This is a genomic window from Microbulbifer sp. VAAF005, from assembly GCF_030012985.1.
GTDB lineage: Bacteria > Pseudomonadota > Gammaproteobacteria > Pseudomonadales > Cellvibrionaceae > Microbulbifer.
The window spans coordinates 2,517,501-2,632,843 of record NZ_CP120233.1; the positions used below are offsets into that span (position 1 = coordinate 2,517,501).

General features: G+C 49.4%; 99 protein-coding genes, 1 tRNA gene and 4 pseudogenes (1 of these 104 only partly in view). 52 read left to right on the top strand and 52 right to left on the bottom strand.

The window, feature by feature from the left end; genetic code table 11:
• Positions 1 to 247: 247 nt before the first annotated feature.
• Positions 248 to 1,552, bottom strand: a complete 1,305-nt coding sequence (gene tyrS / locus P0078_RS11160; RefSeq protein ID WP_282934414.1) for a tyrosine--tRNA ligase — start codon at positions 1,550 to 1,552, stop codon at positions 248 to 250.
• Positions 1,553 to 1,828: 276 nt separating this feature from the next.
• Here tyrS and P0078_RS11165 point away from each other — a divergent pair, with 276 nt between their 5' ends.
• Both P0078_RS11165 and P0078_RS11170 read left to right on the top strand, forming a co-directional pair.
• Positions 1,829 to 3,208: an OapA family protein gene (locus P0078_RS11165; protein WP_282934415.1), complete on the top strand. Its 1,380-nt coding sequence runs from the start codon at positions 1,829 to 1,831 to the stop codon at positions 3,206 to 3,208.
• Between the two features lie 15 nt (positions 3,209 to 3,223).
• On the top strand, positions 3,224 to 4,333 hold the full coding sequence (locus P0078_RS11170) for an anhydro-N-acetylmuramic acid kinase (RefSeq protein ID WP_282934416.1): 1,110 nt from the start codon (positions 3,224 to 3,226) through the stop codon (positions 4,331 to 4,333).
• Between the two features lie 23 nt (positions 4,334 to 4,356).
• Here P0078_RS11170 and erpA read toward each other — a convergent pair whose 3' ends face one another.
• From erpA to argC, 4 genes are all read right to left on the bottom strand, one after another.
• Positions 4,357 to 4,710, bottom strand: a complete 354-nt coding sequence (gene erpA, locus P0078_RS11175) for an iron-sulfur cluster insertion protein ErpA (RefSeq protein ID WP_108731633.1) — start codon at positions 4,708 to 4,710, stop codon at positions 4,357 to 4,359.
• A gap of 162 nt (positions 4,711 to 4,872) precedes the next feature.
• Positions 4,873 to 5,316, bottom strand: coding sequence for a bactofilin family protein (locus tag P0078_RS11180; protein WP_282934417.1), 444 nt, complete (start codon positions 5,314 to 5,316; stop codon positions 4,873 to 4,875).
• Positions 5,317 to 5,349: 33 nt separating this feature from the next.
• Entirely contained in the window at positions 5,350 to 6,093 is a 744-nt protein-coding gene (locus tag P0078_RS11185) for a DUF6776 family protein (RefSeq protein ID WP_282934418.1), read from the bottom strand.
• Positions 6,094 to 6,146: 53 nt separating this feature from the next.
• Positions 6,147 to 7,193 carry an N-acetyl-gamma-glutamyl-phosphate reductase gene (gene argC / locus P0078_RS11190; protein ID WP_282934591.1) on the bottom strand — a complete coding sequence of 349 codons (1,047 nt, stop codon included), beginning with the start codon at positions 7,191 to 7,193 and terminating at the stop codon, positions 6,147 to 6,149.
• Between the two features lie 218 nt (positions 7,194 to 7,411).
• On the opposite strand from argC, the gene P0078_RS11195 reads away from it, so the two are divergent.
• The 7 genes from P0078_RS11195 to hemB all read left to right on the top strand — a co-directional run bounded on the left by P0078_RS11195 (position 7,412) and on the right by hemB (position 14,994).
• Positions 7,412 to 9,115, top strand: coding sequence for a chloride channel protein (locus tag P0078_RS11195; protein WP_282934419.1), 1,704 nt, complete (start codon positions 7,412 to 7,414; stop codon positions 9,113 to 9,115).
• Between the two features lie 33 nt (positions 9,116 to 9,148).
• Positions 9,149 to 9,571: a protoporphyrinogen oxidase HemJ gene (hemJ, locus tag P0078_RS11200; protein WP_282934420.1), complete on the top strand. Its 423-nt coding sequence runs from the start codon at positions 9,149 to 9,151 to the stop codon at positions 9,569 to 9,571.
• 82 nt (positions 9,572 to 9,653) lie between these two features.
• Complete coding sequence (thiD, locus tag P0078_RS11205) at positions 9,654 to 10,439, top strand: bifunctional hydroxymethylpyrimidine kinase/phosphomethylpyrimidine kinase (RefSeq protein ID WP_282934421.1); 786 nt, start codon at positions 9,654 to 9,656, stop codon at positions 10,437 to 10,439.
• A gap of 179 nt (positions 10,440 to 10,618) precedes the next feature.
• A complete protein-coding gene (gene hemL, locus P0078_RS11210) occupies positions 10,619 to 11,902 on the top strand; it encodes a glutamate-1-semialdehyde 2,1-aminomutase (RefSeq protein ID WP_282934422.1) in 1,284 nt (427 codons plus the stop codon).
• A gap of 160 nt (positions 11,903 to 12,062) precedes the next feature.
• The gene (locus tag P0078_RS11215; RefSeq protein WP_282934423.1) at positions 12,063 to 13,235 is read left to right on the top strand and encodes a benzoate/H(+) symporter BenE family transporter; all 1,173 of its coding nucleotides are present in this window, start codon (positions 12,063 to 12,065) and stop codon (positions 13,233 to 13,235) included.
• A gap of 9 nt (positions 13,236 to 13,244) precedes the next feature.
• The gene (locus tag P0078_RS11220) at positions 13,245 to 13,871 is read left to right on the top strand and encodes a GntR family transcriptional regulator (RefSeq protein WP_282934424.1); all 627 of its coding nucleotides are present in this window, start codon (positions 13,245 to 13,247) and stop codon (positions 13,869 to 13,871) included.
• 112 nt (positions 13,872 to 13,983) lie between these two features.
• The gene (gene hemB, locus P0078_RS11225) at positions 13,984 to 14,994 is read left to right on the top strand and encodes a porphobilinogen synthase (RefSeq protein WP_282934425.1); all 1,011 of its coding nucleotides are present in this window, start codon (positions 13,984 to 13,986) and stop codon (positions 14,992 to 14,994) included.
• A gap of 43 nt (positions 14,995 to 15,037) precedes the next feature.
• Here hemB and mrcB read toward each other — a convergent pair whose 3' ends face one another.
• Positions 15,038 to 17,620, bottom strand: coding sequence for a penicillin-binding protein 1B (gene mrcB / locus P0078_RS11230; RefSeq protein ID WP_282934426.1), 2,583 nt, complete (start codon positions 17,618 to 17,620; stop codon positions 15,038 to 15,040).
• Between the two features lie 385 nt (positions 17,621 to 18,005).
• Here mrcB and P0078_RS11235 point away from each other — a divergent pair, with 385 nt between their 5' ends.
• Entirely contained in the window at positions 18,006 to 19,004 is a 999-nt protein-coding gene (locus tag P0078_RS11235) for an adenosine kinase (RefSeq protein ID WP_282934427.1), read from the top strand.
• A 51-nt stretch (positions 19,005 to 19,055) separates the two neighbouring features.
• Here P0078_RS11235 and P0078_RS11240 read toward each other — a convergent pair whose 3' ends face one another.
• From P0078_RS11240 to P0078_RS11260, 5 genes are all read right to left on the bottom strand, one after another.
• Positions 19,056 to 20,849: a putative bifunctional diguanylate cyclase/phosphodiesterase gene (locus tag P0078_RS11240; protein ID WP_282934428.1), complete on the bottom strand. Its 1,794-nt coding sequence runs from the start codon at positions 20,847 to 20,849 to the stop codon at positions 19,056 to 19,058.
• A 179-nt stretch (positions 20,850 to 21,028) separates the two neighbouring features.
• A complete protein-coding gene (locus tag P0078_RS11245; RefSeq protein WP_282934429.1) occupies positions 21,029 to 21,598 on the bottom strand; it encodes a YajG family lipoprotein in 570 nt (189 codons plus the stop codon).
• A gap of 35 nt (positions 21,599 to 21,633) precedes the next feature.
• Positions 21,634 to 22,095 carry a copper chaperone PCu(A)C gene (locus P0078_RS11250; RefSeq protein WP_282934430.1) on the bottom strand — a complete coding sequence of 154 codons (462 nt, stop codon included), beginning with the start codon at positions 22,093 to 22,095 and terminating at the stop codon, positions 21,634 to 21,636.
• Positions 22,092 to 22,340, bottom strand: coding sequence for a hypothetical protein (locus tag P0078_RS11255; protein WP_282934431.1), 249 nt, complete (start codon positions 22,338 to 22,340; stop codon positions 22,092 to 22,094). The genes P0078_RS11250 and P0078_RS11255 overlap by 4 nt, the downstream gene beginning before the upstream one ends.
• Positions 22,337 to 22,651: a hypothetical protein gene (locus tag P0078_RS11260; RefSeq protein ID WP_282934432.1), complete on the bottom strand. Its 315-nt coding sequence runs from the start codon at positions 22,649 to 22,651 to the stop codon at positions 22,337 to 22,339. The genes P0078_RS11255 and P0078_RS11260 overlap by 4 nt, the downstream gene beginning before the upstream one ends.
• Positions 22,652 to 22,947: 296 nt before the next feature.
• Here P0078_RS11260 and P0078_RS11265 point away from each other — a divergent pair, with 296 nt between their 5' ends.
• The 13 genes and pseudogenes from P0078_RS11265 to coq7 all read left to right on the top strand — a co-directional run bounded on the left by P0078_RS11265 (position 22,948) and on the right by coq7 (position 35,054).
• Complete coding sequence (locus tag P0078_RS11265; RefSeq protein WP_282934433.1) at positions 22,948 to 24,348, top strand: protein-disulfide reductase DsbD family protein; 1,401 nt, start codon at positions 22,948 to 22,950, stop codon at positions 24,346 to 24,348.
• A gap of 4 nt (positions 24,349 to 24,352) precedes the next feature.
• Positions 24,353 to 24,739 (top strand): thioredoxin family protein, encoded by a 387-nt coding sequence (locus P0078_RS11270; RefSeq protein WP_282934434.1) that lies wholly within the window; start codon positions 24,353 to 24,355, stop codon positions 24,737 to 24,739.
• Between the two features lie 259 nt (positions 24,740 to 24,998).
• Positions 24,999 to 25,454 (top strand): type II 3-dehydroquinate dehydratase, encoded by a 456-nt coding sequence (aroQ, locus tag P0078_RS11275; RefSeq protein ID WP_282934435.1) that lies wholly within the window; start codon positions 24,999 to 25,001, stop codon positions 25,452 to 25,454.
• Between the two features lie 22 nt (positions 25,455 to 25,476).
• A complete protein-coding gene (gene accB / locus P0078_RS11280) occupies positions 25,477 to 25,944 on the top strand; it encodes an acetyl-CoA carboxylase biotin carboxyl carrier protein (protein WP_282934436.1) in 468 nt (155 codons plus the stop codon).
• A 15-nt stretch (positions 25,945 to 25,959) separates the two neighbouring features.
• A pseudogene (accC, locus tag P0078_RS11285) lies at positions 25,960 to 27,299 on the top strand (acetyl-CoA carboxylase biotin carboxylase subunit).
• 149 nt (positions 27,300 to 27,448) lie between these two features.
• The gene (gene prmA, locus P0078_RS11290; RefSeq protein ID WP_282934437.1) at positions 27,449 to 28,330 is read left to right on the top strand and encodes a 50S ribosomal protein L11 methyltransferase; all 882 of its coding nucleotides are present in this window, start codon (positions 27,449 to 27,451) and stop codon (positions 28,328 to 28,330) included.
• A 75-nt stretch (positions 28,331 to 28,405) separates the two neighbouring features.
• Positions 28,406 to 29,107, top strand: a complete 702-nt coding sequence (locus P0078_RS11295; protein ID WP_282934438.1) for an MJ0042-type zinc finger domain-containing protein — start codon at positions 28,406 to 28,408, stop codon at positions 29,105 to 29,107.
• Between the two features lie 29 nt (positions 29,108 to 29,136).
• On the top strand, positions 29,137 to 29,640 hold the full coding sequence (locus P0078_RS11300) for a DUF3426 domain-containing protein (RefSeq protein WP_282934439.1): 504 nt from the start codon (positions 29,137 to 29,139) through the stop codon (positions 29,638 to 29,640).
• A gap of 205 nt (positions 29,641 to 29,845) precedes the next feature.
• A complete protein-coding gene (dusB, locus tag P0078_RS11305) occupies positions 29,846 to 30,838 on the top strand; it encodes a tRNA dihydrouridine synthase DusB (RefSeq protein ID WP_502867295.1) in 993 nt (330 codons plus the stop codon).
• On the top strand, positions 30,835 to 31,143 hold the full coding sequence (gene fis, locus P0078_RS11310) for a DNA-binding transcriptional regulator Fis (protein WP_020411495.1): 309 nt from the start codon (positions 30,835 to 30,837) through the stop codon (positions 31,141 to 31,143). The genes dusB and fis overlap by 4 nt, the downstream gene beginning before the upstream one ends.
• Before the next feature lie 143 nt (positions 31,144 to 31,286).
• Complete coding sequence (gene purH, locus P0078_RS11315; RefSeq protein ID WP_282934440.1) at positions 31,287 to 32,858, top strand: bifunctional phosphoribosylaminoimidazolecarboxamide formyltransferase/IMP cyclohydrolase; 1,572 nt, start codon at positions 31,287 to 31,289, stop codon at positions 32,856 to 32,858.
• Between the two features lie 191 nt (positions 32,859 to 33,049).
• Positions 33,050 to 34,354: a phosphoribosylamine--glycine ligase gene (gene purD / locus P0078_RS11320; RefSeq protein ID WP_282934441.1), complete on the top strand. Its 1,305-nt coding sequence runs from the start codon at positions 33,050 to 33,052 to the stop codon at positions 34,352 to 34,354.
• 56 nt (positions 34,355 to 34,410) lie between these two features.
• Positions 34,411 to 35,054 (top strand): annotated as a pseudogene (gene coq7, locus P0078_RS11325) (2-polyprenyl-3-methyl-6-methoxy-1,4-benzoquinone monooxygenase).
• A gap of 84 nt (positions 35,055 to 35,138) precedes the next feature.
• Here the strand turns inward: coq7 and P0078_RS11330 are convergent.
• Positions 35,139 to 35,546, bottom strand: a complete 408-nt coding sequence (locus P0078_RS11330) for an OsmC family protein (protein ID WP_282934442.1) — start codon at positions 35,544 to 35,546, stop codon at positions 35,139 to 35,141.
• A 301-nt stretch (positions 35,547 to 35,847) separates the two neighbouring features.
• On the opposite strand from P0078_RS11330, the gene crp reads away from it, so the two are divergent.
• Positions 35,848 to 36,498 carry a cAMP-activated global transcriptional regulator CRP gene (gene crp / locus P0078_RS11335; RefSeq protein ID WP_051089460.1) on the top strand — a complete coding sequence of 217 codons (651 nt, stop codon included), beginning with the start codon at positions 35,848 to 35,850 and terminating at the stop codon, positions 36,496 to 36,498.
• Positions 36,499 to 36,576: 78 nt separating this feature from the next.
• Here crp and trpC read toward each other — a convergent pair whose 3' ends face one another.
• The 7 genes and pseudogenes from trpC to P0078_RS11370 form a co-directional block, all read right to left on the bottom strand.
• On the bottom strand, positions 36,577 to 37,374 hold the full coding sequence (gene trpC, locus P0078_RS11340) for an indole-3-glycerol phosphate synthase TrpC (RefSeq protein ID WP_282934593.1): 798 nt from the start codon (positions 37,372 to 37,374) through the stop codon (positions 36,577 to 36,579).
• Entirely contained in the window at positions 37,368 to 38,417 is a 1,050-nt protein-coding gene (trpD, locus tag P0078_RS11345) for an anthranilate phosphoribosyltransferase (protein ID WP_282934443.1), read from the bottom strand. Before trpD ends, trpC begins: the two co-directional genes overlap by 7 nt.
• Positions 38,418 to 38,489: 72 nt before the next feature.
• On the bottom strand, positions 38,490 to 39,068 hold the full coding sequence (locus P0078_RS11350; protein WP_282934444.1) for an anthranilate synthase component II: 579 nt from the start codon (positions 39,066 to 39,068) through the stop codon (positions 38,490 to 38,492).
• Between the two features lie 93 nt (positions 39,069 to 39,161).
• Positions 39,162 to 40,672, bottom strand: a pseudogene (gene trpE, locus P0078_RS11355) (anthranilate synthase component I).
• 231 nt (positions 40,673 to 40,903) lie between these two features.
• The gene (gene rpe, locus P0078_RS11360; protein WP_282934445.1) at positions 40,904 to 41,566 is read right to left on the bottom strand and encodes a ribulose-phosphate 3-epimerase; all 663 of its coding nucleotides are present in this window, start codon (positions 41,564 to 41,566) and stop codon (positions 40,904 to 40,906) included.
• A 19-nt stretch (positions 41,567 to 41,585) separates the two neighbouring features.
• Positions 41,586 to 42,293: a nucleotidyltransferase family protein gene (locus P0078_RS11365; RefSeq protein ID WP_282934446.1), complete on the bottom strand. Its 708-nt coding sequence runs from the start codon at positions 42,291 to 42,293 to the stop codon at positions 41,586 to 41,588.
• A gap of 29 nt (positions 42,294 to 42,322) precedes the next feature.
• Positions 42,323 to 43,435, bottom strand: coding sequence for an aminoglycoside phosphotransferase family protein (locus P0078_RS11370; RefSeq protein ID WP_282934447.1), 1,113 nt, complete (start codon positions 43,433 to 43,435; stop codon positions 42,323 to 42,325).
• 265 nt (positions 43,436 to 43,700) lie between these two features.
• Here P0078_RS11370 and P0078_RS11375 point away from each other — a divergent pair, with 265 nt between their 5' ends.
• The 6 genes from P0078_RS11375 (at position 43,701) to P0078_RS11400 (ending at position 50,470) form a co-directional block, all read left to right on the top strand.
• Complete coding sequence (locus P0078_RS11375) at positions 43,701 to 43,994, top strand: hypothetical protein (RefSeq protein WP_282934448.1); 294 nt, start codon at positions 43,701 to 43,703, stop codon at positions 43,992 to 43,994.
• A complete protein-coding gene (locus tag P0078_RS11380) occupies positions 43,930 to 46,284 on the top strand; it encodes an LPS-assembly protein LptD (protein ID WP_282934449.1) in 2,355 nt (784 codons plus the stop codon). Before P0078_RS11375 ends, P0078_RS11380 begins: the two co-directional genes overlap by 65 nt.
• Positions 46,284 to 47,627, top strand: coding sequence for a peptidylprolyl isomerase (locus tag P0078_RS11385; protein WP_282934594.1), 1,344 nt, complete (start codon positions 46,284 to 46,286; stop codon positions 47,625 to 47,627). Before P0078_RS11380 ends, P0078_RS11385 begins: the two co-directional genes overlap by 1 nt.
• 70 nt (positions 47,628 to 47,697) lie before the next feature.
• A complete protein-coding gene (pdxA, locus tag P0078_RS11390) occupies positions 47,698 to 48,681 on the top strand; it encodes a 4-hydroxythreonine-4-phosphate dehydrogenase PdxA (RefSeq protein ID WP_282934450.1) in 984 nt (327 codons plus the stop codon).
• A gap of 148 nt (positions 48,682 to 48,829) precedes the next feature.
• Positions 48,830 to 49,630 carry a 16S rRNA (adenine(1518)-N(6)/adenine(1519)-N(6))-dimethyltransferase RsmA gene (gene rsmA / locus P0078_RS11395; RefSeq protein ID WP_282934451.1) on the top strand — a complete coding sequence of 267 codons (801 nt, stop codon included), beginning with the start codon at positions 48,830 to 48,832 and terminating at the stop codon, positions 49,628 to 49,630.
• A 27-nt stretch (positions 49,631 to 49,657) separates the two neighbouring features.
• Positions 49,658 to 50,470 carry a symmetrical bis(5'-nucleosyl)-tetraphosphatase gene (locus P0078_RS11400; protein WP_282934452.1) on the top strand — a complete coding sequence of 271 codons (813 nt, stop codon included), beginning with the start codon at positions 49,658 to 49,660 and terminating at the stop codon, positions 50,468 to 50,470.
• 131 nt (positions 50,471 to 50,601) lie between these two features.
• Here P0078_RS11400 and P0078_RS11405 read toward each other — a convergent pair whose 3' ends face one another.
• The 4 genes from P0078_RS11405 to galE all read right to left on the bottom strand — a co-directional run bounded on the left by P0078_RS11405 (position 50,602) and on the right by galE (position 54,761).
• A complete protein-coding gene (locus P0078_RS11405) occupies positions 50,602 to 51,177 on the bottom strand; it encodes a hypothetical protein (protein WP_282934453.1) in 576 nt (191 codons plus the stop codon).
• A gap of 214 nt (positions 51,178 to 51,391) precedes the next feature.
• The gene (locus P0078_RS11410; RefSeq protein ID WP_502867290.1) at positions 51,392 to 52,756 is read right to left on the bottom strand and encodes an IS4 family transposase; all 1,365 of its coding nucleotides are present in this window, start codon (positions 52,754 to 52,756) and stop codon (positions 51,392 to 51,394) included.
• Between the two features lie 76 nt (positions 52,757 to 52,832).
• Positions 52,833 to 53,405 (bottom strand): hypothetical protein, encoded by a 573-nt coding sequence (locus tag P0078_RS11415; protein ID WP_282934454.1) that lies wholly within the window; start codon positions 53,403 to 53,405, stop codon positions 52,833 to 52,835.
• Between the two features lie 327 nt (positions 53,406 to 53,732).
• On the bottom strand, positions 53,733 to 54,761 hold the full coding sequence (gene galE / locus P0078_RS11420) for a UDP-glucose 4-epimerase GalE (RefSeq protein WP_282934455.1): 1,029 nt from the start codon (positions 54,759 to 54,761) through the stop codon (positions 53,733 to 53,735).
• Between the two features lie 350 nt (positions 54,762 to 55,111).
• On the opposite strand from galE, the gene P0078_RS11425 reads away from it, so the two are divergent.
• The 3 genes and pseudogenes from P0078_RS11425 to P0078_RS11435 all read left to right on the top strand — a co-directional run bounded on the left by P0078_RS11425 (position 55,112) and on the right by P0078_RS11435 (position 60,137).
• On the top strand, positions 55,112 to 57,034 hold the full coding sequence (locus P0078_RS11425; protein ID WP_282934456.1) for a PrkA family serine protein kinase: 1,923 nt from the start codon (positions 55,112 to 55,114) through the stop codon (positions 57,032 to 57,034).
• 237 nt (positions 57,035 to 57,271) lie between these two features.
• A pseudogene (locus P0078_RS11430) lies at positions 57,272 to 58,548 on the top strand (YeaH/YhbH family protein).
• Entirely contained in the window at positions 58,548 to 60,137 is a 1,590-nt protein-coding gene (locus tag P0078_RS11435) for a SpoVR family protein (protein WP_282934457.1), read from the top strand. The pseudogene P0078_RS11430 and the gene P0078_RS11435 overlap by 1 nt, the downstream one beginning before the upstream one ends.
• A gap of 76 nt (positions 60,138 to 60,213) precedes the next feature.
• On the opposite strand, the gene P0078_RS11440 is transcribed toward P0078_RS11435, so the two are convergent.
• Positions 60,214 to 60,786, bottom strand: a complete 573-nt coding sequence (locus P0078_RS11440; protein WP_282934458.1) for a helix-turn-helix domain-containing protein — start codon at positions 60,784 to 60,786, stop codon at positions 60,214 to 60,216.
• Between the two features lie 531 nt (positions 60,787 to 61,317).
• Here P0078_RS11440 and P0078_RS11445 point away from each other — a divergent pair.
• From P0078_RS11445 to P0078_RS11465, 5 genes are all read left to right on the top strand, one after another.
• Positions 61,318 to 62,538, top strand: coding sequence for a multifunctional CCA addition/repair protein (locus tag P0078_RS11445; RefSeq protein ID WP_282934459.1), 1,221 nt, complete (start codon positions 61,318 to 61,320; stop codon positions 62,536 to 62,538).
• Positions 62,522 to 63,259 (top strand): pteridine reductase, encoded by a 738-nt coding sequence (locus P0078_RS11450; protein ID WP_353057061.1) that lies wholly within the window; start codon positions 62,522 to 62,524, stop codon positions 63,257 to 63,259. The genes P0078_RS11445 and P0078_RS11450 overlap by 17 nt, the downstream gene beginning before the upstream one ends.
• Before the next feature lie 108 nt (positions 63,260 to 63,367).
• The gene (locus tag P0078_RS11455) at positions 63,368 to 64,063 is read left to right on the top strand and encodes a response regulator transcription factor (protein ID WP_282934461.1); all 696 of its coding nucleotides are present in this window, start codon (positions 63,368 to 63,370) and stop codon (positions 64,061 to 64,063) included.
• Entirely contained in the window at positions 64,047 to 65,294 is a 1,248-nt protein-coding gene (locus P0078_RS11460; protein WP_282934462.1) for a sensor histidine kinase, read from the top strand. Before P0078_RS11455 ends, P0078_RS11460 begins: the two co-directional genes overlap by 17 nt.
• Before the next feature lie 202 nt (positions 65,295 to 65,496).
• A complete protein-coding gene (locus P0078_RS11465; protein ID WP_282934463.1) occupies positions 65,497 to 66,555 on the top strand; it encodes a type 1 glutamine amidotransferase domain-containing protein in 1,059 nt (352 codons plus the stop codon).
• 21 nt (positions 66,556 to 66,576) lie between these two features.
• Here the strand turns inward: P0078_RS11465 and P0078_RS11470 are convergent, their stop codons facing one another.
• Positions 66,577 to 67,038, bottom strand: coding sequence for a winged helix-turn-helix transcriptional regulator (locus P0078_RS11470; protein ID WP_282934464.1), 462 nt, complete (start codon positions 67,036 to 67,038; stop codon positions 66,577 to 66,579).
• A 148-nt stretch (positions 67,039 to 67,186) separates the two neighbouring features.
• On the opposite strand from P0078_RS11470, the gene P0078_RS11475 reads away from it, so the two are divergent.
• The gene (locus P0078_RS11475) at positions 67,187 to 68,299 is read left to right on the top strand and encodes an NADH:flavin oxidoreductase (protein WP_282934465.1); all 1,113 of its coding nucleotides are present in this window, start codon (positions 67,187 to 67,189) and stop codon (positions 68,297 to 68,299) included.
• Positions 68,300 to 68,368: 69 nt separating this feature from the next.
• Here the strand turns inward: P0078_RS11475 and folK are convergent, their stop codons facing one another.
• The 3 genes from folK to tsaD are packed head-to-tail and all read right to left on the bottom strand — an operon-like array spanning position 68,369 to position 70,331.
• Entirely contained in the window at positions 68,369 to 68,860 is a 492-nt protein-coding gene (gene folK / locus P0078_RS11480; protein ID WP_282934466.1) for a 2-amino-4-hydroxy-6-hydroxymethyldihydropteridine diphosphokinase, read from the bottom strand.
• A 2-nt stretch (positions 68,861 to 68,862) separates the two neighbouring features.
• Positions 68,863 to 69,252, bottom strand: coding sequence for a dihydroneopterin aldolase (gene folB / locus P0078_RS11485; protein WP_282934467.1), 390 nt, complete (start codon positions 69,250 to 69,252; stop codon positions 68,863 to 68,865).
• Between the two features lie 44 nt (positions 69,253 to 69,296).
• Positions 69,297 to 70,331: a tRNA (adenosine(37)-N6)-threonylcarbamoyltransferase complex transferase subunit TsaD gene (tsaD, locus tag P0078_RS11490; protein ID WP_282934468.1), complete on the bottom strand. Its 1,035-nt coding sequence runs from the start codon at positions 70,329 to 70,331 to the stop codon at positions 69,297 to 69,299.
• A gap of 173 nt (positions 70,332 to 70,504) precedes the next feature.
• Here tsaD and rpsU point away from each other — a divergent pair, with 173 nt between their 5' ends.
• The 6 genes from rpsU (at position 70,505) to P0078_RS11520 (ending at position 76,274) form a co-directional block, all read left to right on the top strand.
• Positions 70,505 to 70,720, top strand: coding sequence for a 30S ribosomal protein S21 (gene rpsU, locus P0078_RS11495; protein WP_020411530.1), 216 nt, complete (start codon positions 70,505 to 70,507; stop codon positions 70,718 to 70,720).
• 197 nt (positions 70,721 to 70,917) lie between these two features.
• Positions 70,918 to 71,364 carry a GatB/YqeY domain-containing protein gene (locus tag P0078_RS11500; protein WP_108731584.1) on the top strand — a complete coding sequence of 149 codons (447 nt, stop codon included), beginning with the start codon at positions 70,918 to 70,920 and terminating at the stop codon, positions 71,362 to 71,364.
• Positions 71,365 to 71,379: 15 nt separating this feature from the next.
• On the top strand, positions 71,380 to 73,344 hold the full coding sequence (gene dnaG / locus P0078_RS11505; protein WP_282934469.1) for a DNA primase: 1,965 nt from the start codon (positions 71,380 to 71,382) through the stop codon (positions 73,342 to 73,344).
• A gap of 195 nt (positions 73,345 to 73,539) precedes the next feature.
• Positions 73,540 to 75,402 carry an RNA polymerase sigma factor RpoD gene (rpoD, locus tag P0078_RS11510; protein ID WP_282934470.1) on the top strand — a complete coding sequence of 621 codons (1,863 nt, stop codon included), beginning with the start codon at positions 73,540 to 73,542 and terminating at the stop codon, positions 75,400 to 75,402.
• A 90-nt stretch (positions 75,403 to 75,492) separates the two neighbouring features.
• Complete coding sequence (locus P0078_RS11515; RefSeq protein ID WP_282934471.1) at positions 75,493 to 75,912, top strand: diacylglycerol kinase; 420 nt, start codon at positions 75,493 to 75,495, stop codon at positions 75,910 to 75,912.
• Positions 75,913 to 76,197: 285 nt separating this feature from the next.
• A tRNA-Ile gene (locus P0078_RS11520) sits at positions 76,198 to 76,274 on the top strand.
• 173 nt (positions 76,275 to 76,447) lie between these two features.
• Here the strand turns inward: P0078_RS11520 and P0078_RS11525 are convergent.
• Genes P0078_RS11525 through P0078_RS11535 form a run of 3 tightly spaced genes read right to left on the bottom strand, consistent with a single transcriptional unit; the run spans position 76,448 to position 81,394 of the window.
• Positions 76,448 to 78,637 carry a TniB family NTP-binding protein gene (locus P0078_RS11525; RefSeq protein WP_282934472.1) on the bottom strand — a complete coding sequence of 730 codons (2,190 nt, stop codon included), beginning with the start codon at positions 78,635 to 78,637 and terminating at the stop codon, positions 76,448 to 76,450.
• Positions 78,585 to 78,929 carry a hypothetical protein gene (locus tag P0078_RS11530; protein ID WP_282934473.1) on the bottom strand — a complete coding sequence of 115 codons (345 nt, stop codon included), beginning with the start codon at positions 78,927 to 78,929 and terminating at the stop codon, positions 78,585 to 78,587. The genes P0078_RS11525 and P0078_RS11530 overlap by 53 nt, the downstream gene beginning before the upstream one ends.
• Positions 78,930 to 78,931: 2 nt before the next feature.
• Positions 78,932 to 81,394 (bottom strand): TnsB C-terminal domain-containing protein, encoded by a 2,463-nt coding sequence (locus P0078_RS11535; protein WP_282934474.1) that lies wholly within the window; start codon positions 81,392 to 81,394, stop codon positions 78,932 to 78,934.
• Positions 81,395 to 81,802: 408 nt separating this feature from the next.
• Between P0078_RS11535 and P0078_RS11540 the strand changes: the two genes are divergently transcribed.
• The 3 genes from P0078_RS11540 (at position 81,803) to P0078_RS11550 (ending at position 84,381) form a co-directional block, all read left to right on the top strand.
• On the top strand, positions 81,803 to 82,420 hold the full coding sequence (locus tag P0078_RS11540) for a restriction endonuclease subunit S (protein WP_282934475.1): 618 nt from the start codon (positions 81,803 to 81,805) through the stop codon (positions 82,418 to 82,420).
• A complete protein-coding gene (locus P0078_RS11545) occupies positions 82,413 to 83,936 on the top strand; it encodes a type I restriction-modification system subunit M (RefSeq protein ID WP_282934476.1) in 1,524 nt (507 codons plus the stop codon). The genes P0078_RS11540 and P0078_RS11545 overlap by 8 nt, the downstream gene beginning before the upstream one ends.
• A 289-nt stretch (positions 83,937 to 84,225) precedes the next feature.
• Positions 84,226 to 84,381: a hypothetical protein gene (locus tag P0078_RS11550; RefSeq protein ID WP_282934477.1), complete on the top strand. Its 156-nt coding sequence runs from the start codon at positions 84,226 to 84,228 to the stop codon at positions 84,379 to 84,381.
• A gap of 150 nt (positions 84,382 to 84,531) precedes the next feature.
• Here P0078_RS11550 and P0078_RS11555 read toward each other — a convergent pair whose 3' ends face one another.
• The 15 genes from P0078_RS11555 to P0078_RS11625 form a co-directional block, all read right to left on the bottom strand.
• The gene (locus P0078_RS11555) at positions 84,532 to 85,077 is read right to left on the bottom strand and encodes a hypothetical protein (protein WP_282934478.1); all 546 of its coding nucleotides are present in this window, start codon (positions 85,075 to 85,077) and stop codon (positions 84,532 to 84,534) included.
• A complete protein-coding gene (locus tag P0078_RS11560; protein ID WP_282934479.1) occupies positions 85,078 to 88,707 on the bottom strand; it encodes an RHS repeat-associated core domain-containing protein in 3,630 nt (1,209 codons plus the stop codon).
• 44 nt (positions 88,708 to 88,751) lie between these two features.
• Positions 88,752 to 91,577 (bottom strand): SpvB/TcaC N-terminal domain-containing protein, encoded by a 2,826-nt coding sequence (locus P0078_RS11565; RefSeq protein WP_282934480.1) that lies wholly within the window; start codon positions 91,575 to 91,577, stop codon positions 88,752 to 88,754.
• A gap of 878 nt (positions 91,578 to 92,455) precedes the next feature.
• A complete protein-coding gene (locus P0078_RS11570) occupies positions 92,456 to 93,160 on the bottom strand; it encodes a hypothetical protein (RefSeq protein WP_282934481.1) in 705 nt (234 codons plus the stop codon).
• A gap of 184 nt (positions 93,161 to 93,344) precedes the next feature.
• A complete protein-coding gene (locus P0078_RS11575) occupies positions 93,345 to 94,235 on the bottom strand; it encodes an FRG domain-containing protein (RefSeq protein WP_282934482.1) in 891 nt (296 codons plus the stop codon).
• 101 nt (positions 94,236 to 94,336) lie between these two features.
• Positions 94,337 to 95,314, bottom strand: coding sequence for a VRR-NUC domain-containing protein (locus P0078_RS11580; RefSeq protein WP_282934483.1), 978 nt, complete (start codon positions 95,312 to 95,314; stop codon positions 94,337 to 94,339).
• Between the two features lie 95 nt (positions 95,315 to 95,409).
• On the bottom strand, positions 95,410 to 96,744 hold the full coding sequence (locus P0078_RS11585) for an RES family NAD+ phosphorylase (protein ID WP_282934484.1): 1,335 nt from the start codon (positions 96,742 to 96,744) through the stop codon (positions 95,410 to 95,412).
• A 41-nt stretch (positions 96,745 to 96,785) separates the two neighbouring features.
• Positions 96,786 to 97,556 (bottom strand): excalibur calcium-binding domain-containing protein, encoded by a 771-nt coding sequence (locus P0078_RS11590; RefSeq protein ID WP_282934485.1) that lies wholly within the window; start codon positions 97,554 to 97,556, stop codon positions 96,786 to 96,788.
• Positions 97,557 to 97,734: 178 nt separating this feature from the next.
• Positions 97,735 to 98,007 (bottom strand): DUF1643 domain-containing protein, encoded by a 273-nt coding sequence (locus P0078_RS11595; protein ID WP_282934486.1) that lies wholly within the window; start codon positions 98,005 to 98,007, stop codon positions 97,735 to 97,737.
• An 8-nt stretch (positions 98,008 to 98,015) separates the two neighbouring features.
• Entirely contained in the window at positions 98,016 to 98,558 is a 543-nt protein-coding gene (locus P0078_RS11600) for a hypothetical protein (RefSeq protein ID WP_282934487.1), read from the bottom strand.
• A 39-nt stretch (positions 98,559 to 98,597) separates the two neighbouring features.
• The gene (locus P0078_RS11605) at positions 98,598 to 98,957 is read right to left on the bottom strand and encodes a hypothetical protein (RefSeq protein ID WP_282934488.1); all 360 of its coding nucleotides are present in this window, start codon (positions 98,955 to 98,957) and stop codon (positions 98,598 to 98,600) included.
• A gap of 4 nt (positions 98,958 to 98,961) precedes the next feature.
• Entirely contained in the window at positions 98,962 to 99,387 is a 426-nt protein-coding gene (locus P0078_RS11610) for a hypothetical protein (RefSeq protein ID WP_282934489.1), read from the bottom strand.
• Between the two features lie 16 nt (positions 99,388 to 99,403).
• Positions 99,404 to 100,453: a hypothetical protein gene (locus P0078_RS11615; RefSeq protein WP_282934490.1), complete on the bottom strand. Its 1,050-nt coding sequence runs from the start codon at positions 100,451 to 100,453 to the stop codon at positions 99,404 to 99,406.
• Positions 100,454 to 100,488: 35 nt separating this feature from the next.
• Positions 100,489 to 100,710 (bottom strand): hypothetical protein, encoded by a 222-nt coding sequence (locus tag P0078_RS11620; RefSeq protein WP_282934491.1) that lies wholly within the window; start codon positions 100,708 to 100,710, stop codon positions 100,489 to 100,491.
• A gap of 247 nt (positions 100,711 to 100,957) precedes the next feature.
• The gene (locus P0078_RS11625; RefSeq protein ID WP_282934492.1) at positions 100,958 to 101,365 is read right to left on the bottom strand and encodes a tyrosine-type recombinase/integrase; all 408 of its coding nucleotides are present in this window, start codon (positions 101,363 to 101,365) and stop codon (positions 100,958 to 100,960) included.
• A 1,029-nt stretch (positions 101,366 to 102,394) separates the two neighbouring features.
• Between P0078_RS11625 and P0078_RS11630 the strand changes: the two genes are divergently transcribed.
• Complete coding sequence (locus tag P0078_RS11630) at positions 102,395 to 104,203, top strand: hypothetical protein (RefSeq protein WP_282934493.1); 1,809 nt, start codon at positions 102,395 to 102,397, stop codon at positions 104,201 to 104,203.
• Between the two features lie 1,221 nt (positions 104,204 to 105,424).
• Here the strand turns inward: P0078_RS11630 and P0078_RS11635 are convergent.
• Positions 105,425 to 106,591 (bottom strand): DUF4268 domain-containing protein, encoded by a 1,167-nt coding sequence (locus tag P0078_RS11635; protein WP_282934494.1) that lies wholly within the window; start codon positions 106,589 to 106,591, stop codon positions 105,425 to 105,427.
• Between the two features lie 259 nt (positions 106,592 to 106,850).
• Between P0078_RS11635 and P0078_RS11640 the strand changes: the two genes are divergently transcribed.
• Entirely contained in the window at positions 106,851 to 107,864 is a 1,014-nt protein-coding gene (locus tag P0078_RS11640) for a zinc-dependent alcohol dehydrogenase family protein (protein WP_282934495.1), read from the top strand.
• A 58-nt stretch (positions 107,865 to 107,922) separates the two neighbouring features.
• Here the strand turns inward: P0078_RS11640 and P0078_RS11645 are convergent, their stop codons facing one another.
• The gene (locus P0078_RS11645) at positions 107,923 to 108,867 is read right to left on the bottom strand and encodes a GlxA family transcriptional regulator (protein WP_282934496.1); all 945 of its coding nucleotides are present in this window, start codon (positions 108,865 to 108,867) and stop codon (positions 107,923 to 107,925) included.
• A gap of 509 nt (positions 108,868 to 109,376) precedes the next feature.
• Between P0078_RS11645 and P0078_RS11650 the strand changes: the two genes are divergently transcribed.
• Together P0078_RS11650 and P0078_RS11655 are read left to right on the top strand one after the other, a co-directional pair.
• Positions 109,377 to 110,465 carry a hypothetical protein gene (locus tag P0078_RS11650; protein WP_282934497.1) on the top strand — a complete coding sequence of 363 codons (1,089 nt, stop codon included), beginning with the start codon at positions 109,377 to 109,379 and terminating at the stop codon, positions 110,463 to 110,465.
• 128 nt (positions 110,466 to 110,593) lie between these two features.
• On the top strand, positions 110,594 to 110,869 hold the full coding sequence (locus tag P0078_RS11655) for a hypothetical protein (protein WP_282934498.1): 276 nt from the start codon (positions 110,594 to 110,596) through the stop codon (positions 110,867 to 110,869).
• 62 nt (positions 110,870 to 110,931) lie between these two features.
• Here P0078_RS11655 and P0078_RS11660 read toward each other — a convergent pair whose 3' ends face one another.
• From P0078_RS11660 to pepB, 4 genes are all read right to left on the bottom strand, one after another.
• The gene (locus tag P0078_RS11660) at positions 110,932 to 111,657 is read right to left on the bottom strand and encodes a CARDB domain-containing protein (RefSeq protein WP_282934499.1); all 726 of its coding nucleotides are present in this window, start codon (positions 111,655 to 111,657) and stop codon (positions 110,932 to 110,934) included.
• Between the two features lie 446 nt (positions 111,658 to 112,103).
• Positions 112,104 to 113,270, bottom strand: coding sequence for a DUF3667 domain-containing protein (locus P0078_RS11665; protein ID WP_282934500.1), 1,167 nt, complete (start codon positions 113,268 to 113,270; stop codon positions 112,104 to 112,106).
• Between the two features lie 233 nt (positions 113,271 to 113,503).
• Entirely contained in the window at positions 113,504 to 114,658 is a 1,155-nt protein-coding gene (locus tag P0078_RS11670) for a DUF3667 domain-containing protein (RefSeq protein ID WP_282934501.1), read from the bottom strand.
• Between the two features lie 231 nt (positions 114,659 to 114,889).
• Positions 114,890 to 115,343, bottom strand: the 3' end of a protein-coding gene (pepB, locus tag P0078_RS11675; protein WP_282934502.1) for an aminopeptidase PepB. The gene runs 836 nt beyond the window's last position; only the last 454 of its 1,290 coding nucleotides appear in the window; its start codon lies beyond the right edge, outside the window — the gene reads right to left on this strand; it ends in the stop codon at positions 114,890 to 114,892.

Consider the following 115,343-nt stretch of genomic DNA (forward strand, 5'->3'; position numbering starts at 1 on the left):
TTCTCGAATCCCGGCAAGTTCGTTTCCGATCTTGCTTGAAGTGGCGCGCATTATAGCGACCTCTCCGTGCTTGGCAAGCTCTTTTTTCAAAAGATTTTCTTAAAAAAATCAACGACTTAGAGCTGCCTTCCCGCTGCTGCCTGAGCAGCGAGGAGGTGAACTATACGGACTTAAGGGGGGCTCGGCAAGCACTTTTGTGACAAACCTGTAAAAAAGTTTTCGCCAGGCAAAAGTGCTTAAAAATCCATCAACCCTCAAGGGTGAACAGATGATATTTTTTCTTGCCTAAGCGAACAATAAAGTAGCTATCGCTCATCGCTTTATCACGACAAAAAACAGATGCGGGCTCTGCATTGGCGCTCATGCCAACTGCCTCACCATTTACCAACACCGCATTGCGACCCAAAGCATCCTTAACCGGCTTGCCCGAAGGCGCCATACCCGCATCGACCAGTAAGTTGATCAGGCTCTGTTCACCGAAGTCTTTCGGAAGTACCGATGAAGGCAGGCCATCCAGGCGCAACTGCTCCAAGTCACCTGCAGACAAATCGGCAATGTCTCCAGAAAAGAGCGCTCGAGAGATGCGCTCAGCTGCTACCAGGCCTTCCTCACCGTGTACCAATCGAGTGACTTCACGGGCGAGGACTCCCTGGGCTTCAGGCCTACCAGCACGCTCGCGGTCTGCGGTCTCTATCGCCTCAATTTCATCCACACTGAGGAAAGTAAAGTAGCGCAGAAACTTATAAACGTCCGCATCAGCAGTATTTAGCCAGAACTGGTAAAAGGCATAAGGGCTTGTACGTTTCGGGTCCAGCCAAATAGTGCCGCTCTCAGTTTTACCAAACTTGGTGCCATCCGCCTTGGTCACCAGAGGCAATGTCAGACCGAATACCTTACCGCGATGCTGGCGGCGGGTCAGGTCGACACCACCGGTAATATTGCCCCACTGGTCGGAACCACCAATCTGCAAGGTGCAATCGTGCAGCTTATACAGCTCGGAAAAGTCCATCGATTGGAGCAACATGTAGGAAAACTCAGTAAAGGAAATACCTTCACCTTCACGCTGGATACGCTGCTTAACGGACTCTTTGTTAACCATATTGTTAACAGAGAAATGCTTGCCGACATCGCGCAGGAAATCGAGCACATTGAGGTCGCGAGTCCAGTCAAGGTTATTGGCGACAATGGCACTATTTTCCCCACAATCGAAATTGATAAATTGGGAAACCTGGCTTTTCAGCTTGTCTACCCAACCCGCAACAATATCGGGGGTATTCAAACTGCGCTCCTGAGCCTTAAAAGAAGGGTCACCAATCAGCCCCGTGGCACCGCCAACCAGTGCAATTGGTTTATGCCCTGCCGCCTGAAACCTCTTCAAGGTCAGCAACGGTACTAGACTGCCTATATGAAGGGAGTCTGCAGTGGGATCAAAACCGCAATACAGGGTTCGACTCTCCGACAAATGCTGCGTCAGTTCGCCGTCACCAGTCGCTTGATTAATTAATCCGCGACGGTCCAAGTCTTCAAGCAGTGTCATGTCGACCCCAGCCATGCTTTCCCCTCATATATAGGCTTGAAATTAGCGCCACCAAGCGGCGGCAAAATGCGCTGCAACATTACCGAAGTTTGCGGCAAATACAAGCGTGCAGCAGCCCAGTATCCGCACTAAAAACAAAATTCATGAGGAACCAAACCGTGCAAAGACGTGTCAATTATCTCGTGAACCAAGGCGGCTTTTTTGCTATAAAGCCCCTCCAATGCCTGTTTTTTAGACACTCAGTTTTTCAAGCGCAAATAACAACGACCGCCAGTACCATCCGCTAACGCCATGCAAAACCATCGTAAATCGAGTACAGGCCTCCGTATTGGCGGCTTACCCAAGCATTTTCCCCGCGTTCATGCGCTGACCGCTGGCATCGCAGCCTTTGTCCTTATGCTGGCCGTTCTGATTCCTTCACCGGAGATTTCCTCTAAGCGCACATCCCTACCCGTCAAACTTTCAGAGGTCCCAAGCGGCGACAGCTCTGAAGCCAAACCTGCACTCACTTATACGCCGGCGGAGACCCCACTGCTTAACGTCAGTGTTGAGGCGGTCAAGTCGTTAAGCCTTGAAGTTCGTAATGGGGATACGCTGTCAGACCTATTTCAACGTGCAAAGATCAGCGCCAAAGAGATGTACCAGCTTCTGGGTAGCGGCAAAGAGGCAAAACAGCTGGCACGTCTAACTCCGGGTGAAGAGCTGACCTTTCAAACAAATAATGATGGCCAGCTGCAGTCCCTGAAATTACAGCGGGACCGACTCAATCAAATTGAGTTTACTCGCACAAATGCAGATAAGTTTGAACACGCACTGATAACTCGCGAGCCCGACAGCCACCCGGCTTACCGACAGGCCCAGATCGATAGCTCCCTATTCCTGGCCGGTAGCGATGCTGGGCTGAGTGACAGCCTGATAATGGAGATGGCGGATGTATTCAGCTCCGATATCGACTTTGCCCTAGATATTCGCAAGGGCGACAATTTTAGTGTGATGTTCGAAGAGTTGTTCCTGGATGGGGAGAAAATTGGCAACGGTCCTATCCTTGCGGTCAGTTTTACCAACCAGGGAAGAACTTTTAGCGCTGTACGCTATGTGGATAACAGTGGTGATGCCAATTACTACACGCCTGAAGGCAAAAGTATGCGCAAGGCATTTATCCGCACACCGCTGGACATAGTCCGCATCAGCTCTCACTTCAACCCGAGCCGCCTGCACCCAGTATTCAAGTCACGCCGACCTCATAATGGCACCGACTATGCCGCTCCAAGAGGCACCCCCGTTTACTCTACTGGCGATGGTCGGGTTATCGCGTCCGGCTATAGCAAACCCAACGGCAACTACGTATTTATCCAGCACGGCGAACGGTATGTAACCCGTTATCTCCACCTGACCAAGCGCAAAGTCAAAAAGGGCCAGCGCGTTAAGCAGCGCCAGGTTATTGGCACTGTGGGGTCTACCGGTTATGCCACCGGCCCGCACTTGCACTACGAATTCCTGGTGGATGGCAGACATCGCAACCCCGCCACCATTGTGCGCAAATTGCCCAAGGCAAAGTCGGTACCGACTTCCGAGATGATCCGTTTTAAAAACCAGACCCAGCCACTTCTGGCGAAACTAGAGAACTTCCAGGGGCCGGCTCTGGCTCAACTGGATGAAGAAAGCCCCTAACAAGCGCCAACGAATATGCCCGATCTGTTTATCGGCCTGATGTCCGGCACCAGCGTTGACTCCATTGACGCGGTGCTGGTCGATTTTGGCGATGAAGAAAAAATTAACACCCGTATCCTGGCTGCGCTAGCCCACCCGATTCACAGCGGCCTGCGCGAAGCTATCCTCAGCCTCTGCGCCCCCGGCCCTTCAGAGTTGGATCGCGCCGGACAGTTAGACCGGCAACTGGGACAGGTTTTTGCCGAGGCCACCAATACCCTGCTAGCCCGAGCCGGTGTTGAGGGTCAGTCTGTTACCGCCATTGGCAGTCACGGCCAAACCGTACGCCATCGCCCCCCAGGCACAGTGACTTCTCCCTTCACTTTGCAACTCGGTGACCCCAACACCATCTCAGCACTGACGGGCATCTGCACCGTTGCGGATTTCCGTCGCCGGGATATCGCTCTCGGTGGTCAAGGAGCGCCTTTAATGCCGGCGTTTCACCAGGCCGCCTTCAAAACTGATGGAAGCCGTGCGGTGGTCAATATCGGGGGGATGGCCAATATCACTGAGCTGACGGCAGATGGCCAGGTTTACGGCTATGACACAGGTCCAGGTAATGCATTGCTCGACTACTGGGTGAACCTACACAAAAACCAGCCCTACGATAGAAATGGAGACTGGGCCGCGAGCGGTCGCGCCAATGCTGAACTTCTCAACCGCCTGCTTTCAGATCCCTATTTCTCCGCCGAACCACCCAAGAGCACTGGCCGTGAAACTTTTAACCCCAGCTGGCTCGAACAGGCCTGCGCCGGTTTGGAAGTGGCGCCGGTAGATGTGCAGGCGACCTTGTCTGAAGTGACCGCAGCCAGTATCGCCGATGCCGTGCATAATTTTGCCGAAGGCGGCGAGCTGCTCACTTGCGGGGGCGGGGCAAAAAATAAGGACTTGGTTGCGCGATTACAGCGCCGCTTGCCCACCTGGTCTATTACTGACACAGGCAGTTACGGTATTGACGCAGACTGGCTTGAAGCCGTTGGATTTGCTTGGTTGGCCCGCCAGACATTGAGAGGGCTGCCCGGTAATTGCCCGGGAGTGACTGGCGCGCAGAAAGAGGCGGTGCTAGGGGCTATTTACCCGCCCTGATCAATAGGGCGGGTTAGGATTTCTCAAATAGAGAAAGAGGATCCGCAGCCACAGGTAGCGGACGCATTGGGATTTTGTACTACGAAGCGCGACCCCGAAAGGCCTTCTTCGTAATCAACATTGGCGCCAACCAGGTAGGGGTAGCTCATCGCATCCACCAAGACCTGAATGCCATCCTTTTCTATGATGGCATCATCTTCGGCAACCAATTCATCAAAGGTAAAACCGTATTGGAAACCGGAACAGCCGCCTCCGGTCACGAACACCCTGAGTTTCAACTCCGGGTTGCCCTCCTCTTCCAACAGGCTTTTTACCTTGGCCACAGCCTTGTCTGTGACCACGAGTGGCGCGGGAGAAAAGGATACAGCTTCTGACATAAGTCTCTCTCAACTCATCGGGACATTCACCGCTCGTATAAAAGTTATAACGAGTGCAGCCCCGGGGGCGTCATCTTGCTTAAACCCAGCAATTCAGTCAAGTATTAACCGGCAGGTGGGCCGGTACTACAAAGTACCAGCGCCAGCCAATACTACCCGGACTTAAGAGGCTTCAATGACAGTTTCATCTTCGGAATAGCCGAGCATATGGGGCTCACCCGCGCTACTCAAGTCGGCACTGGATACCAGAGCACCGTTTACCTGGGCACCTTTCAGCATCTCGATCAGCTTATAGTGTACATTGCCTTCTACCATTGCCTTGGAAGCCAGTTCCAGGTGGCGCGCAGCAAACACATCCCCTTTCACATTGCCATTGATCACTACCTGAGGCACACGAATTTCACCCTCAATGATGCCGCCATCCACAATTTGCAGGCGCGCATCACTATCACTGTGAGCGGTAACATTGCCACGCACCTTACCTTCGATGACCAGGTTGCCACGGAAGTGGATATCACCGCTGATCTCAGTCTGACGAGCGATCAAAGTCGTGTGGTTACTACCGGTATTGGCCATAGTTATCTGTTTCTCTTTTTTTCTTAACATAATCCCCAAAACCTCGTGCCTTTGGCACCTATGCTAACTTTCCTGTACTAACCAACCGTAGCGCTGCTCAATATTAAAGCCCTTGCGCCCAGAAGATTTAAGTGACAACTCCACACCTTCGGGCACAAACCCCTCCGGCAAGCGCAGCTCTCCCTCGATATTCTGAAAATATTTAAAACGCAGCTGAATCGACTCACTATTCACCTGCTCCGACAGTTCCTTCAGAGGGTAACTCTTCGGTTCCCCATCCTGACGGCCCACTACGGTAAATGTGGCCGTGCCTTTTACAACATCCCGACGCGCTGCGGACTGTTTGATCTGTAACTTGTACTGGTAACTTTTTGGATCGCCGGTCTGCGAGAGGATAAAGCGTCCAATGGACACCCCCTCACCCCCATCTTCAGGGGCCATGACGCCGCGATAGAAAGAAATTTCCTGCTTTAGCTCTGCGATCTGGCTCTCTTTCTGCACCAGTTCCGCACGCACCGACTCACTCGCCTGCTCACCGATAGTCAGCGACTGCTCTGCAGTGGCAACCCTCATTCGCAGGGATTCATTCTCACTCTGAAGCGCGGTAACACGATCGAGTACTTGAGTATGCTCCAGTGTCTTGCGATCGAGGCTCTGGCGCAGCTGATACTGCCCGGCGAAATAGGACCCGGCCGAGGTCACTAATACCAAAAAAACGACCCCCACTACGGCAATGACACCAGAGAAGGGTTTATGAGGCACCACTTTCATGCGGTACTGCTTGCTGCCTTTAACTTTGAGCACCATGAAATCTGCTAAGTCTTATCCGGGATTTATCGATTGTCGGGAAACACCCGATTCTAAGGCAGCAGTGCCGGGCTATCCAGGCCCAACGTCTCAGTTAAGCCAAACATAATATTCATATTCTGGATTGCCTGGGCGGACGCGCCTTTGGCCAGGTTATCAATGGCCGATAATACCAGTACCGTATCCCGCTCCTGGGGTTGCAATACCGAGATGCGGCACATATTGGTCCCTCTAACCGTACGAGTCTGAGGGTGGCTGCCCGCCGGCATCACATCTACAAAAGGCTCATTTTTATAGCGGTTTTCAAAGATCTGTTGAAGCTCATCGGCATCAACCTTCCCCACTGACCGGGCAAATAAAGTAGCGTGGATACCGCGAATCATGGGAAGTAAATGCGGTACAAAAGTCACCTGCGCGGGAGAGGATTCAGTGGCCTGCACTCGACGAAGCCCCTGTTCAATCTCGGGTAAATGACGGTGCCCGGCGGCAGAATATGCGCGGAAGTTGTCGCTATTCTCAGCCATAATCAAGTCGGTCTTACCCTGTCGCCCCGCACCACTGATACCACTGGCCGCACTGGCGATCAGCTCACCAGGTTCTACCAGGCCCTTTTCCAAAAGCGGTATCCATCCCAATTGAATCGCGGTGGGATAACAGCCCGGGCAGGCTATCAACTGCGCATTGGCAATCTGTTCCCGATTAACTTCTGGCAAACCATAAACAGCGCTTTGAGCTAATTCCGGAGCGGCGTGGGCCTGACCGTACCACTGCTCCCAGGTAGGTATATCTTTCAAACGGAAATCGGCGGACAAATCGATCACTCGAACTCCGCGTTCAATAAGTGCCGGTACCTGGGCCTGGGCAACGCCATGAGGTGTAGCGAAGAATACAACGTCACAATCCGCCAGCTGTTCGAGATCGGGGCTACAGAAAGACAGCTGCGAGTGCCCTCTCAGGCTAGGGAAAAGCTCGGCAACCGGGGTACCATTCAACGAACGGGAGGTGATTGCGGTAACTTCCGCTTGTGGATGTGTTGAGAGAAGCCGAAGTAATTCCACCCCTGTATAGCCGGTGCCCCCGACAATCGCTACTTTTATCACCTTGCTAAAATCTCCGGTATATCCGCCAACTGAGACGATAATCGTAAAACCAGACAGGCACTCTACCACAAGCCCCAGCATTTTAAGGATGTGCGGTGTCACAGCCCCCAAGGAACTCGCTAAAAAAGTCGTTTTCGCGTTATTTAGTTAGGCCTGGCAGCCTCGAAAATATACGCTTACAGCTTTCCTCCAAAGACGCGCTGGCGCCTTTACTGGGGATGGCCCTGATCACCGGCATCCTGGCCGGAGGGGTAACTGTACTTTTTCGGCTGGCGATGGAGTGGCCGACCACGCTGTTTTTATCAATCCCACAAAATTACGAATCCCTTCCCCCTTTCTGGCGCTTCGCATTGCCAGTCATCGGCTCTCTGGTAGTGGGATGTATCTATTTATTTCTAAATCCCAGACGCCGCCAGGTGGGAGTGGTCCATGTCCTGGACCGGCTCTACAATCACCAGGGGCAAATGCCAATGCAAAATGCCCTGCTACAGTTTTTTGCCGGCGCAATAATTTTAATTAGCGGCCACTCGGTGGGGCGGGAAGGCCCAGCTGTACACTTGGGAGCAGCCAGTGGCAGCTGGTTAGCTAGGGCGCTGAAGCTCCCCAATAATTCTGGTCGCAACCTACTGGGGTGTGGTGTAGCCGCAGCAATTGCGGCCTCCTTTAATACCCCGCTGGCGGGCGTGGTATTCGCGATGGAAGTCGTGATGCTGGAATATACTGTGGCAGGTTTTTTACCGATAATTCTCGCGGCTGTTGCCGGTAGCGCCATCACCCAGCTGACTTTCGGTAGCCAACCGGACTTTAATGTACCCGCGATTCAACTCAATTCCCTTGCCGAGCTGCCGCTACTTTTCGTTTGCGCACTGGTTATTGGAGTTCTCGCCGGATTATTTATCCGCTCCCAGCGAATTTTGATTCCCCAGCAGCGTTACTCCCCACTTCTTCGGTTTCTCTTGGTTGGCCTTGTTACTGGCACCTTGGGTATCTGGGTACCGGAAATTCTGGGCGGTGGGTATGACACTTTGCAGATGGCAATGCTGGGGCAGTTGGGGGTAGCGACACTCATTGCTATTGTCGCCGCGAAATTAGTCGCAACCGCTTTGGGGGCAGGGCTCGGAATTCCCGGTGGGGTAATAGGCCCCAGCCTGATTATCGGTGCCTGTATCGGTGGTATTGCCGGTGGCCTGGCTAACTTGTGGCTGGGTGAGCACACCGCGAGCCCCGGCTTTTATGCCATGGTGGGTATGGCGGCAATGATGGCTGCCATGCTCAATGCGCCTCTAGCTGCGCTACTCGCTATCTTGGAACTTACCTATAACCCACATATTTTATTCCCTGGAATGATGATGATCGTGGTGGCCACATTAGTAAGCCGCCAACTCTTTTCCACTATCGGTCTCTATCACGAAACGCTGCGAGCCCTGAATAAAGCGGGAATGCCGAGTTGGCGACAGCAAATGCTGAGCAGTGTCGGAGTTGCCAGCGAAATGAATCAGAGCTTTGTTGTGACTCCTAGGGAAATTACCCGCGCTGCGGCAACAGAATTAATTAATCAACATCCCGAGTGGATTCTTATCGACTTACCCAAGGAGCCGGCACCGCAACTACTGCGTGCAGCAGACTTGGCAACTTTTCTTCGCGGTGGTGCGAAAGAGGCAGCCGAGAGCGAAAAACAGGCTTCCTCCGCATCAGATAAATTACTAGACCCGGGAGAAATGATCGATTTATTGAGACTACCCGGCGAACGCAAACAGCTGGCGTCCCTAAGCTGGCGAGCGACAATGCTGGAGGCCTCGCAAAAGCTGGAGAGAAGTGGCGCGGATGGCCTATATGTCTGCCGTCATAAAAGCGGTTCGCTGGACAATCGCACGGCGGGCATTATTCTGCCGCTACAAATTAACAACTTTTACCGGAAGTAATTTTTCTTCCCGTTTCTTTTAAGGGGACTTTCAATGCTGTGGATCAAGGCTTTTCACATTATTGCGATGGTGTGCTGGTTTGCCGCACTTTTTTATCTGCCACGACTGTTTGTCTACCATGTCGATGCCACTGATGCCGTTAGTCGCGACCGCTTCTGTATTATGGAACGCCGCCTTTATCGCGGTATTGCCATTCCTTCCATGCTGGCCACCGTTGCCTTGGGCATTTGGCTCTACAGTTTGAACCCGGCCTACTACACCTCCGCCGGCTGGATGCACGCAAAACTGACTTTTGTTGTTCTCCTCCTGGGCTATCACCATATCTGTGGCGCCTATGTTCGCAAGTTTGCCCGGGGAACCGTTACCCGCAGCCGCCGCTACTTCCTAATATTTAATGAGTTCCCAGCAGTTGCACTTGTCGCCATCGTCATTTTGGTTGTCGTAAAGCCATTTTAATTTGGCGCGTATTCATTCCTTGTCAAAGGCGCTCAGCAACTAGAATTAGGCGCACAGCTAATGGCCGTCATGTAGAGCACTTATGGATACACCTCAGCCCGTTATTCTGACCGTTACTCACCACGATCCCAGCGGCAGCGCCGGAATTGCCGCAGATACTGAGACAGCGGTCAGTCTCGGCTGCCATGCGGCCTCGGCAGTTACCGCCATCAGCGTGTGTAATACCGGTGAATTGCTGGGTGTCGCCCCAGTCGACGACAGCCTGCTAATTGAACAAACCCGGGCCGTTTTGGAAGACATGCCGATCGCCGCGATCAAGGTCGGCTACCTGGGCTCCGTGGAGAATGTGCGCGCGCTTCACAGCGTACTCCACGACTACCCGGATATTCCCGTCGTTATAGATCCCGATGCCACACTGGCCGACAAAGAGAGCGTACTCGCCCCACCTCTGTGGGAGGCTATGGTGTCGCTGTTGTTGCCCAAGGCGACCATGGTGTGCCCCAACCGCAGGGAAGCTCGCGCCATGGCTGTGGAGGCCGATGTCCTCGATGCCATGGCCCAGGAAATCCTCGAATCCGGCTGTCGCTACCTGTTGCTGACTGGCGTGCCCCACGAGCAACAATTACAGAACCGGCTCTACGATGAGCGCGGCCTCATGCGGGAGTTCAAGTGGGAGCGCTTGCAGCCAGCGGCCTATGGCGTCTGTGGCACCCTAGCTACTGCCATTGCCTGCCATATCGCCCACGGGCTGACCATTATCGAAGCGGTTACCCGCAGTCAGCAGTACGCCTGGAGTGCGATCAAAGACAGCCGGCGCCTGGGAATGGGAAGGCCGATCCCCAACCGGCTGTTCTGGTGCGAACGCTAAACCTGGAGCTGCTGACTCAAATTTCTCCCCCGCCCCGATCAGTCTCACCGTTCCCATGACGGTGAGATCTTCTGTCTACACAGTCTGTGACCGGTCGTCGCCAATCTACACATTGTCCTCAGGCGCCACCCCCGCGATAATGCTCCCCAGGCCCTTTATGCAGAACCTGAATTAAGTTTATGAGTAAATCCGAGCAGCTCTTCGCAGAAGCACAGCAGTATATTCCCGGCGGCGTTAACTCTCCGGTACGGGCTTTTCGCGCAGTCGGCGGTACCCCGGTGTTTATCCGCCGTGCCGAAGGCGCCTACCTCTACGATGCAGACGAGAAACGCTACATCGACTACGTACAGTCCTGGGGCCCCATGGTGCTGGGCCACGCACACCCGGAAGTCATTGAAGCCGTGGTGGAACAGGCCCAATCGGGACTGAGCTTCGGTGCGCCAACCGAACTGGAAACCGAACTGGCCGAAGAACTCTGCCGCCTGTGGCCGAATATGGACCTGGTGCGCTTCGTCAATTCCGGTACCGAAGCCACCATGAGCGCGATTCGCCTGGCCCGTGGATTTACCGGGCGCGACAAGATTGTGAAGTTCGAGGGCTGCTACCACGGCCACTCCGACTCCCTGTTGGTTAAGGCCGGCTCCGGGGCCCTGACCATGGGTGTACCCTCCTCTCCCGGCGTTCCCGCCGCCCTGGCAGATCACACCATCACCTTGAGCTACAACGATGCTGATAGTGTGCGCAGCTGCTTCGATGAGCTGGGCGATCAAATCGCCTGTATTATCGTCGAGCCTGTTGCCGGCAATATGAACTGCATTCCGCCGGTACCCGGCTTCCTGGAAACCCTGCGCGAAGTTTGCGACCAGCACGGTGCCCTGTTGATTCTCGATGAGGTGATGACCGGCTTCCGGGTGAGCTTGACCGGGGCCCAGGGCTTCTACGGTATCGAAGCGGATATCACCACCCTCGGCAAAGTCATCGGCGGCGGTATGCCCGTTGGCGCCTTTGGCGGTAAACGCGAGATCATGGAACAAATTGCACCCCTGGGTCCGGTTTACCAGGCGGGCACCCTGTCCGGTAACCCTGTAGCTATGGTCGCGGGCTTGGAAACCCTGCGTTTGGTGGAAGAACCCGCCTTCTACGAGCCTTTAATTGCCAAAACCGACCGTTTGGTAGAGGGCATCCTGGCGGCTGGTAAAGCCGCAGGTATCCCAATTACCGCCAATAAGGCCGGCACCATGTTCGGCTTCTTCTTCACCGAAGAACCTAAAGTAACTAACTATCAACAGGTAATGGCCTGCGATAACGAGCGCTTTAACCGTTTCTTCCACGGCATGCTGGAAGAAGGTGTCTACCTGGCACCGGCCTCCTATGAGGCAGGGTTTATGTCCGCAGCTCATACTGATGAGGATATTGAGGCCACAATCACTGCCGCTGAACGCGTCTTCGCCCGCCTCGGCTAATTGCCCGCCTCTCTCCAGCACCCGCAGCCTGCGGGTGCTGCTTCTATACCCGTTTTACTTTACCCCCCTCCAATAAAGCCCCAGTCGCTTCACCGCAAAGTTATTGCGCTCAAAAAAGCTAACAGCTAAAAATGTATACAAAATATAAAAGGTATACATTTTGAAAAGCTCACCGTTTTCAGATACCAGCTTGTCCGCCATCAGCGCAGGCTTTGTCGCCGTGCTGGTGGGAGTAGCCAGTTCCGCCGCCATAGTCTTTGAAGCCGCGCGTGCAGCTGGCGCAAGTGAAGCGATGATCGTCTCCTGGATTGGCGCCCTGGGCCTGGGGATGGGCGTTACCTGTGTTGCCTTCTCTTGGTATTACCGCGCCCCGGTAATCACTGCCTGGTCGACTCCAGGTGCTGCACTTTTGGCCACCAGTTTAAGTGGCATCCCCATTGCAGAGGCGATTGGTGCTTTTGCGTTTAGCGCCCTGTTAACACTCCTCGTGGGCTTGTCCGGAGCCTTTGAGCGAGTAGCGCGAATGGTGCCGGCACCGATTGCCAGCGCTATGCTCGCAGGCATACTTCTGCAATTTGGTCTTTCAGTATTTACTTCTCTGCAGGCACAACCGCTATTGGTCGGCATCATGTTACTGACCTATCTAGTCGGGCGCCGTTGGGCGCCTCGCTATGCCATTATTTTGGTACTAGCGGCTGGAGTGGCGACTTGCTGGAAGTTGCAACTCATTGCATCGGCCCAGATTGGCTGGCAAGCGGCACACCCTGTTTGGGTTACGCCAGAATTCCGTCTCTCCACTTTAATTGGCATTGGCCTTCCTCTTTTTATCGTCACTATGACCTCTCAGAACCTGCCCGGAGCGGCAACCCTGGCCGCCAGTGGCTACAGTAGAGTGCCTATATCTCCTGTTATTAGTGGCACCGGCCTCACCTCTTTATTGCTGACACCGTTTGGTGGCTTTGCATTTAATCTGGCGGCTATTACCGCTGCTATTTGCACCGGCCCGGAAGCCCATCCCAACCCCGACAAACGCTACACCGCCGGCATTGCCGCCGGTATTTTTTATCTGCTGGTGGGCCTCTGCGGCGCTAGCGTTGTGGCATTATTCAGCGCCTTTCCCCAGGCACTGATTGCCGGCCTCGCCGGCTTGGCACTGATTGGTGTCATTGGTAGCAGCCTGGCTGGCGCAACAGCCGAAGCCGACAGTCGCGAAGCCGGAATTATTACTTTTCTGATCAGTGCTTCCGGTATCAGCCTCTTTGGCATTAGCTCTGCCTTTTGGGGGCTGCTGGGAGGGCTGGTGTGTTACTGGTTTTTCAAGCGCAGGAATTAATAAACATCGATGGGCCTCTACGAAAAAATTAAGTCGGACTTGCAGCATGGGCGCTTCGCCGCCGGCCAGGTGCTAAAGCAAGCCGAACTGGCAGAGCTTTACGCCGTGAGCCGTATTCCGGTTAGGGACGCTCTACAAAGATTGAAAAATGAGGGCTGGTTAACCGGACACGGGAAACGCGGCGTCGCAGTGCCGCAGCTTGACCCTATTGAAGTGGAAGACCTCTACCTGATGCGCATGCGCCTGGAACCGCTGCTGCAATCCCTGGCACTGGAAAGCCTTAATGGAGAGATCCTGGGGCGGGCCAGAGATATTCTGGAATCCATGCAAGCCAAACCTGAACTCTCCGCCGAGCAGATCGGAAAAATGAATTGGGAGTTCCATGCCTGTATTTACCGGGCAGCTGCAAGACCCACGCTATTTAGCACCGTCGAGCAACTGCACCGGCAATGTGAGCGCTACATCGGTTACCAATCCCACGGTCTGAATTACCAGGACACCAGTCAGGACGAGCACTTTGCAATTCTCAAAGCACTCCAAGAGGGAAATGGAGACCAAGCCGCCGCACTGCTGGCAAAACATATAGAAGCCGCCGGCAAACTATTGGTAAGGCACTTACATCAGCCCCATTTTTAAACCGCTTTCCCTCAGCAATCGAAAATCACCCACTGCGGCAATTTGATATGATGGCTGCCAATTGCGGCTGCGGGGTTTCTGCGGCCCTATGGATAGCCGGAGTAATTTCCCGATGAGCCAAAGTTTCGGCCGTGGTGCCTACCCCAACACTCGCCTGCGTCGCCTGCGTGCAAAGGATTTTTCCCGTCGACTGGTGCGGGAAACCCAGTTGAGCAGTGACGACTTGATCCTGCCACTATTTGTTATTGAGGGGCGTAATGAAACCCAAAAAGTAGCCTCAATGCCGGGTGTTGAACGCCTGAGCGTGGACCTGTTGGCCAAGAAAGCGAAGACAGTTCGAGAGTTGGGAATCCCCGCCATAGCCCTGTTTCCGGTAGTCGACCCGTCGGCAAAGTCCGACTGCGCCAGTGCCGCCCACGACGCCGATGGCTTGGCACAAAGGGCTGTTCGCGAGCTGAAAAATGCGGTACCGGAATTGGGAGTTATCACCGACGTAGCTCTGGACCCCTTTACCAACCACGGCCAGGACGGGCTGATGGACCACAGCGGTTATATCGTCAACGACGAAACCGTTGAGGTATTGGTACAGCAGGCCCTGTCACACGCTGCGGCCGGTGCCGATATGGTAGCCCCCTCGGATATGATGGATGGCCGTATCGGAGCTATTCGCGATGCTCTCGAAGGCGCGGGCCACAGCAATACCCTGATTATGTCCTACGCCGCTAAATATGCCTCCGCTTACTACGGTCCTTTCCGCGATGCAGTGGGCTCTGCCGGGAACTTGAAAGGTGGCAATAAAGCGAGCTACCAAATGGACCCCGCCAATACCGATGAGGCATTGCACGAGTGCGCCCTGGATCTGCAAGAGGGCGCGGATATGGTGATGGTGAAACCCGGTATGCCCTACCTCGATATAGTGCGCCGGGTAAAGGAAGAATTACGGGTTCCCACTTTCGCCTATCAGGTGAGCGGGGAGTATGCGATGCACTGCGCCGCCTTTGAAAATGGCTGGTTGAAGCGAGAGGCGGTTATTCTGGAGTCCTTATTGGCCTTTAAGCGCGCCGGTGCCGACGGCATCCTCACCTATTTCGCCGAAGAAGCCGCACAGTTGCTGCAAGACTGATAGCCGGTGAAAAAGCGCGCGATTCAATCGCGCGCTACCTTCCCTAGGGCCACTGATCTTCCAGGTCAGGCCCCACCGGCTGGGCTTCCTCTACCGGTACGCTGTGAGCCCTCCCACCAAAAGTATTATCTCTTGGCAGCTCCAGGGGCTCCTCTTCATAATCGGAGCCATACTCGGGATCTACACCAAACTCTTCCGCATCGTCACCTCGAAGTTGTTCCTGCAATAGTTGGCGGCGCTGATCGCGCATCTGCTGCTCACTGGTATCCACCCCCCAACCGGGACTCATCTCCTCTCTGGGAGCCGCTTCGTCGCGACCATTGCCAAATAGATTGCGGAACCAGCGCCAGCGGTTCTGCCCCCGACATTCCGGCGCCGGTTGCAGCTGGCTCTCGTAGGAGAAAGGAATCTCATAACCACCGCGACAGTAATCCGGGTCCATAAACTGCCCCCGGGAGTTCACTGACTTAAGCTCCACTCCTCGGGGCATCTCTGCCGGTCCGTGTTGATGGGGCAGCTTGCGCATAATCTCCGTCCAGATCGGCAGTGCGCCTGTGGAGCCAGTTAGGCGCGTGCGCTCATTATCGTCGCGCCCGAGCCAGACTACGGCGGTTACTTCCGGGGAGAAGCCCGCAAACCAACTATCGCGGTTATTGTTAGTGGTTCCGGTTTTCCCGGCAAAGGCGATGCTACTTGGCAAGCGCTTGGCGGAGCGGCGTCCGGTACCCTCACGCATGGCCTGCTCCAGCCCCCAGCGCAACAGGTAAGCTGGAACGGGGTCGACACCGCGATTAGCCTTGCGGCGGAAGTGCTGTACACGGCCGCCCTGGGCATCGGAAACCGCCAGCAGTGTGCGCGGCTGTACCGTCTCACCATTGTTCGCGATGGTCTGGTACATACCGGCAACTTCGAACGGGGTCATCTCCACAGCACCAAGCAACATCGCCGGCACTCGGGGGAGCCTGGATTCAACACCCAGGCGGCGAATCGTCTGGCGCACATTCTGCAGGCCGAGATCCAATCCCAAATGGGCCGTCGCCAGGTTATAGGACTTGGCCAGAGCGATATAAAGCGGTATCTGTCCGTGAGCGCGCTTATCGAAGTTCTGCGGCATCCATACATCGCCATCCGCCTCTTCAATTCTCACCGGGGCATCATCGATCAGGGTGGCCAGGTTGTACTCTTCCGGTCGCTCTAGAGCAGTGAGAAACACAGCCGGCTTAATCAGGGAGCCCACCTGGCGGCGGGCTTCCAGCGCCCGGTTGAAGCCTGGGTAGTCCGGGTTCCGATCTCCCACCATGGCGAGCACATTGCCGTTGCGATTATCCAACAATACTGTCGCGGCCTGGAGTGAATTGGCTTTGATCCCTCGGTCTTTCTCCAGCTGGCTAACGCCCTGACTGATGGACTCCTCCGCCAACTTCTGCACCGAAGGGGCCAAGGTGGTGTAAACCCGTAAACCCGAAGTGCGCAATTCCTCGTAGGAGTAGTAGGGACGCAATTCAATCAACAGCCGCTCAGTAAAGGCCGGGTAAGGATTCTGCGCACCGACACCACCCTTGACCACCCCCAGAGGCTTGGCGGAATACTTCTGGAATTCCTCCTGGGTAATCAGCCCCTGCTCCAGCATCAATTCCAGCACGGTATTGCGCCTTTGCAGTGCTCTCTCTGGATTGCGCCAGGGGTTGTAGTAAGACGCACCTTTCGCCAGCCCCACCAACAGCGCTACCTGATGGGGTTCCAAGGTGTCCAGGGGCTGCTGGAAATAGAATTCAGAGGCCAACCCAAAGCCATAAATACCTCTGGCACCCTGCTGACCCAACCACACTTCGTTGATGTATTCCTGCAGGATATAGCGCTTGTCGTAGTGCACCTCCATCAGGATGGCCATCAGGGCCTCGTTGAATTTACGTCTCAGGCTGGGCTTATGGTCAAAAAAGATATTTTTGACCAACTGCTGGGTAATTGTGGAGCCACCCTGTACCAATCGTCCGGCTTTTGCGTTGGCCACCATGGCCCGGGCAATACCGCGAGGGGAAACACCAAAGTGATTGAGGAAGTCCTGATCCTCAACAGCAATCAGGGTATTGGCTACCAAGGGAGGAATATCATCGAAACGCACTGGATTGCGGTCATCGCCTCCCCCTAGTAGAGAGCCGATATTAGCCGCGTCCAGGCGGAATTCTGCCAGGCTTCGGCCATTGTCATCACGCAGGCCGCTAATTTGATCATTGCGCAGACGGAAGGAGACCACTGCAGCAGGCTGGCGGCCATTGGCATGGATAAAGTCCCGGCGCCAGACCTTGTAATTCATTCCGTCCTGAACCCAGGAACCAGGCTCACTCAGAGTGCCCTGCTTGCGGTAATTCAAGGCAGCAAATTCGGACTCCAACTCATCCGGATGCATTGCCATACCCTCGCGCAGCACCAGCGGACGAGCGTAGACTCGGGCGGGGAGTTGGTATTGACGGCTATCCAGTCGCTCGCGCAGCTGCACATCCAGGTAAGCCATATACGCTGCCAGCGCCAGGGAGCCCACCAGGGCTAAAAGCACTAGCAGCTTGAGCCAGCGATATCGTCGTTTGGGCTTTGACGCTCTGACGCGCCGGCGTTTCGTTGATGCCATATGAGGATTCAGTCCCGCTGCCAACTCAGTACATCAAGCGACTCATGAGACCTAACCAGCCCCAATCGAAGAGTCGAAGGCAGGGTACCAGCAGGTGGCAGCTCCGCTGGTATCTTGCTGCCAGTGCCTTTCAGCACTGGCGGGCCCACTCAATTAGCGGGCTAAAATCCAGGCTTGGCAGTATCTATCACCTGGCGGTTTACGTGAAGGTGCTATTTACACCTGTGCGAGGATTGACCGCAGCAACCGCCTATAAGTTCACCAAGATGTAACAAGCGCCTATGTGAGGGTTTGCTGTCGCCAGCCCTCCCCAATGCCTTGCACTTGGCAAAATCACGTCCATAATGCGGCGGAAATGTAGACAATAAGCCCGAATAGGAATGATATGCAGCAATACGATCTCTACGGCATAGGTGCCGCCCTACTCGATACAGAAATCGAAGTGTCGGACCAGGATTTGAGCAGCCTTGGCGTGGAAAAGGGAATCATGACCCTGGTAGATGATGCCCGTCAGCAACAGCTGGTAGACGACCTTCAAAACCATATGGTCACTGCCAAATTGGCCTGCGGCGGCTCCGGTGCCAATACGGTCATTGCTGCCAGCTATTTCGGTCTCCGCACCTTCTATTCTTGCAAAGTTGCCGCTGACGAGAATGGTGATTTCTACAGAAACAACCTTAACAGCGCCGGGGTCGACTATCCCGAAACACTGAAGCAAGCTGATGAGGGCACTACCGGCAAATGCCTGGTGCTTATCACCCCGGATGCCGAACGCAGTATGAACACCTATCTGGGAATGAGTGAACAGCTCTCAGTCGCTGAACTGGATAGCGATGCACTGTCCTCCTCCAAGTGGGCCTATATCGAAGGCTACCTGGTCTCCTCTGAAACGGGCCGTGCCGCAGCGATCAAGCTTCGCGAAGAAGCCGAAGCCCACGGAGTTAAAACCGCTCTCAGCCTGTCTGACCCGGCTATGGTTCAGTTCTTCGGCGAAGGGCTGCGGGAAATGATTGGCGGCGGTGTGGATATGCTGTTCTGCAACCGGGATGAGGCTCTGGGCTTTACCGGTACCGACTCTGTGGAGGGCGCCGTTGAAGCGCTGCGCGATTACTGCCGCAGTTTCGCGATTACCCTGGGCGCCGATGGCGCACTGCTATGGGACGGCAACGACGTTCACCGCATAGAGAGCCCCGAAGTCCGCGCCATCGATACCAACGGCGCAGGCGATATGTTTGCCGGTGCTTTCCTCTACGGTATCAACCGCGAAATGAGTTTTACCGAAGCCGGCGAACTCGCTTGCCGCGCTGCCGCCCAGGTGGTGAGCCAATACGGCCCGCGACTAGAGGCCGAGCAGCACTCCGAATTACTCGCACCTGTTGTTTAATAGCAATTGCCTAGTAGCAGTTATCTATAGACACATGATTTCCAGGGGCCCCTAAGGCTTGGGCCCTCTGGAATGGTGAAGCATCCCCGGGTAGCTATCCAGCTCCGGCAGCCCCGTCGCTGCGGAAATACCGAAGCCTTGGGCATAGTCCACCCCCATCTGGCTCAATTTTTCCATTAACTCCGGGCTCTCTACATACTCGGCGATAGTGCTGATACCCATTCTCTTCGCCAAGTGATCAATAGTGCTTACCATTGCGCTATCAATTTCATCCTCGAGCATATTGCGCACAAAGCTTCCATCGATTTTAAGAAAATCTACCGGCAGCTGGCGCAGATAAGCCAGGGAGGAAACACCGCGACCAAAGTCATCCAGGGCAAAGCTGCAACCGGCGGCTCTCAGCTTGTGGATAAATATCAGGGCTCGTTCAAGATTATTGATGGCGCTGGTTTCTGTAATTTCAAATTGAACCCGTGAAGGCGTTACACCGGCATCGGACAGAGACTGCAGCACAAAATCAGCAAAGGTCTCATCCCCCAGGCTGATGCCGGAAATATTGACCGCATAATTAATTCCGCCCATCCCCAGGCGCTGTTCTTGGGCCATGTAGTCAAAGACCCGGCGAATTACCCAGCGGTCCACTTCCTCGATCAAGCCGTAGCGCTCTGCGGCTGGTAAAAACAGCCCCGGTGAAATCACTCCACCATCACGACCGCGCATCCGCACCAGGATTTCATAGTGGTGGACATTGCGGTCCCCCTTTAGTGAAACCACTGGCTGCCGGTACAACATCAGACGGTCTTCCCGCAACGCTGCATGAATTTCCGCTACCCAGGTGGTCTCGCGGCGCTTCTCCAATACCTTGCGGGAGTCACCAAATAGCTTAACGCGATTTCTGCCCTGCTCCCGGGCACTGCAACAGGCATCATTGGCCGACGCCAGTAACTGACTGGCACTGGGGGTAAAGTGATCGACACCAACAACACCAATCGACACCGCGACCCGGTTGTCATTCCCCTCCCAGAAAAAACTGAAGTTCTGCACAGAGTCGCGCAGCCGAGCCACCACACGACCACCCTCTTCCAGGGTGCAGTCGCGCAGTAGTATCGCAAACTCATCACTGCCGACTCGGGCAAATAGATCATCGCTGGAGAGGCAGCGCTTGATTAACTCCACCAACTGAACCAACAACTGGTCCCCGGCAACAAAGCCCAGGGTGTCGTTAATAACTTTGAATTGATAAACATCCAGGTAGAGCAATACATGGTGCTGGCGTTTATCGACACAGAGGCTGAGTTGGCTTTGCAGCTCACTCTCAAAGAATTGTCGGTTGGGCAGTCGGGTTAAGGCGTCGTGGCTGCTCTGCCACATAAGGCGGGTGGAAACCCGGCGTGCGGCAGAGGTATCCCGCAGCACCAAAACATAATTTTTAAGCACCCCCATATCCCAAAGAGCCATTACCTGCACGGTCACTTCAAGTGGGACATGCTCTTCCCCTGGGCGCTCAATACAGGCATTAAACTCTCTGGTTCTGGGTACTTCACCCAGGTCACTGGATGCCGGCAATATCGGCTCTATCGCATCGCCCCGGCTATTGCACAGGCGCAAACCTTCACTGAGTGGCTGGCCGGGCAGCAGTCCAACCAGGTCCCCAGTCATTTCGTTGACCAGGGGGTTGGTGTAAACCACCGTACCCGCAGCATCGGTGACAATGACACCATCGGCAACTTCACCGAGAGCCGCCTCCGCCGCCTGTAAACTGATCTGCTCACAGGGGCGCAGCCCCTCTTCCAACTGGGCGAGGGGGCCGAGGTAACTTGCCGCCTCTGGATTAAACAGCGTCACGGGAAAACTCACTCAAAACACAACAGAGCAAAGCGCAAACCTTTCCCGGTAGCGGGGAGGTGCCTTGCGACAGGCTATAACCGAAAAAGGTTACCGACATCATCGCCCACGATCGCCGATTTTATTCAATTATCCAGCCTCCCAGCCGAGTTTTTTCTACAAATGTATAAATTGCACATTCACAGATTGCTGCGCAAGAAATTTTTTAATTTCTCGTCTTCAAATACTCGTTGTAGAGTTGTGCTGAGCAGTCCATTCACACGGCTTTGGACTTCTTCACGGCTGGGCTTAACCAGGTTCCGATCTTTGCCGGAAGCGCTGTAAGTGCCGAAATAAGTGCGAGGACCAATTTTCACTTCCAGGTGAATTTCAGCAGCGGTGTCAATCTCAGTGGTATAAACCGTATTTGGACTGTTGTAGGTGAGTTTTACCAATTTTGCGATCACCTGAACTTCCGGCGCGCTATCGGTAATTCGGAATGACCAATTTGAAAAACCCTCACGCAATCCCGCCGCAATAGCCTCACCAGCGTCATTGCCAATACTTACCTGAGCAGTATCCGCATAAACACCACCCAATGATCCCAAGCCGCCAGAGGGCAGTTCATTTACTCCCATCACACTCATACTAAAGCCTTCGCCTATCGCTTCAGGAGCGACCTGGACCTGAGGCTGCAGCCAAATTTGCAGCGGGCTGTGGGCACAAGCGCTGAGTAACAGCGCACCGGCAAAAACCAATAACTTCTTCATGTTTAATTCCCCCTCACTTCAAAAAAACTGCCAATTCAGCCATGGTGATGATGGTGATGCTCACCCTCATCTCTCATCCGAACTATTGGCACAAGAATATCTACACTGCTGCCATCGGCAAAAAGCAGTCGCAACGGCAACTCCTCCCCCGCCTGCAAGCGCAGACCTTTAATCATTAAGTGAACTCCACCGGGAGCCATATCTACACTTGCCCCGGCGGCAATCGTCAGCTGATCCAGCGGGCGCATCCGGTTTATTCCGTTCTCCGATATTGTGGTATGCAGGTCTGCTGAAGCCTGTTCAACACCCGGTAACTCCACACCCGTGAGTACCTGACTCGAATCACCAGTGTTGTGCAGCGACACAAAGGCAGCGCTCATCGAAGGCCCCGGAGGAGTTTCCCGGGCATACCCCTCCGCCGTAATTCCTATGGAATAGGCGCCTTTAGACACAAGGAGTGCGGTGATTAAAAAGGCAAATGCCAATACTTTTTTCATGGTGCCCCTCCGCTGGGCTTAATCAGGATCAGTTTCGCCGGATTCCCGACTTTGATATCTCCACGCACCCGATACCCGGGTACAGCCTCGCGCAGTTGCTGATAAACCCAACGGCCCTCAGCATCACTGCGCGCTACGATAATGACGCGCAGCTGCTCGCTGCGAATCCTGCCCGCTACTCGCTGCAACTGTTCCACCAGCCCGGCAGACCTTGCTGCAAGTTCACCGGCTGGCAGACCTATCACCTCCCCTTGTGGTAAATCGAGCTGCGCTCTCCCCGCTCGCGGACCAACTGTGTACGCACTTCAGCCACCAGCGGATTGGCCGGGGCCAACATCTCGGCCCGTTTCAACAGGGTATTCACCGCCCCAAAATCCCTGCGACGCAGGGCGTCCCGCGCCCGCTCAACATAGGTGACCACAATGGTTTGAATACCGGTTTCTGCCTTGCTGTTATCCGGTTGCAGTTGCAATACACGCAGGTAATAGTCGTAGGCACTGGCGCCGGCAGGCTGGGTTAGATGCCCTTTGCGTAGCGCCTGTTCCGCACGACTCAAAAAAAGGAAATATTGTTGCGCCGAACCTGGTCCTGGGATGGCGTCTTTTTAGGGGCGGGAGGAGGGACAACCGTTTTAGGTGCGGGCTTATTGGATGAGCAGGCCCCCAGGCAAAATGCCAGTAGCAGTAAAACCCCAAGGCTGTGAAGGCGTTCAAATGACGGCAAAACAATCCCCTATTGTTGTTTTTTTGTACCACTGGCGTCGCTATACTGCTGCGGCGACTGAACCCCCGTCTGGTGCAGCAGTCTGAACTATGCGCCCGACTATAATGAATTTTTTCATCTATGGCTGTGATGACCAAAAGTTTCCGAAAAAATTTCCTCGTTCTGCTGACAATCCTGCTGGCCACAACCAACATTGGAGCTACAGCGCAGAATTCCGATAACCCTTTTGCCTCGTTGAGCAGCGCCCAGGAAAACACTTTCCTGCCGGTCGATGAAGCTTATCAGCAGGACCTGCTCTTTGATGCCAACGGCCTCAGCGCACTCTTCCAGATTGCCCCAGAGTACTACCTCTATCGCGAAAAACTGGCGCTGTACAGGGTCGATAATGGTGAAAAAACTCCCATCCCCCTGAACCTGCCAACCGGTGAAGTTATTTGGGACGACTATTTCGAGAAAGAGACTGAGGTCTACCGAGGCCAGCTCGAATTTGCCCTGGATATCCCTGAAACCAGTGGTTCTACCCAACTGGAGCTCCACTATCAAGGCTGCGCAGATGCCGGCCTTTGTTATCCGCCTCAGACCCGATACTACAGTGTGGATTTTGCCAGTCAGGATATAGAACCGCAGGATAGCGCCTTAATTACAGGCGCACCCACTCCGCCAGCGAGTGCTGGCGGTGCCGCAGGCAATAGCAATGTCACCTTATCACTGGCGCTGCTTCTCGCATTTGCCGGTGGCCTGATCCTGAACCTGATGCCCTGTGTCTTCCCAGTACTGTCGATTAAATTACTGGCAGTGAGCCAGGCGGCACAAAATGCAAGCCAAAGGCACCACCACGGCTGGGCTTATACACTGGGCGTAGTTTTGAGCTTTGTGGCTATCGCCGCTGTGATGCTCGCCCTTCGCGCCGGCGGAGAGGCTGTCGGCTGGGGCTTCCAGCTTCAATCCCCCTGGTTGGTGGCAGCACTCGCCTACCTGTTTTTTATCATGGGGTTGAGTTTGTCCGGAATGACCGAACTCGGCAGTAACCTGATGGGTATTGGCGGCAACCTGAATAAACGTCAGGGGTTGTCGGGCTCTGTGGCATCCGGCGCGCTGGCAACCCTGGTGGCCAGCCCCTGCACTGCGCCGCTGATGGGCTCCGCACTGGGGTTTGCTGTTACGCAGCCCGCACTAATTGCGCTAAGTGTTTTTGCCGCCCTTGGCGCCGGTATGGCGGCCCCCTTCCTGTTGTTGACATATATCCCCGCTCTCGCCAAAAAGCTGCCCAAACCCGGCCCCTGGATGGATCGCCTAAAGCAGTTGTTGGCATTCCCGATGTATCTCACTGCGGTGTGGCTACTGTGGGTTCTGGGCCGACAAGCCGGGGGATGGAGTTGCCCTGGTACTGGCTGGTGCTGTAGCCATTGCATTTGCCCTGTGGCTTTGGCCGCGTCCGCAATGGCACTGGCTGCGCGGTTCCCTGGCCCTGGCCTCCCTGGCCTTGGCGGTTTTTCTACTTCCGCAACTGAAAACCATCAATCAGTCTGAACAATTGTCCAGCAGCGATTACTGGGAGCCCTATTCGGCAGAGAGACTGGAGACTGCGCGCAGTGAGGGGCGTGCAGTTCTGGCCAATATGACAGCGGCCTGGTGCATCACCTGCCTGATGAATGAGAAAGCTGTGCTGTCGAGCACCGAGGTCAGTGATGCTTTGGAGCGCCTCAACGTGGTCGCGCTGAAAGGAGATTGGACCAACCAGGACCCGCGAATCAGCGAATTATTGGCCAAATACGGGCGTACCAGTGTGCCGCTGTATCTCCTCTATCCCGCCGATGGGGGCGACGCAAAAATATTGCCGCAAATATTATCTCAAGATGATTTACTACAGGAATTGGAGAACGCTGTGGACTCCCCTTTGAGCACTGGGGTGACTCAGTAAAGTTTTTGGCGCCTTTGTAGCCAATAACCCAAGGTAAACAGGCCACAGCCCGGATATTTTGAACTAATTTTTTGCCCAATATCGCCGAACTGCTGCTAACTTCGATAAACTCCGAGTCTGGCATGGACAGGGAGTCACTTTTGCGGCAGACTCGGTTAATGAGTTCGGGCAGCTAGGCCGAAATTTCGAGTTTGCCCGCAAGATAGCCAATTTTAACCCACTTTATATGGGTTTTCGGCAACTTTCTTCAGGGCGAATTATGGCTAAACTTCTTCTCCTTCACGGCCCCAACCTAAATCTTTTAGGCAGTCGCGAACCGCACATCTACGGGTCTACCACCCTGGCGGATATCAACGAAGCCGCCGAGCGCCAGTGCGACGCCGCCGGCCACGAACTGGAAGTCCTGCAGAGCAATAGTGAATCAGCCCTGCTCGAACGAATCCACCTGGCGGCGACCAGTGGGGTCGACTTTATCGTGATCAATCCCGCTGCGTTCACCCATACCAGTGTCGCCTTGCGCGATGCCCTGGCAGCCGTTGCCATCCCGTTTATTGAGCTTCACCTGTCCAATCCCCATGCCAGGGAAGCTTTCCGACACCATTCCTATCTTTCAGATCTGGCCTGCGGCGTAATCTGTGGCTTTGGCGCCAACAGCTACACCCTGGCCTTACAGGCAGCCATCCACCAATTGGATGCCACACCTGCACAACAATGAATCAAACTGCGAGTAAATAACTATGGATATCCGCAAAATTAAAAAATTGATTGAGCTGCTCGAAGAATCGGATATCGGCGAGCTGGAAATCAAAGAAGGCGAAGAGTCCGTGCGCATCAGTCGCGGCGTCAGCAGCGCCGCCCAACCCGTTGCACCGATTTACAGCGCGCCTCCCGCACCGGTTGCCGCCCCTGCTGCTCCGGCGCCCAGCGCTCCTGCTGCCCCAGCTGAAAAAGAGTCCAAGCCGGCTATCAGCGGACACGCGGTAAAATCCCCGATGGTAGGCACCTATTACGCTGCCCCCAGCCCTGGCGCCGAGGCCTTCGTGAAAGTGGGTCAGCAGGTCAAAGTTGGCGATGTTGTGTGCATCGTCGAAGCGATGAAAATGATGAACCAGATCGAAGCCGACAAGGCCGGTACCATTGAGTCGATTCTGCTGGAAGACGGCCAACCGGTTGAGTTTGACCAGCCCCTCGTGACCATCGTCTGAGTGGGGTAAGTCACAATGTTCGACAAAATCCTAATCGCCAACCGCGGCGAAATCGCATTGCGGATTTTGCGCGCCTGTAAAGAGATGGGCATCGCCACTGTGGCGGTGCACTCTTTGGTAGACCGCAATCTCAAGCATGTACGCCTGGCCGACGAATCTGTATGTATCGGCCCCAACCCATCCCCGCAGAGCTACCTAAATGTGCCGGCCCTGATCTCCGCCATGGAAATCACCGACGCAGTAGCCGTGCACCCCGGCTATGGCTTTCTCGCAGAGAACGCGGACTTCGCCGAGCAGGTGCAAAAGAGCGGCTTTACCTTTATTGGCCCTGACCCGGATGTGATCCGCCTGATGGGGGACAAGGTGTCTGCAATTGCCGCCATGAAAAAGGCTGGCGTTCCCACCGTTCCAGGCTCTGACGGCCCGCTGCCCGATAATAGCGAACGCTGCATGGAGATCGGCCGCAGCATCGGTTATCCGGTCATTATTAAAGCTGCCGCCGGTGGCGGTGGTCGCGGCATGCGCGTAGTGGAAAGGGAAGAGGAACTGGTGAACGCGATTGCCGTGACCAAGTCCGAAGCCCAGGCGGCCTTCGGTGACGGCACCGTCTACATGGAAAAATTCCTGCAGAATCCCCGCCATGTTGAGATCCAGGTAATGGCCGATGGCCAGGGCAACGCCATCCATCTGGGCGATCGCGACTGCTCCCTGCAGCGCCGCCATCAAAAAGTTTTGGAAGAAGCCCCAGCTCCGGGCATTCCCGATGAGGTGCGCGAGCAGGTACATGAGTCCTGTGTACAAGCCTGTATCGATATCGGCTATCGCGGCGCGGGTACTTTTGAATTCCTGTATGAAAATGAGCGCTTCTACTTTATCGAAATGAACACCCGTATCCAGGTGGAGCACCCCGTTACCGAAATGGTAACCGGCGTCGACCTGATCAAGGAGCAGATTCGGGTTTGTGCCGGTGAGAAGCTATCCCTGAAGCAGGAAGATATCGTAATCAAAGGTCACGCCTTTGAGTGCCGTATCAATGCCGAAGACCCACAGACCTTCTTCCCCAGCCCCGGCAAGGTAAACAACTTCCATATGCCTGGCGGCCTGGGTGTGCGGGTCGACTCCCATCTCTACTCCGGATACTCGGTACCCCCAACTACGATTCCATGATCGCCAAGCTGATCACCCATGCGGAAGATCGCGAAACCGCGTTGGCGCGTATGCGTGTGGCCCTGTCGGAACTGGTAGTGGACGGCATCAAAACCAATATTCCCCTACAGGAAGAGTTGGTACGAGATGAAAACTTTGCCAAGGGTGGGGTCAATATCCACTACCTGGAGAAGAAGTTAGGTCTTTAAGCGCTCGCCAGCCGGGGCAAAGTTAGCGAGAATTGCGGCAAACATAACGACACTGACCTTGCCAAGGATGGCGTGGCAACCATCGTTATCTGAGTGCGGCCCAGCCGCAACAATGCCGTAAACATCGCTACAACATTTCCGGAATAATTATGCCCTGGCTACAACTCCGCGTGGACACCGACCGTGATCACGCGGAAAAAATCGAAGACGCACTGCTTTTTGCCGGTGCCGTATCTGTCACCCTGCAAGACAACGCTGACCAACCGATCCTTGAGCCCGGGCTCGGAGAGGTGCCCCTATGGGAGCAAACACGGGTTACCGGATTGTTCGATGCGGAAGTGGACACCTCGGTTACCGAGGCAAAAGCAGCTTCCTTCCTATGCGAAATGTTGCCCAATGCCCGCTGGGAGCAACTTGAGGATAAGGATTGGGAGCGGGAGTGGATGACCCACTACAAACCCATCCAGTGCGGCCCCAATTTGTGGATCTGCCCCAGCTGGTGTGAGCCACCACAGCCGGACGCGGTGAACCTGCTGCTCGATCCAGGCCTAGCCTTCGGCACTGGCACGCACCCAACTACTTTCCTATGCCTGCAATGGTTGGCGCTGCAGGAGCTCGCGGGTAAGAGTGCCATCGACTTCGGTTGCGGCTCGGGCATTCTGGGGATTAGCGCACTACTACTGGGAGCAGAGCGAGTTCTCGGTACCGATATCGATCCCCAGGCATTGATCGCCAGTCGGGACAATGCCCAGCGCAACGGCATAGACCCCGAGCGCTTCCCGGTCTACCTGCCAGAACAAATGCCGAGCGAAGACGCCGATGTTATGTTGGCCAATATCCTCGCCGGCCCCCTGGTAGAACTCGCCCCTCAACTGATACAGCTCACTCAATTGGGCGGAAAAATTTGTCTGTCCGGCATCCTCAGTTCCCAGGCAGAGCAGGTGAAAAATGCTTACAGCGAATGGATTGAGTTCGATTCTGACGGCGAACACGAGGGATGGGTCAGACTGACAGGCAAGCGGGTGCGCTAAATGCGCCCCCGAGCACTACGCGGGACCCCTTTGGGCTGATAAACTTGGCTGCTAAATAAACTGCGCTCTAGTCGAATGTCTCAACTGGTAACCCGCTGCCCTCATTGCAGCACATCATTTCATATTAATGACCAGCAACTGCGCGCTGCCCGTGGAGCCGTTCGCTGTGGGTCTTGCCTGCAGGTGTTTCGCGCAGACGAAAATATCGTTTTCTCAGAAAGTGATAGCGAGAGCCGCAATGATTTGGAGGCTTTGCTGGAAGACGATGACTTCCTGATCCACGACGATATCGAGCTCGACGAGGACGAACCCGCCACCCCGCCATCTCCACCAGCTGTGGATCAAACTACCAATCAGGAGAGTGCAACCAATGAGATTGCACCTGACAGCGCGCCCAAATCTGAACCAAAAGAATATAGTGCAGCAGCACAGGAATTAATTGGTGACGCCTTTGGCGACCATGAGTGGCAGGAGCTGGAAGCATCTCATACCGAAGAGGAAGCGGAACCCGAAGAGGACCTGGATAAAATCCTCAAGCCGGACTGGGAAGAACTTCCTGATTTTGATTCTGACCCTTCGCCCGAGTACAACCGCCAACCTGAAGTACCGGAGTTTGAAACTTCTAGCTCCCTCGCTGAAGAGCCGTCCTGGGACAACAATGAGCCTGCAGCATCAACCGAGTCTGTAGATACACCTCCCCCACTGAGGAAAGCCGCCAGGAGCCTTACTTCGGTGGCGAATCTACCACTGCTGAAGAGCCCCAGCGGGAGCAATTAATCTCAGCTATCCAGCCCGCGCCTGTGGAGATGTCGTGGGGAGTACCCAAAAAGAAACGCACAGCCTCTCCCTGGCTGTGGCGTGCATTGATTCCCCTATCGATCCTCGGCATAGTGATTCAGGTTGCATACTTCCAGTTCGATAGCCTCAGCCGCAAACAGCCCTGGCGCGACTTCTATGCTGCCGCCTGCCCACTATTCGGCTGCACCTTACCCCAACTAAAAGATACCCGGGCGATCCAAGCCACAAACTTAATGGTGCGCACCCACCCGCAGCTGCAGGGCGCCCTGGTAGTGGATGCAGTGCTGCTAAATACTGCCCCCTACGCGCAACCCTTCCCCAACTTATTGTTGAACTTCAGCGACCTGAAGGATAAGGCTGTGGCCAGTCGTCGGTTTACCCCGAACGAGTACCTACAGGGGGAGTTGGCCGGACGCAAACTAATGCCCCAGGACAGCCCCATTCATATCGCTATTGAGGTGGTTGACCCCGGTGCAGAAGCGGTAAACTACGAGCTGAACATCACTCACTGAACACACACAAGCTCCCCGGCTAAGTTTTTAGCAAAGGGGATTTGGCGCCATAAACAACCAAACCTGCGCATTCGACAGGCTAAATGAACAGTGATCGATCAAATTGCCCGCTTTTTCGCTTTGCCATTAACGGGCCAGCCGCTATCATAGGCGGCTGTTTTGCCGGGGCACAGATTGCCCTTCCTACAGCCCAAATGGAGCTACCGTGTCTACTGCCATTGGCCCCTATATTATCGACAACCCGGTAATTCTGGCGCCCATGGCCGGTGTCACCGACCGCCCCTTCCGCCAGCTGTGCCGAGAACTCGGCGCCGGATTGGTGGTTTCGGAGATGGTGACCTCGGACACTCGCCTGTGGAACAGCCGCAAGTCCCGCTTGCGCCTGGATCACGGTGGCGAAGCGGCGCCCATATCGGTGCAGATCGCCGGCGGTGATCCTGAGATGATGGCGGAAGCCGCTCGGGAGAATGCTCGTCGCGGCGCGCAAATCATCGATATTAATATGGGTTGCCCGGCAAAAAAGGTGTGTAAGAAAGCAGCGGGCTCCGCCCTGCTGCGGGATGAAAAGCTGGTAGCGGATATTCTTCAAGCCGTGGTCCAGTCTGTTTCCGTCCCGGTGACGCTAAAGATCCGCACCGGCTGGTGCCCGGATTCCCGCAATGGCGTCACTGTAGCCAAAATGGCCGAGGATTCCGGGATCGCTGCACTGGCGGTTCACGGTCGCACTCGCGCCTGTGGCTACCACGGACAGGCTGAATTCGATACCATTGCCGAAATTGTATCCAGGGTAAAAATCCCGGTTTTTGCCAATGGCGACATCTGCAGTGCTGAGAGAGCCCGAGAGGTGCTCGATTACACTAGCGCATCGGCGGTCATGATTGGCCGTGCAGCACAGGGACGACCATGGATTTTTCGGGAAATAGCCCACTATCTCGCCACTGGCGAGCGGCTACCCGAACCGACATTGGATGAAGTCAGGAATATTTTGCTCGCCCATTTGGGCGAACTACACCGATTCTACGGTGAAGTGATGGGGGTCCGTATCGCTCGCAAACATGTGGGCTGGTACTTGAAGACGCTCGCGGATAGCGAGTCCTTCCGCAAGACCTTTTTCCAAATAGAGAGTGCAGAAGTACAACATGCCAGCGTTCACGAGTGGTTTGAACGCCGAATAACGAGAGGGGCACAAGCGGCATGAACAACGAAGTATTAATTCCGGATACTGGCAATGAAGAAGTATCCTCCAGGGGACAGACTCAACTGGCACAGCCACAGCAGCAGTCCCTGCGCGATGCCGTCGAGCACGCAATGGAGAACTACTTCCGCCACCTGGATGGCCAGATGGTAACCGATGTCTACGACATGGTGCTGTCGGAGATCGAAGCGCCCATGCTCGAAGTGGTGATGAAATACACCCGCCACAACCAGACCCGCGCCGCGCAATTACTGGGTCTCAACCGTGGCACCTTGCGCAAGAAACTGAAGCGCTACGGCCTGCTGTAAGATTCCCACCGAGCGAAATTTTGAAGGGGGATGAGGTAACTCATCCCCCTTCGCTATTTTCCCGGCAGCATTTTTGTTGCCACAGTGGACAACCGCTAAAACCTTTTAAACATCCTTTTCGAAAACCAGTTGGATCAAGTGCAATGACAGACAAGGTTTCCATCCGCCGCGCTCTAATTAGTGTCTCTGACAAGAGTGGCATTGTAGAGTTCGCTCAACAGCTCTCCGCAATGGGGGTTGAGATTCTTTCCACCGGCGGAACCCACCGCCAGCTCAAGGAAGCGGGTATTCCCGTGGTAGAAGTTTCCGACTACACCGGCTTCCCCGAAATGATGGACGGCCGTGTCAAAACTCTGCACCCGAAAGTACACGGTGGCATTCTGGGGCGCCGTGGTACCGATGATGCCATCATGGGCGAGCACGGTATCACCCCGATCGATATGGTGGTGGTTAACCTCTACCCCTTCGCTCAAACCGTTGCCAAACCCGACTGTTCCCTCGAAGACGCTATCGAGAATATCGATATCGGCGGCCCCACAATGGTTCGCGCTGCCGCCAAGAATCACAAAGATGTCACTATCGTGGTCAATGCCAGCGATTACGGCAATATCATCGAAGAAATGAAAGCTAACGATGGTGCCTTGAGCCACGCCAACCGCTTTGACCTGGCAGTAAAAGCCTTTGAGCACACGGCGGGCTATGACGGCGCTATTGCCAATTACCTGGGCGCCATTAAAGGCGAAGAAAAGCAGCTGTTCCCGCGCACCTACAACAGCCAATTTATCAAGAAACTGGATCTGCGCTACGGTGAGAACCCGCACCAGAAATCCGCTTTCTATACCGAAGCCAACCCGGCTGAAGCCAGTATTTCCACTGCCTCCCAGCTGCAGGGCAAAGAGTTGTCCTACAACAATATCGCCGATACCGATGCCGCGCTGGAGTGTGTTAAGTCCTTCGAGCAACCCGCTTGCGTGATCGTTAAACACGCCAACCCCTGTGGTGTGGCAATTGCTGAAGATATTCACAAGGCCTACGACCTCGCCTTCGCTACCGACAGCGAATCCGCCTTTGGCGGTATCATCGCCTTTAACCGGGAGCTGGACGGCACCACTGCCCGTGCTATCGTCGAGCGACAGTTTGTTGAAGTCATCATCGCACCATCAGTCTCCGAAGAGGCCAAACAGGCCGTTGCCGAGAAGAAGAACCTGCGCCTGCTGGTATGCGGCCAGTGGAGCAGCGAGCGCACCCCGGCACTGGACTACAAGCGCGTTAATGGCGGCCTGCTGGTTCAGGACCGCGACGACGGCCTGATCACCGCTGCCGACCTGAAAGTAGTCTCCAAGCGCCAGCCCACTGAAGAAGAAATCCGCGATCTGCTGTTTACCTGGAAAGTGGCCAAGTTCGTAAAATCCAATGCCATCGTATACGGCAAAGACGGTCGCACTGTAGGCGTAGGCGCAGGCCAGATGAGCCGCGTAAACTCCGCACGCATCGCCGCAATCAAGGCCGAGCACGCCGGCCTCGCTGTTGCAGGGTCCGTTATGGCTTCCGATGCCTTCTTCCCCTTCCGCGACGGCATCGATAATGCTGCCGCTGTGGGAATCCAGGCGGTCATCCAGCCCGGCGGTTCCATGCGCGATGAAGAAGTGATCGCCGCAGCGGACGAGCACAATATGGCCATGGTATTTACTGGTATGCGCCACTTCCGCCACTAAGATTGTACGCCCGCAAATGCTCACTGCTGCGGGCTATGATCAACGGGCTGGGAAGTATCGATACTTCTCAGCCCGCACAAATCATTTGAATCCAGGGGCGAGACTCAGGCCTCAGAATCAATTCCACGTTAAACTAGCACACCTATAACCTGTGCAATGGACCGGATCGGTCGACTTAGGGGGATTTAAGAATGAACGTATTGGTTATCGGATCAGGTGGCCGCGAGCACGCCCTGGCGTGGAAAGCAGCGCAAAACCCAAATGTCGGCACCGTCTATGTTGCCCCGGGCAACGCCGGCACTGCCCGTGAGCCCAAGCTGGAAAATATCGCAATCGGTGTGGATAACTTCGCCGCCCTGGCAGATTTCGCCGAGGAAAACGGCGTAGAGCTAACGATTGTCGGCCCTGAAGCACCGCTGGTAGAGGGTGTTGTCGATTTCTTTAATGCCCGTGGCCTCGCCATTTTTGGCCCCAGCAAAGGCGCCTCCCAACTGGAAGGCTCCAAAGCCTTTACTAAAGACTTCCTCGAGCGCCACAAGATCCCCACCGCTGCCTACCGCAATTTCACCGAAGTGGAGCCGGCGGTTGCCTACATTCGCGAGCGCGGCGCGCCCATCGTGGTTAAAGCCGACGGCTTGGCTGCGGGCAAGGGTGTAATCGTTGCCGAAACCGAAGAGCAGGCTGAGCTCGCTGTACGCGATATGCTGTCTGGAAACGCCTTTGGTGAAGCCGGCTGTCGCGTGGTTATCGAGGAGTTCCTCCAGGGTGAGGAAGCGAGCTTTATCGTGATGGTGGATGGTGAAAACATCCTGCCGATGGCCACCAGCCAGGATCACAAGCGCGTTGGCGATGGTGATACCGGCCCCAATACGGGCGGTATGGGTGCCTACTCCCCGGCACCGGTGGTGACCGACACCATTTACCAGCGCATTATGCAAGAGGTTATCGAGCCCACAGTTAAAGGCCTGGCTTCTGAGGGCACACCCTACACCGGTTTCCTCTACGCCGGCCTGATGATCGATAGCGACGGCACCCCGAAGGTTATCGAGTACAACTGTCGCTTTGGCGATCCGGAAACCCAGCCAATTATGATTCGCCTGAAATCAGACCTGGTCGACCTGTGCATGGCCGCTCTGGACAAGAAGCTGGACACTGTCACTGCTGAGTGGGATCCCCGCCCAGCCCTGGGTGTGGTACTTGCCGCGCACGGCTATCCCGGCAGCTACCGCAAAGGCGACGCCATCAGCGGCCTGGACAAAGCAGACAGTGACAACGCCAAGGTCTTCCACGCCGGTACCGCACTGGATGGTGAGCGCGTAGTCACCAATGGTGGCCGGGTGCTGTGCGCTACAGCATTAGGGGATACCGTCGCTGAAGCTCAGGAAAATGCCTATGGATCAGCTCGGGCTATCTACTGGGACGGCGTGTTCTTCCGGAAAGATATCGGCTACCGCGCTGTCGAAAGAGAAAAGGTTTCTGCAGAGCAGCAGGACTAACAGCTGGCATCGGCGGCCGCTCATCAGCGGTCGCCTCCCACAGGGAGCAGAATACTATGAGTAAACGCAGCCTCAGCGGACTCGATCGCCTGTTAATTCAAGCGGATCGGGCTCTGCGCACCCTGAGTCCCGGCGAACCCTGCCACGGCCGGGCATCCCCGGCGAAGGGTGAAGCCGAGACAGACCTCACCGACAGCGAACGCAAACATGCCGCTGGCCTTATGCGGGTCAACCATAGCGGTGAAGTCTGCGCCCAGGCGCTCTACCAGGGCCAGGCCCTGACCGCCAAGCTGCCCGAGGTGCGGGGGAAATGGAGCGCGCTGCCGATGAGGAGATCGACCATCTGGCCTGGTGTGAACAGCGCTTGAAGGAATTGGACAGCCGCCCCAGCCTACTCAACCCGCTGTGGTATGGCATGTCCTTTGGGCTCGGCGCCGCCGCCGGGAAAATCAGCGACCGAATCAGCCTCGGTTTTGTGGCCGCTACGGAAGACCAGGTGTGTAAACATCTTGAGAGCCACCTCGAAAAGCTTCCCGCCGACGACAAGAGAAGCCGTGCGGTAGTGGAACAGATGTTAATTGACGAAGACGAGCACGCCCACGCTGCACTGGCCGCCGGTGGTGCCCGCTTCCCCGCTCCGGTAAAAGGAGTGATGTCTCTGGTATCCAAAGTGATGACCTCGGCCAGTTATAAAATCTGACCGTTACTCTTCACTCATTAAAACGACTTGGATTTTAGGGAGGTTACGCCCAGTTTCCTCCCTCCCTTCCCGGCTAATTTCCCTTCAAGCTTCTTCAACGCTGTAGCTGTGCACAATCTCAACACCCGCATTGCGCAACATGATGGAGCCTGAGCAGTATTTCTCTGCGGAGAGTTCCACTGCACGGGCAACATGGGATTCCTTCAATCCGCGACCGCGCACTACAAACTTCATTTCAATTCGCTCAAACGGCGATGGGGTTGTATCCGGGCGCACACCTTCCAGTTCACAATGACAGGAAATAATGTCTTGTCTCGCCTTCTGTAAAATACTCACCACATCGTAAGCCGCGCAGCCACCGACGCCCAGCAAAATCATTTCCATCGGGCGCACACCATTATTTGTGCGGCCGCCTTCCATCACTACCGAATTACCACTGCCGGCTTCACCGACGAAGGTTAAATCATTTACCCAGGTTACTTTCCCCTGCATCACTCCACTCCCATTAAAACTTCAGCGGCGAAGCTTAGCATATTGGCGAAGTCTATCCCGGCACCTGTATGTTTCCGGTATAGTGTCTGGTACGCCTCCGCGCGAAAGCCGAATGACGCACGATCAAATGCTTTTTCTATGAACGCATCGTGGTTTATGAAGTCCAAGCGACCCAGTGCCATAGTGTCACAGGTCACACTGCGGAACTTTGCCGCGGTCAGCCCCTGTTGGGGATTTTGTTTTCGCGCGATAATTCAATAGTGCTCAGCTGCTAAAGCCGGGATAGAGCACAAGACAAAAAATGAGGAATAAATCCGTGACGGTTGCTATCGAAGACCCCATGACTATCGGCAATATTGAAGACTTTCTGGCCCACTGCCACCGGCGTCGCTACCCGGCCAAGAGCACAATTATCTATGCTGGCGACCGCTGTGAATCCCTTTATTTCATTATGCGCGGTTCCGTTACAGTTCTGATTGAGGACGATGAAGGCCGCGAAATGATCGTTGCCTACCTCAACGACGGAGACTTTTTCGGTGAGATGGGCCTGTTCGATCAGGACACCCGCAGTGCCTGGGTCCGCACCAAAACCGAGTGTGAGGTGGCAGAAATCTCCTACACCAAGTTCCAGGAACTCACTCGCCAGCACCCAGAGTTTCTTTTTGCCTTGGCCACCCAAATGGCAGGCCGACTGCGCAACACCACGCGCAAAGTTGGCGATCTCGCCTTCCTGGATGTCACCGGACGTGTCGCTCGCACCCTGCTCGATCTCTGCAATGAGCCGGATGCAATGACTCACCCCGAGGGCATGCAAATAAAAATCACCCGCCAGGAAATCGGCCGTATCGTCGGCTGCTCCCGGGAAATGGTGGGCCGTGTATTAAAAACCCTGGAAGAACAGGGCCTAGTTTCCGTTAAAGGTAAAACCATGGTGGTGTACGGTACCCGCTAGTAACCGAATAAATACACCGCATAAAAAAAGGGCGATTTTTACATCGCCCTTTTTTATTTCTACTACTGGAGTAAGCGGTCAGTTAAACATTTCCATCAGTTTCCTGCCCGGCTCCTCCTCCCGCATAAAGGCCTCTCCCACCAGGAAAGCATTGACGTTATGACCACGCATCGCTGCAACATCATCTGTGGTATGAATGCCACTTTCCGTGACCACAAGACGGTCTTCGGGGATCAAGTCCAATAACTTAAAGGTATTTTCCAGCTGCACATCGAAAGTGTGCAGATTGCGATTATTGATACCGATTAAGCGGTTAGGTAATGCCAGGGCCCTCTCCAACTCCTTGTGGTTATGCACTTCCACCAAGACATCCAAACCCAACTCCAAAGCGAGCCCGTTAAGATCCGCCATCTGTGGATCTTCCAGGCAGGCTGCAATCAGCAAAATACAGTCGGCCCCAATCGCGCGAGCTTCATAGATTTGGTAGGGATCAACGGTAAAGTCCTTGCGCAACACCGGTAGGCGTACGGCATCCCGGGCCTGCTGCAAGTAATTATCTGCGCCCTGAAAAAAGTCCACATCGGTTAGTACTGACAGACAAGCCGCGCCACCTTTTTCATAGCTGGTAGCAATTTCTGCAGGAAAGAAATCCTCGCGAATCACGCCTTTACTGGGAGAGGCTTTTTTAATTTCGGCAATTACTGCAGCCTCACCAGTGGAAATCTTGCGATCCACTGCATCGACGAAGCCTCTCGCCGGTTCCTGATCCCTGGCGCGAAGGCGAACTTCGTCGGTGGAGCACTCAGCCTTGCGCTCGGCAACCTCTTGCCACTTGCGCTCGACAATTGTTTTTAAAATGGTCGGTGTACTCACGATTGAATTTCCTCTGGGCGAAACGCACTGGTAAACGCGGCAAGATCGTTAATTTTCTCTCCGGCGAGACCGCTGTCGATAGCATCTTGTGCCATAGCGACACCTTGCTCTGCAGAGTGCGCAACGCCGCTGACATAAATTGCCAGGCCTGCGTTAAGCGCAATAATATCTGCGGCTTTTTGCCCCGCCTCAGTATTGCGCTTACCCAGCGCATCGCGAATCAGGGCCAGGGAGTCCTCGGAACCAGAAACACTAAGATCAGAGAGGTCACGGCGCTGCAAGCCAAAGTCTTCAGGCTTGAGGGTATATTCCTGCAAGGCACCATCCTTTAATTCCACAGCAAAGGTATCCGCAGCAATACTGGCTTCATCGAGCCCGTCTTCACTATGTAAAACCAGCACATGCTCTGAACCGAGCTTTTGCAAAACCTCAGCCAACAGGCGGCAGTAGCGCTTGTCATACACACCGATTACTTTGCGCTTTACCCCCGCCGGATTTGTCATCGGCCCGAGTAGATTGAAGATGGTACGCAGTCCCAATGCCTTTCGTGATGGGCCAACGTGGCGCATTGCATTGTGAAAGCTGGGCGCAAACATAAAGCCAATACCGATAGTCTCTACGCAACGCGCCATCTGTGAAGGGCTCAATTCTAAAAATACGCCGGCGTGCTCAAGCAGGTCCGCAGAACCACTACTGGACGACACCGAGCGATTGCCATGCTTGGCTACCTTAGCTCCGGCAGCAGCTGCCACAAAGCTGCTCGCACTGGACACGTTAAACAGATTGGCGCCATCACCGCCGGTGCCGACAATATCAACCGTGTTTTCCAGATCGAGCTCAACCTTTATCGCCAGCTCACGCATGGTTTCCACAGCGCCGACAATTTCATCGACTGTCTCCCCGCGAATGCGCAGTGCGATAAGGAGTGCGCCTATCTGTGACTCCAGCGCTTCGCCACACATAATCTGGCTCACGGTTTCGCGCATTTCTTCACGAGTAAGGTGTTCGCCATCCACCAGTTTGGCAATGGCCTGTTGAATATTCATTTTTCCCCCTTTGCCCCGCTCTGCTTATTGATTCTGGCGGGGCCTGCCCGCCGCGCACTTGTTCTCCGGTCCTCAAGACTCGATAAAGTTTCTCAACATATCGTGACCGTGCATGGTGAGAATCGACTCAGGATGAAATTGCACCCCTTCTACCGCTAATTCCCGGTGCTTCACGCCCATGATCTCGTCAATTTCACCATCCTCTGTCTCAGTCCAGGCGGTGATCTCCAGGCATTCCGGTAAACTGCTTTTCTCCACTACCAGTGAGTGATAGCGAGTCGCCTCAAATGGGTTGGACAAACCGTGGAACACCCCCAAGTTGTTGTGCACTATAGGGGATGTTTTGCCGTGCATAACCTGCCGGGCACGAACTACCCTGCCACCGAAGACCTGTCCAATACTCTGGTGCCCCAGACAAATACCCAAAATAGGGATACTGCCGGCAAAGCGGCGAATGGTATCGAGAGAAATACCCGCCTCATTGGGGGTACAGGGACCCGGCGAAATCACAATTTTCTCTGGCGCCATTGCCTCGATTTCTTCCAGGGTAATTTCGTCGTTGCGTTTTACCACCACTTTTGCACCCAGCTCTTCCAGGTACTGCACTACATTCCAGGTAAAGGAGTCGTAGTTATCGATCATTAAAATCATTGTGCGGCCCCCTTAGCCTCTGGTTGATAAGTGGATTCTTCCATTCTTTTTTGCAGGTGTGCGAGAGAGGCCTGAGTCAATTTTGGGGAAATATTAACTTCGCTCATCTTGCTCGACCTTTACAGAGTCACCACTTTTGGCCAGCGCCATACCGGCGGCACGGAAAAGCGCACGGGCCTTATTCATCGTTTCATTCCACTCTGATTGCGGGTCGGAATCCGCTACCAACCCGGCCCCCGCCTGTACATACAGTTGGCCATTCTTGATAACCGCTGTACGAATGGCTATAGCGGTATCCATGTTGCCATTCCACGCCAAATAACCCACTGCACCACCATAGATGCCGCGTTTCTCGGGCTCCAGCTCATCAATAATTTCCATTGCTCGAATCTTCGGCGCGCCCGACAAAGTACCGGCAGGCAGTGCCGCACGCAGTGCATCCATTGCAGTGAGGCCCGGCTTTAACTGGCCGACAACATTGGAGGTAATATGCATCACGTGGGAATAACGCTCGACAAACATTTGGTCAGTGACTCTGACGCTACCAGTATCAGCCACTCGGCCTATATCGTTGCGCCCCAGATCTATAAGCATCAGGTGCTCAGCGAGCTCTTTCGGATCTGCCAATAACTCCTTCTCCAGGGCCAAATCTTCCTCTTCAGAGGCTCCCCGGTGACGGGTTCCTGCCAGGGGGCGTACAGTCATCTCCCCTCCTCCAGGTGTACCAAAATTTCTGGACTGGAGCCCACCACATGGTGGTCACCGAGGTCGAGAAAATACATGTACGGCGACGGATTCAAACTGCGCAGGGCACGGTAAAAGTTTAGTGGCGGCGCCTCAAAAGGCGCAGACAGGCGCTGGGAGGGCACCACCTGCATCACATCGCCAGCAAGCACATACTCCTTAACCCGGTCTACAGCTCGCTTGAAGTTCTCTTCACCGAAGTGGGAGTGGAATTCACTCTCATCAATGCCGCGACCATGCAAATCGAGGGGTACCGTATCTGGTAGCGGTTGTGCCAACTGGTTTACCAGTTGATCCAAGCGCTGCTGAGATTTTTCATAGGCAGCCTCTTCATTGGCATCAGCATGGACAATCAAAATTACCGCACCGGCGAGATTATCAAAAACCACCAGTTCATCGCTGACCATCAAAAGAATATCCGGATTACCCAAGGTATCCGGCGGCGCACTGGCCGCAAGGCGTGGTTCGATATAGCGCACGCAATCGTAGCCAAAATAGCCCACTAGACCACCGTTGAAACGTGGTAGATCCTCTAACTCAGGCACCTTATAGCGCTGCTGAAACTGCTCAACAAACGCCAGGGGGTCTGAAGCGCTGTGGCTCTCTACAACCTCTCCATCAGTTTCCACGGTGATATCTGTGCCCTTAACCCTGAGCAGGGTTCGCGCCGGCAAGCCAATAATGGAATAGCGTCCCCACTTTTCTCCGCCCTGAACCGATTCCAGCAAGTAGCTGTAGCGGCCTCCGGCCAGTTTCAAATAGGTGGACAGTGGCGTTTCAATATCTGCCAGCACACGCCTTACCAGGGGGATACGGTTATAACCCTCAGACGCAAGTTGAGCGTATTCAGTAGGGGTCATGGAGACTCCGATCAGTTTTTCATTTTTTATGATTGGCGCCAGAGTATAAGCAGCGCCCACGGGAAAGGTGCCACAATCGCCAAACTCGATTGGGCTTCAGCAGGTCAGTGGCGCCATCGCCAGCTGTTTGTCAGGGAGAAAGAGTGGTTCACGGAAATTCCCTCAGTGCAGGCGCACAAGTTAACAAATCCCGTCTATGGCGGGCAAGAGATTGCCCGCCAGTTTTGCAAATTAAGCCAAACTCTTGCGCATAGCCGCAATCACTTTAGCGTAGTCCGGGGTATTAAAGATGGCGGAGCCAGCGACAAAAGTATCCGCTCCAGCCGCCGCAATTTCAGCAATATTGTCGCGGTTTACCCCGCCATCGATCTCGAGGCGGATATCAAACCCAGACTCATCAATCAACTTGCGGGCTTCTTTGAGCTTGGTCAGGGTATTGGGGATAAACTTCTGCCCGCCAAACCCAGGGTTTACCGACATCAGCAGGATCATATCCAGCTTATCCATCACATACTTGGCGGCATCGAGACCACTGGCGGGATTGAATACCAAACCGGCCTTACAGCCAAGACTGCGGATCAATTGCAGGGATCGGTCCGGGTGGCGAGAGGCTTCTGGGTGAAACGTGATATAGGTGGCACCGGCATCGGCAAACATGCGAATCATTTCATCGACCGGCTCCACCATCAGGTGAACATCAATCGGAGCTTCAACACCGTGTTTTCGCAGGGCCTGGCATACCATAGGGCCAATCGTAAGATTTGGCACATAGTGATTGTCCATCACATCAAAATGCACCCAGTCCGCTCCAGCTGCCAACACATTGTCCACCTCTTCACCCAAGCGGGCGAAATCTGCGGAGAGAATAGAGGGGGCAATCTTGTAATCTGACATCAGAATATCCTTCGGTAACTCAACTTTCGCCAGAGAGTCGGCGATCTAAATTTTCCAGGCGCTCGGGAGTTCCCACATCGCACCAGTCTCCCTCGTAGAGTTCAGCTTGTAACCTGCCCTCATTAAAGGTGAACACTTCTCCAAGCCCAAAACACTCGCGGCGCTTCGGGTATTCAGTAAGGGTTTCAGCTCGCAGCCAACTAATACCGGCAAAGGTATAGCGGGGCTTAGCTGTACCCGACAACAAACCACCCTCCATGCCGAAATCCCCATCGGGGTTATGGGGAGGATTGGGGACCATCAAAAGGCGTCCGGGGCAAGACTCCGGCAGCGCTCTCTCAATCCACTGCGACAAGTCATAGTCACACCAAACATCACCATTAACCACCAGAAAAGATGAATCGCCGATCAATGGCAGAGCCTTGAGAATCCCCCCAGCAGTTTCCAGTGGTTCCTCCTCATGCTCGACAGAGTAGTTAATTTCGACCCCCCAGCGGGAACCAGAACCGAGCTGCTGGCGAATTTTGGGCCCTAAGTAACCCAGGTTAATCACGATCTTTTGCACACCAATAGCGGCCAAGCGCTCAATTGCATATTCAATCAGGGGCTTTCCGGCAACCGGCAACAAGGGCTTGGGTGTTTGGTCCGTCAGCGGGCGCATACGACGCCCAAAGCCTGCTGCCAATACCATGGCAGTCAAAGGGGAATTCTTTTTGGGTTTGCTCATTAAATTTATCTGTACAGTTTCCGTGCAGCCTACTTCGGCAAATCACCTGCACTGCGGTAGTCGCAGTACCAGGGCAGAGACTCTATCTGCGGCAGCAAAATGCCACCGAACCAGTCAGCAAAAGGCTTCAGCTCAGGGTAGCGCCCGGCGGTTTCCAAAACATAGCGAATCACTAGTGGCAGGTGCTGCAAATAGCCCTGTTTTCCATCCCTCAGACTGAGGCGCGGGAACAGGCCCAGTACTTTGATGTGACGCTGTAATCCCATCCAGTCGAACCATCTCAGGTAGAGCTGCGGGTCCACCGGCTGCATAACGCCCGCAGCTTCAGCGGTCGCGGCATAAGCCAGCACCCATCGCTCTACCCGCTCGCGGGGCCAGCGGATATAGCAATCCCTAAGCAAAGACACCAGATCGTAGGTAGCAGGCCCCCACACCGCATCCTGAAAATCGACAATCCCGGGCCGCTCTCCATCGCGAATCATCAGATTGCGGCTGTGATAGTCCCGATGAACAATAGTGTGGGGCTGCTCTTCAGCACTGTTGAGCAATAACTCAAAGGTTTGCTCCAGTAGCTTTTCTTCTTGCTGATCGAGTTGATGTCCGAGTAATTCTCGCACCAGCCACTCGGGCATAACCCGCATTTCCTTCAAAAGCAGTTCACGGCTATAAGCTGGGAACAGTTGTTCCTCAAAAGGGATCTGTTGAAGGCATAAAAGTTCACTCATTACCTCTGCATAGAGTCCTTCAACACTCTCGTCATCGAGCACACTATAGAGCTGGGTATCCCCGAGGTCCTCCAGTAACAAATAACCTTCCGCAGTATCTGCTGCTACCACCATCGGTGTGTGAATACCATTGCGACGCAAGTAATCGGCCAGAGCCACAAATCGAGCGGGATTGGTCAACTCGGGAGGCGTGTCCACGGCTATCAGTGGCGGCTCGGTTCGAGTACGAAAATAGCGACGAAACCCGGCATCTCCAGCCAGGCTCGACAAATCAGCCGGAGTACCCATATCCAGGGCCACACCAACCCACTCACTCAATGCGCTGCATCGGGGATCGGAGTCGATCTCGCACCCTTGCTCAACTTCACCGCTCGATCTTAAACTCATTTCATGACTTCCAACTGTTTCTAGCTGCATTTTAACCCTGAGCCTCCCTGCGTCCAGAGACGCCACTGTTAATTCTCGGAAGTCCTACTTTGCCTTACACAAAAGCAGAACACGAGTCCCAGGTAATTTGTGTTTCAGGGTCGAATTTCCACCCGTAGCATTACGGCTCCAGTACGGCTATTAACCACTTCTACATTCAAGTAGAATCGGGCGATGATTTTGCGCGCCCCGGCTCGAAAGCTGTCGCACGTATCTATCGATAAAGAAACACTAAAAGATAGCTGGAACATATCGTTTGATGCTTGAAGTCTCCCGGTGGCGTCGCCTCGCTCTGGCGATTGCTAATAACTCCCAAGCCCGCTCTGTCGTTCTCGGCCTGATCGCTGCGCAGCCGTTGTGGGCGCAAGCCAATCAAGGGGAACCAACCCCCGATCCCGATTACAACCCCTATTTGTACCTGGACTGGTTACCCCGCTCTGAGCTAACCCCAGAAGAGCAAGCCAACCTGCCAGCAGTGTGCTCTGGTGCCTTCGTGGCCCCTCCGCGAAACTATCCCGGCTCTGACCTCCCCCTGGAGAAGCCCCCTTAGGGCTACTGCGGAGAAGTCACGATGGCTGGAGGACGGTTCCGCTGAGCTGAGCGGAAATGTACATATCACTCAGGGTTACCGACAGTTGTTTGCCGACCAGGTCAAACTGGACCGCCCTGAAAATATTGCCACTTTAAACGGCGCTATTGAACTTCGGGAGCCCGGTTTGCTGATCCGTGGTTCCTCCGCTGAAGTCCATACCAAAAGCGAAGCTGCCTCCGTTGAAGATGCCACCTATGTGGTACACGATGCTTTTATCCACGGTGGGGCCGAGCTGGTAGCACGTCAAACCAGTGGCGAGTTAACCCTGACCGAAGGCACATATACCCGCTGTGAGCCCGGACGTGAGTTCTGGCAGCTCACAGGCCGTGAGATCAATATCGATGAAGTAGAGAGTCAGGGTACTGCGCGGGATGTGCGCTTGAAGATTCTAGACGTGCCTGTTTTATACCTGCCGTATTTCCGCTTCCCGGTGGGCGACGCGCGCATGTCCGGCTTTCTGTTTCCCACACTCAGTAACAGCGACAAGAATGGCTGGGATCTCGCCATCCCCTACTACTGGAACATCGCCCCCCAAATGGACGCCACCATCTCCCCGCGCTATATCCAGCATCGCGGTGCCGGGTTGGAGGTCGAATTCAGACACTTGGCAGAAATGTTCAGTACTGAAATACGTCTGGCCGACTTGCCCGATGACGATGGCGGCAACAATGATCTTGCCCAGGACCTGATTGATGAAGGCTTTCCTGAGGATCTGGTTCTCCCTTATAAAGGTGAGGACCGTTGGCTCATCAGTTTAGAGCAGCAAGGGGGGTACAGCGGCAGTATTTGGCGGACCGATATCGATTATACCAAGGTCAGTGACCCCGACTATTTCCGCGATTTGAGCACAGCTAATCTCGATATCAATGCAGAAACCAGAGTTAGTCAAAAGGTTCAAGGCTTACTGCGAAGCGAACATTGGAAAGCAACCTTACGTACTCAGGATTATCAAGTACTAGAAAACGACGCCTTTGATACATTTGCCCAATATCCCCGCTTTGATGTCGATGGCGATTATCGCTGGGATGACTGGCTACTCACTATGCAAAATGAAGTCACCAGTTGGGATCACAGCGATACGCAGACGATTCGATACATCGAAGATACCGATGATCCCGACAGTGTCGTCACTGAGACAAGAAACTTTATTACTGCAGATAGACTGCGCCTCGACTATGAATTCTTCTGGGATAAAGAATGGCTCTGGGGATATTTTAAGCCGGGAGTGGCCGGGCGCTACCTCGCATATAGTGTGAGTGACCAATTCCTACCCGAAGATGCCGACGATACTCCAGACGCGGCTGCCGCCCAGTTTATTCTGGATACAGGGCTCTACTTTGAACGGGATAGTCACATTTTCAATCGCGATTTTATTCAGACTCTAGAGCCCCGGTTATTCACCCTGATCAGCAGCAATGCCGATCAAAGTGATTTTGATATCAGTGATGGCGCCGATGATATCAACGCTAGCAGTAACAACCTGTTATACGATACATCGCTATACACCTTCAGTTATGACCAGTTATTCCGCGATAGCCGTTTTACCGGTAACGACCGAATCGACGATGCAGACAGACTTGCCCTTGGCCTGACAACCAAGTATATCGACCCCATAAGTGGTCGAGATCTGTTTTCAGCGAGTATCGGGCAGATTTATTATTCCAGTGACACCCAAATTGGCCGCACCTCTTACATTGAGGATACCCCACGGTCAGAACTAGCTGCGCGAATCGAAAGTCGCCCTTTCCAGTCTTTGCGCCTGGGCACTGAACTGGTCTATGAGGATAGTGAGCACAACATCAATCGTGGCAACTTCAGCCTGCGTTATTTTGACGACGAATTCCGCATCTTTAACTTAAGCTACTACTACGAGCGCCCAGACTCCACAGATGATGAGGACGAAGATGAGGATGAAACAGTAAGTCAGCTGAACGCCTCAACGGCCCTCCCACTTAGTACCCATACCTCACTCATGGCAAGTGCCAGCTATGATCTTACTTTGAATCGGGAACTGGAATACTTGGCAGGTATCGAATATGACGACTGCTGCTACCGTACCCGACTAGTGTGGCGTCGCACGCTGGACAATGATCTCGCAGGGGTTGTATCAGCTGAAGACCTAGAGTACGACGAGGGCATCTACCTCGAAGTCGAACTCAAAGGATTAGCGGGTTTTGGTTCAACCGTGACAGAAATGCTGACCCAGGGGATTGCCAACTTTGATCAGAGAGAAGAGCTGAAACAGTGATGAGAATAATTAAGAAGTTCATACCGAAATTGGGCCTGACGCCCTTACTGGCTGTAGGCGCCCTGATTGCCACTACAGCCACTGCGCAAGTCAGGAACCTTGACCGGGTAGTCGCTGTTGTTGATGACGATGTTGTGATGGCCAGTGAACTGACCCAGCGCATGAATACCATCACCAGCCAGATTCAAGCGCAACAGGTGCAGGCTCCGCCTGTAGACATATTACGCCGGCAGGTACTTGAACAGCTGATTATCGAGCGTTTGCAGCTGCAGATGGCCTCTCGTGCTGGCGTCACTGTCTCCGAATCCGAACTAGACCAGGCTATAGCCCGGGTTCAGCAAAATGCGGGAGTCAGCCCTGAAGTGTTCCGTCAGCGTCTACTCGCAGATGGTATGAGCATGAAAAGCTTCCGCCAGCAAATCCGCCAGGAACTGATGATTCGCCGTGTTGAACAAGGCAGCGTTAACCGTCGTATCCAGATTACAGATCAGGATATTGATAACTTCCTACGCTCCAAGGAAGGGGAGTTTTGGAAGTCCCCCCAGTTTGAGCTAGGGCATATCCTAATTCCCGTAAGTTCCAGCGCTCCCACCAGTGAAGTTACCCAGGCCCGGGAAAAGGCTGAGGATCTAGCTAAGCAAGCCAGAGATGGCACCGACTTCCGCCGCCTGGCAATTGCGAACTCTGCTGGTCAAAATGCTCTTTCCGGTGGCGACCTGGGCTGGCGCAAGACTGTCGAGCTCCCCACTCTGTTTGCCGATGCTCTCACAGACCTAAAAGCCGGCGATGTGACCGAACCTTTCCGTAGTGATGCAGGCTTCCATCTGCTAAAAATTCATGCTCAGAAAGGTGCCAGCGAGCAGCTGGTAGAGCAGACAAAAGTTCGCCATATCCTACTTAAGCCATCGGCTATTCTCACCGACGACCAAGCTTACAATAAGCTGATTGAACTACGTGAAGAAGCTATGGCCAGTGATAACTTTAGTGAATTGGCACGCGAAAATTCAGAAGATATTGGCTCGATGCTATCCGGCGGCGACCTTGGCTGGTCTATGCCCGGGCAGTTCGTACCTGAGTTTACCCAGGCTATGGACGCAACGGAGATTGGTAATATCAGTCTACCCTTCCGCAGCCAGTTTGGCTGGCACATCCTGCAGGTTGAAGATCGCCGTAAACAGGACATGACCGATCAATATATCCGCAATCAGGCCGCTAACTTGCTGCGCAATCGTCGCTACGAAGAGGAGTTGCAAAACTGGCGCCGTGAAATTCGCGACCAGGCATACGTTGAAATCAAGCTGCCAGACTCTGAGACAACTGAGGATTCAGTGGATCAACAGTAAACCGCTTAATCAGCGGGAAAAGCCGGGCCCTGTGCCCGGTTTTTTTTGTAGCTACAGGAAAGTTATACAAATGATTCCTAAAATTGCCTTCACCCCTGGAGAGCCCGCAGGTATCGGCCCTGAACTCGCCGTGAAAATTGCGCAAGGGGGTTCTTCAGCACAGATTGTCGCAATAGCTGATCCTCAGCTGCTAACAGATACTGCTGAGGCTCTGGGGTTACCAATCAAGCTCCTTCCTCTGTCCGATAAAGCAAATGACGGGACACCACCCGGCAGCCTCTATATTTTGCCGATCACAATGGCCGAGCCAGCCAAGCCAGGACAGCTTAATACAGCTAATGCGCACTATGTTTTGGAAACTCTTTCAGTTGCAGCAGAGGGCTGCCTATCAGGCGAGTTTGATGCCCTGGTAACAGGGCCAGTACACAAAGGTGTCATTAACGAGGCGGGAACATCGTTTAGCGGCCATACCGAGTTTTTTGCTGAAAAAGCCAAGGTTGAACGTGTGGTAATGATGTTAGCCGCAGACGACCTTCGTGTTGCTCTTGTGACAACCCACCTCCCCCTCAAGGATGTGAGTAGTGCGATCAGTCGTCCACTTATTGAGCAGGTTATTACCATCCTCGACAAAAGTTTGCGGGAACATTTTTGTATTCCCAGTCCTCGCATCAGTGTATGCGGCCTCAATCCACATGCTGGAGAAGGCGGGCATCTGGGGCGGGAAGAAATAGAGATCATCGAACCCACGCTCGAGCGCTTACGCAGCCAGGGTATATCCCTGAAGGGCCCACTGCCAGCAGATACCCTTTTTACCCCTCCCCATTTATCAGAATGTGACGCCGTTTTAGCTATGTATCACGACCAGGGGCTTCCAGTGTTAAAATTCAAGGGTTTTGGCCACGCAGTTAATATCACTTTGGGGCTACCCTTTATCCGCACCTCGGTAGATCACGGTACAGCTCTCAATATTGCGGGCACAGGCTCCGCAGAGTGCGGCAGCCTCCAGGCGGCACTAACCCAGGCTATCGCGCTGGCCAAGTTACGCAGTTCCTAACCAACACTAAAATTTGCCTGGAGAAAAGTGTCAACCACACCCTCACTGAAGTGTGTGCAGTAAATGGCCCCGAAGGGCATATCAACTGAAATATTCACTAACATTCCAAGGCTTAACCGCAAAATTAATCCAGGTTACAGATATATCAATGGATAACTTCTTTCAACACAAAGCCCGTAAACGCTTTGGACAAAACTTTCTCGTCGATGAAAATATTATCGAGCGTATTGTTCGTTCGGTAGGCCCCAAGGAATCCGACACCCTGATTGAAATCGGCCCGGGCCAGGGTGCAATCACTGAATTACTATTAAAACGCTGTCCATCCCTTACCGCTGTAGAGCTAGATCGGGACCTGATTCCGATGCTGGAATTTAAATTCAGGGAATACCCCGAGTTCAGCATTATTGAGCAGGACGCATTGAAATTTGACTTTGGCACCTTTGCCGGTAATAAGCAGCTGCGCATCGTCGGTAACCTGCCGTATAACATATCCACACCGCTACTGTTCCACCTGCTCAGCTTTCGCGGACAAGTCCAGGATATGCATTTTATGCTACAGAAAGAAGTAGTAGACCGGCTCAGCGCAACGCCATCCACCAAATCTTATGGACGACTTAGCGTGATGGTTCAATACTACTGTCGCGTACAGGGCCTGTTCCCTGTCCCCCCGCAGTCCTTCCGGCCCGCCCCCAAAGTCGATTCTGCCATCGTGAGGTTGGTTCCCCACAACACCCTGCCATTTACTGCAAAAGATGAAGGACTATTAGAGAGAATCGTCAATATTGCCTTCCAACAACGCCGCAAGACTCTGCGCAATGCCCTTAAACCCCTTTTTCCAGATCTCAACCCCGAGCAACTACCCGTAGATGCCGGCCGCCGACCTGAAACCTTAAGTGTCGAGGACTTTGTTAAACTGGCCGACTACTGTACAAACTTGCAGCAGCAATAATTATTTTTCATATTTTTGGGGGAAACCTTGGCAACTTACGCCATCGGAGATATTCAAGGATGCTTTGCAGCTTTTCAAAGCCTTCTCAAGAAAATCAATTTTAGTGCTGACCGTGACAAACTCTGGCTTGCCGGAGATTTGGTTCACCGGGGTGAAGACAGCCTGAGCACTCTTCGTTTTCTCTATGAGCACCGCCAACAGGTGACAGCAGTATTAGGCAATCATGATCTGCATTTACTGGCGATTGCTCACGGCGCTAAGTCCTTATCTGAAAAAGAACATGACCTTGCCAAGGTTTTAAACGCAAAGGACGCTGATAATTTACTGGAATGGCTACAAAGCCTTCCCCTTCTAGTACACAAGAAGGGTTACACCATGGTGCACGCTGGCATCCCTCCCATTTGGAGTGTTACGAAAGCCCTAAAACTCGCCACTGAAGTCCATAAAGCCCTCGCCGACGAAGCTATGGCAAAAGCATATTTTTATGGTATGTATGGCAATGAACCACATTGTTGGGATGACCACTTGATCGGCATTGAGCGCCTGCGCTCCATTACCAATTATTTTACAAGAATGCGTTTTTGTAAGGCGGATGGCACTCTGGACCTGATCAATAAAAAGGGGGTCCAGGCCTCTCACGGTGAATACCAGCCCTGGTTTAGCTTTCCCGATCGAAAAACCAGAAATGACAAAATTATTTTTGGGCATTGGGCTGCCCTGGAAGGCCGCGCAGATACTGAGAATATCTATGCCCTAGACACAGGTTGCGTTTGGGGAGGGTACCTGACTGCAATGCGATTAAGTGATGAAGAATTTTTTTGTACCGATTGTAGTTTTTAGTAGCCCTAAAAGCCCCCACAAAATAAACAGGAAAAGACTCCTGTTGTAACATTAACTGATTGTTGCCACTTAACCAGCTCAGCAACAATCAGCTCTTAACTTAATAGGCGCAACTACATATTACAGCGGACTTATATTACCTGTGAGAGCTTTTCTAAAGTTGCTTCAGGATTAGCTAATTTACGACTAACCAACTGCCTTATAACCTCAACCAACTCTCGGGAAGTTTCGTTCTCTACTATCTTAAAGAAACTTTCAATCCCTTTTTCTCCCCCGCTTTCAATTTCTTCTCGATAATTTCTCCATAATGAATAAATACTTGCAGAGCCATTACTTTTCTCCTGCAAGGACTGATCAATTGCCCGATGTATAAGTAGGCCACAACTATAATATAGATCAAACCTTCCATGGTTAGCTGCTTCTACCAACGAAAATTTTTTCAAACCGTTCGAACAACTCGCCCTAAATTTATCAACTTTGGCATAAACATACTTTTCAAAATTAGGGTATAAATCTAGCAGAGCCGAGGCTGCCAGCCAGCCCGCATTCCCCTCATGTAACCAGGAGTCTCGAACATCCTCTGACAAGACTTTATCTTTACCTTCCTGATGAAAATGAGCCACTTCATGGGCAAAAAACCAAATAATGTCACTAACAAAATTAGGTTCCGACAATTTTTCATCAAAGTCATTCCAATTCCAGTGCATGAATATCTGGTTGGGTAAGGTCCCCCCTGATAATCATTACCATCAACTTGGGCGTATGAGGCGTATAAGACTGGTTTTTCTCCAGAATTTTTTCCAAGCTTTCTCTCAAAGTAGGCGATCAGCTTTGGAATGTCTGAATTTAATGACAACCTAATTCCATCTGGTAGACCATCATCAATGACAGCGATAAAGCTACGCCTGTGTTTTATACACATTATTTAAGTCCATTTAGAGTTTCTGCTGCCTCTATATAATGAAGTAGCTTGGTGTATCCCTGCCAAACGGTTTTAACTCCTGGCTCGCCATCCCCTTTACGCCCCAAAAAACCTCCTAAACCTGCCAACATACGGGTTATCTCCCTCATGCTTGGGGGTTCATTTGGTGGAGTAGTTTTATCTCGCATCATCCATATCATACGCCATTCTTTTTCAGAGTAGGCACTTGTACACGGTGCGTCAGGAACTCTTCGTGCATGCGTAGTTATCGAATGTAGCCGCCATCCAATAATCATATAGATCGCAATGCAGTTCAACATGCGCTGCTCTGTTCTAAAACGGTTACTTTCTATCTGGCATCCGCCTTTCACCACCCGAAAATAGGTTTCAATTTCCCACCGGCTTCGATACCACTCAATGATGACCCTTGCCTGCTTAAAGTCTTCAACTGGAAGATCAGTTAACAGCATCCACTCAATGCCTTTTTCACCCTCTGGTGGGTTTAATTCTTTAGCCAATACAGCATAGAGAGAAAGTGGTCGTTTAGATTTTCCTTTCCCAAGTAGCCGTATCTCAGTAGTGGATACACTGACTTTGGCTTTTCTTCCAGATTCACCATTCCGTTTGGGAATATCTACCGTGTATAGACCAACAGATTTCTGCTCATTCATATGATCCCAAAGCAAAACCGTTTCTTCTCCATCGAGCTCTAAAGTGCGATTGGCCTTAGCTCGAACGATATAGCTCGCCCGCCGCTGTTCACTTTGATCTTCAGCCAGTTGAAACCACTCATGAATATCACCCTCTCTATCAGCAATACTCACAATTGTACTTTCAGGGCAGCGCTCCTGTATCTGACAAGCCGTTTCGTAATGGTCTAGCCAGCGTCGACTCTCCTTATTCTTTATCGACTTGGTATAACGGGAATTAGAGCTTGATTCCTTGTCTCTCTGCCACATACTACCCTCAACAACACCCAAGTTAACTCTTGATGGCGTTATAGCGATGGAGGTGTGCAAGAGTTGCTGATTGGTCTCTTTCCGCCTAAGTGTTCCCATCTCTTTACTTTCTAAGTCAGTGGCAAAATTTAGAAAGGTGGTATCTTGAGGGATAAGAACAACGGGCTGCGCCTTGATTCTCTCAAGAGTTGCCGATTTATGGCCGCTCATAATAGAATCAAAATTGACTTTATCATTTTCGATAAAGCGATAAGCCGCAAACGTTTCTGCCCAAGTTTTGTTTGCGCAGGGAATACTATTCTTTGGGTCGGAACTTAAATTACTGAGAATATTAGACAGGCGCTTATTCAAGCGTGTATCACCCATAACCTGATTTTTTATTTCGTCCATGACCCAGTCCTGCATAATTATCCAGCCAAATCTATAGTTCTTACTGGGTTAAACTGTAACTTATTGATTTATAAAGTAAAACTGAAAAAACTTATGTATAAAACTTAGAGCTACGCTCTTCTACAGGTTTTTGGGTTCCGACATAGACATTCATTCCGCTATCCCGGTCAATCCAACTAGTTGCCCCAGTATATACCTGTCCTCCGACAACCATATATTCGCCTGGGGGAATCTTCATCGAAACTTTCCAGCTAGTGATCTCATCGCTACATTTTTCAATACAGGCAAACAGGCGCCCCGTATATATCAGATTCCCACCATTTGAATAAGGAGAGAACGGTGCATAATCTTTTTTAAGATGTTTATATGTAGGCGTTAACAAAATTTCAGCTCGCTCGAATGAAGCTCTATCCTTTCTGACCAGATACTCGTCACCATCAATAGAAACCATTTCAAAATCTAACGAAAGTGGCTTCCAGCGCTCGATACGAGAAGCATCTGGATTCCTAACAAAACCAATACGGCTTGTCGATCTATCCATTTGATAAACAAGTTTCCAGAGATTTCCTTCCGATTTCTCAATTAAGATATCCACCCCAGAATTTTCTTCAGCTAAAACTGAAACTCCTAGCATTATCAACAATATAAACTGGAAATATTTCAACTCTAACCCCTTTCTGATTGAAGAAAAGAAAATACGGGATACGGAAAACCATTGAGACTTAAACTTAGAATCAGCCAACAAATATTTTTATTAAAATCTAAATAAGTAAGCGGGACACAAGCTCATTAATATAAATAAAGACTTAAGCTCCGAGTAAACACCTAACTCATGAGTACTATAGTTACATTTTTCCAAAGAACTTACGGGAATCTCATTGCCTACAGTAATTCAGGAGGATTAAGTAAGCAATGAGCTGTAAACCTTAAATGAGAAATTCCTATTAACTGAAACTAATAAAGGATTACTGGTTTCCCCTAGCGTATTTATCTATTCAGCGCTATATCCTTTCGGGTTCTTATGCTGCCAGCGCCAAGTATCTTCCACCATACGAACTAAATCGTACTCGGCTTTCCAGCCCAGCTCTTTCTCAGCCAGTTCCGGATCTGCATAACACTCTGCAATATCGCCCGCTCTCCGCGGAGCGATATTGTAGGGAATTTCCTTGCCGCTAACACTTTCGAAAGCGCGTACAACTTGCAAAACAGAGCTGCCCTGCCCTGTACCCAGGTTATGGGTATAGCAACCCTCAGAAACCTCTTCTTTACAAAGCAAATTCAATGCAGCCAGATGCCCTCGAGCCAGATCCACTACATGAATATAATCCCGAACGCCCGTACCATCGACGGTATCATAATCACCACCAAAAACCTGCAATTGCTCCAGCCTACCTACAGCTACTTGGGAAACATAAGGTAGCAAGTTGTTGGGGATGCCACTGGGATCTTCACCAATAGTCCCGCTTTCATGAGCTCCAATCGGGTTGAAATAACGCAACAAGCTCACTTTCCACTGGCTGTTTGGCGCGGCGCAAAGGTCCCGCAACATGTTTTCCACGATCAACTTACTCGACCCATAGGGATTGGTTGCCCCAGTAGGGAAGTCTTCTTTAATTGGTACTGCTTCAGGATCACCATAGACCGTCGCAGAGGAACTAAAGATCAGGCGGTGAACCCCATACTCCTCCATTACCTCACATAAAGTCAGGGTCCCAGCCACATTATTCTGGTAATAGCGCAGAGGCTGAGCAACAGACTCACCAACTGCTTTCAGTCCGGCAAAGTGAATTACAGCGTCAATCTCATGATCAGAGAATACTTTTCGCAACCCCTCCTTATCATTAATATCGAGATGGTGAAAAGGGATAGCTTTGCCACCAATTAACTCAACCCGTCTCAGGGCCTCCTCACTACTATTCGATAGATTATCCACAACCACAGGCTCAATACCGGCAGCAAGTAACTCGATACAAGTATGACTGCCAATATAACCAGCACCACCAGTCACCAAAATCGCCATTTACATTCCTCAATTTTTCTCTAATACCCAATATGGGTCGTAGTAAAACGTAAAACAGCCGCTCAATTCAACCTATATAAGGGACATTCCACTGTCTGAGTGAAAGGGAAAGCTATGCTGGAAAAGCTGGAAGGCATTCATCGCTAGCTCCGGCAAAAAACAAGGTTCACAACGGCAATAACGATAGTGCTTCACGCCAAGCGTATCCCAAACAAGGTCTGGACTTTCAGCTCATGCACCACTCGACCCAATTGGAAAGGTCGCATAGAAATAGCAGCCAAGATCGTACGACATCCTAACGAAAGCAGGAAGCTGAGCTCATTCCGGTAGGCTACAGGGAGGTAGACACCATGACAATTTTTAATCACTACTTGGAAAGATACGAATCTATCCAGGACGAGGAACTCAGTATTCAGGAATACCTGGAACTGTGCAAGACGGACCGCAGCGCCTACGCGTCGCCAGCCGAAAGAATGTTGATGGCCATCGGTGAGGCCGAACTGGTAGACACCTCACGGGACCCCCGCCTATCACGTATTTTCTGTAACAAGGTTATTAAACGTTACAAAGCCTTCAGTGAATTCTACGGAATGGAAGAAGCCATCGAGCAAATTGTTTCTTTCTTCAGGCATGCTGCACAAGGGTTGGAGGAAAAGAAACAAATCCTGTACCTATTGGGTCCTGTTGGTGGCGGGAAATCATCCCTTGCAGAGCGGCTGAAAGCTTTAATGGAGCAGGTCCCAATCTACGCGATCAAAGGCTCGCCAGTCTTTGAATCTCCATTAAGTCTTTTCTCACCCACTGAAGATGGCCGTATTCTTGAAGAGGACTACGGCATTGCGCGTCGATACGTAAACACCATTATGTCTCCCTGGTCGGTCAAACGGCTACATGAGTTTAAAGGAGACATTAGTAAGTTCCGTGTGGTCAAAATTCGTCCCTCTATCCTCGATCAAGTTGCCATATCGAAGACAGAACCCGGTGATGAAAATAACCAGGATATTTCTTCCCTAGTCGGTAAGATTGACATCCGCAAGCTTGAGGATTTCCCTCAGAATGACCCCGATGCCTACAGTTTTTCCGGAAGTCTATGTAGGGCCAACCAAGGACTGATGGAATTTGTCGAGATGTTCAAGGCGCCTATCAAGGTGCTTCACCCCCTACTAACTGCAACACAAGAAGGAAATTACAATAGTACAGAGGGACTGGGATCAATTCCATTCAACGGTACAATCCTTGCCCATTCTAATGAATCAGAATGGCAATCATTTCGTAATAATCGCAATAATGAAGCTTTCCTAGACCGTATTTATATCGTTAAGGTTCCCTACTGTGTGCGGGTACAAGAAGAAATCCGCATCTACCAGAAATTACTGGAAAACAGCTCCTTATCAAAAGCACCCTGTGCTCCAGACACCCTTAGGATGCTGGCACAGTTCTCTGTTTTATCGAGAATTAAAAACCCTGAAAATTCCAGCCTTTACTCAAAGATGCGTATCTATGATGGCGAAAACCTAAAAGATACAGATCCCAAAGCAAAAACCATCCAGGAATACAGGGATAATGCTGGAGTGGATGAGGGTATGAACGGACTATCCACCCGCTTCTCCTTCAAGATCCTCTCAAAAGTTTTCAATTTCGATGCCACTGAAGTCGCAGCAAATCCTGTCCATCTCCTCTATGTTCTAGAGCAGCAAATAGAACAGGAGCAATTTCCTCCAGAAGTTCAAGAAAACTATCTTGGGTTTATCAAGGAATATTTGGCTCCTAGATATGTTGAATTCATCGGCAAGGAAATTCAGACCGCTTATCTGGAATCCTATGCTGAATACGGTCAAAACCTGTTTGATCGATACGTCACTTACGCCGACTTTTGGATACAGGATCAGGAATACCGTGACCCAGAAACAGGAGAAATTCTCGATCGTGGAGCCCTGAATGAAGAGTTAGAGAAAACAGAAAAACCCGCCGGAATTTCTAACCCGAAAGACTTCCGCAATGAAATAGTTAATTTTGTACTTCGCGCAAGGGCTAACAATCAAGGAAAAAATCCCGACTGGAGATCCTACGAAAAATTACGTGCGGTTATTGAGAAGAAAATGTTCTCGAACACGGAGGACCTTCTACCGGTCATTTCCTTTAACACCAAGGCCTCGGCAGATGATAAGCGCAAACACGCAGATTTCGTTGCACGTATGGTCGAACGTGGCTACACCGAGAAACAGGTACGATTGTTATCTGAATGGTATCTACGCGTAAGAAAATCGCAGTAGCAACTTTAACCCAACTTTAAATTGCCAGAGAAATACGAGGAAGCCAAACGCAAATACAGATTAGATCATCAACTTATAGGGAGCCTTTGAACGATTCCGCATTTTCCCTGCTGGACTTTCATAGGCTCGTTATAGTGAAGATACCAGTGCTTAAGTTAGGCTAATCCAGTAGGGAAATTTCTGAATAAATTTGGGTGATAGTTGCCAGTGTATTTTATTCGGAGTAAAGGCAGAAATATGAGCTATATCATCGACCGCCGCTTGAATGGAAAGAAAAAAGCACAGTTAACCGGCAACGATTCTTAAGGCGCTATAAGGCTCACATTAAGAAAGCTGTCGGTGATGCTATGAATAGCCGCTCCATAATGGATATGGATAAAGGCGAGCGCATCAGTATTCCAACCCGGGATATCAGTGAGCCCCTTTTTTCCCACGGTAGCGGTGGGCATGTAGAACGGGTTCTACCTGGAAACAAACAATTTACTGCTGGAGATCGCATTCCTCGTCAAGGACAGAGAGGTGGTGATGGTAGTGGCGGTGGTGCCAGCGATAGTGGAGAAGGGGTTGACGATTTCGTCTTCCAGATATCGCAAGAAGAGTTTCTGGACTTTATGTTTGAAGGACTGCAACTGCCCAACATGATAAAGCAACGCCTCGCGGGTAACGAATCCTTTCAAATAGTACGTGCCGGAATTAGTAATGAAGGAACTCCGGGCCGCCTTAATGTGATTCGCTCACTCAGGGCTGCCCATGCAAGACGTATCGCCTTGACCAGTAATAAGCGAAGAAACCTGCGCAACTTAGAGGAAGACCTATCCCAAGAAGAAAACAAAGATACTGCTCTGCGAGACCAGCGCAAAATTGAGGCTCTTAAAAACCAAATCGCCGAACTTCGCAGCCGTATCAATCGAGTCCCTTTCCTCGATGATTTCGATCTGAAATATAACCTGTTGATTCGACAACCAAAACCTCGATCTAGGGCAGTGATGTTTTGCCTGATGGATGTATCCGGCTCGATGAACCAAGCCACAAAGGATATGGCCAAACGCTTCTTCTTACTTTTATATTTGTTCCTACAGCGCAGTTATGAATATACGGAAGTCGTATTTATTCGACACCACACTAGCGCCAAAGAAGTTGATGAAGAGGAGTTTTTCTATTCACGGGAAACAGGCGGCACCATTGTCTCAAGCGCGCTCAAATTAATGCGACGTATTATGAGAGATCGCTACCCCGCCAGCGAATGGAATATCTATGGAGCCCAGGCCTCAGATGGTGATAACTGGAACGACGACTCCAGTACCTGCCACCGAATCCTTATCGACGATATTATGCCCCATGTGCAGTATTACTCTTATGTGGAAATTACTCCCAGAGATCACCAGGCCCTGTGGGAAGAATATGAAAGTGTCCGTACTTTATTCCCCGATCACTTTGCTATGGAGCAGATTGTCGATGTACAGGATATTTATCCGGTGTTCCGGCAACTGTTCCGCCAAAAGGTGACTGCCTGATGCTCGACAAATTTGCCAGTGGCGCTGAGGTATCTGAATCTGAGTCGCCTCAGCCCATATCAACCAGCTCAGAATGGACTTTTGAATTAATCCAGGAATATGATCGCGCCATCGGCGCACTGGCAGAAGAGTTTGGGTTAGATACCTACCCAAATCAGATTGAAGTTATCTGTTCTGAGCAGATGATGGATGCCTACTCCTCGGTAGGAATGCCTGTGGGTTATCACCACTGGTCTTTTGGCAAGCAATTTATCAGCGTGGAAAATAATTACCAGCGCGGATTGATGGGGCTGGCTTATGAAATAGTCATTAATTCTAATCCCTGCATCGCTTACCTCATGGAAGAAAATACCATGACAATGCAGGCTTTGGTGATTGCTCACGCCTCCTATGGGCACAACTCTTTCTTTAAAGGGAATTATCTGTTTCGCTCCTGGACAGATGCCAGCAGTATTATTGACTATCTGATCTTTGCCAAAAACTATATTTCCCGCTGTGAAGAGCGCTACGGGCTTGATGAAGTCGAGGCCATTCTCGACTCCTGTCATGCCCTAATGAACTACGGTGTAGATCGCTATAAACGCCCTTACCCAATCTCGGCTATTGAGGAAGAACGCCAACAGCAAGAGCGAGAAGAGTACCGCCAGAGGCAGCTCAATGATTTATGGAGGACCATCCCAAAACTCGGTGACGGTATAGAGGAGACAAAGGAGAAACGTTTCCCCGAAGAGCCTCAGGAGAATATCCTGTACTTTGTTGAGAAAAATGCCCCTCTACTGGAAAACTGGCAACGGGAGCTGGTGCGTATTGTACGTAAGCTGGCCCAATACTTTTATCCACAGCGGCAAACCCAAGTAATGAATGAGGGCTGGGCTACCTTCTGGCACTACACTCTCTTAACCGAGCTGTACAAGCGCGGGCGGGTGACTGAAGGCTTTATGATGGAGTTTCTACAAAGCCACACCAATGTTATCTACCAACCCTCTTTTGACAGCCCTCACTACAGCGGTATCAATCCCTATACCCTAGGCTTCAGTATTTTTACTGACTTACGGCGTATCTGTGAAAGTCCCACTGAAGAGGATCGCCGCTGGTTCCCAGACATTGCTGGAAGCAATTGGCGTGAAACCCTCCAGTTCGCTATGCGCGACTTCAAGGATGAAAGTTTTATTTTGCAATTCCTGTCTCCCAAGGTTATGCGAGACATGAAACTATTTTGTATCAGCGACAACGATAAAGAGAACGATATTATTGTTAGCGCAATTCACGATGAGAGCGGTTATCGCCAGTTAAGAGAGAACCTTGCCGGCCAGTACAACCTGGGCAATCGGGAACCAAATATCCAGGTATATTCAGTAGATACCCGTGGTGACCGTTCACTGACCCTACATCACACACAGCACCGCCGTCGCCCCCTCGGTAAAGATACAGCAGAGGTATTAAGGCATCTTCACCGGCTTTGGGGCTTCGATGTTCACCTGAACAGTTTGAACGGGGATCAAATCACAGCCAGTTGCCACTGCCCGGAGCAGGGCCGAGATCGTCCAGATGGAGAAGAGGAATCTATGTTGATACCGAAACCTATTTAGGTTTCAGCACGGGGACTGTTGAAATACCAGCCCCGTACAGAAGTGGGGAATTAATGCCTGATAGCTGGATTGCTACTTAAGCATCAGCTTCCAACAAAAGTTTGGCCTTTGCAGAAAGTTCACCATGCTCAGAACGGTGAGTCAAAAGGGCATCAGCGCCAGCATCCAGCCAACGAGCTTTTTCCCCATCATCATCAGAGGGCACAACCAGAATACTCAGGTTCGAGTATTCACTGCGGGATCTGAGGTAGTCCAGCACCTGAAACCCACTCTCCCCCAGCAGTCCAGTATCAACCACCAACAATGCCGGCTTGGCACTCGCCATCAGGATACCGGCAGAAAAGCTATCACCGGCCACTTCAACCTCACACCCCATTTGTTGAAGCGCCTGGCGTCCACCTGAAGTCAGCTCAGGATCGGTCGTTAATAAAAGTACTTTGCGACTGGGAACTGCCAAATCGTTCGGAACTGGCATTGAGTTATCCCGTAGAAACCCCACGAAGTCCTCAACACAGATACGGTGATCACCACGCCCCGGAAGCTTGTATGCCTTGAGTTGCCCACGCTCAATCCAGCGAATCACCGTTCGGAAGTTAACACCGCAGTACCTGGCTGCTTCCCCGGTGGTTAGCACATGTAATTCGCTCATCTTTATTCTCCCCAACAACTGCGATTAAAAGAAGAACAGTTCTATTTCACAAAAGCATCCTCTGCCCCACAGAGTTACACGTGAAATTATCCTGCCCAGCTGAACCGCCCCTATAAATTATGCTGTTTAATGCTGCAAACCCAGCCCGAAATTCGGTCCATGTAGTTTATTAACGAACAGCAGAACAACCCCCTCAAAAAATACTAATAGATATAGTTGACAGGTATGACAGGTTTCTTAGAATGGCACTAGATTCGTGACTCGGGACTTGTCACGGGATCCCTCCCACTGGTGTGGCCCTCAAGTCAGAGACCCCGCAGTTGGCAGAGAAATGTTTGCTAAGCGAATACCCTAAGACCCTGGGCCCCCTTGTTTTTTCGGGGCCTTTTTTTATCTTGCCGAAGCTTCTTACACTCCTACCGCTCATCCTCCGTCCAGCAGACAAACCTGGAACAACGCCGGAACAAATGGACTTATGGCAGTACAATCACCTATCAGATCACTGGACCCTCCAGCTCTGGAGCAAATGTTTTGAAGATCTACCTTGTTGGCGGCGCAGTGCGCGACAGACTTTTGAATCGTCCAGTCACCGAGCGCGACTGGGTAGTAGTTGGAGCAAGTGCAGATAGAATGCAGGACCTCGGATACAGCCCAGTAGGCAAAGATTTTCCAGTATTCCTACACCCTGAGACCGGAGAAGAATACGCTCTCGCTCGAACTGAAAGAAAGAGCGGCCACGGCTATGGCGGTTTTACCGTTAACGCCGATGCCAATATCACTCTGGAAGAGGATCTCCTGCGGCGAGACCTCACTATTAATGCCATTGCAGAAGACATCGACGGCAAGCTAATAGACCCCTACGGCGGGCAGAAAGATCTGGAGGCACGGCTTTTGCGCCATGTTTCTCCTGCGTTTGCCGAAGACCCCTTAAGAGTACTGCGAGTAGCCCGCTTTGCCGCCCGCTACCATCACCTTGGCTTTAGCGTTGCCCCTGAGACCATGATACTCATGCGCCAGATGGTAGAAGCGGGTGAAGTGGAATATCTGGTGGCCGAGAGGGTCTGGAAAGAGGTAAGCCGGGCACTTACCGAGCCAGACCCCGATATTTTTATTCGGGTACTGCGAGACTGCGGCGCCCTATCAGTACTTTTACCAGAGTTAGAGAATTTGTTTGGTGTTCCTCAGCCGCCCAAACACCATCCCGAAGTGGACACTGGAGAACACGTACTACTAGCCCTGCGCGCCTCACCGGCAGAGCTCCCATTGCGTTTTGCAGTACTGCTACACGACCTGGGCAAAGGACTGACTCCCGAGGAGATTCTCCCCAGCCACCACGGCCACGAGGCCGCAGGCGTACCTCTTGTAAAGGCCGTCTGTGAGCGCTGGCGTACCCCAAAAGACCTGACAGCACTAGCTGTCGGGGTCTGCGAATATCACCTGCATTGCCACAGAGCCTTCGAATTGCGCCCACAGACCATTATGAAGATGATCCGCAGTCTGGATGCCTTGCGACGTCCCGAGCGATTTGAAAACTTTCTTCGCGCCTGTGAGGCTGATGCCCGAGGTCGTGAAGGACTGGAGAATCGAGATTATCCACAGGTGGACTTTTTGCGCGCCGCTCGAAATGGGGCAGCGGCATTAACTGCTGAGGAGTTGATTAAACAGGGCTACCAGGGTGCGAAACTCGGGCAAGCACTGGACCGGGAGCGCATCAAGGCAATCGCCAAAGTAAAGGATGACTACATTGCGTAATGTGCTAATTACCGGTGCCGCTGCACGCCTGGGTCGTGCTATTGCTGAAGAACTACATAGAGATCACAGAGTTGTTATTCACTATCGCAACTCGGCTGATGCTGCCAAGGCCCTGGCAAACGAGCTGAACCAACGTCGTCCCAACTCTGCCATAGCGTTGCACAGTGAGTTGAATAGCGCCGAAGCCTGTTCCAATCTGGCCCAACGTGCACAAGAGGCCTGGGGCGGTATTGATGTTCTGGTCAACAATGCCTCAGCATTTCACCCCACATCTGTGGGAAATGCGACCGAGGAGGACTGGGATCGGCTGGTAGGCAGCAACCTCAAAGCCCCCTTCTTTCTCACTCAGGCCCTGAAAGAAACACTCAGCCAACAGCTGGGTTGCGTTGTTAATATGGCGGATATTCACGCCGAGCGCCCAATGCCCAAGCATACTATCTACTGCGCCGCCAAGGCTGGGCTGGTAATGCTGACAAAAAGCCTCGCTCTGGAGCTGTCTCCCCAGGTCCGGGTCAATGCAGTCGCCCCCGGTGCCATTCTTTGGCCAGAGCAAGAGGCAACTAACGAAGCCAAGAAAGCACAAATCACCCAGCGCATTCCTTTGGCCCGAACCGGTGACCCCAGTGATATCGCCAAGACCGTGCGCTTCCTTGCCTGTGATGCCCCCTATATCAACGGTCAGGTTATTGCCGTTGACGGCGGCCGCAACCTCAATATCTAGAGCAGTCCAACCAATATCTAAAACAGTCCAACAACGGGGCTTCACTTCAATTTCACCGGCACTCTGTCAGAATGTTTTGTAACTTCCTCTGCCACAAGAGATTTGCCGGTGCGCTCACTGAAGATATTGTTGATTGAAGATAACCCCACTATCGCCCGCCAGCTTGCCGAATTCCTACATGCTGAGGGCTGGCAGATAGATTATGCCCACCGGGGTCGCCAGGGCTTACAGCTGGCCCTGGAACAAATCTTCGACCTGATTATTCTCGACCTGGGCCTGCCGGATATGGACGGCTTAGAGGTCTGCGAAAAGATCAAGGCACAAGCGCCAGTTAACATGCCAATTCTGATGTTAACTGCCCGAGATGCTCTCGCAGATAAAGAACGCGGATTTGGTATCGGTGCCGATGACTATTTATGTAAGCCCTTCGAACCAAGGGAACTAATACTGAGATGCCGCGCCCTGGCCCGCAGACACCAGCTGCATACCAGTGAAGAAATTAAGGTCGGTGATTTACAGATAAACCAGCGCCAGCAAACGGCCTACCGGGATAAACAACCTCTGCCCCTGACAACTATCGGTTTTCGCATTCTCACTATGCTCGCCCAGGCGTCGCCAGCACCAGTAAGCCGCTCGGCAATAATCCACCATATTTGGGGTGATGAACCCCCAGAAACAGACGCCTTAAAATCCCACATTTATAGTCTTCGCCAAACACTGGATAAGCCTTTCCAGGCCCCTATGTTGAAAACCATCACCAATCTCGGTTATCAGTTGGAAACTCCCAATGCGCGAAACCAGTAATTTACAGAGGAAGGTCTTCGCTATTTTTGGCAGTTTTACCCTGCTACTTTGCTTGGTGTTTTTTGCCATTTGTATGATGGTGGCCTATGTAGTTGAAGACCATTTACTCGATAACTTATTGGCCGGAGAAGTCCGCTACCTCGAACAGCAGGCAAGACTGACTAATACGACCCCAGAGCCACGCCTACCCTATTTAACGCTATACACTGAAAACAAAATAATACCGGCCGAACTGCGCACTGCCTTACCAAGCTATGCGGAAAAGGCTGAGTGGTTTAGTGATACTGAACATCACTTCCATTTACGCAGAGTACATTTTCCGGACAACCATTCCGCCGTTCTCGTAGCTGAAGTCAGTGAATTGCTCACTGTTACCCGACAATCTTCAAAGCTTCTCTGGCTCTTTGCCAGCGCCTGTATCTTGACCCTACTCTTAGCCCTCTATTGTGCTTTTCGTATTTCCCGTAAAACCATCGCTCCTGTAGTAACCCTTGCTAAAGCAGTTCAGCAGCAGAGAAACTGCGATTCTCAAATTTCCCTGCCCTATAACAATGAACAAGATGAAATCGGTTATCTTGCAAGTACGTTGCAAGATACACTTAACCAGCTCAAGCTAACATTGCGCAGGGAAACTGAGTTTACCCGGGATACGAGCCATGAGTTGCGCACCGGGCTAACCATTCTGAAAAGCACACTGGCTCTCAGTCAAAATCGGGAAATGACTTTAGCTGAGAAAAATGAGCTATTAGAAACTGTTACCGGTATGGAAAAAACCGTTAAGACACTATTAGCCCTCGCCCGCTCTGAGTCTCTACAGTCGGAAGATATCCCATTGTGCGCTTTACTAGAGGAACGTCTTTTAGCTCAACACCAGTTAATTGTACAAAAGCATTTTAATGTTGATTTAAAGTTAGGGCACAAAGTCAGAGTCCTGGCCAATCGACACCTGGTAAGTCTGCTCTTCGACAACTTGATCAGCAATGCATTACAGCACGCTACCAGCCCTGAATTGGTTATTACCTATAAGGGGGACACACTCTTTTTTGAGAACGCCACAGACAACCAATTAGATCTAGAAACCTCCCTCTTACCCGGCCAAAAGAGGGAAGGCAGTGACGGCATTGGTCAAGGCCTTTTCCTGGCCAAGAGAATCTGTGAAGCCTTAAATTGGACCATCTCTATCCAGTGTAAAAAAAATATTTATCAGTGCGCTCTATCTTTTACACAGTAGCGTTCTAAGATTCAAATTTTTACCGTATGCGCTCGAGATGCACAGTGAATCGGCATCCATACCTTATACGATCTCGAGTGCAGCTTTTTCTTTCTTCCTAAATAGCAATTACAATCTCACCTGAATTTCACCTTCCATCCCTTATTCTCCTACGAACTCACTAGAAGATTTTCCGTCTGCTACTGCAATTTTGGAGATTAATATGTTGAAGAAAATTGTTATTTCCCTGGCACTGACTTTGTCCGTATTTTTTGGTTTTATTATTTGGATTAAGAGCCTAATTCCACCCCAAGAGCAGGACTTTTCCACTACGACAGTAAGTGACCTGCCGTATTTACAACAATTACCCAGGGAAAGCCGAGGAAAAATCTTAGCTGTTGTCACCAGTACTGAAACGATGGGAGATAGTGGCAAGGCAACTGGTTATGAATTAACTGAACTGGCACGCCCCTATTACATTTTTTCAGCTAACGGATTTATTGTCGATATTGCCAGTCCCAAAGGCGGCAAACCGCCTGCGGTGATCGATAAAGATGATCTGGGGCCTTTCGACTATGCCTTTCTCAATGACCCAGAGGCACAACAAAAGGTCAACAACAGTATTCCTATCGATCAGGTTTCAGCAGAGGATTACCAGGCCGTATTTTTTGTCGGCGGTAAAGGCACCATGTTCGATTTCCCCGACAATCCCCATATCCAGTCCCTGGTGCGGGAAATCTATAACAGCGGCAAAATTATCGGAGCGGTATGCCACGGGCCAGCAGCCCTTGCCAATGTCACTCTGGATAATGGCAAGCCCTTAATCGCCGATCGGCAGATCAGTGCTTTTACTAACGAAGAGGAGCTTTTTCTTATCCCTGACGCCGAGCAACGATTTCCATTCCTGCTTGAGGATCGCTTACGTGAGCAAGGCGCGCTTTTTCAGGCTGGGCCCACTTACCTGGAACAAGTCAGCGTGGATGGCCAGCTTATTACCGGGCAAAACCCCTGGTCCACCTGGCTGGCGGCTGAGAGTATGGTAAGCGCGATGGGCTATACCCCAGTTCCACGCCAAGTCACTCCGGCGGAGCAGACCGTCAGATTACTACTCACTTATGAGCAGCGCGGCTTTACCGAGGCCACAGAGAAATTACACAAGCTGCAGGAGAAAGGGGAAATAGACCAGCGCCTACTGGCCATGCACGGCGTTGTCTCTGTTATGCGTTGGGAGCCGGGCAGGGCTCTGGACATAATCAGACTGCTATCCAAGAGCCAGGATTGATAGAGTCCCTCAAAAATCCAGCTAGCCAGCCTGCTCTAGGGGCTGGCCATTTTCATCCACAAATAATACATCGCGAATGCTAAGTTTTTGTCCCTGGGCATTCTGCACAGCAACTTCGGAGATAGGCTCACCACTGTTTTTATCGACCAGATGCATCCCATCTTTATTGCCGTTCCAGCGCAGATTCCACTGGCGCAAAGCGATTACCACCGTAAACAGGTCCCGACCTTTTTCCGTTAAGCGGTACTCGTAGCGAGTGCCGTGTTCACCCGCATCAAAGCGTACCAACACCTCGTTATCCACCAGACGTGATAACCGATCCACAAGGATATTTTTGGCAATTCCCAGGTTTCTTTGGAAATCCACAAAACGGCGGGTACCCAGCATTGCCTGCTTAATTATCAGCAGGGACCACCAGTCCCCCACCTCATTTAGGGCGCAAGCCAGGGAGCAATCAAGATCATCAAAGCGTTTACGTGACATACCCCTAGTATACCGGCAAAAAAGTTGCAATACGAAACCAGATATTGAACTCACCACCAAAATAAGGTTTTATAACGCAACCGTTTTAATTGTGACCTAGTGGGACCAGTGAGTCCCAGTGTTGAATCGAGACATTCAGGAGAGAAATATGAGTGGTTCCCTGGACAACCTACTGCGTCCTTTCGAGCATAAATCCCTAAAGCTGCGCAACCGGGTCGCAATGGCCCCCATGACCCGCACTATGTCACCGGGCTATGCAGCCAATGACCAAGTGGCCGGCTATTACCGCCGCCGAGCTGAAGGTGAAGTGGGACTGATTATTACCGAAGGCACCTTCGTTAATCATAAAGCCGCAAACGGTTACGAGAATGTACCGGCAATCTACGGTGAGGCCGCTCTCGCCGGCTGGAAAAAAGTGGTAGACGAAGTACACGCTGCCGGTGGCCAGATTATCCCGCAGTTATGGCACGTAGGCTCCGTGCGCAAAGAGGGCATAGGCCCGGATAAATCAGTGCCCGGCTACTCCCCCTCAGGCCTGTTCAAACCCGGCAAGCCCAATGGCCAGGCGATGAGCAAAGAGGACATCCAGGAAGTTATACAAGCTTTTGCAGACGCAGCCAAAGCAGCCAAGGAAATTGGGTTTGACGGTGTAGAGATTCACGGCGCCCACGGCTACCTGATCGACCAGTTTTTCTGGGAAGGTACCAACCAACGCGATGACGAGTACGGTGGCTCGATCGAAAATCGCACCCGCTTTGCAGTGGAAATTATCAAAGCGGTACGTGAAGCCGTAGGCGAAGATTTCGCCATAGTGCTACGCTACTCCCAATGGAAGCAGCAGGATTACGAAGCCAAGTTGGCGCAAAACCCGGAAGAACTGAAACGCTTCCTGACACCGCTGGTTGAAGCCGGCGTTGATATTTTCCACGCCTCGACAAGGCGCTTCTGGGTGCCGGAGTTCGAAGGCTCCGATCTCAATCTGGCAGGCTGGACCAAGGAACTGACTGGAAAACCGGTAATTTCTGTCGGCAGTGTCGGCCTTGACGATGATTTTATCGGCGGCAATAACCAGGGTATGGGCGGTACCGCTAATCCTACCGATTTAGGCGAACTAACTCGCCGTATGGATAACCAGGAGTTCGACCTGATTGCCGTTGGCCGCGCGCTATTACAAGACCCACACTGGTTCGCCAAGGTGCGTGAAGATCGCGCGGAGGAAATCACTCCGTTCACCAAAGAAGCGCTAATGAGCCTAAGTTAATTATTCCTAATAAAAAAGCAGCCGCAAAGGGCTGCTTTTTTATCTACATTTTTTAAAAATTTATTGGAATCACGGCCAAATAAATTCTACCGGCCATAATTTTTGCGAATCCTGATCGTACTCATTCCACAGCTGACGATAAGTTTTCTGCTCAACCGGATGCAATACTTCTGGAGCTATCTCTGCCAGAGGCTGTAAAACAAAGGCATTTTTTACAATCTCACCTCTAGGCAATTTTACCCCGTCGACAGTTCCGGTCAGGTGATCATAGGTGAGAATATCAATATCCAGGGTTCGTGCACTGAACTTGGGCCCGGAGCGCAGGCGGCCATTGGCATCTTCAATGCCGCGCAGACACAGGGCCAGTTGACCTACCGGCAAGTCAGTTTGCAGCCCAACCACCAGGTTGTAAAAATTATCGCCTTGGAAACCCACCGCTTCACTTTCGAAGACCCGGGACACCTGTAACTCGCCAAACCGCCCTGCCAGGGCATCCAGCGCTGCGCGGATATATTGCGCACGATTGATATTACTGCCGAGGCTGAGATACACCTGAGCCACGTTTACACTCCCGCAGACATCGCTGCTGCACCTTTTGCCGGCCTCTCGCCGCGCTCAATAATGACACCCACATCCCTGGACCCTCTGACCGCACCCGGCTTGGACAAGCGCAGTCGCAGCCAGCTTACAGAAAACTCTTCCCTGACAATTGCCGCAGCCTGCTCTGCCATGGTTTCCACCAGCAGGAACTCACTGCTTTCAATAAAAGCGATCAAGCGCTTGGCCACCGCTTTATAGTTAAGTGTGTGCTCGATATTGTCTGTACGCGCCGCCTCACTGATATCGAAAGCCATCTCCAGATCGAGGCTCACCGTCTGGCGCACTTCCCGCTCCCAATCATAAATACCAATAATGGTATTCACCTTTAAATCCCGTATATAAACAATATCCATCTATCGGCTCTTTTCTTTTTACTGCCAGGCTAGCCCTGGGATTTTTAAAGTTCGGTCTTGGGCAATTCTGTCATAGGCCAGCGCGGGCGCACATCCACCGCAAGGCTCGTCTGCTCTCCAGCTTTTAAACGTAAACTACCGGCATAGGCGATCATGGCGCCGTTATCAGTACAGAATTCATGGCGGGGATAGTAGACGCTGGCGTTATCCTTTCGCAGGCTCGTTTCCAAACGCTCACGCAATAATTTATTTGCGGAAACTCCACCGGCAATCACCAGGGTTTTATAGCCGGAAGCCTTAATAGCGCGACGACATTTAATCACCAGGGTATCCACTACCGCCTCCTGGAAAGCCGCAGCAATATCTGCGCAAGTCTGCTCGTCCGGTAAACCATCCTCCAGGGCGTGCTTGCGCACCGTCGTCAGGGTGAAGGTTTTAAGACCTGAAAAACTGAAATCCAAGCCCGGTCGATCAGTCATAGGACGTGGGAAAGTAAAACGTTTGGGGTCTCCTTTCTCCGCCAGGGCAGCCAAACGCGGGCCACCGGGATAATCCAGGTCGAGCATTTTGGCGGCCTTATCAAAGGCCTCGCCGGCAGCGTCATCCAGGGATTCACCCATCAATTCGTAATCGCCGAGCCCCCGCACCTCCACCAGCTGGGTGTGTCCGCCGGAAACCAGCAGGGCCACAAAAGGAAAGGCGGGCGGATTATCCTCCAGCATTGGGGCCAGCAGGTGGCCTTCCATATGGTGCACCGCCACCGCCGGGATATCCCAGCCATAGGCCAGTGCACGGGCCGCGCAGGCCCCGACCATCAGCGCCCCCACCAGACCGGGGCCCGCGGTATAGGCGATACCATTGAGGTCTGAAGGGCTGGTCTCGGCCTTCTTCATTACCTGTCGAATCAGCGGCAAGAGTTTGCGCACATGATCGCGGCTCGCCAGCTCGGGGACTACACCGCCATAATCGGCATGCAGGTCCACTTGACTGAACAGGGCATGGCTGAGCAAACCGGACTCAGAATCGTAAATAGCGACGCCAGTTTCATCGCAGGAAGTTTCTATACCAAGGACGCGCACTTGATTTCATTCTCGTGACTTCTTCGAGGGGCGGTTATCATACTGGAAAATGGGGTTGCGATCCCGTATAGGAGTGTTTAGAATTTGCGCCCTCGCTGTGAACCGGCCACCGGATGCAACTGCGAGAGCATTGCCGGAATGGCCGAGAGAAACGAATTTTAACAGGTATCCTAATGCCCTCTGTACGAATCAAAGACAACGAACCTTTCGATATCGCCCTGCGCCGTTTCAAGCGCTCCTGTGAAAAAGCAGGCGTACTGTCTGAAGTACGTCGTCGCGAGTTCTACGAGAAGCCCACCGCTGTTCGTAAGCGCAAAGCTGCTGCCGCTGTAAAGCGTCACGCTAAAAAGCTTCAGCGCGAAAACCGCAAGTTCCAGCGTCTCTACTAAGAGCCGCAGGCTGCATAAGCCTGTCGCAGCGAGGCGGCCGGACGGGCTTAGCCCGTAGCGGAGCTATAAAGAACGGCGTGCGAGCCATACTCGCGCGCCGTTTTTCGTTTGGGCTAACGCATTTCCCCCGCCCAGCAGACAAGCTATCCTAAGCCCCTGATCCAAAATTCATTGCCAACAATCCCGGAACACTCACTATGAGCACTCTCAAGGAAACCCTGACTCAAGCCACTAAAGACGCAATGAAAGCGCGAGACAAAGAGCGCCTGGCCACCCTGCGCCTGATCAACGCCGAGATCAAACGCGTTGAAGTCGACGAGCGCATCGACCTGGATGACGCCCGCATCCTCGCCCTGCTGGACAAAATGACCAAGCAGCGCCGCGACTCCATTACCCAGTACGAGAAAGCTGGACGGGCTGAACTGGCAGCAGTAGAGCAGGCTGAAATTGAAGTTATCCAGGAATTCCTGCCGAAGCAGCTGAGCGAAGCTGAGATCACCGATATCGTTGCCTCCGCCGTCAAAGACACCGGTGCCAACAGCATGGCGGATATGGGCAAAGTCATCGCCCAGGTTAAACCCCAGGTGCAGGGCCGTGCAGATATGGGCGCGGTGAGCAAACTGGTGAAGGCCCAACTGGCCTAAGCTGAGCGAATCCCCATGCCCGGCAAGATACCCCAGCACTTTATCGACGATCTGCTCGCAAGGGCAGATATCGTCGAGCTGGTGGACAGCCGGGTCAAGCTGCGTAAAACCGGCAAAAACTACTCTGCCTGCTGCCCCTTCCACGACGAGAAAACCCCATCGTTTACCGTGAGTGCGGACAAGCAGTTTTATTACTGTTTCGGCTGCGGCGCCAATGGCAATGCCATCGGCTTCCTCATGGAGTACGACCGCCTGCCCTTCCCAGAAGCGGTGGAAAAACTCGCGGCCACCCGTGGACTGGAAGTTCCCAGGGAACAACTGGCACCGGGGCAAGAAAAGCGCCAGCGGGAGAGTCAATCTCTCTACCAGCTCACAGAGAAAGCCGCCGACTACTACCGTGAACAGCTCCGCAATAACCCCGCCGCAGGCAATGCGGTGGCCTACCTGCGCAATCGTGGCCTCTCCGGTGAGATTGCCCGCGACTTTGGTATCGGCCTTGCGCCCCCGGGCTGGGACAACCTGCTCAATGCATTAGCCGATACCCCCGAGAAAGCGGATCAACTGGAATTGGCAGGCCTGGCCATTCGCCGCCAGGACAGTGATGGCAACACCAAGCCCAACGCGCGCCATCACTACGACCGCTTCCGCAACCGTATTATTTTCCCGATCCGCGACCAGCGCGGGCGCGCCATCGCCTTTGGCGGGCGGGTACTGGGCGACGATAAACCCAAGTACCTGAACTCCCCGGAAACCCCGATTTTCCACAAGAGCCGCGAACTCTACGGCCTGTGGGAAGCGCGCCAGGCCAACCGCAATTTAGAGCGCCTGATTGTGGTTGAAGGCTATATGGATGTGGTGGCCCTGGCCCAGTTCGATATCCGCTGCGCCGTCGCCACCCTGGGCACCGCTTGTGGCGAAGACCACATTCAACTCGCCTTCCGCCACACCACGGAACTGCTGTTTTGCTTCGACGGCGACCGCGCCGGCCGCGCTGCCGCCCGCCGCGCTCTGGAGTCGGCCCTGCCGCAGATGCAGGACGGGCGCAGCCTGCGCTTCCTGCTGCTGCCGGAAGGCGAGGACCCGGACACCCTGGTACGCCAACTAGGCGGTGAACGTTTCCAGCAGTTAATTAAGGAGCAGTCCCTACCGCTGGAAGATTTTCTCTTCGACTTACTCAGCGAAGATATCAACTTACAGACCATGGATGGCCGCGCGCGTCTATCCAAACTCGCCGCCCCACTGTTGGACCTGCTGCCCGATGGCGTCTACCGCCAGCTGATGTTCCAACAACTGGCCTCGCGCACCGGGCTCGATAAGGAAACCCTGCAAGAGGTTATCCGTACAGAAAAAGCTCGCACGCCGCAGCAGCCCCACCCGCAACCTACAGCTGCACCAGGAGAGCCAAACCTAGCACCCTCCCCTCACGAGGAGCTGGAGCACCGCACACCGCCGGAACCCTGGCAGCGCGAAAGCAACTTCAGCGAAAGTGCAGCACCGAGTTACGACAGTCCGCGCCGCCAGAGCCAATATCTCCTGCCGCCAGAGCGCATGCTGATCGCCCTGCTATTGCACCACCCGGAGCTGGCAGCACAAATCGAAAATCCACAGCAATTCCCCATCGAGGGCAATGCAGACCTGGCATTGTTCATCCAGCTGGTAGAACTGTACAAAAGCCGCCCCCAATTAAATTTCTATCAATTGATCGGCCACTGGCGTGCACACCACAGCGCAGAATCTTGCGATACCCTGGCCAAGCTCGCTATTTCTCCACTGGTATCGGTCGCGCGGCAACTCGCCCAGGATGACAGCAACCTGGAATACGATCCGCACACCGAATTTAACGACTGTCTGCTGCGCCTGAAACAAGCTGCAGACAAACAGCGCAACCGCGATTTACTCGATCAACTCAGGAACAGCGCCCAGTTGAGCCCCGAAGAACAACTGGCTCTATTAGCCAATTGGCGAAAAAAGCAGAATTAATAAGCGCCAACCCCTTGAAAACTGCGGGCTCAGCACTATATTCACTCACCCCGCCGGGCGGGATCGGGAACCCCAGCACCCTAAACATCGCACCTATGCCGTTACTTGACAGCTAGAGTGGTTATTGCTAGTGCAAATACGCTATAATCCCGCGTCTTTGTCCCGTATTTTCATTCCCAGAATTCAGGGTTGTGCATGACCGACAAAACCCAGCAACAGTCCCGCATTAAGGAACTGATCGCCCGCGGTAAAGAGCAGGGCTATCTGACCTATGCCGAGGTAAATGACCACCTACCGGAAGATATTTCCGATCCGGATCAGGTGGAAGACATTATTGGCATGATCAACGACATGGGCATCAAGGTGTTTGAAACCGCACCAGATGCCGAAGAGTTGTTGATGGCTGAAGGCGACAGCTCCGCTGATGAAATCGCCGCAGCCGAAGCTGCCGCTGCCCTGGCAGCCGTAGAGTCCGACGTAGGCCGAACCACCGATCCAGTACGCATGTATATGCGCGAAATGGGCACCGTAGAGCTGCTCACGCGCGAAGGCGAGATCGCCATTGCCAAGCGTATCGAAGAGGGCCTGCGCGAACTGATGGCCGCCCTGGCCTACTGGCCGGGTGCAGTGCAGCAGATCATCGATGAGTACGCTCTGATCGAGAAAGAAGAGCGCCGCATCCCCGATATTATCTCCGGTTGGCTCGACCCCGCCGACGAGGTTCCGCCCGGAGCCCAGGCCGGCCAAGCCACCGCCGCTGCCAGCGCGCCGGAGTCATCAGATTCCGATGATGATGACGACGACAGCGATGACGACAGCAGCGACGAGGAAGAGGAAGCTACCGGCGGTATCGACCCCGAAGAGCTCGCCGAGCGCATGAACGCGCTGATCGCCGCACAGAAAGCTGCCGACGAAGCCATCGCCGCCCACGGCCGCGACTCCAAAGAAGCTGGCCAGGCGCTCGAAGCCGTTGGCGATGTATTCCGCTTCTTTAAACTGGCTCCCCGCCAGTTCGAACCACTCTATGGTGAAGTTCGTTACGTACTCGACAGCGTACGCGAGCAAGAACGCGTGGTTATGGCCATGTGTATCAAACGCGCCCGCATGCCGCGCAAGACCTTTATCAAGGAATTCCCCGGCAACGAAACCAATGATGATTGGATCCCCGCAATCATCAAGAAAAAGCGCGATTACTCCGATGCCCTGCGCCACGTCGTAGACGAAGTTGTTCGCGCCCAGCGCAAACTGGCTCAGTTCCAGGAGCGCGCCAAGTTGGAAGTGGGCCAGATCAAAGAGATCAACCGCCGTATGTCCATTGGCGAGGCCCGTTCACGCCGCGCCAAGAAAGAGATGGTCGAAGCCAACCTGCGCCTGGTTATCTCTATCGCCAAGAAGTACACCAACCGCGGCCTGCAATTCCTGGACCTGATCCAGGAGGGCAACATCGGCTTGATGAAGGCTGTGGATAAGTTCGAATACCGCCGCGGTTACAAATTCTCCACTTATGCCACCTGGTGGATTCGCCAGGCCATTACCCGCTCTATTGCGGACCAGGCCCGCACCATCCGTATCCCGGTGCATATGATTGAGACCATCAACAAGCTCAACCGTATCAGCCGCCAGATGCTGCAGGAAATGGGTCGCGAACCCACCCCGGAAGAACTGGGCGAGCGCATGGAAATGCCGGAAGACAAGGTGCGCAAAGTCCTCAAGATCGCCAAAGAGCCGATCTCCATGGAGACGCCCATCGGCGACGACGAAGACTCCCACCTGGGTGACTTTATCGAGGACCAAAACCAATCCTCGCCGGTGGATACCGCCACACAAACTGGCCTGCACGACGCTACCCGCTCTGTGCTCTCCGGCCTCACCGCCCGTGAAGCCAAGGTACTGCGTATGCGTTTCGGTATTGATATGAATACCGACCACACTCTGGAAGAGGTGGGCAAACAGTTTGACGTAACCCGCGAGCGTATCCGTCAGATCGAAGCGAAAGCATTGCGCAAACTGCGACACCCCTCCAGGTCGGAGCATTTACGCAGCTTCCTCGACGAGTAAGCGCTAGACTAAAGCCCGGTTCAACCGGGCTTTTTTTTGTGACATAAAGATGACCTCCCCGCGCAGGCTTAGTGAAAGCAGGAGATAAGCATGCAAAAAGAAATGGCGAATAAGCAGGAAAAATCTGAAGAGCTTGCCAACAAGCCCGGCAAGAAAGGGTTTGCGCGCCTCCTGGCTGCCACTAGCTACTCCAGTCAGGGGCTCGTCGCTGCATGGCGCAATGAGGAAGCTTTTCGCCAGGAAGTGATTGCCGCCTGCCTAATGGTGCCTCTCGCACTCTGGGCCGGGGAGACACCTACTGAACGCGCCATATTGATTGCAGCCGTGATGTTTGTCCTCCCAATCGAACTTATCAACAGCGCTATTGAGGCGACCGTGGACCGCATCGGTCCCGAGAAACACCCGCTGGCCAAGATTGCCAAAGACACAGGCTCCGCCGCCGTGGCCGTCGCCCTCTTCGCTGCATTCCTGGTTTGGTGCTGTATTCTTATCCCCAAACTGCCGATTTAAATACTTTAGTATGGGATTTTGACCTCCATTTCACATAAACAAGACAGCTGTACCAATTACAGCTTCTAGTTAAGACTATCGAACCAGTTAAGGTGTTTGGCAGCTTTCATAAGGTGGAGGTCTACCCCATAAAGATTCAGTTGTTGGCGAAAGCTTGAGCAACAGGGAAAGAAGATTTCTTGAATTTGCCCATATCAGCCTTGAGCGCTAACAAAGGCATTGATTTGCAAGGGAAAATCTTGTATTTTTCCCAACCGCTTGCAACGATCCTCGCAAGCAATGTGTGGGCCCTTAGCTCAGTTGGTTAGAGCATCCGACTCATAATCGGCAGGTCCTGGGTTCGAGTCCCGGAGGGCCCACCACCTTCTTATGTTCACAATACGTTGTGATGTGAGTGTAACGATAAGTTGTCGCAATACGACATCTTATGGTAACTATCACCTAACATCTCACAGAAATTCAAGCAGTTACGCCTGTGTGACAGCTTATGGTTCCTAAATAAAAGTTCACCTTTCACTAAATACCCCATAAGTTGTCATGTTTTACGGGATTGCTTTGGTACATTCTTGGAGCAGCCCCTTCGTGTACTTTCACTATACCTTTTAATCGCTTTCTCTTTAGCTAGGTTTAACTGCCTTTGGGATGTCCCCTGAAAATCAGTAGACTTAAGTTCCGCCATAATATGAGGCCAGTCCAACGGGCGTTTTTTTGAAGCACAACGTTGAACTGCCAAGTTCATTTTATACTGCAGCGAGCTCTTGATACGTTTGCGGCGATCCATTTTCAACTTTTCATACAGTTTGGAAACACTCTTCAACTCTTCCCGAAAGGCGTTTTCAAGCATTCCTGTACTAACCCCAAATTTCTTAGCAATTTCAGATCTAGCCTCCGGCTCCCTCTTTCCAGCCAAAGTCTCATTTAGATATCGTGAAATATCTGGCAAGTGTACCCGTAAGTCCTTTTTAACATTAAAGTTAAACTGCTTTGTCAGGTACCCCACGGACTGCAGAAGATCCTCCAGCCTACCAAATAAAAGACTCATTCTAGGCAACTGAAGCCCGTCGACTATTTTTGCCAAAGACTCAACTGAAACACCATGCTTATAAGAACACCAGTCTTTAAGTGTCATATTATTTATCCCAAAACACTCTGCTAAAGTATTTAGCCCATCAGCTCCCCCTTTATCTACAAGACCCCTTAAATTTCTGGATAGTATCTTTAAATCAAACTGAGAAATTTCAGTTGCTCCCGGTATAAAAATATCCATTCTTGCTAGATAGCTCTCTGCTTCAGCTTGGCTATGGCCATCTAAGTCGCAAATGATATGAGGTGCTTTCGTGAGAGAGGTGCCACAGTAATGGCAAAAACCAGGCTCATATTTATTTGATATAAATGGTTGACGCTGATAACAAACCCCACAGCAATAAGAGAGGCTGCAAAGGTGCTTTGCGCAATACTGGGAAATCGCGAGAGACCAATAAAGTTCATCGGCAACTTTCGCCTCAGATTCAGGACGTTTTATTGCCATTGATTCACGATAACATTGGGCACACCACTTCTTTTCCTTGGCAATAAACCCATGTGCCATCCTGTCTAAAATATCACTTAAGTAGACAAAGGATGACGGCCAATAAATACTCTTTCCTGTAATAGTCTCCAAGCGATTCGTGACTGTTGCAGATTTAGCTGTTAATGAATTGCAAAAATTAGCTACATCTCGACCAAGACCTATACCATGTGAAGCATTATTCTGCAAAACAACATCTGATATAAATTTCGATGGGTGCATTCGATATTTCCAGGAAATTCTTGCCATTAATGAAACATTTGACTCCGCCTCGACTCCCTCGTGAATTCTTATAGGGAACGGTGTAATCCTGTGATTTAAGAAAGGGATTACTCTCATCTCAGCCCACCTTATCTCTTGTAGGAGAGCGCTGCCCTGGATTCTTGCCCCTAGAGGAGTTAGGCTTGCTGTTTCTTTTTTCTCTGGCTTCCCACCTAAGATATCCCAAATTTCATCATCACCCGGCTGCCTAAAGAAGGCTTCACCCTCTCGAATAGCTTCCGCAATAGTTTTTATTTGACTATTTTTCAGTCTTGTTTTATCCAGATGCTTGATAGAAAGGACTTTGTCTTTATCCTTCAAAGCCATATTTAATGCTCTGCCTAACCATTCTTTTAAAATCCCAATACACCCACAACTCCCTATGAAAACAGCCTTAGCATTCTTAATAAGACTTGGCTCCATCATGATCGGCATATAAGCTAGCAGCCCTGAATAAGCCGAACTAAATTTAGCAACATCTCCCGGTCGTCTTATCGAGTAGGCAGGGTAATCCATAATCCCCACTCGCCGAGCTAATTGATCACTCATTTCTAAAGAAAAAGAAATCTCATAGGTCCCTAGACCTACGAACCTACAACCGCTTCTGTTAGAGATGCCTTTGAGTATATCCATATTTTTTTCTCCAGACTGCCCACCATATTTAAAGATATGCTGGACTTCATCTACAATGATGTACTTTACACCGTAGTCTCGAACCCTGGAGAGAAAGTCTCTTTTCAGGGATATTTCATTTCTATTTTGAGAAAGGTACTTCCTCCCAATATTAGAACCTTCAATTTTTGGGTGACCGTATATCTTTATGTTTTGTAATTCACCCATCGCATTAAGAAGCTCTGAATAGAAATCTTTCCAAGAAAACTTGCTCCCCCAAGACATCAGCCTCAACATAGATCATTGGCAATTCATTCACCTGCTCATTAATTACATCTACATTCTTATAGGCTTCTCGCATTAAATATTCAGAAAGGCATGTTTTTCCAACACCTGTTGGCCCTTGAACTAGAACAACATCCTTTTCCAATGAGTCGAAAAAAAGTTCCTGAAGATGCTCATATGCACAATTAACAGCATCATGCTTCATGAAAAAGCCTGATTTAAAGTATTCAATCTTTTCCATGCCACTAGCATTCTTCAAGCTTTCTGGAAATTTCGCACTTGGATGCCACATATTCAAACCTCTTCATCTGAATCCGGGATAGATATATCCCAGTCAACTGATGACCACTCATCACACTCAGACTCTTCTAGGCCAGGGGTGCCAAATTGATTATTATTAACTTTAAATTTATTACTTGATGAACCAGAGCTAAGCTCCCTTTTCTTGAGATTAGCTTTAGCACCTTGATTTAGCTCTTCAACAAAACCTGCGAGATCTGCTCGACCAGTATCTTTTGATCGTTCATTTATATACAGAGTCTGACGAGCTACTTCCGCGAGAATGGCACCCTCCAGCTCATCTACACGGCGATGTTGTGGCTTGGTTGCCTGGAAACGTATCCATCTATTTTGGTAAAAAACAAAGATATAATTAAGGTCAAATGGATCAAACCGGATATCCACTGCAATACTTTCTCGAGAAGCAGATTTCAAACATATATGCCAATAGCGAACTCTATTAACCTGAATCGCAGAGTTTCTCTTCAACTTTGTGCCACTGCGTGCTGGAGGCAACAGAACGTTCATAAGAAAAATCTCATTAAACTCGATTTTTCTAGAGTAGCTAAGGCCAAACCTTTCGATTGATTTATCACGTATTTGGGCAGGAGATAATCCACCGGTTTTGATACTCTGGTGATTAAACTTATCTATATACTGTAGAAGCCCATGATAAAAATCTACCGGCTCCCAAATAGACAGGTTTTCGGGATTATGGCTCTTTGAAACCTCTCTAATATTTTTTGCTAACTTATTACTTCCACTTAGGTTGTCTAGAAATATCGTATTCAATGAACCAAAGTTACGCTCAACTGCCGACCCACTCCTTGGCTTTCCTTCTCTTGAAATTATCGTAGTCCTATAGCGGGCCATTAAAGTTTCAAAATAAATGCTTTGAAATTCCTTTCCTCCATCAACCACAACAGCTTCGGGAAAGATCTCATGAGTTTTTACCATTAATCGTAGCGCCGACATCACAGAGATATTGGATGGATGCCTAAATGAAAGATAACAACTCAGAACATAACCTGAATATTCATCAACTATGGTAGTTAACCAAGGCTTACCAAGATTCACACCCTCGACCGAAACCAACTGCAAATCAATCTGTGTATGATCTATATGACAGCGCTGTAAAAAACGATTAACTCCAATTAGAGGAAGCTCTTTATGTTTCCCATCCACACCCTGATAGGTTGTATATTGATAGGCACTTTTTGCACCCTCTCGGACTTTCTTTGAAACCACCTCTGCTATAGGTAGGATTCGCCTTCTAACAGATTTTTTAGAGGGCGGAACTAGTCCTCTCTCTGTACATTCTCCACAAATTAACCCATAAATATGTGGGAAATTTTGATTGTCGCTATTAAGGAAATTTGACTCTATGGTTTGCTGAATAATCAACTCGAGTTCTTCAGGAAGTTTTTCTACATAATTACCTTTCTTATGGTGTTCAGGCTGCAGGCCATCGATCCCTTTCTTACGATAAGCACTCAACCAACGTTGCAGTGTCCGTACGCTAACCTTTGCTTTATTTGCCACATTTACAACACTCTCCCCAGCCAGGACAGAATTAACTAAATTAATACGCGCCAGACTCGCCTCAATTTCTTTAGGTGACGCATCTAGGATAATACGGTCACGTACAAAATCGGAGGTCTTCTGAGTCATTACCCCTTTTAGCTGATTTGGTTCAGCAGCGATTAAAACTCTCTCTGGTTCATTTAGTCGACAATTCTGCAAGTCAACATAAAGTGACTGTTGGGCTATTGCCTGCATCACTCTATCGCGCGTAACTCCGGCTATTGAGCCTTCAAGTACATTGAAAGGCTGTGGACCTTTGGCCAGAAGTAACTCCTTACAAAGAGTCCATAAACGTTGATCTTCCTCAGAGGTCATATCGGGAAGGTAGTTATAAAGTAGTGCAAGATTATCTATGTAGATGGGGTTGATTTCTTTGTCACTTACTATCCGGTACGCTAGCCCAGTACCCTCTAAATAGTCTGCCATCGGAGGGATCTCGAAGCATTTTAACTCTTCGTTCCATTGATAGCGGCCAGGTGTTTTACTGGCCAATTTCTGCAAGGCGTCAAACGGCTTGCACTCCTCAAAACCAATAAAACCATCTGCGATGACAAAAAAGTCCAGTGTCGTAGGCACCCTTACATAACGCTTACCGCTACGATATGACAGCACTACCTTGTGGAAAGGCTGATCCCAGTACCCCAGTACTTTGGGGTCGAACTCCTTTAGGTAGATGGAGGACAGCTCTAGTGTCCGACTCTCAGCCTGGATAGTGAGCCCCATTTTGTGACTAGGGAAGCGACTAGTGATGTTAGGCCCCATAGAGCGAGTTCGAACCCTACGCGCAGGCGGGTTGGATATGATTTCTTCCACAATCCTCAACCCTGTCTCAGTAACGCCATTTGACTGACAAAAGGTTAAGTAGCGATCAAGATTTTGTAGTTCATCCGACATGAAAGCTCCTACGAGACTGAGGGCAGCCCGATAAACAAACAGCAGCTACCCTCGAACTCTCAGCTCGTGATACGTATTGCTTGACGGAAAACTGATAGAGAAAGATACTCAATGTGCCTATACGAAGAGCAATCTTCCCTAAAAGCCGGAATCAAGCGATTGATTTCGGTTTTTTTGTTTGAATTCAATTCATTTACAGACTTCCTTCCAATCAGACTTCAAGGCAGAAACTGCCAGATAGCATTTAAACTACTATAAATTACACATCTACATCATACGCCATGATGCATAGAGTCACGAATAAAAGTAATTTGACGCCTACTTCAAGCCGATTGATGCAAAAAATCTTGCTGCCCGTTGTCTTATCAAGCTAATATTTATGCATCAATGCCATTACTGCATAAGAATATGAAACCACTAGGCCCATTAGCCACGATCAGAGCGGGGCACGCATTCCGAACAAAACTCATCGACGACCCAGGAAGTGAGACTCGTGTACTACAAATGAGGGACATTGACCCTTCTCATGGAGTGGATTGGCAGAGTGTTGTTAGGTGTCAGCCTGTCGGAGTAAAAAAGGAATGGTTACGCACTAGCGACATACTTTTAGTCGCCCGGGGTGGACGTAATTACGCTTACTATCTTGACGAACAGCCACCATTTCCAACTCTGGCTGCCCCACATTTTTTCCATATCAGTCTAAGGGAATCTGCCAAGCAGATATTGCTGCCGGAATTTCTTGCCTGGCAACTTAACCAACAGCCGGTCCAGGACTATTTCAAGCGCAATGCTGAGGGATCTACTTCTAAAAGTATTCGACGTACTATCGTTGAGAACACACCAATTATTATTCCTTCAATCTCACACCAGAAGACCATATCCAGTCTTCATACTGCTGTTGTTAGCGAACGTCGACTCGCAGAGCAACTCATTGCGAACGGTGAAAATCTAATGTCCCGGATTTGTGCCGATCTTCTCAAAGAGGCTAATGAAGCAGATCCCATCAGAGGGTTACTTTATGACTGACAACATCAAGCAGGAGATGATCAATAAAGCTTTATGGGCTGCCTGCGATACCTTTCGCGGCACGATCAGCGCTGATTCTTACAAAGATTTCATCCTGACAATGCTATTCCTCAAGTACATCTCAGATGTCTGGCAGGATCACTACGAAGCCTACCAAACTCAGTATGGTAATGACTCCATATTAATTGAGGAGAAGATGAGGGCCGAACGGTTTGTACTCCCCAGAGAGGCAAACTTTTATACACTGTTCGAAATGCGCCACGAACCAAACAATGGAAAACGCATTGATCAAGCACTAAAAATCCTTGAAGAAGCTAATTACGGCATGCTGAAAAGTGCAGGCAAAAGCGTATTTCAAGACATATCCTTCGATACTGATAAGCTGGGAGAAGGCAAGCACAAAGAGCTAATTCTCCGCCACTTACTAGAGGATTTTGCAAGTCCTAAACTCAACCTCAAACCATCTCGTGTTGCTACACTTGATGTGATAGGTAATGCCTACGAGTATCTGATTAGAAACTTTGCTGCTAGTGGTGGACAGAAAGCAGGAGAATTTTATACACCACCAGAAGTTAGTGACTTATTGGCAGAATTACTCGACCCGCAGCCTGGTGACGACATTTGCGATCCAACTGCCGGTTCCGCATCGTTATTATTGAAATGTGGACAAAAAATATTTGCCAATCATAAAAGCAATAAATATAAACTGTATGGGCAAGAGGCCATCAGCTCTACTTGGTCATTGGCCAAAATGAACATGTTTCTACACGGCCAAGATAACCACCAAATTGAGTGGGGCGATACAATCCGTAACCCGAAACTATTGGATTCCCATGGCCACTTAGTGCAGTTTGATGTTGTTACCGCCAATCCACCGTTTTCACTTGATAAATGGGGCTATGAAGAAGCCGCTCATGATAAATTCATGCGCTTCGAGCGAGGCTTACCGCCAAGAACAAAGGGAGATTACGCTTTCATTCTTCATATGATCAGTACCCTAAAGCCAGAAACAGGCAGAATGGGTGTGGTTGTCCCTCTTGGAGTACTCTTCCGTGGCTCTAATGAAGCTATTATCCGAAAGCACTTAATCGAAGAAAACCTGGTTGATGCGGTAATTGGCCTCCCTGAAAAACTCTTTTATGGCAGTGGTATTGCCGCAGCAATCCTTATATTCAAAAAGAAAAAAACGAATACTAATGTAATTTTTATTGATGCTTCTCACGAATACAAAGCTGGTAAAAACCAGAACCTACTATCTAAAAAGAACATTAACAAGATTCTTGAGGCCTACAAAAATGCGGCAGATGTGGACAAATACTGCCATATCGCAACTCTCGAAGAGATTCGGAAAAATGACTACAACCTTAATCTCCCACGCTATGTTAATAGCCTAGAAAAGAAAGAGGAAGGTACTTTTCTTGATATATACTCTGAACGTAAGAAATTAAAATCCCAGCTAACCGAAGCGGAAACTGAGATAAAAAGTCAACTAAGAAGACTTGGCTATGTCACCTAGGCCACAATTTTAACATTATGTGTAGTAGTTCAGACTTGATCTGGCAGTTAGCGGTTTTTCAGAAAATGTTCTGTCAGGTCAACTTCAGTTTACAAATCTCTCATTCCAGATGCTTTTTCCATCTTCAAATATTGCCGTCAGTGTGCGGCCACAAAACTTCTTATCTTGATGGGTGCGATCATTCTGCCTATACAAGTCGTCCAAGATCTGGACATCAAACAAGCCTTCGGGAAACGACTCAAAGAACTGGCCAACAAGCTGGAGATCCGCTAACAAGGACGAGAGCAATATGCATGTCCCACCGCTGGAGAAGCTGATCCAGCTAGTGAATATTTTCAACGTATCACTGGACTATCTGGTAATGGACCAGCCGATGGACGAAAGCCCCATCCGCAATGAAGTGCTATTTAAGCGCTTCAAGCTGCTGGAATTTTTTGATGATTAAGACAAGGACACAATACTTGGGTTATTGATGCAATTATCGCCCACCGGCAGTTGGAACATGCTATGCGACCATTAAAGCACTAACTTCAGAATATTGGCACCAACAAATATTGCTGGCACCTTACTCTAATCTATAAATATCCAGAGTTAGTTATTTTCTTGAATTATCATTGATTTTAATTTCATTTAATTTATCTCGAAGCCACTGTATTCCATCTCCCTGAGGAGTATTATTAATAACATCCTCTAAGCTTTTAGTCCTTTGGCTGACAGATAAAGCTTCCAACGCAATCGCAATTGCTTGCTGCGCCCCTCTTTCTTCTGGTCTATCAATTTCATTGTCTGACGGAGTTACTTTGTATAATTCTGCCAGAGTTTGCCAAAGCTTATCGTCTTCCGAAAGAGTTGGTATAGCTAACGAGCGAGCTATACCAGCTAGTATTTTGGGATGATGACGGACTTTTAAATGCTTTAACAAGATTGGTATAGCATCAAGATAATCATCTTTAGTATTAATTAAGTCCCAGACCGAGTTCACCGTAAAACCAGCTCTATTTAGTTCTCTAACCAACTCTTGCTCATCTGACTTACAAATATCCTCAAGGTCTTGAACTCGTTTATCTTGAACATCCTTTTTGTCAAAGTATTCCTTATTCTTGGCCAATTCAGCCATTAACTCGGCAGCAGTTTTGCCCATTTACTTCGCTCCTGGAATAAATTTTAAATTTATTGTTCCGTTTTTAATTGCATCACTAAGTGGCCCACTGAGCTTTGTGGAGGGGCGAACATATAAGTCAAACCTTAATCCTTGCTGCTTTGCAATATCGGAAAAATCTCTCAACTGTCGAGTATAGCTCAAGGATTTAACATTTTTAACTTCAGAGAGAGTTGTGCTAGTTACACCATCTGGAATCCTATCCCTACCATTAATACTGAACTTCTTTTTCTGTCCAATATTGAATGAGGCTCTAACCGATTCTTCACCAATTCTACCCAGCTGATTAGGTGTTAATTTGGTTGTAACAACACCCCTACCTCTCGTAACAAAGATCAGAGTAGCAAACTTCACCATCTGAGCTGCTAATTGAGCACGACTTCCAGCTTTTCCAACAACTATTTGCTCATTCCTGATCCCATCCTCTGAAGAGCCAGCTATAGAAGAGTGACAAATGGCGCCAAAATCTTTACAGCCATTTACATATTCATCATCTTCATTTTCTTCACTCAGCTTTCTACCGACCGCTGCCTGAGCAGCTCCGTAACTCCCACCGGAAAGTACACCAAGTGAGCCTCCAGCATTTTGAGTGAAAGCCCCACCTCCAATTAGGGTGCCACCTCTTGGCGCCTCTCCTGTTGTAGTAACTTCGCCCTCTACGACCGAATCACCGTTTCCTGGTGAGTCCCCTTCATCAATGGGATGCACGGTCTTCTTCGAGTCTACTTCATCCCCCTCATACCCACTAGGATCCGTAAAACTCAGAGGATTATTAAATACATAGCTATACCGGTTCCAATTCTGACTGAAGGTTGGCGCCTGCACAATCGGGTCTGGACTGAGAAAGCGGCCTAGTGTGGGATCGTAAATTCTCCCGTTCATATGGATTAGGCCAGTTCTATCTAGCTGTTCGTGGCCGGTGTAACCGCGGTTGGTGGTGACATGTTGTACTGCTAACAAATCAGACATCAGCAATGAGCTTAGGTCTGTACCCCAGTCTTCTTGACGGCGGCTGCCGTCTGGGTTAAATGCGGTACTTAAGATTTCAGTACCTGTGTTATCGGTGATTTTCTCGATGGAACCGAGGTGGTCTCGGTGTAAGTATTGGTATTCGCTGGTGATGCCTGAGGGATCTGAAATCGCTGCGGGATCTGTGATCGCAATATGCTGGACGGAATCACTCAGGCTGGTGCGCTGCACTCGCCAGATTGCTGAATCGTGCTCAGGCCAAACCACTTCAAAACTGCCAATAATAAAGACCTTTTCTGTTTTGAGCTGGCCATTCTCCATCCAACTACTTTCGCGATAGTAGCGCTGGCCATCCGGCCCATATTTAAAGTGGTCTTTCGCAGTAGGTGTACTATCACTTTGACTGCTACCCACCACAATTTCTGTGGGCAGTTGCCGGGCGTTCCAGCTGATCCATTTGTCATCGCCAGTGGCGGCATCGTAGTGCTCAATGGCGCCATTAGCGTCGTAATGCAAATTGTGGGAGAGACCGTCGATAGTGACATTGCTCACGGCATTGGGGCCGGCATTGCCAAACTCGCCGTACTGATACCCGGTGACCTGGGTATCGCTATTCACGCTGGAGGTTTTGGAGAGGATATTGCCCAGCTTGTCGTACTGAGTACTTAACACACGGTCACCACCTGTAACCATGGAGGCGTTGCGCAGGCGATTGAGGCCGTCGTAGCTAAAGTCTTCCTGCTTTTGTAATACGCTGGCACTGTTATAAGTGAGACGACTTTCGAGAGTGCCATTGGAGCGCCAGCGATATTCATTGTTTTGTATCTGCCCGCTGTCGGTGTTGATACTTTCCAGGCGTCCGGTATCAGCATTGTAGGTGCGGTTGGTAATCAAGCCATTGCCGTAGGTTTCCTGTTCTACCTGTCCCCAGGCATTAAGGTTATCAAATGTCTGAAGGGAGTTATTGCCAGCAGCATCGCTGCTTAGGCTTTGCATAAACCCACGGTTATTGTATTGATAGTGCGCTTCCAAGCCATTGGGATAAACGGTCTTATTAATACGACCGTAGCTATCGTAGCTATAAATGTGTTGATAGCTAGGATTATTCCCATTAATGATTAAATGAGTGTTGATATTATTCAGCTTGCTATCTGCTCGGTATTTATACTCCTCAAGAAATACCTGAGTGCCATTTTCTGTGTAACTGCGGCTCGCCAAAGCCCCCTTTGCATTGGCGGCGTCATATTCCCATTGAGCCAGACCCTCTTCGTCCTCCTGCTCCAGCAGGCGACCCATTTGGTCGTATAGATAGGTAATGCTCTGGTTTTTGTTGTCGGTTTGGCGGTCCAATTCGCCAAAGGCGTTATAATTACTGGTCACTGTACCTAGGTTCGGGTCATTCAGGCTGGTGCGGAAGCCGGCGTAATCAAACACAAAACTGGATTCAATATTACGTCCGCTTCCGGTAACGATAACCGTTTTTGGCAGGCCCGTGGCGTAGTAAGTGTAGTCGGTAGCTACCGCTTCACCGGTAGCGTCATCTACCGTGCGAGCCAGGCTGCCAGTAGAGTCATAGTAACTCTCCTTCACTTGATATGTGGTTCCACTGCCTCCCATAACAGACTCGGTGACACTGACCTTGACCTGTTTGCCGCTACCTCCATGATTCACTGCGTAGTCGATGTCAACCGTGCTGCCATCTGCTTTTTCAATAAAATTGAGGCGGTTACGCAAATCGTAATCATAACTGGCGATAGGTTTGTAACCGTCTATCGCTACAGCTCCCTGAGCAAAGAAAGGTGCAGTTTCCAAGGCAAGGCGGCCTTGCAGGTCATACTTAAACTCTCGACGGGATACATTGCTACCTGAGAACGCTTGAATATCCTGCTGCACCAGACGGCCCAGTTGATCGTAATAGTATTCTGAGGTGGGAGTAATATCTGAGTCGGTCTGCACCCAGAAAGGAACCTCTATGCCACCAACTGTGGGGCAGATACCGTGGCAGAAATTGTACTGGCTGGTAAACACGACGTTGTCGGCGTTGGTACGCTCTACTTCGCGACCAAAGGGATCGTATTGGATGCTGCTGGATTGGCTGTTTGCATCCGTTATCTGGGTAACACTGCCGAAGCGGGTGTCATAGCCCAAAGTCATTGAGTGATTCAGACTATTACTTAGACTGGTGGGGTAGCGCCGATCTGCAAAGGCGCCCCCTACTGTGGCACTGCGGGTTTGGGTGCCTGCACCATTGATAGAGGCATCGATCTTACCTGTAGCGGTTTCACTTTTTATGTTGCCGTATGCATCGTAGTCATAGGTCACCACCATTTGGTACTGAGCATCGCCGGGGTATTGAGTTAGTGTCTGTACTCTGTTTGTGTTGGAATAAGGAACCATCGTGCTACTAGCTTCCTGGTCCGGCGTGCCAGTAACATCACCACTAAAGTAGCGTTGCTCCTGAACACTAGGAAAGCCTATCAACCATTGACCGCTGACACGATTGTCCAACAGGGTCGTCCTCTCTACACTGCGCTGAATATCGCTGTAACTTGTAGCTGGTAGAACCTCTCCCCAAACACTCTGGGTATCGCTGAATTGAGTACTTCCGACAATACGGGTGGTATTGGAAGTACCGTTGAGCAAATCACCAGCATCTCCAAAAGACAGTGTTTGTGGAAAACTATCAGTTAAGACATATCCCAGGTTTTCTCCCCCTCCAGAAGCGCGTCCAGGCTCTGGGCAACATAGGGGAAATAAGTGGTGCTACTTCCCGCTTCAAGTTCAAGCGTGTCGTAGCTGAATCGCTGATTAGTCAGCAGTTCACCAAATTGATAGTTATTGTGGTATTGGATCTGCCGCGCTACCTTTCCAAAGTATGGAAAATCTTTGCGGAACTGGCGGTAGGTGACGATATTGGCTTCGGTATCGTAAATACGCTGGGCGGTATAGCCGAGGAAACCCCAGTGTTTGTCACTAGTCAGTCCCACGCCTTGATATGCATATTCGGTAGTATGCCACCCTTGAGTGTAACCATTGGAGCGCTGTAACTTGGTAACAACAGTTCGATAGTCCCCATTGACAGCCAGCTCTTGACTGGCATCTGGAATCGAGCCAACAGAGCCAAACAGGGTAGCCCCCTCATCAAAGCGACCTATCTCCTCTTCTCCAGAATTATCGGAGATTCGCTCCAGAACAAATTTTGTCTGTGCCCCCAGACCATTAGTTATTGTTTCGATCCCAGTTTCAAAATCGTCGGGATTAGAGGAGTTGGTAAATTTCCAACTAAATTCTAGTGGGGGCAGGCATTGACGCCCACTGCCATTTTCTCCATAACCACACATCTGTACCTGTTTTAGGCGGCGATAGTGATCTTGGTTAGGATCAGCAGGTTCTTCTTCGGATATCAGCTTATATTCCCTATGCAAAGCACCATCAAGACTGACACGAATATGATGCAGCAGAACCAGCTGCTCTTGCTGGATATCTTCTAAGGGTACTGGCGGGGCATCTGTACGGGTGCCGTACTGAAATTCAATTTTTGCATCACCCTGATTACCATAAGTAATTTCTAGGGGGTAATTGATCCCCTCAACAATATCCCGGTGGTACTTGTACTCCATGGTATTGCCAAAAGCATCGGTGACTTTATTCAGGCTCCAGGCGAAATGCGGGGACTCCTCAGCTTTTAAACGGCTATCTGCTGTAGATCCGTATTCATTCACTGAGCCATTGGGGGTCCTCACTTTAAACCAGGGCTTGCCGTCACTGTCTTCCTGCAACTCAATTAGCCGGAAGCTATCACGGAGAGATCGATACTGTGCGCCTTCTTCCCAGTGCGTACCAGACACAAGCACCAACGGTTCGCCATCCAGACAAAGGGAATCATTTTCATCTAGCTTAACTCTGTCAGTTTTCGGGCGATTCACCACACAGCGGCGGATACTACTCAATCCACTCAATCGCCAGCCATATCCCAAAATATCTTCAGGAAGTGATTCATTCATACGCTTCTGGAAGCGGGCACTGGTGTAATACAAGGAAATATTAGGCTGCAACCCATTAACCCCAGGAGCAGCTTGCAGGGGTACATTGATAATTGCATTCCCAGATGCACTAACGTCAGCATTGTAAGGTAGCGTTCCAGGGGAATCTGCGACCTCAGTGCTCACAGCTGGGGCCTCATCAGTATTGGCCAAGCTGTGTACTTTAATCCAGGGACTTAGAACTGACGCACATTCAAAGTCATTACAAGCATTTAGCCTATATTGATAAGTGCCCGGCTCACTGCCGCCATCAAAATAACTAGTACCGGTCGTGCTTGCGACCTTGGTTTGCCAGTTATTTCCATCACCTTTACGGAGGCGTTCCAGTTGGTAGCTACTGGCCCCAACATCTTTCCATGTAATAACTTGATCAAGCTTAAAGAACTGTGTTTTTAAGTCATCACTAAATTCAGGTTCCGGTGGTGCAGGAGGGTTAAGCTGCTTGGTGCTTGACCATGGGCCGCAATCGTTGGATTGATTACATGCGCGTACACGGAATTTATAGACAACTGCTTCAATATCTTGACCGGTCGTCGATTTGTTAATAGTTGCAGTAGTTGTTTTACCGAGATTACTATCGAAAACATTACTGTAACCGCTGCCATCTACACTCCACTCCAAATCATAACTATCTACTGGGTCGGAAGGATCGGGATCACTGACAGATTGCCACTTTAACTGGAAGCTTGTCCCAGTTAATGTACTACCGCCAGGCTCAAGCCAGCTACCAACTTGCTCAGGATAGTGCTTTACATTAAGTGTAGATGAGGTGCGCCAACCACTGTATTGATAGTAGCTGCCGATCTTTACATAGGCGCGCACTCTGTATGCATAAGTTCCACTGGGCATAGTGCCCGTTGTAGTTGGCAGTGAGCGCGTACGAGTGTTTTTTCCTACTTCTGGACAGCTACTACTTGACTGCCAGCTCCCATTGGTTTTTTGACACCATTGATAACCTGAGACCAAAGGCCCTTCACTAGAAGCGCCCCAATTTATAGTGAACTTCCCATTAGTATCAGTGCTGCCACTTTCAATAGTGCTAGATGTGAATCCAATACTTGCCGGGGTGTTAGGTTTAAATGCCACATTGATGACATCCTCCCCATGGTCAGTCTCATAGGGATTACTCCATCCCCCACAAGAGAAAGGAAAAGTGTCTTGAATGACATTACACCGGGAGACGGTTGCGACAAGCTCATAAGTATATTGCGCTGAAGCACTCACCGTAACAGAGATACTACCACTTGCATCATCAACACTAAGCCCACTAAAAGTACGATTGACCGTACCATTTTTAAGCTCGACCATTTTTAGAGATGATAAGTGGTAGTCTCTAGATGAACCATAACTATGTGAATAGGAAACTGTGTACTTCCCAGAATTACTAGTCGATGGAACATCAACAGCCGCTAGGGTTCTTCCACATATAAACCCAAGCAATACAAATAACAGCACTTTAAAGGAACGCATATGATTATCATCGGTCACTAAAAAAAGCGAGATTATCAGAGTGATTTATTAAAATAAAACAAAGACAAAACAAAAATGCAGCATTCGTGACAAATAGAACTATTTTCAGAAAACACAGATTTAAGTATAATTTTTAAATCTATTAACGGGTACAGTTGTTCCGATTGGTCGGCCTTGAATTTGTGAAAAAGGTGCTTGGGCTCGCAGTGCCTAGTATATTTGTACTTCAGTCTTACACAAAGCCTCATTAATGTGATTCCCAAGTCCACAATCCATGACTTGCTTTATGATAAATCGTGCACCTTCAACTGGATTTGTAACCCGGTTAATTAATTGAGTTACAACTCCTTCACTTGGATGGGTACTAAGTTCCCTAACTTTATCAAAAGTAGGCTCTCCTACGTCCCACAGTTCGTATGGATTGTTAAACACATTGACCGACTCCTGTTCCATATTCCCAATAACTTCCTCTTATTGAGAAACAAGAGAATTAGACAACCAAACGGAATGACCACCACGAATACAGCTGGAACCTGAACAGATGTCAGAGGCTTGTAGAGCAATGACACTATTATCATTGCCAGTAATGGGTGGCCAGAAAATTCAAGCGAAACCTTGTTTTTTCATATTCCAACCCAATCCTATTAGCTTGAATTCTTTAAACCGGCAGCGTGTCCTTTTGACCAGTACTCTGCATGATATTGGCTCAATTCCCTATGAGGATTCATACATTCCAGTCCACCTTATATAGTTTATGTACTCCAAGTCGCTCTTAGTTGTAATACGAGTCATACTTCTAATTCCAAATCGCTTAACCAGTAAATCGATTTATATTTCAGTAGTCTCATTCATATTTTCAGTTAGCTATTAAAGTACTCCTATGATGAGTTCTTCGACAGCTTTCCTTTGGGTGTAACAGAATACACTAACCCGGTGCTTTCTTTTACTAAATTATCCTTTTCCCAGGGAGTAATTTGAACTTCATTGCTATTCGATCTAATAAGACATAACTTAGCAGCTGATGGAGGGGTATTGTTGCCTACAATCAATGAAAACTTGAGTCCAAGGCATAAAAACTGATGATAACCGAACGGTTTTTTTGTATATGTAAGTGGTAGAACTGAAATACTTGAAGTGGACTCCTTACCTCTGCTATCTACCAAGTTAAAAACAATATAAATCCCTTCAAGACTTTTTTCATCTTCCTCTTTGAGGAATAGCCTGATTTTCTCTGCATAAGGACCGAGTTCAATTGACTTAAACCTATGATTAATGGAGTATCTCCAGAAAACACTTAGTGCAAAGTAACCCAATTGCTTTTTATCAAAACCACTAGGTAGAATTGCGACAGAGTTATTCTCACTTTTTTCATTTTGACGATAGTTATCCAATAAGGGGGTTGCTCCGTAATGCGAAAACGCACTCACATAATCCTCTTTTCGTGATAATTTCCCCTCACAAACGCTACACAACAAGTGACATTTTTGTTGAGTATTCGTCATAATCCCAATGTTTGTTTTTTTATCCAATGTGATAGGGGTACTTACGTTTTTATTTATTTGTCTATAAACCCACTTTGGCATGAGATGAGAGCCTTCCAACCTAATTACGTAATCCATACAAAGTCTACACTGATACTCCATTAAAACTCTCCCCATTAACATACCCCCACCCCTTGAAAGTATCTATCAATTATGGGGAAGGGAGAAGAACTAAGATTTTCCATAAAGGAAAATGCAATAACAACAAATAATTCTCCTAATATATTTACATCTTATATTTATTACTAGCTACCCATGAGAGCACACTTTCCATAACCGCTTTTCCTGCCCCATCAGCACTAGGGTATATGGTAGCTCCTGTTAAGCCAATTTTCGCACACAGATGACGCAAGCGAATACTTTCCTTAACAGGAACTGTAAGCTTCATTAATGGAGTGTTAGCAACATTTGAAAACTCATGTTCAAGACCAACAATATTAAACTTTTTACCTCGGCTGCCATTATGAGGATGAACAGTAAATAAACCTGATTGTGCAGAAAGGTGTGGAGTAGTAGAACCTGGAATAGTAACTATTTTTACTTTTGGATATAAAGATTCTTCTTCCTTATTTAACACCCAAAGTGCCAACTTGTCATCTTCACCCCAATTATTCATATTGGAAAGTGCACTGCTAGCAGCAAAATATATAGCTACATATGGATGCCTCGTCCAGTCTAACAACCTAGTAGGCACACCGTGATGTTGAGCCAGCCCCATAATTTCAATCAACTTATTATTAGGCCATAAATCCGGCCTGCGATAATACCTATGAATTTCTTCACCTTTAATATTCAGATGTCTTTCTCGAAATTCTATAGAGTCATTAGGTATTTTAATTCCAATCTGATCGCAATATGCAGCAAACGTCTCAAGTAACCTAAACTCAAAAAAGACTTGATCATCTGCGAAATGCTTTCCTCGCATTGCAGATGCGAGGACACCTGAGTCTTTTCTTAAGGCGGTCGGAACTAGTCCCCACTTAGCATTTGCTTGCCCACGATATAGTAACTTATGAGGTGGTTTAACCAGATCTCTAGTCGGGCTTAGTGCCTCCCAGAACTCATTAGCAGTCTGAAAATCAATTTCTTGATATGATTTATCCTCACCGGACTTCATAAATCCTAATCCCTTTCACTATGATAATTCCTCCCCATAAAACCATATTCCAATGATCTCCTTTCCTCCCATTTACGCGTGTTGCCCATACCCATCCCAAGTTAAAAGCTCACCTTTACGACACCAATATCGGGTATTAACTTCTTAAGTTTTCTTAACGTAATTATTTGGGATGGCCGCAGCTTATCTTTCACTTTAACTTCCCTCAAAAAAAGGCGCGCGTCATTTTTTCTCAGCGGCCTTTTATCTAACCTGTATCCGGTTACATCGGGCCATCCCTTTCGATACCTATAAGGGTCCTCTGCAAAGCATTTTGCAAGTTCAAACAAATTATTCATGCCTATTACTTCATATAAGTTACCAATGAAACTAGATGTTAGCCCAGGATATGTTTTTTCTAGTGAAGTATTAGGATAAATCCTATTAAAAGACCTAGTAACTGAATTCCTATTCGAGTCACTAATTCCCTCAAGCATAGAGTCGACCACACGCCTATTTCTACTTGATGGATCTTTACTGTCTACCAGTAATGCTTCGAGATATGGTGTTTCATTCGCTCTACATGCCTTGGATAGAAATGTCCATGAGGCACAGCGCATAAGAACAAGAAACTCTCCGCCTTCTAAGTTGATACTTTCAAATCCACTTTTTGAGTAATATTGACTTACAGATAGCTCTACCCTTTGATCAGCTTCTAGCCCTTCAATTTCTTCAAAGCTTATACCGAGATAGGCACATTGCTTGTAAATTTGCATCGATTGAATTGCTTTAACCTGCGCCAATTCGGAAAGGTCTTTACTTGCTTTGTTTACTAGTCTGAATACTCTCGCATAATTACTAAACTGAAGCGGTAATGTGTCTGTTGATGCTTCACTCACAAGACATTTACATAGCCAAGCACTCAAATTTCTAGGGAATGGGAAATCGACAGCATCCCAAAGACCGAATTCTGTAAGATTTCCCTGCTTGTCTAAAATTTTACTACCATAATAACTTGGGAAAATTTTACTTTGGCAACGTGCTCTTTCTAAGTCACCTTCTAGGAGGTTACTTACTAGTTGCTTCATTACTCTATTCACAAAACAATATCCCATTTGGGTAAGCTATAGACTTCGATGACTCCCTCCCATATCAGCCCGTTTCGTCACATTCTATTATTTACAGAATTGGTAGATCACGCTTGATAACGAACTCCTTGGATCTTCTTAATCTCAATACTTTCTACGTCAAGCTGGATACTGGGATTTAGTCCTTCTTCAGATGTAAGGGGGCCACCCTCAGTTTCCGAAGAAGGTATTTTTAATATAGAAATATCTAATTCACTACGAGGGTCGCTTGGATCTTCAGGGTACATATAAATGTCTAATTTATCTACTTGGTGCGTCATAATGCATGCGTGTGGAAAAAGTACAATATTTTGACATTCCAGTACCTCTTCTGATTCACCCTTTTCCTCAATCGTTACTTGTGAAGAATTAAACATAATACCGTCAAGTTTAATTTCTGCATGATTTGCTAGGTATTCAGAAACAACCTGTGTTAGTAAATACCCCCTTGCCTCTTCACCCGGCATTATTGGTCTTGATAACTCTTCCACCAGCTGCCCTAAGAAAGAAATCCTAGATAACCTCTCAGAGTAAGTTTGATCGAAAAAACTTCCAGGCAAGCACACATCTTGCAAAAGAGACAAGTCTAATACTCTTAAATCCCTTAAGGGATAGAATTGGCCAATTACAACATAGCTTCCTACTGCCGGACGTATTTCCGAGATACAAGTATTCGCATCTGTAGCACCATAAAAAACGGAAATTCCTTCAGGATTCATACGGCCAGCAGTTGCAAGCTGTTCTGGCGGAGATCCAAGAGAAACTGGTACTGATTTTATTATTTCGGGCAACTCTAAATAGGTCTTTGCTAACCTTGCACGAAAAATTCTTGTATTGGAGGATAAAACACGTATAACAGGACTACCTTCGGGCGTCTCTAAATCTCCCACTCCATGAAATAGGTGTTCGAGTGCTGCCTCTGCTTTTTTGTTAAAGAATCGCGCGTGGTGTGTAATTTCTTGACGAAGGGAATCCCAGCTTTCCTGGAATTCATAGTGTTTGATTGGGGCTCTTATATACAATGAATCTCCATCATATGGAGCAGGATCAATCAGTGCATCGCTACCCGCTGGTCCGAACTCCTCAAACAAGTACTCGCAAATCGCGCTAATAAGATCTTCATTATCTGATTCAAGCAGATCTCCAATAATATGGCTTATAGGATCTCCAGGCTGTTCCCAACGTCCCTCCCTTGCAAGGTATACATCAAAGCCCTCTGGTTCGGGAGATGTCATCCAGAAATGATTTTCAAATATGGTATGAATCTCTTTCGCCAATACTTCTAGTTCCATCGTTTGAGTGTCTTTAGAGCGGCAAAAATCACAGTCTGTGATAACCCCCTCATTAACCACTTGTTCTTGTTTGAACCTATCACCAATACAAGTCGAACACACATTACTCATTGTTGAATACCATATTTCCACCTATTCATCCGGATAATTCATTACTCACACACGACGCCATCACCATCTCTATCATTCATAAACTTATAGGCGGGATGTTCTCGCGTTACCGAAGCTAGGCCATGAGCACGCGCCTCCGCACAAGTGATTCGGCCATTGTCATTATCGTCATACATCGCGAGTACACTCCCTTGGTTTGTTATTGATGCTTCGATCTCACGATGATCTGATCTGGGAAAGAAGATCATTTCAAAGCTTTTACAACTATCTAGTACCTTCTCTAAAGCTTCAGCTTCACTTCGATTGACACTTAGATTATATTTGACCTTAATCTCAACGATCCGGTTTGCAAACCAACATTTATTCCTTTCTGGCATCCATTCTGCAGCGTCTAGCCCGCATTTTCCATTGGCTCCACACCGATTTATTTCAGGAGCGGCCAAAGTAAGATTCAGAGGGTCCGAAGCGAACTGCGCTCTTTTCTCTGCCGACGCTGAACATAATCCACTGTCATGGCCCTCTGAAGCTGCAACAATGTGCTCTATATCTGTTTCAGTATCAGAAACAAAATATCGACCGGTATATGGCCCGTAAATATTCCCTCCCATATTTTGTACGACTTCATCCTCAACAGTTTGTGAGTAGGGGTATTGAGCTTTCTTGTTATATGGAGAACACCGGTCTTCCGGCTCAACCACGAGCCCTCGCCAGCTTTGTTTTGCTGAAGCTGAAGAAATAACAACAAAGAAAATACAAAAAAATACTGTAAGACGTTTTGCGCCCGCTATTATTCGTATTGCTGTTTTATTCATATTCTCACCTAATCCAATACTGAGCTTATAGGGCGCACCCTGAAAGCATGAGTTGTAAAGTTAAAGAGCCTATGCGCCGGAATGTCGGTGCGGCAGGCTGTCCAATCTCGTTGTGTATCCGGCACGCCTGCCAGTTCATCTTCTGGAGCAATACAGGCAAACTCTAAATCCTTTCCGGCTAGGTAGCCATTATCAGGCCAACCGGATCTTCAGTGCTAGCTAGCTCGTTAACTTCAGTTGCACGATACGCGAATACGTTACCCACGACAAAACGAGAACCGGAATTTTTGGCCGTGAAACCAATCCATTTTTTTACCGTTTGGTCATCAATGGTTTCATCCGCTGTAGATGGGTTCACTCCAAAATAAGCGAATACATTTCCACCAAAATCATCTACTTTACGTGAAAGAATGTACCGATATTTATGGCACTCACTTAATGTAGCCCCCATATTCCCACCTAGTCCTTGCTGGTTAAAAGCTTGCTCCGACGCAGAGCGTTCTTCTTTCGCGTCGCCAGAGAAACCGTCACACCACTAGCTTTACATTGCTGGCATTTGAAGCCGATAGCAGGCGTGTGTGGTAGCTGAGTTATCATGGGTTCACTACAGAAATGGCATTTAACAGTCCTTCCATGATTATCCACTTGCTTGCCAAAATCCTGCTTACCCACCACAGGTCTACGTTTTGGCTCCTGGGCCGACTTATTTAAAATGGATTCTCTTTCCTGGTGAAAGGCTTTGATCAACTGTTCCGTATTTTCTACGAGTAGCCGGCGTTCTTCCTCTGTCAACTTTCGCGAGCAAACTCCGGTGTAAACCGCCTCACTTGAAAGCTGACCTTTATACAATATCCCGTAACATTTAGAGCCCAAAACCAGGATGGTTTTATCATCTTCTTCAATAACGTGAATCCGCTTATATACAGGTCTATTACACTCCTCTGCACAGCACCGAATAGATTGCCTTTTCTCAACCTCTACGATCGCCAGGAGCCTAGCCATGATTTATTCCCATATTACTGCTAAATCCTTGCTATCTGGCTAACACCATTCGCGTTTAGCCTTCTCAATAAACTTACTTTTAACTACGCTGATATGCTTAACTTTTACGCCTCTTTCTATCATGTCCCTCATATACTCGATTTCCTCATTAGACATTTTCTTATATGGCTTAAAGTCCTTTACTCGAAGATTACGATTAGCCTGATAAATAACTTTAAAATGTACGTCTTTTACTGCGCAACTTAAGCTTGAACCGCATTGAAGACATACACCTTTATCATCTGTCTCATCATAATCAGACTCCCACCAAATCTTTTTGCATTTTCCGGTACATGCTTTAGATGGAAGTTTACGATCCGACGAAAAAGAGACATGAAAAGGGCTATCTACAATAATCAATTTCCTATTCCCCTAGCGCTTTGGCCACTAAGTTATTTGTTGCCTTTTCAGCAAGCTTAAATACCACTTTCACTGTCTCTGATGGGCCAAGGTCTTTAAAGGTTGTTTTCAAAGTATCGATCACACCAGGCTTTGCAAGTGCAGCAGCGCAATCATGCCCAGATGCACACAACCTAATAGGTACACTCCAACAAACATAATCTTTAGCAGATGGATTGAACTTAAATCCAATATTTCTAGGATCACCTATTGAACCCTCAACAAAGCCTTGGTCCCTCAATATTTCCAGATGAAAGAAAAAATATTTCATTTCATCTGTTGTAATATCATTATATTCAAACATCGGAAAATCATAGATTGTAACTGTTGGGTCTTTTGCATTAAGGAACACCTCCAATACTTCTTTAATGTATTCGATATCTATTTCCATATTCCCACCTAGCTAATCAACTGTTTCTTAAATCAAGTAAATAGTTAATAGAACCCCATTTTACACTTTGTATAAGCACCTCTGGCCAGTTGGCAAGAGCTATACTCGTAATGTTATTACCATTGGCAGATTGCTCTCTGTAAACAAGGCGATTCTTCTCAAAAAGAGGGTTAGTTTTATGCATATAAGTAGGGATTCCACTACCCATGTTTCCACCAATATACAGACCCTGATGCGTATATCTATTTCTTACACTATAAAGCCACTTCAACTTTTCATCATCATTAGTATTAATATTGACCCAGTCTTTACTTTTCTGTTTGATTTTTGTTATTTCTATATTTGAAAGTAGTGCCGACCTCTGATCAGAATCTAGCCTGTCCTCAAAAAATCTAAAGAAAGCTGATCGCACACCATATTTTTTATTATAAAAAGTATGTAAATGCTCTGCTACTTGAGCTGAATCCAAATTTTCGTCTAGATTATCAATAACCGTTTTTCTTTCTTGTTTGGTTCTTTTTGCACTAAGCCACTTACCGAAAGCCATCCAATCTCTTGCCTGACCAAGCCTCTCAAAACAAGTCAACATTAAATAAGTTACTAGATGTTCATGATGATGCCCCATTCCTTTACAGACTTCTTCAGTATATAAATGACTTACCATGTCCAGCCTATTTGATATGGTGGAGAGAATATCTAAGGGGGTACGTTGAATGTATTCAGTATTATTATAATTTTCAGAACTGATTTCCTGACATAGAATATTTACCACTTCTATTATAAGCTTAAATTCTGCAAAACTTCCGAGGCCAAGTAAAAGCTTGTCAATATATCTTTCTTTGAAAGAATACTCTTCACATAAATAGATTCTATTATTTTCTATATCCTGTATTGAAAATCGGTCAGCGCCCTTAACTGGATATGCTTTCACATCATAGCTTTCTCTGGAAAGCTGTACGATATAAACTGGGGCATCAATTGTAAGATAATCTTCATTATAGCTACATTCGTATTGAAGATCTGAAAATACAAATATAAATGTCTTCTCTTCTACAATATTGACCATATTCCTACAATCTCCCTATATCTATTCTATTTGAATCAATATGCAGATTTGGCGATCTCTCGTATTTCATCGATATGAGACGCTGTGGATTTCTTAAGGGCCACAAACTCACATCTAATTCTCTTTTTATTGTTACCTTCTAGAACCCCAGTGCTTGCGTAACTAATCCCGTATTTTGGGTGCTCTGGCTTCCAGGTTCTTAGTTCACTAAGAATGATGATATGACCTGACTTAGTTTTTCCCTCTTCTCTCATCATCCCTGTTCTCCTGGGCATCCAACCCTTGCTTCCTATCAGGAGTAAATATATTATGTACCGCGTCATAGGTCAATATATTATTTACCCGCTTTGAAAAAAATTCTTACTCCTGACGAAATAATTGATCAAGTCAAAGATCGTTTAGGTCTCACTACCGATGTGGAGCTGGCCAACCTTATTGGCGTACAAAAACAAAATATCAACCAATTCCGTCAGGGGAAAGGTGGAAACCTGCCTTGCCGTCTTTTCACCGCCGTACTTGATGAAAGTCAGGCAGTTTCAACCCTAAACAAGAAGTCTTAAAGGCTTCCTTGATACGTTTTTCCCAGGGATCGATGTAAATAAGGGTCATTTCTGCCGTGGAGTGACCCAAAATGTCTTGAATCAATTGAAGGTCAAACCCCTTACGGTCCATCCAGCTTGCTAGGCTACGTCGCCCGCTATGGCTAGAACCGCCATGAATTCCGGCTTGCTTTATAAGGTCACGCGCAATGTTTTCGAGTGAACCACACACCAGAGTTGTTTTTATATTTCCATCGGCATCTGGGTATTTCTTGAAATTGAAAGATAGCTTGCGCCACTGTCTGCCTTTCAGAGATAGAAATACGGGACTATCTGGTGCAAGCCCACCAAAAGCCCCATCTTCACTAAGCATTACACGATCCTCTATGCGCTGCGCCCTAAGATCCTCTAGTGCAGCTCTCTGCTGTGGAACCAAAAGGTAGGCTTCCCTGTATTGGTATATGCTCCAGGCAGCCTAAAAGCTTACTTAAGCTCACCTGTTGGGTGGTATATATCCCCAATTTTTAGCTGTGCTACTTCATTGATCCTTAGTCCGGTACCAAATAACATCCAAATGAGAGCTACATTCCGTTTCCCTGTATTGCCACGCGAAGCTGCCCACAGGATATGAGCCAGCTGCTTAGGGTACTCCACGATCTCAGCCCGTCCTGAGCCGGTCACAGCGACTGACTTCAACCTATTCACAGGCCTAGTTCTAGCTCTAGCCATAGATGTCTCCTGATTATCACAAATCCACCATATCTCGTGCTTGTGATAATGGTAATTAATGTGCCATCTGATTATTTCAAAACTAGCAAAACCGGGGCTTCATGGGAATGTTTACTGGCAGACAACTTTGGCGGAGAAATCGGGGCACTGACACGTGTCAGTGTGTAAGTTTTTTAGGTTATCGGTTAGGAGCCTGAGGCAGCAAAACTCGGCCTGAGTACCGTGACCTTTGAAGTGAGTGGAGAGGAATAACCCTCTCCTTTTATTACATCTCTCCCCTATTCCCACCAACTGGGAAACTTATTGCCGTAGAGAAAAAAGAGTTAGCCTGTCCCCCCTCAACCACCAAGACCAGCTAAATTTGGTGAAGTTCAAAGCTGAAAAGGAATTGTTAACTACGGTTCAGCCCATCGCTCGATCACAGCAGAAGAAAGCAAAGATTCTATCACCCAGCGGAGAATGCCTTTTCAAGCAAAGGGGCGATTCAATATTGACTCCCACATACCCTGCTGGTACATTCTCAAAAATGGCATCGGGTAGCCTGCGGTTGGTGTAAGTGTCTCACCAAACAAAGCCCATTCTTCTAGTAATTTCCTATTACGTATTCCTCTAATTGGCTCTAGGCACTCTATCGCTATTATCCGTTAGGAGCACATGAATCCAGGAATGGCGTATGACCAATATTAAGCGTTTTTTACCTACAAAAAAATTTCATATTCTTCCGATCAAAGGACTCACACCCGCTGAATTGAAGTCGTCCGCTAAAGCGGCTTATCGAGATCGTGAAAAGCTTGGACATTCCTCACTATTGAATTTTCTAGCAAAGCAATTCGGAATTAGCGGTGGTTTTGCTGGATTTCTACATGAGTATGAGACATCGCTTAAGCCCTTTATGCTTCAACATGAGCTGTTACGACACACCGACTTACTGACGCCTCGCAAGCAACCGAAATTTGATATTCCCTACCTGAAGCTCAGCATAGAACAGGTATGTGGGCGCTTATTCGATTCAGGGTTAGCTTTGCCTAAACGTTTATTTACAGGCTACAACTTTGACTATAGGAGCCACTACGTTGATCCAGGGCGGGAGTTCCTACAGTACACGGATGCACATGGTGGCTACCACGACTTCGATAGTGAGATTCTCTTGAGGTTTGTCAAAAATGCTGAAACTCAACCTAACCCCCTCCAGAATGAGAAACCGCAGATAGATATAGTTGTCGGCGGTCTGTTAGCCCACTGTATTCAGCCCTCTTTCAACCTGATGGGAGATTTGCTGGTTTATCCTGCTAGCGATAGTCTGACACAGCCTGAGATCTACTGGCCACTTAAGGCCTGCCGAGAGGACAAAGCACGGCGTATTGAGTTGATTGAGCGCGTAGGTAAGCTATTTCGATCTCAGTTTGAAGCTGGTGATGAAGGCTGGGTTGAGGTCATTCCGTATAATGAGTCGCTAGTGTTTTTAAAGGGAACTAAAGGAGAATACGATTTCGTAATTCCCGGCTTGAGATCAATACCCTTTGAGCATCAAATTTACGCGCCTTATTTGAAGCGTGCAGATATCCCTAGCCAGATGAACGAAGAATATCATTTTCGGCGCTGGCATTACTTCGAGTATCGCGGGTGGCGTGAACGGGATGCACACCGTGCTGAGCAATTCTTTTATTCTTCAGGAGGCGATATTAGTTGCTATCCTGGATACTCGGGAGTTTTAAGTACCTACATGGCTTCCCATAAGAAGTATACACCAGGAAAAGTGCGGCACTCTTCTTCATCTTCTGCCGTCAAATTTTATCGTGTTCAGCTCGATTGTAAGGTTCTATATGTTTCTGACCTTATTTCTATCGACGAGATCACTCTTTTCTCAAATCGTAATGTGGACTATTTCAGATACCGCGATTCGATAAAAGAGTGTACAAAACCTGATGATTTGATACCTATGAATGACGATTGTACTTTACTCCCAGCAGCTGTAACTTGGTACGACGCCTGTGCTTATATGGCCCATTTTGAGTCAGTAAATAATCTGCCAGTACGATTATTGAAGACAAGTGAATATCTGACGATTCGTCAGCAGTGTGATCCTGATGCCTCTAACTACCTTAAAACTGAGCATCCAGGCGGCTATAGGAAATCGAAACCGGATGGACTACTAGAGTTTTCCGATCGCTCTGGCCTCAGCTATGGTGCTCACCCTCCGTATATGAAAGTAGAGAGGTTTGATAAGCTAATGTGCCATTACGCAAAACCGTTAGAGTACATCATCCACCCCTCCGGGTTACAGTTCGTCGATTCAGATAGCTTTGGTGAGTGGTTGTATGAAAATCCCAACGGTAATTATGCGGCCGCTGTTCGCTCGAAATCGCTACTATCAATGTTCGGCACCAACCACCTTGATCATGACTTATTCCCCGCATATAGCACTGGTAAGTATAAGCATGCCAAAATTGGCTTTCGTCTTTGCTATTTATCGTCCAAATGATTAAAATTTATCCGTTTTTAATCTAGGTTAAAAACTAGAAGGTTATACACTGCAAGTTGTACCCCGATTTTCTTTGTATAGCTTTGCCTGGCGTTGTGGGCGGCTGGCATCGGACACAAGCCCGGTGTCGCACCACCGGCTGCAGTGCCCTTATTGCTTCCAGCCTCCGAATTCTTTGTTACTTCGCCACAGCTTCCAACGCTGTTGAACACAACTTCAAAGTCGCACGATCGGCACCTGGCGAAGATCGGGCGTATAGGCCGGTGAGAGGTCCCGTTTGCGGTACCGTCTGGATGGTCACGCGCAACACAGACGTAGCGTTGGTTAATTATCCTTGACGGAAACTGCGAAACGATGCACGCAAAGAGTCTTTATATCGCGTTATTCAGGGGGGCAAGTATTTGCAGCATATCCGGCTCTTGGCAGGGGCCTAACCATAACAGTCGATAGTTTGTCTGACAAATAGTACTATCTTGAGCAAAAATTAACATTTTGGAGGTTATTCTATTAAGTCAGGTTTGGTTTGCGAGTTTTCCCCTATAGCTCTTCCTTGCTTTGTGTACAGTCACATAAGTTCAGTTAGTATCCAAATTTTACTATTCCAAACTCTGTTTATAGTCAGCATTAGTATTCAAAATTTATTGCCCCAACACATCAGGCATGAATGCAATCAATAAACCGCCCTATCTGAGCGTGATAGAGCACGATCTGACGCCTCTTATCGTTACTTCTCTCCCCTGAAGTTGCTTCAGATGAGTCATAGAACTGGGATCTATGACTCATTTACCGGTCGTTTTGTGAGTCATAGCCCTTACAGACCCTAACTACGACAACTTATGGGGGAACGAATACGCCAACTTATGGGTACACTCACATGTGATTTTTGCTTAAGACCTAGTGAAAAAATCAAACCACTGGGTACCAATCCCATTTCGCATCAAAAATACGTGATTTATCGTTGCTCGAGCAACTTTACTCGTTAAAAAATATATATTTAAAGTTTTGCCGATAAGCTGCGAAAGATCAGCTTCTTTTCTGGTGTAGTAACATCCACTCCTAATTTTGGAAATGAGTGCTCACTTTTTGCATCCCAAAGTTACAGTGAGGTCTTAATATATTTATCTCAAATGAAACTGACTTTTGAACTCATAAACCAAGTTTAAAGGAGGCAATAAGCTTAAAATTTTATGCACGTCTTAAGGAGTATAAGTCCGCCATGTTTCACTCTAGTACTTCATTAAATTGTGACAGATTATTTTGCATTGTAGTCAGAAGCTCTCTGCAATGCCCAATCTCCGGAGAAAATGCTTCTTCCAAACTTGTAATTTTCTGGCATAACCAACTGTTCAGCGTCGGCCATTCTTCTTTATTGTGGCCATTTGCTGAAATTTCTGTAAATACCCTGGAGCCGATATAACTATCCAGACGGTCCCACACCAAAGTATCACCAAAGCGCGACTCAATTTTATTCTTTTTAGAAAACAAAGAATCAAACAAATATTTATTTTCATCACGCTCTGAACGTCCTATGACAAATTCAGCCCGGATAGAGTCTTGATTCAATACAACTTGATAAGTCACCTTAGTCAAACCAGATCGCCCTCGGAGACTGTTCTGAGTCATGGCATTTGCATTATCAAATAACCTACAGTCACTTTCACGCATAATTTCAATGAACTGCTTCCAGAACTCTCGCCGTGTATGGTGGCGCTGAGCTAGCTCACGAGCATTGGTCTGCTCTTCCTGCTTCTTTTCTGCCAGACCGATCACATATTCCTCGACCTCTTTCATTGGTAATATCTGCTCTAGACTCAGGAATAATTGATCTCCTTTCGCGTAAGGCACAGCCTTAATACACTGAAGACGCAGGTTATGACGCATCAACCAGTGTGCGGTAGAAGTTACTTCACGACGAAAATGCGCAGCAACAAGAATGATGCGCTGCTCAGCATCAGGGTTCAAAATCAGCTCATCGAAATCCCTATCAGCAAAGAATTCCACTAATCGTTCCCGCGCACTTTGATTCTGCTCGCAACCTCTTTTATCAAGAAAACGCTGATAGATTTCTATGATCTGACTTTTTGTTAGGCTGGCGCAGTAGGACGCGTACTTTAGTGCTTGCCATACTACATCACGTCCAGAATCATCGAGTTTATTTTCAATAATTACTAAATGACCATGTTTATCCAGGGCAAGCAGGTCTAAGCGTTCACGAGTCTCATTAAAACCATCAAATTCTTTTTGAATAATAAGCAATTCCTCACCCAGTACTTCAGGATTGGCTGCTAACCACTCTTGCAGATGTTCGCGTTCACGGAAGCCTAAATCAGAAAACTTTTTCAACTTAAGTGGCTCGAGTCTATTAGTATTCCTGTCAATTTGATACATTGATAGACCTCGGTTTTGGATACTTAAGAAATATAAATGTGCTTATTACGCCTGGTAGCTGGTTACCTACGTATATGCCACTACAATTAACCCCAGTCTATCTAAGACTTATGAATCGCGGAAGTGATTGACATAGATAATTGCCATCGCAGCTTAATGACCTCATTCATAGACATCAATTTAGGTCTGTTAAACTCGATGATTAACTTCCATACACTTGGGTATAGGGAACTATCACTCAACACATAGGGAAGAAATAATGAAAGTAATAGCGCTAAAAACACCAGGCGGACTAGAAAATATTTCGGTTAGCGACATCGCTGACCCGGGAGCACCCGGCCCAGGCCAAATCCGTGTTGCAATTAAAGCCTCCTCCCTCAACTTCCACGATCTTTTGGTTGCCAACGGCGGTATTCCCACAGAAGACGGCCGTATTCTGATGTCTGATGGCGGCGGTATCGTGGATGCAGTTGGTGAGGATGTTACCGATTTTCAGGTCGGCGATTCTGTTGTGTCGTGCTTTTTCCCACAGTGGCCAGCAGGGACGCCTATGGCTTCCGTGGGTAACTTTGCCAATACGCCTGGTGACGGTATCGATGGGATGGCCGCTGAGTTTGTTGTGCGCGATCAGAGCGCTTTTACCCTTGCCCCAAAAGACTGGAGCCACGCTCAGGCGGCAACCATTACTACCGCAGGCCTTACTGCTTGGCGAGCATTGGTAGTAGACGGCAAGGTAAAACCTGGCGACACAATATTGACTCTAGGCACTGGCGGAGTATCTATTACGGTAATTCAGATTGCCAAAATATTGGGGGCCAAAGTTATTGTAACTTCTTCTTCCGACGAGAAACTGGAGCGCGCTAAAAAATTAGGCGCCGATCATGGCGTCAACTATCGCACCCATACACAGTGGTCAAAGAAGGTTATGGAGCTGACGGAAGGCAAAGGTGCGGACCATATTATTGAGCTCGGTGGCCCCGGTACACTAGAGCAATCGATCCATTCAGTCAGAGTTGGCGGCCATATTTCATTGATTGGTGTTTTAACGGGCCGCTCGGGAGAAGTGCCCACAGCACTATTGATGGCCAAGCAGGCCCGGTTACAGGGCTTGATCGTTGGAAGCCGTAGGGATCAACGGGAATATGTCACCGCATTAGAAGCCAACCAGATACAGCCAGTGATTGATAAGACTTACCCTATGGAGGAACTGGCTGCGGCATTTGAATACCAGGCCAGCGGGTCGCACTTTGGCAAGATCTGCGTCGAATGGTAATGGAGTAGCTCTCAATCTCGCCGCACTCTTAAAGCTAAGACACTTGTGAGAGCGCGGCTTAACGATTCCTACTGAAATATGAGGGGGACACACCAAATTGGCCATAAAAAGCCCGGCGAAAGCTATCATAGCTTGCAAACCCCACCTGCCGAGCCACCTGAACAAGGCTTGCTGATTCACAGGTGATTAAATCCCGCGCCCGGTTTAAACGGAGTTGGTTTAGATAATGTCCGGGGGTGCTATTAAGATGTTGTTTGAACAAGCGAGTTAACTGGCGATCGCTGACAGAAATACGCTCCGCCATATCGGAAACGCTGATTGATTTCTGGTAATTCTCCGACAGCCACTCCAATAGAGGATTGAGCCTCATACTGTCGCTGGATTGCACTTTAAGCAGATCAGAGTACTGTGACTGCCCTCCCCTGCGCTGAAGATAAACGACCAGATCTTTAGCCACGCTGGCCGCAATAGTATTGCCATAATCCTGGCGAATCACTTCCAGGGCCAAGTCGACTCCAGATAGAATTCCCGCTGAGGACCACAGTTTTCCACTTTCAATAAACAAAGGGTCCTGCTCAACCTGATAATTGACTGCTTGCTCGGCAAGCTGCCGGCAATGCCGCCAGTGAGTGGTAATGCGGTGCTTTTGTTCCGGAAATATATCTGTTAGTAAGAATGCACCTGTACAGATACTCAAGACACGCTCTGCTTTGTCTGCGATTGCACGCAGCGCATTTACCTGCTTAGGACTTAAGCGCAGCTGCCGCATCCCAGTACCGCCAGTAATGACCAGGTAATCAATTTCCCTATCCTGGTAAATATCAAAATCCACTGATAGGGCTTGGCCGTACGCGGTTTTAACTGATGCATTGGTTAAACCTATCAAACGACTTGTATAGGCCTCACTAACGAAACTATTAGTCTCCATAAAGGCATCCAAGGGCCCAAAAAGGTCTAACGCCTGGAATCCATCTGCAACAAAAAAACCTATCTTCTTGGTCATAGCATCTCCTCCACACAGGGAATTGTACTCCAGTGGGCGCGTCTGCTATGACACATTTACGACACAAAACGACATTGGTACTTCACCTAAACTAATTCAACATAGAACTACCTCCATGAAACTGAACCACCCAATCTCATAAGGCTGACAGAAAATTAGCTAGTCAGACCAAATCCCACAGCAATTAAAACCCTGCCATTCAACTACTCAATATTTGTAAGGTTCGTATTATCTAAACCGTTTGTACCAAATTGATCAGCTCTTATCCTAAGTAGGATGTTTTACTCAATAAAAAATAATCTTTAATAAAATACTCAATATGAAAATTAACCAACCATGATGCCGGTCAAGTAATAAAAATTAATTTAGAGTTAACCTTCAGTTTTATTCACCAAAAAAACTGCTGTTGTATTTTTCACCCACACCAAGTTTCCACTCTGTAAAAAACAACTTATCACTCCAAAAGCACCAATACCTAAAGCACAAGAAATACAGTAAGGATGTATTAAATGGCGTTACAGAAGTCCCCCGGACAAAAAAGAAAATCAATGGTACGTACAGTATGTATTTTAGTTTTCCTTATTCTGACTTACTTTCTGTCAAACTATTACTCTCGTGCCAACAATGAATCATTAAGTTGGATCGAAAATCATCAAGCTCTAGATGCTGAAGTAGTAGCGTTAAGAGAGGAGGAAGAAGAGTACCGGGGCCGCAAAGGTAAAAAGCGCTATCGTACAAATTACTATATTGACTACCAGTTTAACTATGAAGATGAGGACTTTGAATCCTCCGCAGAGGTTTCAAAAGGAATTTATAGTCAATATGAACAAGGTCAACCCATCAAAGTATGGTTTCCAGAGGGCGACATCTACGGGCATGTATTAGCGCAAAATGCTCAAAGAGATGTCGAAAATAACACACCTGTAGGAAACCTGATTCAAGCAGCACCTATCACTATAGGTATCTGCCTCGTCTTATATTGGATTTTAAGCTTCTTGTTTGTAAGGGAGTCAAAAAAAGCACTACCCGAGGGCTTTTATACTGAGACGTCCTGGCTTGATATCGATGATAACTACCTCGTCGCCTTAGAAGGAGATGAACTCGTCTATTTTGATATCCCGAAAGAACAGGCTTCAACTGCTCAATCCGCCTATCAAGCGGGGAAATCCCCTGAAGAAATATATCATTTGTGTAAACCTGATACCGCAGCACGAATCCCTCTCAATGAAATAAGTTCACTTAGCAGTGACCATAATTCAGATGTAATAACTATCAAGCACGGGGATAAGACCCATTCTGTTGAGTTCTTAAATCAAACAGTAAAAGCGCACGCATTAGAACGTATCGAGAAACAACTACCTGAGACAATGGATTATCAGTATATTCAGCGGTCTCGTTTGCAAGCCACTCTACCGTCACTTGTGATAGCAATACTGTTAATAGGCCTTATCTACTGGCTTGACTCATTTATTTTCCGTGCGATAGTTGGTTTTATTGGGCTAACCTCTGTGGCCCCGAACCTTTTGTCCAAATTAATTAGTCCGACAGAGACACGCCTCTGGGAGAAAGTCGAAGAAACCTCTGTAGAGCACGCATAGTGCAGAAGATGGCCAGCTTCGGCTGGCCGCTTTAATAGAGCTATCTGTTGCTCATAATCAAGCTCAGCTATACTGTCCCCAGAATAAACATAACGTCAGTCTGAAGACCCATTGGGATAGCAGAGATTATGAACTTCTCTTCATTAGCTTTTGCCATGCTCACCACAGCTACTACTCCTAATAGTTGTACAGATGGTATCGCTTTACTCCGTGGAGTAACAGCCATTACCGCTGAATACCCTTGGCTGAGTGCAGATAAAAAAGATTATATAGTCCGAGACTATCCACGAATGTATCTCGTGCTACCTAAAATACCAGGGGAGCAAACAGTCGGTAATGAACAGCCTAATGCTGCGGTGGATAAAGAAAGCTGCCAGGTTATTAATGTGTTTCTTTCGAGCTGATCTTATTTAGTATCTCAAAGCTCCCTACGGCTTAGTTCCGGGAGCTCTCCTCCTATCTACTACTACCCTTGCTCGGCATAAGTCAGTGTATTGTTATTTTCGTTACACTCATCGACGAGATTGGTAAAGTCAGCAGTTACCTCTAAAACCGCATCCGGATCAAAAACCCAGTAACCCAAAGTAAATACAATACTTACAGTGCCACCTGCTGGAATTGCAGGCGTAGCCTGTACATCGTTGGCTAGTGTATCAATATCTAAAAGGCGAGCCTGGCTGATTGGCGCTGCCAGAGCACCTATATTAGTGATATCGACCACGATAATGGATTGCCCGGTTCCAGGATTCCAGATCGGATCATAGATTTGGCTCACTATCAAGTCAGGTTTATTACATACACACAGACACATATAGTGATCATCTTCTTTGACACCATAAGGGGTTCCGACATAGCAAACCGGCTTATCGTCAAACTGATTGCCATAGAGCCAGTGAGATGATGGGTCATTGACAGGTTTCTCGATTATTTCAGGGTCGCGAGTTACCTTACAAACACTGGTAGATTCAAAATCATCTATCAAGTCAGTAGCAACCTCTGACTCAGGCACCCCTCCAACCCAAATTGCGCAAGTCCGACGACATGTCAGTGGGCCCTGCCCCTGCCAATAATTTGGAAACCAACCCGCTTCATAGTTTTGCATACTTAAATCTTGAATTGGATCTGCATAACTGGCAACCGTGAAGAAATAAGTAGTAACTACAATGAATATACGCAAAATAAATTTAGACATAACTCCCTCCTTTGAATTAAAAATACATATTGAATTTACCCAATATAGTGCACCTGCACATTTAAAACAGAATTTATGGGCAGGGCGATTGTAAGCAGACTTTACAGCAGATCTATTAAGATTGATAAAATTATGGCGGGCATTTTACTAGCGTGTAAAAAATTCAATAACAAATCAAATAATACCAATCTATAAATTTCTAAAAACAATTAGAGCTACTAAAATAACCTTCCAAAGGTTATTAACGTCAGAAGGTTAAAAGTAGCTAAAATAATTCACAAGTGGAATAACCAACCACCTATAATTCTCCCAGGCTATAAAATACAGCCATCATCCTACCGAACAGAGTCAGAAGCAGGTAAAGCTAGAATCCCTGGAGATAGCAATAAGGCCTGCAGAGCTCTCCATATACGTGAATCGCAGGCCACAAGGGCACCCAACTATCGCTACAGTTCAGCCAAGCTCCAAACTATGGTGAGTGCTACGCTAATAGATAACAAACATAAGTAGGCCATACCAACAAATGAATATTTACAAAGCGTCATGAACCAACCCTGCTGATATATTCGCTTCTGCATCCAAAATAAATATATCAGCACCCAAATAGACAGTGACACCAAAGCATTCTCATAAAGAGAAGACATTATTGAGTGACTGATTAACTTGCTGCTTATCATGTATAAGATATTGGCAATCAGGATACTTAAAAATATAAATGCATGACTGTGCAAAGCTACAATAAAATGCTCCATATAGAGCCTGCGCTTAAAAATATATAGCACCCACAACATTAAAGCGAATATAGGCAGCATTATTATTAGTGCATAGGGGAGTACTTTAAGAAAGGCCTTCTTTAAACGGTTTGGATCCTCAGTTACCTGCTTGATATTTTGATTAGCACTTTGAACCTTACCATCAATCCAATCTTGAAAAGGCTTCGGCAGCCCCTCAATATCCACCCTAATAAATCTGCTCTTTTTATCATCGGCAATGGTATTTCCTTCAGGTTGAATTTCAGGTGCCAAACCCTCTCTGGAGGCTATTTGCGGATCGCGATAACCTCTTTCAAACTCATTCTCGATGGCCTCTTTAAGCCCCTTTTCAGTTTCCTCTTTGGCTTTAATCAAACTGGCATCAATGTCATTAAGTTCAGCTAGTAAACCTTTCCGCTGAATCTCTTCAGCTCGTACTAATTCAGTCTCATGTGAAGAGGGGGCGATTCCCAATATCTCTGACCGGGAGCTTTCATGAGGTATATCAACGTCAGCAAGGGTAATATCCCAGTCTCCACTCAAACGAGTTACAAAAAGACTGGTGATACAGAGAAAAATAAATAGCCGTACAGGGCTTACATATCGAACACGACGACCAGAAAAATACTCTGTTGTTAAAAATCCTGGTCGGAAGAATAACGCAGGTATGGTTTTCCATGTTCTGGAGTCAAACGCCAACAAGGTATCTAAGAAATCACCGATTACAGATGAAAAATGCCGCACCATACCTTTAACGGGTTGACCACAAGCATAACAATGGGGACCTAACAACTGCGTACAGCAGTTTGCGCACTTATTATCTTCATTACAAACACTTGCTATTGATGTCGTACTACTCAAGACCTACTTCCTTCGATATTCCCTTTAACTACTTACCACAAGCAATCCGAAAGTCCAATTTTCTGAACTGAATTACGGATATAAAAATTTGCAATACAATATTCTGAATATAGACGGTGCTGCGAACGAACTCTTTAGCTTGAATAACTTAAAATCTAAACAGCACAGTTTCACCAACACCAACCATTAAACGCTTATACGTTTAATGGTTGGAATCCTATTAGGATATATCCTTATAACTCTGCCAAACTCCAAAATACAGTAAGAGCCGCACCAACAGATAATAAAACTAGATAGGCTAAACCCAAAAAAGAATACTTAAACAGGGTCATGATCCAACCCTGCTGATATACACGCTTTTGCATCCAAAAAAGATATATAGGAACCCAAAGAATTAATAGTGCCATCAAGCTGTTAAAAGATGAGGATATAAATGCGTACCCTTCCAGTTGACTACTTATACTATAAAACAGGTTGCCAATCAGAATACTCAGGCAGATAAAAGCCTGGCTGTGTAACGCTACAATCAGGTGCTCCATATAAAGTCTGCGTTTAAAGACGTAAAGCACCCACAGCATCATGGCAAATATTGGCAGTATGACTATAAGAGTTGACGGAAGAGCTCCCAAGAATGCTTTTTTGAAACGATTTGGATCATCGGTCACCCTTTCTACATTTTTATGGGCGCTCTCTACTTTACGGTTAACCCAATCTTCTAATGGTTTGGGAAGCCAATCAACTTGAAGAAACTCTCTATCTAACTCCCTAATAGTCTCATTCAATCCTGAGGCCAGTTCCTCTTTAGAAAGGTTTTCCGATCCATTCTGGCCTCCATCAATTTCACTTAAATCTTCATTGAGTTTATGCAAATCACCAGTAAGCTTCTCTTGTCCGCTAATCAGATTTTTCTCAACATCTTCCAAAACAGCGACAGCATAACTATTGTTAACGTGCTTTTCTTTGCCTTTTCGAATATCTTCGATGGCGTCGTTATAACCTTGGCTCGCTTTTTCAACATCGACTGACTCAACGTCTACATTTCCAAAATTAATAGCCCAATCACTGTTTATCTGGGTTACAAAGAAGCTGGTGATACATAGAAAGATAAACAAGCGTACAGGGCTGACATAACGCACCCGTCGACCAGAGAAATACTCAGCGGTTAAAAATCCAGGTCTAAAAAACAGAGAGGGTATTGTTTTCCATGTGCGGGAATCAAAAGCAAGCAGGGTATCAAAAAAGTCTCCAATGACTGAGGAGAAATGACGAACCATGCCTTTAACCGGCTGACCACAAGCATAGCAATGGGGCCCCAATAGCTCTGCATGACAATTGGCACAATGGTTTGGATTATAATCCGAATTATTTGTAGAGGTTGCAGTGCTCATTACCGCTCACCGAATCACTGATTATCTTATTCACCTGGCAAAAGCTTCCAGGCCCAAGTATCTGCTAACGAACCAGAACCGAAATACCTCAATTAGCAGAACTCTACTAATATCCCGAATATCAGCTGGAGTACAATTTTTTTATGACTTATAGGTATTAAGAGAGAGGTAAAAGAAACGCGCCGACTATTAGGCGCGTTTCGAAGGGAATTTGGCATAAATTGCCGGTTGCTAATTATCCAAAAGGAAGCGTGCAATTGTACGCAGGCCGTGCCCTTTAGCACCTGGCGCCCACTGATCATTGCCACTGGGCTGGTAAGAGCCTGAAAGGTCCATATGCACCCAATTGCGACCTTCATCCCGTACAAAGCGAGCCAGGAAGGAGGCTGCCGTAGATGCACCAGGACTTCCCTCAATACCAACATTGGCGATATCGGCAAAGTTGGACGGGGTTTGCTCGAGGTGGAAACGCTCTAAAGGAAGCCTCCACGCCTTTTCATTTTCCTCAGAAGCTGCAGACAATACCTTTTGGGCTGCTTCATCTTCAAAACTAAAGACAGAGTTGAAATCCCGACCTACAGCCATCTTTGCTGCACCGGTCAGAGTAGCGGCATCCAATAACCAGCGAGGATCTTCTTCCGAAGCTGCAATTAAACCATCGGCCAGCACCAGACGCCCTTCAGCA

Bases quoted from the DNA above. Each gene is read 5' to 3' on its own strand.
- P0078_RS11590 (WP_282934485.1), bottom strand. From the start codon at position 97,556: ATGAATAAAACAGCAATACGAATAATAGCGGGCGCAAAACGTCTTACA.
- P0078_RS11460 (WP_282934462.1), top strand. From the start codon at position 64,047: ATGCGCGAAACCAGTAATTTACAGAGGAAGGTCTTCGCTATTTTTGGC.
- purH (WP_282934440.1), top strand. From the start codon at position 31,287: ATGACAGACAAGGTTTCCATCCGCCGCGCTCTAATTAGTGTCTCTGAC.
- P0078_RS11570 (WP_282934481.1), bottom strand. From the start codon at position 93,160: ATGCCAAAGTGGGTTTATAGACAAATAAATAAAAACGTAAGTACCCCT.
- mrcB (WP_282934426.1), bottom strand. From the start codon at position 17,620: ATGGCATCAACGAAACGCCGGCGCGTCAGAGCGTCAAAGCCCAAACGA.
- P0078_RS11220 (WP_282934424.1), top strand. From the start codon at position 13,245: ATGGGCCTCTACGAAAAAATTAAGTCGGACTTGCAGCATGGGCGCTTC.
- P0078_RS11600 (WP_282934487.1), bottom strand. From the start codon at position 98,558: ATGGCTAGGCTCCTGGCGATCGTAGAGGTTGAGAAAAGGCAATCTATT.
- tyrS (WP_282934414.1), bottom strand. From the start codon at position 1,552: ATGGCTGGGGTCGACATGACACTGCTTGAAGACTTGGACCGTCGCGGA.
- trpD (WP_282934443.1), bottom strand. From the start codon at position 38,417: ATGAATATTCAACAGGCCATTGCCAAACTGGTGGATGGCGAACACCTT.
- P0078_RS11165 (WP_282934415.1), top strand. From the start codon at position 1,829: ATGCAAAACCATCGTAAATCGAGTACAGGCCTCCGTATTGGCGGCTTA.
- P0078_RS11465 (WP_282934463.1), top strand. From the start codon at position 65,497: ATGTTGAAGAAAATTGTTATTTCCCTGGCACTGACTTTGTCCGTATTT.
- P0078_RS11515 (WP_282934471.1), top strand. From the start codon at position 75,493: ATGCAAAAAGAAATGGCGAATAAGCAGGAAAAATCTGAAGAGCTTGCC.
- P0078_RS11650 (WP_282934497.1), top strand. From the start codon at position 109,377: ATGGCGTTACAGAAGTCCCCCGGACAAAAAAGAAAATCAATGGTACGT.
- P0078_RS11540 (WP_282934475.1), top strand. From the start codon at position 81,803: ATGAAACCACTAGGCCCATTAGCCACGATCAGAGCGGGGCACGCATTC.
- P0078_RS11640 (WP_282934495.1), top strand. From the start codon at position 106,851: ATGAAAGTAATAGCGCTAAAAACACCAGGCGGACTAGAAAATATTTCG.
- hemL (WP_282934422.1), top strand. From the start codon at position 10,619: ATGAGTAAATCCGAGCAGCTCTTCGCAGAAGCACAGCAGTATATTCCC.
- P0078_RS11545 (WP_282934476.1), top strand. From the start codon at position 82,413: ATGACTGACAACATCAAGCAGGAGATGATCAATAAAGCTTTATGGGCT.
- P0078_RS11625 (WP_282934492.1), bottom strand. From the start codon at position 101,365: ATGCTTAGTGAAGATGGGGCTTTTGGTGGGCTTGCACCAGATAGTCCC.
- P0078_RS11370 (WP_282934447.1), bottom strand. From the start codon at position 43,435: ATGCAGCTAGAAACAGTTGGAAGTCATGAAATGAGTTTAAGATCGAGC.
- P0078_RS11565 (WP_282934480.1), bottom strand. From the start codon at position 91,577: ATGCGTTCCTTTAAAGTGCTGTTATTTGTATTGCTTGGGTTTATATGT.
- P0078_RS11585 (WP_282934484.1), bottom strand. From the start codon at position 96,744: ATGAGTAATGTGTGTTCGACTTGTATTGGTGATAGGTTCAAACAAGAA.
- P0078_RS11185 (WP_282934418.1), bottom strand. From the start codon at position 6,093: ATGGTGCTCAAAGTTAAAGGCAGCAAGCAGTACCGCATGAAAGTGGTG.
- P0078_RS11235 (WP_282934427.1), top strand. From the start codon at position 18,006: ATGCAGCAATACGATCTCTACGGCATAGGTGCCGCCCTACTCGATACA.
- P0078_RS11500 (WP_108731584.1), top strand. From the start codon at position 70,918: ATGAGCACTCTCAAGGAAACCCTGACTCAAGCCACTAAAGACGCAATG.
- galE (WP_282934455.1), bottom strand. From the start codon at position 54,761: ATGGCGATTTTGGTGACTGGTGGTGCTGGTTATATTGGCAGTCATACT.
- erpA (WP_108731633.1), bottom strand. From the start codon at position 4,710: ATGTCAGAAGCTGTATCCTTTTCTCCCGCGCCACTCGTGGTCACAGAC.
- P0078_RS11440 (WP_282934458.1), bottom strand. From the start codon at position 60,786: ATGAGCGAATTACATGTGCTAACCACCGGGGAAGCAGCCAGGTACTGC.
- P0078_RS11450 (WP_353057061.1), top strand. From the start codon at position 62,522: ATGACTACATTGCGTAATGTGCTAATTACCGGTGCCGCTGCACGCCTG.
- P0078_RS11300 (WP_282934439.1), top strand. From the start codon at position 29,137: ATGTCGTGGGGAGTACCCAAAAAGAAACGCACAGCCTCTCCCTGGCTG.
- P0078_RS11660 (WP_282934499.1), bottom strand. From the start codon at position 111,657: ATGTCTAAATTTATTTTGCGTATATTCATTGTAGTTACTACTTATTTC.
- P0078_RS11610 (WP_282934489.1), bottom strand. From the start codon at position 99,387: ATGGAAATAGATATCGAATACATTAAAGAAGTATTGGAGGTGTTCCTT.
- P0078_RS11550 (WP_282934477.1), top strand. From the start codon at position 84,226: ATGCATGTCCCACCGCTGGAGAAGCTGATCCAGCTAGTGAATATTTTC.
- P0078_RS11250 (WP_282934430.1), bottom strand. From the start codon at position 22,095: ATGAAAAAAGTATTGGCATTTGCCTTTTTAATCACCGCACTCCTTGTG.
- folB (WP_282934467.1), bottom strand. From the start codon at position 69,252: ATGGATATTGTTTATATACGGGATTTAAAGGTGAATACCATTATTGGT.
- rsmA (WP_282934451.1), top strand. From the start codon at position 48,830: ATGGATAACTTCTTTCAACACAAAGCCCGTAAACGCTTTGGACAAAAC.
- rpe (WP_282934445.1), bottom strand. From the start codon at position 41,566: ATGTCAGATTACAAGATTGCCCCCTCTATTCTCTCCGCAGATTTCGCC.
- P0078_RS11535 (WP_282934474.1), bottom strand. From the start codon at position 81,394: ATGTCGGATGAACTACAAAATCTTGATCGCTACTTAACCTTTTGTCAG.
- P0078_RS11615 (WP_282934490.1), bottom strand. From the start codon at position 100,453: ATGGTCAATATTGTAGAAGAGAAGACATTTATATTTGTATTTTCAGAT.
- P0078_RS11180 (WP_282934417.1), bottom strand. From the start codon at position 5,316: ATGTTAAGAAAAAAAGAGAAACAGATAACTATGGCCAATACCGGTAGT.
- P0078_RS11670 (WP_282934501.1), bottom strand. From the start codon at position 114,658: ATGAGCACTGCAACCTCTACAAATAATTCGGATTATAATCCAAACCAT.
- P0078_RS11525 (WP_282934472.1), bottom strand. From the start codon at position 78,637: ATGTCTTGGGGGAGCAAGTTTTCTTGGAAAGATTTCTATTCAGAGCTT.
- P0078_RS11475 (WP_282934465.1), top strand. From the start codon at position 67,187: ATGAGTGGTTCCCTGGACAACCTACTGCGTCCTTTCGAGCATAAATCC.
- P0078_RS11385 (WP_282934594.1), top strand. From the start codon at position 46,284: ATGAGAATAATTAAGAAGTTCATACCGAAATTGGGCCTGACGCCCTTA.
- hemB (WP_282934425.1), top strand. From the start codon at position 13,984: ATGAGCCAAAGTTTCGGCCGTGGTGCCTACCCCAACACTCGCCTGCGT.
- P0078_RS11630 (WP_282934493.1), top strand. From the start codon at position 102,395: ATGACCAATATTAAGCGTTTTTTACCTACAAAAAAATTTCATATTCTT.
- P0078_RS11435 (WP_282934457.1), top strand. From the start codon at position 58,548: ATGCTCGACAAATTTGCCAGTGGCGCTGAGGTATCTGAATCTGAGTCG.
- P0078_RS11645 (WP_282934496.1), bottom strand. From the start codon at position 108,867: ATGACCAAGAAGATAGGTTTTTTTGTTGCAGATGGATTCCAGGCGTTA.
- accB (WP_282934436.1), top strand. From the start codon at position 25,477: ATGGATATCCGCAAAATTAAAAAATTGATTGAGCTGCTCGAAGAATCG.
- P0078_RS11530 (WP_282934473.1), bottom strand. From the start codon at position 78,929: ATGTGGCATCCAAGTGCGAAATTTCCAGAAAGCTTGAAGAATGCTAGT.
- fis (WP_020411495.1), top strand. From the start codon at position 30,835: ATGAACAACGAAGTATTAATTCCGGATACTGGCAATGAAGAAGTATCC.
- P0078_RS11555 (WP_282934478.1), bottom strand. From the start codon at position 85,077: ATGGGCAAAACTGCTGCCGAGTTAATGGCTGAATTGGCCAAGAATAAG.
- P0078_RS11410 (WP_502867290.1), bottom strand. From the start codon at position 52,756: ATGCAGGACTGGGTCATGGACGAAATAAAAAATCAGGTTATGGGTGAT.
- aroQ (WP_282934435.1), top strand. From the start codon at position 24,999: ATGGCTAAACTTCTTCTCCTTCACGGCCCCAACCTAAATCTTTTAGGC.
- P0078_RS11635 (WP_282934494.1), bottom strand. From the start codon at position 106,591: ATGTATCAAATTGACAGGAATACTAATAGACTCGAGCCACTTAAGTTG.
- P0078_RS11425 (WP_282934456.1), top strand. From the start codon at position 55,112: ATGACAATTTTTAATCACTACTTGGAAAGATACGAATCTATCCAGGAC.
- P0078_RS11170 (WP_282934416.1), top strand. From the start codon at position 3,224: ATGCCCGATCTGTTTATCGGCCTGATGTCCGGCACCAGCGTTGACTCC.
- rpsU (WP_020411530.1), top strand. From the start codon at position 70,505: ATGCCCTCTGTACGAATCAAAGACAACGAACCTTTCGATATCGCCCTG.
- hemJ (WP_282934420.1), top strand. From the start codon at position 9,149: ATGCTGTGGATCAAGGCTTTTCACATTATTGCGATGGTGTGCTGGTTT.
- P0078_RS11350 (WP_282934444.1), bottom strand. From the start codon at position 39,068: ATGATTTTAATGATCGATAACTACGACTCCTTTACCTGGAATGTAGTG.
- P0078_RS11195 (WP_282934419.1), top strand. From the start codon at position 7,412: ATGGCCCTGATCACCGGCATCCTGGCCGGAGGGGTAACTGTACTTTTT.
- P0078_RS11405 (WP_282934453.1), bottom strand. From the start codon at position 51,177: ATGCACTGGAATTGGAATGACTTTGATGAAAAATTGTCGGAACCTAAT.
- P0078_RS11595 (WP_282934486.1), bottom strand. From the start codon at position 98,007: ATGGGGGCTACATTAAGTGAGTGCCATAAATATCGGTACATTCTTTCA.
- thiD (WP_282934421.1), top strand. From the start codon at position 9,654: ATGGATACACCTCAGCCCGTTATTCTGACCGTTACTCACCACGATCCC.
- P0078_RS11295 (WP_282934438.1), top strand. From the start codon at position 28,406: ATGTCTCAACTGGTAACCCGCTGCCCTCATTGCAGCACATCATTTCAT.
- P0078_RS11365 (WP_282934446.1), bottom strand. From the start codon at position 42,293: ATGAGCAAACCCAAAAAGAATTCCCCTTTGACTGCCATGGTATTGGCA.
- P0078_RS11620 (WP_282934491.1), bottom strand. From the start codon at position 100,710: ATGATGAGAGAAGAGGGAAAAACTAAGTCAGGTCATATCATCATTCTT.
- purD (WP_282934441.1), top strand. From the start codon at position 33,050: ATGAACGTATTGGTTATCGGATCAGGTGGCCGCGAGCACGCCCTGGCG.
- P0078_RS11330 (WP_282934442.1), bottom strand. From the start codon at position 35,546: ATGCAGGGGAAAGTAACCTGGGTAAATGATTTAACCTTCGTCGGTGAA.
- crp (WP_051089460.1), top strand. From the start codon at position 35,848: ATGAGGAATAAATCCGTGACGGTTGCTATCGAAGACCCCATGACTATC.
- rpoD (WP_282934470.1), top strand. From the start codon at position 73,540: ATGACCGACAAAACCCAGCAACAGTCCCGCATTAAGGAACTGATCGCC.
- P0078_RS11470 (WP_282934464.1), bottom strand. From the start codon at position 67,038: ATGTCACGTAAACGCTTTGATGATCTTGATTGCTCCCTGGCTTGCGCC.
- dnaG (WP_282934469.1), top strand. From the start codon at position 71,380: ATGCCCGGCAAGATACCCCAGCACTTTATCGACGATCTGCTCGCAAGG.
- P0078_RS11655 (WP_282934498.1), top strand. From the start codon at position 110,594: ATGAACTTCTCTTCATTAGCTTTTGCCATGCTCACCACAGCTACTACT.
- P0078_RS11575 (WP_282934482.1), bottom strand. From the start codon at position 94,235: ATGAAGTCCGGTGAGGATAAATCATATCAAGAAATTGATTTTCAGACT.
- P0078_RS11265 (WP_282934433.1), top strand. From the start codon at position 22,948: ATGACCAAAAGTTTCCGAAAAAATTTCCTCGTTCTGCTGACAATCCTG.
- prmA (WP_282934437.1), top strand. From the start codon at position 27,449: ATGCCCTGGCTACAACTCCGCGTGGACACCGACCGTGATCACGCGGAA.
- P0078_RS11245 (WP_282934429.1), bottom strand. From the start codon at position 21,598: ATGAAGAAGTTATTGGTTTTTGCCGGTGCGCTGTTACTCAGCGCTTGT.
- pdxA (WP_282934450.1), top strand. From the start codon at position 47,698: ATGATTCCTAAAATTGCCTTCACCCCTGGAGAGCCCGCAGGTATCGGC.